Raw genomic sequence first — 115,343 nt, 5'->3', positions numbered from 1 at the left:
CCTATAGGTTCACCGCCGGACAAAACATCATCTATACTGATAATGATGCCGACCTGAACTTCGGTGATGCCGTGAGCCTGAGCTGCTGGGTCAAATGCGAACAACTGGGTTCAGAAAGGTTTATCATCTCTCACGGATCGTGGCAGCAGCGATATAAGCTATCTATTACTCCCGAAGGCCTGCTGCGGTGGACTGTAAAAACAAACTCCGGCATTGCAGACCTGGACGGCTCAACACCAATTGAGATGAACCATTATTACCATGTTACCGCTCTCTATACCGGCTATTCAATGGAACTTTATGTGGATGGCGTCCTGGATACCTTTAAAGCCTTTTCAGGAACCCTTCAACCCTCAACCAAACCCCTTACCATCGGCCGGATGGACAACGTGGAAACCCAGTATGCACTTCGCGGAAGCGTAGATGAAGTAAAGATATGGGACAAGGAGATTCCGGTTTCCCAGGTTGAACAGTTAAAGAACCAGTGGGCAACACCTGCCGGAATTGATGACGGTGACATGGTTGCACGCATATATCCCAATCCTGCTGAAGAATTGATTTATGTCGAATTCACCGGTTCTATCCATGCTGAACACATCTCCCTATTCACTCCGGATGGAAGGGAAGTGAAAGATTATCAGGTTAAAATGCAAAGTTCCGGGATAATGATTGAAATTCCTCAAACCTCAGTAGGATTGCACCTGCTGAGGATAATTCTGAATGATGGCCGGGTGGTAACCAGGAAAATTGTTATCCTGTAAACTGAATTCAAAGCCTGGAAACGTGACTTCAATTGCTTCATATGTTACATTGTAAAAACAAGTTACCGGTATTTTTTCTTTGCCTGTTTACTTTATTAAACTATTCATTCGCCTTCAGTCAACAACTTTCTCTTAAAGTTGCAGGTGATGATCAGGCAGGTTTTCATGTTGATATATACAATGGCAATCAATTGGTGGTTACCAATACGGAAGAATTCTCCCTGCAAATGTTTAATCTTGATTTGAGTACCATTGCAAACATGCAGCAATGGAAAGGCCAGGAATGGACAGGTAATGAAAAGAGCATCACCTTAAAAAGAGATTCGTACGTAAAAGAGTTTGATGCCAATCTCTCTGTTACTATAACTTACCAGGTTGTTAATGCTAATATCATAAAAAAGACGGTTGAGTTGTTTCAGCCATCCATGCCGGGCATGTATTATATATTGCAACAAACAGCCAGGCCTGCGGAAAAACCACAGCGATATGTAACATTTGAATACGATAGTTTTCCCGGTGGCTTTGTACATGAAATGTTTCCTGCAGCAGGTTTTGTTACCACTGATAACAATGTAGTCGGTTTTTTAACAGACGCCGGTTATATAAATCAGTTTACAAGAAATACGCGTCGCCGTTTTAGCGGACTTGGAGGTGGATTTGTAGGCATGCGCAAATTGCCTGATCCTAATTTATTTTCTGTTGCCAGTTTATCAGAAAGAGCAGAAAAAAATCATTACATCAGACAAACATTTGGTGAAATGTACAACCTTGATGCCGGTGCAGAAACCATATTAAAAACGACTACTGCATATCAGAAAGAAGGCAATGCAGAAGTGGAGAAAGAAAACGGTCTTATTTCAATAACCGGCCATCCGGGAGGCAGGGCCGGGATAGAATTTATTGCACCATTTAAAGATCAGGGCGTATACACCATTTCTTTTTTGTGCAAAGGGAATACACCAGTGGCATTAAAACTTTTCAGAGTCAAGAACGGGCAAAAAACCATTGAACTGGAAGATGGGGTCAAGTACATCGATAACTTTCCTGCGGTAGAAAATGAATGGACGCTTTTTAAAGGAAGCATATTAGTGCCTTATATTGAAAATGATAGCGTATCCATGTTTATTGGTACGCAGTCAGGAAAAGAATGTAATCTACAGATAAAAGATCTGCAATTTGTAGAACACGAACCTCAGCAAGAACCGTACAACCTGCTTCCACTTGGCGAAAAAGTGGAGAAAACCACCTATGTTTTTGTCGAACCATGGAAATCGCATCAGCAATTTATGATCTCCTCACAGTCACGGTTAGCCGAAGGGAAAGGTTTCGAAGGATCGTTGATAGAAAAAATGTTGTATGCCAATTTCAATATGCTTACCTGGATCACAGATGTAAACGATTTTACACCGTTTAATGTGCCCAATATGAATTATGCACCGGATATGTACAACAGGGATTCTTTTTTTTCTACTGTTGCCACTTACAATAAAGAGTTGAACCTGGCCATCTGGGAACAATGGGGCAAAACACAAACGCCCGAAGGCGGTATTGGCACTATTATCACACCGCTTATGGGTTCGGTAGAGGCAAAGGACAATGAAGCCACCATCGAATGGCTGATCTGGGCGATGATGAACAAACGTCGTTTCGGCGTTACACTTCCGCAGGAAAAAATTAAAAAAGCTGTAGATTATGTATTGAACGAATTTGATGCCGACAGAGATGGAAAATGCAAAGCACATTTTTCTTTGAGCCAGGTGGATATTGTTGATTTTAATCCTAAAACAGACCGGCTGGGCGTTAACCAGGGCATGCTGGCCATCGCATTAAGAACCATAAAAGAATTGGGTTTTGATATTTCAGAAGCATATATCCAAAAGGCTGAAAATGAATATCAAAATTTTTATGATGCAGAAAGAAAACATTTACTGTTCGACCGGAATTTTCCCGATATCATTACCCTTACTGACCTGGAACCGGAATTCTTTTCCTTATGGTTATTTAACAGGCCAATGCTAACGGATGAAATGGTAAAAAATCATTTGGATCAGATACCCGTTCTAAACAAAGTAACCAACTCACCTCATCCAGAATATGGTACTACTGCTCCCATCTGCGTGAGGTTAACAAAGGATACAAAAGGATTTGCCTATCTCACCGGAGATTATCAGCCTTTTGAAAAATTTGGCGAAGAAAATTACAGCAACGGCAAAAGTGATGGGTTTTATTACAATGGCGGCAGTTGGTTCAGGGCGGAGTATTGCGCTTATGTAGCAGGATTAAAACACGGCTGGAAGAAAGCAAACATGTTGATGGAGAACAGGGTGTGGGCAGAGATTTACCTTAACCCCAAATGGCCATTCAGTAAAGAATTTACGCCTACAAAATGGACCACAACAGATAGCTGGTGGCCATCTACCAGAGGATTGTGCTGGAATGTTTTCATACTTATGGCAGATGAAGTGGCAGGCTTACGTACACCTGAAATGGATCCTGATTATAAATAATAAAAGCAAAAAGAGAACTGCTTCACGCCGCAATCGATTGCATTTCTAAAAAGTAAATGTTCTGCAATTAGATGAATTTTTACCGTGAATCGCTGAATTTTGCCTGTAATTCATTATATTTGTACTATACCGGACAAGATCAGGAACGGGGCGGACATAGGTTTTAAGTTAAAGCCGGCGATGTAATAATAGCATATAAATAACCTGAAAAGTCGTATAATTGTGAAATCTTTCAATAATTGATAAAATGAAAAGACTGATACTGCTTGTATTGATGCTTTCGGTAGCCGTATCGCTGTTTGCACAGCAATCGGTTGAAGGGACAGTTACTGATGCCAAATCCGGCGAAACCCTGATTGGCGTGACGGTTCAAATTAAAGGAACCACTTCGGGTACCATTACAGACATCAACGGAAAGTACTTACTGGTATCGGATCAATTGACTGCTTCATCCGTAATTGTATACTCTTTCGTCGGATACACAATGGTGGAGCAAATCCCGGGCAGCCGCACCGTGATTGATGTTAAGCTTTATCCCGAGCAGTACTTGCTGGATGAACTGGTGGTGATTGGATATGGAACTGCCAAGAAGCGCAATGTATTGGGGGCAGTTTCCAGGGTAAATAATGAAGAACTCACCAGGTTGCCGGTGGCAGGGGTTGATCAGGCTTTGCAGGGCCGGGTAGCCGGAGTTCAGGTGACACAAAATACCGGTGCTCCCGGCGAAGGAGTCTCAGTTCGCATCCGTGGCGCCGGCTCCATCAGTTCGAGCAACGATCCGCTCTATATCGTTGACGGTATCCCCACGTCGGATGCGCTCAAAATTCTTTCGCCCGGGGATATCGAAAATATCACGGTACTCAAAGATGCGTCGGCAGCCGCTATATATGGTTCCCGCGCCAATAACGGGGTTGTGCTTATTACCACCAAAAAAGGCACTAAAGGTGAAACCAAGGTCACCTATCGCGGACAGACAGGTTTTCAGAAAGCTACCAGGCTCACCAAAATGGTAAATACAAGCGATTATATCACCATCTATAACGAAGCCGCTACCAACGACAATGCTTACATCACAGGGGATGTGCCGCATCGTGACCTTATCACTCCCGAAGATGCCGCAGGGTTCGCTGATGTGGACTATGTAAAAGAACTGTTCCAAACAGCACCGGTCAATTCCCACGAACTCTCCATTTCAGGAGGGAATGAATCGACCAATTATATGATCTCCAGCTCGTTTTTCGACCAAAAGGGTATTATAAAGAGCACCGGCTACACCCGCGGAACTGCGAGGCTTGATGTGAATACGAACGTGAATAAATGGCTTACTGTCGGGCTGAGTATGCTGGCGGGGATTTCAAGTAATGATATCATAGGAAGTTCAGGTGACGGATATGGCGGTAACGGCGGAAGCGTGATAAGATATGCTTTCTTCCGTAATCCTGCCATTCCCATACGGTTTGAAGACGGTACCTATGTTGACCGCCCTGCCGAATACTTCGGACGCCAGGTTTATGATTCATTCCTCGGTGATGGATATAATCCCATAGGCATGACCGCTCATAACGACAACAACCGCAAAGATGACAGTTATCTTGGCAAAGCCTATTTCACTGCCAATCTGACCAAAAAGCTGAAATTTACAACCAACTTCGGGATGGATTATCGTAATTCTTTCAGCCGCCGTTTCGACCCAACCTGGGGTACCTTCAACCGCATTGGTTCACCGAACAGTCTGAGTATCAGCAATGAACGTATCGTCAATTGGACCGTGAATAACCTGCTTAATTATGAAACCAAGTTCGGGGAATCGCATACCCTTTCGGCATTGCTGGGGTTTGAGGCTATTAAGAATAGCGGAAAAGCTCTGTATGCCAGCGATATGAATTTCCCTATCGAGCAGGAAGAACTTATCTTTATAGGTAACGGACTCGGAATTAAGATCAGCGCCCAGAGTGCTTATGCTTCGACGCTGGCATCATTGTTCGGCAGGGTTAACTATGATTTCAAAGGAAAATATTATCTGTCGGGAACCTTACGTCGTGATGGTTCCTCAAGGTTTACCGGGAAAAACAAATGGGGAACCTTCTACTCTCTTTCAGCCGGTTGGGTGCTGAAACAGGAAAACTTCCTTCAGGATGTTTCCTGGCTCGAGAATCTCAAACTTCGTGTAGGCTATGGCGCCGTCGGAAACCAGGAGATAGGTCTTTATGCGTATAGCGACAGGATTTCTCCCTATTTCAACTATCCTTTCGGCGGGGTATCCAATGGGGGTTATGCACAAACTGCTCTCGGGAACAACGACCTGAAGTGGGAAACCAGCTATCAATATAATGCAGGCGTGGATGCTGAGCTTTGGAAAGGTGCATTTGCATTTTCACTCGATTACTTTTATAAAGTTACGGAAGACATGCTGGTAAAAGCGCCCAATCCTCCATCGGTCGGTTATGCCGAAACCGCCTGGATCAACAGCGGGTCGATATTAAATTCGGGGGTTGAATTTGAAGCCATTTACCGTCAGACGAAGCACGAATGGGGCTACTCCATTGGCGGTAACATTACCTACCTGCACAACGAAGTACTCAAATTGGACGCCCCGATTTTTGGTGGACTGGTTGAGACAGGAATTTATGCCACCAGGACTGAAGTAGGGCATCCCATCGGATCATTCTACCTGCTCGAAATGGAAGGCATATTCCAGAATGAAACCGAAGTTTTACTTTCAGCCTTCCAGGGAAACAACATTAAACCCGGCGATGTAAAATACAAAGATCAGAATAGTGATGGGCGTATCGACAACAACGACAGAGTGTACCTGGGTAGTGCCATCCCGAAACTGATGGCAGGGATCAACCTGGCAGCCAATTATAAAAACTTCGATTTAAGCGTGTTCTTCCAGGGGGCATACGGCAATAAGATCTATGTACAGGTAAACCAGGATATTGAAGGATTTTACCGCGGATTTACCGTTACACAGCACTATTTTGATGAACGCTGGACCGGTGAAGGTACATCCGACACTCAGCCCAGGGCATCGTGGACTTCCAAATCAAACAACGCCAGGCCTTCGTCACGTTTCCTAGAGGATGGCTCGTACCTGAGGCTGAAGAACCTGCAGCTCGGTTATACCATTCCTGAGAAAACACTCAAGATTACCGGTTTATCTCAGGTAAGGTTATATGTGTCGGGTACTAACCTGTATACACTGACCAAATATTCAGGCCTTGACCCTGAAATGACCGTAAGCGACAACTCAAAAAACGAAGGCGACCGCTCCTCCGGTATCGACTGGGGAACCTATCCCTCGGCGATAACTTTAATGTTTGGACTAGACATCACATTTTAATCACATCGGGCTATGAAAAGAATCGCTAACAATAAATCAGACACTTTCAGGCATCAGCTAATGAATGTAAAGGTCACCGGAAACAGAAGCCTGAAGCTTCAGACGGCTGTCCTTCTGATGGTTTTTACCATGACCATCCTCTGCGCCTGTACCAAATTTTTAACCGAAGACCTCAAAGGAGAATTTTCTTCAGACACTTTTTACCAAAATGACAAACAGGCCATTCAAGCGCTGAACGGGGTATATAATGCCATAACTTTCAGGAGCTTTAACAATGCTGTGTGGGTGTTTGGAGATATCGCTTCCGACGATGCGGTAAAAGGCGGTAATCCCGGAGATCAGTCAGAAATTACGTATATTGATGAATTCAATACCGATGCCAACAATGGGATTATCAGCAATTACTGGAGTCATTCCTATGAAGCCATTGCCCGCGCCAACAATGTAATAGCCAATGTTCCTGCAGTAACAATGGATGAGGCACTGAAGAACAGGATCATCGGAGAAGCCAAATTTATCCGGGCATATAGCTACTTTAACCTGGTGAATATTTTTGGAAAGGTCCCTCTTAAACTGCTTCCCCAACTTACCCAGGAGACCATCCATGTGCCGCTGAGCGAAGTATCTGACATTTATCTTCAGATTGAAAAAGACCTGTCGGACGCGGCCGCTGATCTACCTGTTTCTTTCAGTTCAACGGACCAAGGCCGTATTACCCACGGCGCGGCTTTGGCTATGCTGGGGAAGGTCAATTTGTATCAGCAAAAATGGGCAGACGCAATCGGATACTTTCAGCAGGTTGAAGCCCTCGGGATATACAGTCTGTTGCCTGACTATGCCGATAACTTCAAGCTGGCATACGAAAACAGCATTGAATCCATTTTCGGGATTCAACACCTGACGGGCCAGAATCCTATGACCGGAAATGGCTTGAATCAATGGTTTGCACCTGCAGCAGAAGGTGGGTATTATTTCAATGCACCGACGCAAAGCCTGGTTGATGCTTTTGAGAAAAGCGCTACCGGCGAAGTTGACCCGCGCCTCGATGCATCTGTTGGCCGCGATGGCCAACCCTGGCTGAACGGGGATATTTTCAGCGCCACCTGGTCCCCCACCGGATACCTCACCAAAAAACACCAGCAGCCGCTTTCCGAAGTTTCTTCGTCGCTCAAAGGCGACGGCGACCTCAACTACATTTACCTGCGTTATGCCGATCTTTTGCTGATGAAGGCAGAAGCTTTCAATGAAAATGACAATGTTGATTCGGCCAGGGCAAACCTCAATAAAGTGAGACAGCGTGCCCGGGCAAGTTTTAACGGGACTCCGCCCGCTGACCTGCTTGCAGATATCACTACCCCGGATTATAACCTGCTCATGACTGCCATCCGAAAAGAGCGAAGGGTTGAACTGGCCCAGGAGTTTCATCGCTATTTCGACCTTATGCGCTGGGGAAAAACTGTTGCAGAAGCAGCGCTTGGGCCGGATTTCAACTACGAAGCCAAACGCTATTTCCCGATTCCACAAGCGGAGATAGATGCAAACCAGGCGATAAATCCCTAAGATCCCTTAATTCTCTTCGACAAACGGCGAATGAAATTACCAGTCAGAATTATTTAAGGCCATTCCTTTGGCTTTTCCCGGTTCGGCCCCCATCCCTGACCCTTCCCCCATCCGGGGGAAGGGGAGCGGAGTCATTTTTCATTTTTCATTGAGCATTGCACATTTAGCATATATAGGATATTTAAAAAATAAGCAGATTCTCACTAACTTCGCTCAATAAAGGGATGCCATGGTAAAGCTGAGGGGGAGGGATGAATATCCGATTTATTTCGGTGCTACGCCGGAATTATTGCTGATAGCAGCTGATCTTCGTAAAACCATGACAGATACTGAGAAAATTCTTTGGAATAAACTGAGAAACCGACAAGTAGCGGGTTTCCGGTTCAGAAGACAGCATCCTATCCGCGAATTTGTGGTGGATTTCTTCTGTTATGAGGCCATGCTTGTCATTGAAATTGATGGTGATGTGCACGAAGAGGCTTATCAGAAAGAGAGGGATGTTGAAAGGACTAAAATCTTAAGAAGCTTAGGATTAATGGAATTACGGTTTAAGAATGCAGCAGTCTTGAAAAACATTGAAAGTGTAATAAAAAAGATTGAATCAGAACTTGAACAATTTAAACTAAGTATCCCCTTCCCCCGAGTGGGGGAAGGGGCCAGGGGATGGGGGCTGATTAGAATTATTTAAGGCCATTCCTTTGGCTTTTCCCGGTTTTATTATAATTTTGAACTGCTGTTAATCAAATAACAGAATTTATTAATCGACTGAAATTCAATTCTTTTAAAATCAGATCATAAAACTAAACGATAGATATGGATGTATTGGATCAAAAGACGGTAACGGTTGGGAATAAGGGCAAGGATGTCCGGTCCGACTGCCAGGTGACCATGGAACTTACCGAAAAAGGTGGTATTCAGCTTACCATCGACAGCAGGGTTCAGGCACTGTATGGAGCGGCCATCAGAAAGCTGGCCGAAGAAGTGCTTGCCTTTTTCGGCATTCAGCATGCCCGCGTGCTCATCGAGGACTCCGGTTCGCTCGATTTTATTATTGCCGCCCGTTTGGAAGCTGCGATAAAGAAACTGATCAGAACGGATAAAGAATACCTGACAGTATTTTTACCTGAAAACCAGTATCAGACCGAAAAAGAGAGAAACCGTTTTTCAAGACTTTACCTGCCGGGAAATTCTCCAAAACTCATGATCAATGCCGGTATACATCGTCCTGACGGAATTATTCTCGATCTCGAAGATGCCGTGGCAGTTGAAAAGAAGTTTGAAGCCTGTTTTCTGATAAGGAATGCATTGAGGAGCATTGATTTTTACGGTGCAGAGCGAATGGTGAGGATCAACCAGCTCCCTGTGGGTTTAGAAGATCTGGAATATGTCATCCCGCACAATGTTAACCTGATACTGCTGCCAAAGTGTGAATCTCCGGATCAGATCAGGCAGGTCAATGAAAAAATCGGTGAGATTCAGAAAAGTAAGAATATAAAAGGAAAGGTTTGGCTGATGCCGATCATCGAGAGTGCCAAAGGGGTCGTTTATTGTTACGATATTGCTTTTTCGGCTGACAATATCGTCGCCATGGCCATAGGCCTGGAAGATTATACAGCCGATCTGGGCACACTTCGTACCGAGGAAGGCACTGAGTCATTATTTGCTCGCATGAAGCTTGTAGTAGCCTGTAAAGCTGCAGGGATACAGGCAATCGACTCGGTATTCTCCGATGTCGGCGACATGGAAGCCCTGAAGCGGACCATCCTGCGTTCCAAAGCGCTTGGTTTCAACGGCATGGGCTGTATTCATCCACGTCAGATAGCCGTCATCCACGAGAATTATGCTCCAGAAGATGCCGAAGTCGAAAAAGCAAAGAAAATTTACATTGCATTCCAGGAGGCTACGGAAAAAGGATTGGGTGTGGTTTCTCTCGGCACTAAAATGATTGACCCGCCGGTGGTCAAACGGGCATTGAAGGTGATTGACCTGGCCGTAGCAACCGGAAAACTATCAAGAAACTGGAGGGGAGAACTATGAAAAAGTACGATAACCTTGTGACCAATGCGGCCGGAAGGGTTGTGCCATTGGAGATTAACGGCGAACAGCATATTGCCTATAAAGGAATAGGAAAACATATACCCGACGGGCGCAAATTCGGGCCAAGAATTTCCAGTTGTGCCAATTTTCCGGCTGATGGCAATAAAGTTTTGTCAAACCTGAAAGAAGCGCTTATCCGGGCCGGTCTCCGCGACGGCATGACCATCTCCACCCATCATCATTTCCGTGATGGAGACCTGGTTGGAAACGAGATCTTTAACATTGCCCACGAACTTGGCATTAAAAACCTCCGGTGGTTTCCATCTGCTTCTTTCCCCTGTCATGAACCCCTGATCAAATACCTGGAAGATGGAACAATCAACCGTATTGAAGGCAGCATGAACGGTCCGCTCGGCCGGTTTTGCTCTGAAGGAAAGATGCAGGGCCTTGGTGTATTAAGGTCACATGGCGGCCGCTACCAGGCTGTTCAGGATGGAGAAGTACAAATCGATATTGCCGTCATTGCCGCTCCCACAGCAGATCCTTTTGGCAATGCAAACGGTGTGAACGGACCGGCCGCGTGTGGCTTGCTCGGTTTTGCCCTGGCCGACTCGCAATATGCCGATAAGGTCATTGTAGTCACTGATAACCTGGTCCCGTTTCCCTGCATTCCATGGCAGATCCATGGAAATTATGTCGATTATGTTGTCGTAGTGGATAAAGTCGGTATTTCTGAGAAAATCGTTTCCGGAACCACACAGATCACTCGCAGCCCCGACCGGCTTTTGCTGGCCGAGCTGACCGCGAAATTCTGCGATGCCGCCGGCATTGTAAAGGATGGCTTTTCTTACCAGGCCGGGTCGGGCGGAACAGCCCTTTCGATCGGTATCTATTTCAGCCAGATGCTGAAAGAACGGGGCGCCAAAGCCCGTTTTATCCGTGCCGGCAGCAACAAGTACCCTGTCAAAATGCTCGAAGAAGGCCTGGTGGATTATATCCTCGACGGCCAGACATTCGATATGGAAGGTGTCCGTTCAATGCGGGAAAATCCCAACCATGTCAATACCAGCCCGTTTACCAGCTATAATTATCACGGCAAAGGAAACTTCGCTTCCCTTGTGGATGTGGTGATACTGGGCGCAACGGAAGTCGACCTGAATTTCAACGCCAACGTGGTGACCCATTCCGATGGTTACCTGCTGCACGGCATTGGCGGCTGGCAAAACTGCCTGTTCTCCAAATGCACCATCCTGCCGATCCCGCTTTTCCGCGACCGTATCCCGGTCATCCGCGATGAAGTGACCACCCTTTGCGGACCGGGTGAACTGGTCGATGTGATCGTGACTGAAAGAGGTATTGCCGTTAATCCCCTTAGACAAGATTTGATCGATAAGGTAAAAGACGCTGGCCTGCCGCTGAAAAGCATCGGGCAACTCAAGGATGAATCGGAGAAGATATGTGGCAAGCCCGCCAAACCTGAACTTGGGGACGAAGTGGTCGCCGTGATCAAGTGGGTGGACGGCACCGTGATAGATTCGGTGAGGAAGGTGATAATAAAGTAAGACTATAGGACGGTAAGACTGTAAGATAGTAGTTTAAATTTATTAGGAGTTAAGGAGATCATTGACCAACATCCGGAACATTCTGATCCGATATTGGGGGTTTTCCACCTTCCGGCCGATGCAGGAAGAGATCATTCAGTCGGTGCTGGATGGCAAGGATACCCTGGCCCTGCTGCCGACCGGCGGCGGGAAATCGGTCTGTTTCCAGGTACCGGCAATGGCCCTGGATGGCGTTTGCCTGGTGATCACCCCGTTGATCGCACTCATGAAAGACCAGGTGGAAAACCTGAAAAAAAAAAGCATCAAAGCTGTAGCGGTATATTCCGGTATGCACCGGAACGAAATACAGATCGCTTTCGATAATTGTGTTTATGGCGATGTGAAATTTCTTTATCTTTCACCGGAACGCCTGAAGACAGATCAGTTCCAGCAGATCATCCGCAAGCTGAAAGTCAACTTGCTTGCCGTCGACGAAGCCCATTGCATTTCTCAATGGGGTTATGATTTCCGCCCGCCTTACCTTCAGATTGCTGAAATCCGGAAGTTTATCCCGGATGTGCCTGTCCTGGCCCTCACTGCCACAGCCACAACGGGCGTAATCACCGACATACAGAAAAACCTGGGGTTCAAAACGGAAAATGTCTTCCGGAAAAGCTTTGAGAGAAAGAACCTTACCTATGTGGTTATTAAGGAGGAAGACAAGAACGGGCGCCTGCTCAGGATTTTAAAGAAGATAGCCGGACCGGGAATTATTTATGCCAGGAACCGGAAGAAAACGGTTGAAACTGCCATTTTTCTCCAGAAAAATGGCATCAAAGCTGACTTCTATCATGCAGGGCTGGATGTTTCTTCCAGGAACAGGAGGCAGGATGCATGGATAAAGGACGAGAGCAGGATCATGGTAGCCACCAATGCTTTTGGCATGGGCATCGACAAACCCAATGTCAGGCTGGTGGTGCATATTGATCTGCCAGATAGCCTGGAGGCTTATTTCCAGGAGGCCGGCCGGGTCGGCAGAGATGAAAAGCGGGCTTACGCGGTAACCTTATTCCAGCAGGCCGATCTTGCCCGTTTACAGGAAAACCTTGAAAGGGAATTTCCGCCGGTCGAAAAGATCAAGGAGATTTACCAGGCCCTGGGGAATTATCTTCAACTGCCTGTGGGTAGCGGCAAAGACGAAAGCTTTGACTTTGAGATTTACGCATTTAGCCGGAATTACAACTTCAACCCCGTTATAGTCTTTAATGCCCTCCGCTTCCTGGAAAGAGAAGGTTATATTTTGATGAACGAATCAATGGAGAGCCCTTCCCGCATCCATTTTGAATCAAGCCGGGAAGATATCTATCGTTTCCAGGTTGAGAACAAAACATTGGATCCCTTTATTAAGCTGCTGCTCAGGTCGTATTCTGGTGTTTTTACCGATTTTGTGCAGGTAAATGAATCGGAGTTGTCGAAACGGGCCGGTATTAAAGAAGAGGAAGTGGTATCAAACCTTCAGAAACTTCAGAAAGCAGGTATACTTAGTTATGCAAAACGGCCGGGAAAGCCACAGATCATTTTTCCGGTTGAAAGACTTGATATGAAGAACCTTCAGATTTCTCCTGAAAATTATCACGAACGCAAACGCTTTGCTACGATCCGCATGGAAGCAGTGATGGAGTATATCACGTCAGATGAATATTGCCGCAGCCTGATGCTTTTAAAATATTTTGGAGAGACCGGTGCAACGCGTTGCGGACGATGCGATGTCTGCCTCGAACGTAACAAAATGAACCTGAATGAAATCGAGTTCAACCAGATCAGGCACAAGGTAAAAGAACTGCTTCAGCAGAAACCTATGACTTTACCCGAACTGGTATTTGATGCAGGCTCATACGGGGAAGCGCATATGCTGCTGGTGATCCGGTGGCTCGAAGACAAAGGCGCAGTGATAAAGGACGATCAGATGCGGTATACCTGGCGCAAGCAATTCAGGCTGAAAATATAGAAAATAGAAATTGGAAATTAGGAAATGGTTTCAAATCCCAAATTTCTAATTTCAAATTTCAATTATAGTTAAGTATTTACTATGAAGCTTGACAGATCATTTTATATTAGGCAGGATGTTGTTCAGATAGCGAGGGAGCTGATCGGAAAGGTGGTTTTTACAAAGTTTAACGGTAAGATTACTGCCGGGATCATCATTGAAACCGAAGCTTATGAAGGTGTTACCGACCGTGCTTCGCATGCTTTCAACGGAAGGCGGACAACCCGGACAGAAGTGATGTATTCCACCGGTGGTGTGGCTTATGTTTATCTATGCTATGGCATGCATTCCTTATTCAACATAGTGACCAATAAACAGGATATCCCGCATGCTGTTCTCATCAGGGGGATTTACCCGTTGGAAGGATTGGATATGATGAAGAAAAGGACGGGAAAGCTCAATTTAAACCGGGGATCCGGATCGGGCCCCGGGAAAGTATCAAAAATACTTGGAATTCATTATTCTCATTCCGGCATTGATTTGTCGGGAGATGAAATCTGGCTGGAGGACCGTGGATTGGTATTGAATGACGATATCCTGACAGGGACAAGGATTGGGGTGGATTATGCCGGGAAAGATGCCTTATTGCCTTACCGGTTTTGGATACCTGAAGAGAGGATTAAACTATAAAAAAAACCGGCTTCGCTTGCGCGATGCCGGTTTTTTTAAGCTTTTCTGAAAAGGAAGCTTATTTCACCGTGTTGGAAAGATCAGCACCTGGTTTGAATCTGACAACTTTCTTGGCAGCGATCTTGATTTCTTTTCCAGTTTGCGGGTTTCTGCCTTTTCTGGCAGCCCTCTTGGCAACTGAGAATGAACCAAATCCTACCAGAGCAACCCTGTCGCTTTTCTTCAGGGCTTTCATGGTGCTGCTTACAAAAGCCTCAAGGGCTTTCTTGGAATCAGCTTTGGTCATACCGGTTTCTTTTGCCATTGCATCGATTAATTCTGCTTTGTTCATGGTTGTAAGTTTTTAAATGTTAACATTACATAAAACGTTACAAAATTAAGCTATCCACAAAAAAAGTCAAGTAAAAAGCCTGTAAATACAGGAAAATGTTAATAAAACGGGGCGTATGTTAATAACTTAGGCTCTTAAACCCCTGTTACTGTAAGAAAAGCGGACTTTTTACAGACTTTTACCCCACTTTCCAGTCAGAATTAACCCGAAATCCCCTCATAAATTCTTCGATTTTCATGATCCGTTTGCCGGCTTGCTGTATCTCCCGGATATGAAGGATCCCATTGGCCGTTGTGACAGCAAGGTCTGATTTTCCATCTGTGATAAGGACAGCGGGCTGCATATGGTTTCTAGTAACGGATTTTATAGTCTTATATATCTTTACGAGGAATGATTCTCCGGAGGGGGATGTGAAATAAGTAAAAGCAGCAGGGTAGGGGCTTAATCCCCGTATTTTATTATAGACTTCATCAATATTCATTGTCCATTCGATGCGGCAATCTTCCCTGAAAATTTTAGGAGCTGTTTTTAAAGGGATGGAAGGTTCGATCAGGTTCCTTTGTTCAATAGTCTTCAAATTTCCGGTTGAGATGGCCTCGGCTGTTTTCAGGACAAGGTTTGCACCGGCTGTTTTCATCCTGTCATGCAGCTCACCGGCTGTATCTTCCGGGTAAATGGGCATTTTTTCCTGGTAAATGATCGCCCCGGTATCGATTTCCTGCTTCAGAAAGAAAGTTGTAAGGCCTGTTACAGTTTCTCCATTGATTATTACGTGATTGATAGGAGCTGCACCACGATATTGGGGTAAAAGGGATGCATGCAGGTTGAATGTACCCAGGCGGGGCATTTGCCATACAATTTCGGGAAGCATACGGAAAGCTACAACGATAAAAAGATCGGCATGAAAAGAGCTTAATTCCCGGAGAAATCCAGGATCCTTAAGTTTAATAGGCTGCAACACCTTTAACCCATGTTGCAATGCATACTTTTTAACCGGAGAGCTTTGCATGACCTGGCCACGCCCGGCCGGCTGATCAGGCGCAGTTACCACTGCAGAAATATGAAACCCTTGCTGCAATAGTGCTGCAAGAGAATCCACAGCGAAATCGGGTGTTCCGAGAAATATGATATTAAGTGCTTCTTTCATATTGAAGCACGAATTTACAAAAAAAGGCAGGCTTTTTACATCAACCCTTTAGCCCGGGCAATGTATTTATCGATCTCCCTTGCTTCATTGCTTGTGGGAAATTTATATTTGATCCGCTCGTAGGTTGAGACGGCTTTAATATAATCTTTCATGATTTCATAAGTCCAACCGGCCTTCATCAGGAAAAGCGGTGTTGTAAATTCATTTTCCTGCGAATCGGCAGCCTCGATATAATAGCCGGCAGCCTTGGCGGGTTGGTTTAATTCCATGTAAGCATCGCCGATTCCTCCTTTAGCCATTGGACCGAGTACCTGGTCTTTTGCTTTGAAAGATTTAAGGTAATTGATGGCTTCTTCATAATTGCCCATTTTCAAGTAACAGACACCGGTATAATACTTTGACAGATCAGCTCCTTTCGTCATACCGTAATCGTCGATAATCCTGAGAAATCCAGGGTACATTCCATCCCCGTCGAGCGCAAGATTAAGCGAATCCATCTCAAAATATTGCTGCGCCATGTACATTTGCTCCCTGGCTTCTTGTTCCCTTGGTGCCATATAGAAACGCTTAAATCCGAAAAATATCAGGACAATTACCACGATCACTCCAATGACAATGGTTAAAATTTTCTGATTGTTTTCGATAAATCGTTCCGTTTTACTTAACGCTTCTTCAACAGCAACAATTCCACCTTCGGTTTTATCCTGCTTTTTAGCCATAGCTGATTCCCATTTTAATATTCAGGGTGCAAAAGTAAATCTTTTTCTTGATTTGGCAAGGCTGAAAGATTTTATTAACTTTGTCTTTTAATCATATAATTACTTAATAATAAAGATTATGGGAAAAGGCGATAAAAAAACAAAGCGCGGAAAAATCCTGATGGGATCTCATGGTGTAAGAAGAGCCCGGAGAAAGCTTGCCAAGGCCATCCCTTTGATAGCAATGAAAGAGGAAAAACCGGTAGCAGCAGTGAAAGAAAAGGCTCCGGAAAAACCGGCAGCAGCAGTTAAAGTGGAAAAACCGGCAGTAGCAGTGAAAGTGGAAAAACCGGTAGCAGCAGTTAAAGTGGAAAAACCGGTAGCAGCAATTAAAGAAAAGGCTCCGGCAAAACCTAAAGCTGTGAAAGAAGATGTTCAGGTTGAAACGCACAAAGTTACAGCATCCGCTGAAAAGGCTGTGAAACCGGCCAGAAAAAAGACTCCGCCTAAAGGATCTGCAAAGAAAGAGACAATTTGATATTACAGGTATAACTTATTTGAATGATGAAGATAGCAAGAGACTAAAATCCTCTTGCTATTTTTTTAAATAAACGTCCCCTCTCTTCAAAGTTCTTAAAACTGTCGTAAGAAGCGGCTGCCGGCGATAACAGGCAAATTTTTCCCGCTGAGGTCTGGCTGAAAGCCAACTCACAGGCCTCCTCCATGGAACCGGCCATGAAAAGGTTCTTATTCATCTTTCCGGTTGCCTGAAATCCATCATAAATACGCAATCCAGACTCGCCTAAAAAAATAAAATTCCTGACATGGGATTGAATCAGAAAATCGATCAGGGTAATATAATTAAGCATCCTGTCGTACCCTCCTAAAATCAGCGTATCCGTCTCAGGCAATGCCCTCACTGCTGCTATCGTCGCTTCGGGGATGGTTGCGATTGAATCGTTGTAAAAATGGATCCCTTTATATTCTCCGACATATTCCAGCCGATGCTCCAGGCCCTGAAAAGAAAACAGCCCCTTTCGGATGGATTCATCACCGGCTCCGGCATTCCGGGCAGCCAGTAAAGCTGCCATCATATTCATCCGGTTATGGTTCCCTTTTAAAGCAAATTCACCCGTTATCTCAATAAAAACGGTTTCTGTACCATCCAGGCATAGCATGATCCGGTCACCGGATAGATAACAACCATTCTGCATCTGATAGCTGGAAGAGAACGAGTAATATTTCAGCCGGGTACTTAACTGGCTGATCCGTTCGCTGATCCCCGGAATATCTTCGTTATAAATAAAAATATCCTCCTCAAGCTGACCCGAGAGTATCCTCATTTTCGCGCTATAATAGGCCTCAAGAGAGGGGTAGCGGTCCAGGTGCTCCGGGTAAAGATTTAGTAAAACCGCGATATGAGGGGCAAGGATGGAATCTTCCAGTTGATGGGATGATAGCTCAAAAACGATCCGGGTTTCATTGTCAACCTGATCCAGATGATCAAAAGGGGGAAGACCGATGTTGCCTACCAGGATACTCGGAATCCCTGCCGTCTTCAATAAATGATGGATCAGGCTTGACGTAGTGCTTTTTCCTTTGGTTCCGGTAATCCCGATGATCTGACGGTGAAAAGCCTCCAGCATCAAGTGAGTTTGAGAAGTCAGAATAGTGCCGGGATTGATTTTTATATCCTCCGGCAGGGCAACACCCGGGCTTTTTATGATAAGCTGGTAATTCGAGAGCGATTCCAGGTAATCCGCACCCAGATTAATGGAAAGTTTTGGCTCCATAAAATATTCCGGTGCTTCCTTAAATAATTCCGGGTTACGGTCGGAAATACCGATAGGAATCCCAGGGAAATGCTTCCGGATATAATGAAATGTGGATTGCCCTTCACGGCCGAAGCCCAGGATGAGCAATTTCCGGTTTTCCAGCAATGGTGAAAGCAATTTGTTCATCGGAGCGCTTTTTCTAGCAGGTTTATGTATTTTTCCGGTACGAAATGATCACCGGATAAATCCGGTGAATTTCCCCCGGATTCATCCGGGCAGTTCTGTTGCTGATGAACCCGGATCAGATAAGGGAGATCATCTTCTGGGTACATTTTAACCGCTTCATTCAGTGCAGCATTGACTTCCCCTACAGTGCCAATGCATTCAAACGGCTTAATGTCCGCTATGCCGCTTAATTCTTCGAGAGTCTTTTCCAATGCGGGATCATCCAGGAGATTGTGACCAAAAATGCCGGCCAGTGTTTCCGGTTTAATAAAAGGAGATAGGATAATGTAAGTAAACAGGCACTTTGGACACAAACCGCACCAGCTATCGGTTTTACTGCCAACATTGCAGCTTTTGAAATAATGAAAAAATTCCGGCATCCCTGAAAATAAACGAGCAATGTGCAGTTCCGACAAAGGCCGGAGCATACTGAAATAATTAAACCCTTCTGAAATATAAACACGGGTATATTCGCGGAAATCTCTCTCGAATTCTATAGATTTGGAATACTGATGATTGATGGTGGTCCCGGGAACCGTCACTTCGTTGGCGCTGGACTCATTAGAAAGTACGATTTCAGTATGGCCTGTCAGATAGGCAGCCAATAAAGAATAAAAAGCGAGCAGGGCTGAAAACGGGGTATGGCCGTTGAGAAATCCTTCCTTGTTTAATTTAAGTAATTGCAGATGAATTTCCCGGTAAAATTCAATGGTTTGAGCCTCGCTTTTACCCACTGAATGAATGACTTCCCTGGTGGTTTTTCTCGGGTTGATGACAAAGGGCAGCCAGTTATCAGCTGTTTTATTCAACAGGCCCATGGTTACCGCCGAATCTTTGCCTCCACCTACCGGCACCAGGCAGCCATCGGCCGGCTTAACCGGGAAAGATACAACAGGATTTTCATCCGGAAAGATCATTTCCATGAAATCATCTTCATTAACCCGGATGGAATTCATGAAAAAAAATTCTCCAAGGCCGTGGAAGTATATCTTCTTCCAGAACTTAACCTGTGAGGCTGACAGTTTATGCGGTTTAATGATGACTTTTGGCGCACAGGCTGCCTTCCAGTAACTGGCCAATTCGATCATTCCGATTTGGAAAACCAGGTTATTCAGCGATGCGGAAGCTAAACTGTCAAAAGGATGAAATAAACCAGGTTTATATGGTATGCTGACATGTGGCTTAAAAAAATACTTTTCAGACAGACTATATGAAAAGTTTAATTCAATGGTGTTACCGGTAAATTCATAATGATAGGAGTCATAGGTAAAAATGGGAAATTCTTTCCTTAAATCATAAAATCTTGAAAAGTTATCAAGCCTCCGCATCAGGATGGTATTATTTTTGTAATTTTAAAATTCAAAAGTAATCAATTCGGGGGCAACCCATAAAGTGCCGCAGAAAATGAAAGATATTCACGATCTTCTGAAAATAAAAACCAATAACATTAAACCGGCAAGGGGAAAAATTCTTATTTCGGAGCCTTTCCTGTTGGATTATTTCTTTAAAAGGTCAGTCATTCTTCTGGCGGAGCATAATGATGACGGTACTTTCGGAGTGATTGTCAATAAACCGATTAAAGCCCGGTTCAATGATGTAGTTAAAGATTTCCCTGAGTTTAATTCCAAGGTTTATCTTGGCGGTCCGGTTCAAAGCGACAGCCTTTTTTTCATTCATACGCTGGGTGACAAGGTGGAGAACAGTCTGGAAATTATCCCGGGAATTTATTGGGGCGGCGACATTGAGCGGATCAGGGAGCTTATAGAGCTATCGCTGATCAAACCATCACAGATCAGGTTTTTTATCGGGTATTCCGGGTGGTCACCTAATCAACTGGATGAAGAGTTGGAAAGAAATTCATGGGTTGTTTCGAATGTCACGGCTGATGATCTTTTAAGAACTACTCCTTCTATGCTTTGGAGCCGTTCACTCCGGCGGCTTGGCGATGAATATGCACACTGGATCAAATTCCCGGATGATCCAACCGATAATTAAATCAAGGCATCAATCATCAGATTGTTTAGGAGAAAACTAAAGAGTTAACTTTGATCCATGGGCATTTACCGCATTACGGTCGTTTTATTAATTGCAGGGTTAACCTGGATAACCCCTGTCGTGGCCCAGAAAACGAAATTGCAGCAGGGCAAAGACTATTTTATGGATGGATCATATTCCAAAGCCCTTGAATTATTCAATCAAACTGTAAGTCAGGACCGTTCTCTTACCCCGGAAATGCTTTCCGAAGCATACTATTATCGTGGACTGACTTATGTCAGATTATATGATGAATCATATACCGGTGAAGATAAAGAAGCGCAGAAGCTGTATATAGATGCCTTGCTTTCCGCTTACCGGGATTATAAAAAAAGCATGAATTATGATCATGGGGATCAATGGAAGAAGATTGACCTGGAGATAAAAAATCTTCATCATGCACTGCTCCGGGAAGGCCTGGCTTCATTAAATGAATACAATGACCTGGTTTTTAACGGGAAAACTGACCCGAAGCTCCTTGCCAGGGCCGGGGATTATCTTGTTTCAGCCCACGAAATCCGGGAAACCTACCTGGTATGCGACCTTCTTGGACAGGTGTATCTTGATAAAGGTCAAAAGCAGGAGGCGGCCGGATATTTTACTAAAGCTGAAAAACTATATACCGAAAAACTACCCGAAGAGCCTGATTTTCTTATGGCCTATGTTTTTTACCGCCTGGCGGCCCTCCACAAACCTGACAGCATCAGGCTTGCCATGCAGGACAATCAACGCGGATTAATTTTGTTGGAAAGTGAACATGAAAGGTTCCTGGCACTTAAAAATAAGCTGACGCCTGTCAGGGCACAACAAATGGAAGAGCAATATCAATTAGCATTACGGGACCTCAATAACCTTAAACTTGACTTGTACCTGAGTGATAGCGAACTGTATGTTGAGGCTTTACATGTTTTTGAGGAAGAACTGGCTAAAAACCCCGGAGATATTGATTTATTGATCGGATATGCATCATTGCTGGAGAAATCTGATAAGGATAAAGCTATCCTGACTTACCAGAAGGCCCTTCAGGTTGATCCAAACAACGCTATAGTACTGTTTAACCTGGGAGCATTATATTACGCCAAAGGGAAAGCCCTTTTCGATACTGCTCAGAATTCTTCTGATAATAAGCAGTTTGAATTACTTTCGGAAGGAGCACTGGCAAATTTTGAAAAAGCCAGGCCATTTTTTGAGCAGGTGCTTATAGAAGACCCGTCATCATTAGAAACCATCCAGGCATTAAAGACAATCGCATTTATTTTGGATGATCAGCCTTCATACCTGAAATACCAGGACATGGAGAGTAAATTGGGCCGGTGAAATGATCTCACATTAATGGGTTAAACTGATGGGTTAACCAATCAGTTTATCAGATATCTCGGTGCTTGCGTCGGGGAGGCCCATTTTTTCCTTGTTCAGGTGTCCACACTTAGCTTTAAATGTCTACCAAGGCCTTCGCTAATAATTCTCATCAGTGTTGAAAGTCGGATGTCACTCGAATCATTCTCAATACGAGAAATGTATGATTTTGTCGTGCCACATTTTTTAGCTAGCTGCTCCTGAGTCAGACCTTGTTCTTTACGAAGTTCCTGAATCATGACTCCGAGTTTGAAAGCTTCAAATTGCTGCTCATATTTTTCTCTTGTTTCTGAACCCCGTTTGCCATATTGACTATCTAAATGATCCTCAAATGAAGTCAGGTTTTTATTATTCTTTTTCATCGAAGTATTGTTTTTTTATTTTCTCTGCCAATTCAATTTCCTTTTTTGGAGTTTTTTGAGTTTTCTTTTGAAACCCGTTAACCAGGACAACTAACCTTCCTTCATCAAAGAAGCTGAAAACCCGGAAAATATTTCTTCCAACCTCAACTCTGATTTCAAAAAGTCCGGTTGTGCCGGTCACGTGTTTGAAATATTTCTCAGGAACTTGTTTAATATCTCTGATAAGTTGCAGCGTCCAGTTGAACTTCTTTCTAGCTTCTGGATTTAGTGTTTCAAAGAAGTCAAGGTAATAGTTCCTGTAATAAAATATGCTCCTGTTAAATTTTTCTTTCACGACACAAAGTTAGCTAATTAGGGAACATTATCAATATAATCTGACATTTTTTTTGGGCGCATGTTAATTGCTCACAATCGAAAGTATTGACTTCATTAAACAATAAGAATTTCATTTATAAGTTCATCTTATAAACCAGGATTTACCATTGGTAAACTCATCAGGCTAAGAAATAGTCATTCAAATACCTTTGCCATTAAACAATCAAATTTCAATATCTATGAAAAAAAACCGTTTACTGACAATGGCTGCCATGTCGGCCGTTGTAATTTTTATGCTGACCGGTTGTCAGCAATTACCTACAATAATGAGAGCTAAGCAAATTCCATTAGAAGATTTTTTCAGGAATCCTGAAAAAGCCAGTTACCAGATCTCCCCGGGAGGTACTTATTTCTCATTCAAAGCTCCTTACCAGGACCGGATGAATATTTTTATCCAGAAGATTGGTGCTGATTCGGCAATCCGTCTGACATCAGAGACTGATCGTGATATCATGGGTTACTTCTGGCCGAATGATAACCAGATCCTTTACCTGAAAGACCAGGGCGGAGATGAAAATTTCAGGCTCTACGGCGTTAATGTCGATGGGTCAAACCCGGTTTGCTACACTCCATTCGAAGGCGTAAGAACGGATATCATCGACGATCTTCCCGAATTTCCTGACCTGGTGATCATCGGGATGAACAAGCGTAATCCGCAGGTTTTCGATCCTTATCGTCTGAATCTGAAAACTGGTGAGTTGGAAATGCTTGCTGAAAACCCGGGCAATATTCAGCAGTGGGTTTTCGACCATGAAGGCAAATTGCGTGCGGCTACTGCTATCGTTGATGGGATAAATTCCCAGGTTTTGTATCGTGAAACAGAAAAAGATGAGTTCAAGCCGGTTTTGACAACCAGCTTTAAAGAAACCATGTCGCCCTTATTTTTCACTTTCGATAACCAGAATGTTTATGCAATTTCTAACCTGAACCGTGATAAGACTGCTGCGGTGATCTTTGATATCCGTAACGGCAAAGAGATTGAAGTTTTGTATGAAAACCAGGAATACGATGTCGATAATATTTATTATTCAAGAAAGAGAAAGGTAATTACGACGGCTAATTATGATTCAGATAAGAGAAACAGGCACTTTTTTGATGAGGAAACCCGCCTGGTTTTTGAAAGACTTAAAAAAGAACTGGGACAATACGAATTAGGGATTTCTGCCGTAACAGATGAAGAAGACCGGATGATTGTGCGCACTTATAGTGACAAATCTTTGGGTGCTTACTATATTCTTGACCGGACAACGGATAAACTGACGAAGATCGCCGATGTCAGTCCCTGGCTGGATGAAAAGGAAATGGCTGATATGCTCCCGGTTACTTATCAATCACGCGATGGATTGACAATCCATGGTTACCTGACATTACCAAAGGGTTATACGATGGAGACTGCCAAAAAATTGCCGGTGATTGTCAACCCGCATGGAGGCCCATGGGCTCGTGACAATTGGGGATTTAACCCTGAGATCCAATTCCTTGCCAATCGCGGTTACGCAGTTTTCCAGATGAACTTCAGGGGATCCACAGGTTACGGCAAGAGTTTCTGGGAAGCTTCCTTCAAGAAATGGGGGCTTGAAATGCAAAATGATGTTACCGACGGGACGAAATGGCTCGTCGAAAAGGGAATTGCTGATCCTGAACGCCTTGTCATCTACGGTGCAAGCTATGGCGGTTATGCAACCTTGATGGGGATTGTAAAAGAGCCGGAATTATATGCTGCGGCTGTCGACTATGTCGGGGTTTCCAACCTGTTCACATTCATGAGGACGATCCCTCCGTATTGGGAGCCTTACCTGCAGATGATGTATGAAATGGTTGGCAACCCGGTTGCCGATAGTATCCAGTTGGCGGCAACTTCACCGGCATTAAATTCCGGTATAATTCAGACACCCCTGTTCATAGCACAGGGCGCTAATGATCCGAGGGTGAATAAAGACGAATCTGATCAGGTAGTAAAAGCGCTTAAGGAACGTGGAATCATTGTTGAGTATATGGTGAAAGATAATGAAGGACATGGATTCCACAACCAGGAAAACCGTTTTGACTTCTACCGTGCTATGGAAAAATTCCTCGGTGAGAACCTCAAAAGCAATTAAAATTAATGGGGCTGTCTTAAAAGTTTGAAAAACAAAGTTCTTACACTTTTCAGACAGCCCTTCATTTCTTCGGATTGATATTTTTATATTACTTTTATATTTCAAATAATCAATCCTTATGAAACTGAAACCCCTTACCTTTTATCTTTTACTGCTATCTTTTTGTTTTGCAGCAATGACCGCCTGGTCGCAATGCGAGCCGGCCAGCCCGGAGCAGTGCCCTGATCCCGAAAATAATGGCCAGGTTTGCCCCGACTCCCTTACCGTGGCGAGGATAGGACAGCTTTACAGCCAGGTGGCTACCATCAAACCTCCGGCAATTTACTTGATGGAGGATAGTACTGAAATAGAACTCCATCATGTGAAATTGATGGAAGTTGGCAATTTGCCAGCGGGGATTACATGGCAAAGCAATACGATAGACAGCATTTTCACCGCCGGAGAATATTATTGTGTCCTCATGGAGGGTGCCCCGGTCCTGGCAGGTGATTATCCCCTCCGGATTGTGGTGGATGTCTATGTCGTTGTAGTCCCGGGCTGGCCTCCAATTAAAGTTGCTACTGTCACAGATTCTACTTCCCTTACCCTTGTTGTCGTGGACGATGCAGGAATCAAAGGAAATGAAAATACATCCCTGTTTGTCCGTCAAAACATTCCCAATCCTTTCCAATGCAACACAAGAATCGATTTTCATTCGGAGATAATCGGTACGGTTGACTTTGAAGTGTATTCCATCCTTGGACAAAGGGTTTATGATCAACAAATTATTGCAATCAGAGGGGAGAATTCTCTGATTTTTAACGGGCAAATGCTGCCCGAAGGACCTTACTTCTATATTTTCCGGTCCGCCAGGTACAAATCAACCGGCATCATGATCCGGAAGGATTAATTTGTCTTTTAGAAGGTTGAAAAGTATAAATCTCAACTACAAGGGGGTGAAAAAGAAATTTGCCCGGTTAATGCGTTTCGCATTTTCTATTCAGGTCTTTTTAATCATCTTTCCATTAACTTCTTATGCCCAGCAGGTTGTGATCTCGGGCCGGGTTACAGATGCTTTAGACGGAACACCTCTCAGCGGGGTGAATATACTGGTTGACAGCATTGGCGGGGGGACCACTGATCCGGAAGGCTATTACCGGGTTTCGGTAATCCCTGGCAGTCACATTATTACATTCAGATTTATAGGTTATCAGCAGGAAAAGTTGACCATAAAAACCCAGGCTCGCGTGGATATCCTTCGTGACATTCGCCTTCAGCCCCTTATAGTAGAGTTGAATACAGCTGTAGTATCTGCATCCAAATATGAGCAGCGCTTATCGGATGTAACTGTTTCGATGGAAGTCATCAAACCTGAATTTATTGAAAATCTGAACAGCCAACAGTTAGATGATGCGTTGCGCATGATTCCCGGCGTAGATGTAATGGATGGCCAGGCCAATATCCGGGGAGGCAGCGGATACTCATACGGCGCCGGCAGCCGGGTGATGTTGTTGATGGACGATCTCCCCATGTTAACGGGTGATATTAATGATGTCAAATGGAATTATCTGCCGGTGGAGATCATCGGGCAGGTGGAAGTCATCAAGGGCGCATCATCAGCACTTTATGGCTCTTCGGCGCTTAACGGTGTTATCAATGTCAGAACAGCCACACCCGGGGATATTCCCGAAACCACCGTGAACCTGTCCGGCGGGCTGTTTACGAAGCCTTCCCGCAGGGAACTCAGTTGGTGGTGGGACAGGGTACCGTTATTCGGAGGATTGAAGATATCGCATCTGCGTAAAGCAGGACCTTTTGATATTACACTTGGCATCAATGGATTCACGGATGAAGGATACCGGACTGATAACTACCAGCGCTATGGAAGGTTTAGTGCAGGTCTGAGGTTTAATCCTGGAAACGTGGAAGGGCTTTCTGCCGGCCTGCATACTAGTATTCAACTTCAGAAATCATCCGACTTTTTGATCTGGACGGATGCCGATTCAGGTGCCTTTGTCCAGAACCCGGTAGCGGTTACCCCGGTCAATGGCTTCCGTTTTAATTTTGATCCATATGTATCTTATTTTGATAAACGGGAAGGCAGGCACAGCCTGAAAACCCGCTATTACAGAGTCAACAATAGCTTCCCGGATGATCCGGATAAGAATAATGGCTCTGATTATTTTTACGGAGAATACCAGTACCAGCGGCAGTTCCGAAATAAAATGCACTGGACCATTGGTACCGCTGCATCTTATACACTTGGAAATTCACAACTTTATGGCGATCACAAGGGCTCTACTATCGCTTTATTCACCCAGTTTGACCAACGCTTTTTCGATCGTCTGTCGGTTAGCTTTGGACTGAGATGGGAGCGCTATACCCTCGACAAAACCGATGATGAATCGCGGCCTGTCGCACGGGCCGGCATCAACTACCAGGCAGGGAAAGCATCGTATATCCGCGCTTCCTTCGGACAGGGTTACCGGTTCCCTTCTATGGCTGAGAAGTACACTTCCACCAGCGTGGGCAGCCTGAATATTTTCCCGAATCCTGATCTCAGATCTGAAACCGGCTGGAGTGCGGAAACTGGTATCCGGCAGGGATTCCGGCTTGGGAATTGGAGCGGTTTTATTGACTTTGCAGGGTTCTGGACAGAGTACCAAAATATGATGGAGTTTACGTTTGGTGTCTATGTGCCTGACAGCAATACAATCCCGACGTTGGATAATCTTGGCTTTAAATCATTAAATATCGGAATTGCCCGTATCACCGGTATCGATTTTTCCATCAATGGTAAGGGCAAGGCGGGTAATGCAAGATTCAGCTATTTAGCCGGATATACCTATTTGAATCCGCTGGATCTTTCTTCGGATTCTTTGGGTGCCCAAATCCTGAAATACCGCTACCGTCACTCTGCAAAAGGGGATTTCGAAATAATAGTTAAAAATTTCAGTGCCGGCATTACTTTTTCTTACCAAAGCTTTATGGAGCGCATTGACGAACCGTTTGAACTGAGGATACTGGGCCAGGAGTTCTTCCCCGGCTTGAAAGAATACCGGTTAGAAAACAATAAAGGAGCTATTGTATTTGACTTCAGGGTAGGATGGCAGGTCACACCATCTTCGGGGATCAACTTGTTCGCAAAAAATATTTTTAACAAAGAATACATGGGACGGCCGGGAGATATCCAGCCGCCCCGTAGTATTAGCCTTCAATATTTGCTCAAGATCAGGTAATTTCTTTAATAAATTATCATCAGCTCGGTTCCCAGGATCTTTCCATTCTTACTGCTAAAACGGATCACATAAGTACCTTTTGAGGTATTGGCCAGGGCCAGTGAATTATCTCCGGGTTTAATCATAATCTCAGTCACCATCTGTCCATATACAGAATAAATGGAAACGAGCATTTCTTCATTATAAGGGTTGATTAACCGGAAGCTACCTTCATTCGGATTAGGATAAATCCTGATCATGGCTTCATCCTGTTCATTTAATCCAACGGGCATCACATCAATGTAATTCTCTTTCAGGACGATATCTGTTCCGAACATATTGGTAACCGTCAAAGAAACATCATATATGCCTGGTTCCGCATAGAGGATGCCGGAAGGGCTCTGGCTGGTTGATGAAGCCGGCTCTCCACCCTGAAATTCCCACAGCCATGATTCGGGGGTGCCGGTTGACAGATCTGTGAAATTCACTGTCCCGCCTTCGTATAAATTTGTTGGAGTTCCTGAAAAATCAGCTGCAGGAGCATTTCCGACCTGGATATAATTGATCTTTTCTTCGGTAGAAGTGCCGGCGACATTTGAGATATACAAGATAACGTTAAAAGCCCCTGGGGTATTATAAGTGATGGGAGGTGGCGTTTGTCCGACATAAGAACCCGGAGTGCCGCCGATAAACGTCCAGACCCATTGATCAGGATCGCCGGTGGAAAGATCTGTGAAATTAACACTTCCGCCGGTCAGCACGATAGTGTTGTCGGCTGTGAAATCAGCAACAGGCCAGGAGGAGCAACCTGCCGCTGGTGAGGCGAAAATGGTGTCTCCCTCTGGATTTATCGCAACAAATTCAATAGAAACTGACCAGTTCTCCCCTAAAGCATTATCAAGGCCTGGGTCACAAAATGTCAAAGAGGGTCCGGTACCATCCGGTTCAATCGGCCATGGACTGACATCATCAAACACGACACTGTCGACCACCATGCCGTAACTGTTACGCAGCAGTAAAAGTTCCCCGCTGTTACTCAAGGCGCCGCCAAATTGATATGCCATCATGCCGTAAAAACTCTGAAAAGCAACGGAATCAACGGCTATCAGAAAGTATTCACCTGGGTTAAGGGTGGCAGCCGGAAAAGTGAACGTAACTCCGTCCGAGAAATAATACCCTGTTAAATCAATGCTGACATTGTCGTGGTTGAATAATTCAATAAATTCCAGGGTATCGTTACCTGATTCAGGCGGATTGTACATGATCTCCGTTATAACCAGCTGGGGAATATAAATAGGCTCAATGATAGAAAATATCCCGCTCAGACCGACTGCATCTGCTGCAAAGTCGGTGATCCTGATCTGGCAGTCATTGCTGGGAGTCTGGGTAGGGGAGATGTTCCAGGTCCAGAGACCAGCGCTGGCCGGGACTGAAGGCGCCAGTGTGCTCCAGGTCGGGCTGCCTGAGGAAGCGTTTATAGACAGTTCTATCTGGACATTGGCAAGCGTATTGTTCGCGCTCCAGGTTATATCATGTGTGCTTCCCTGCTCCCAGAATTCTCCGCCGGCAGGACTGGTAACAGTAATGAATGATGTGACCGCCTCGCCGGTGATCTCTATTTCATCGACGCTCCACCTGCGCTGCCCCCCGTCGCTGAGATATTGAAAAGCAATGTACACGTTGGCCCCTGTTATCCCGGAGAGATCAATATCTTCGGATGATAACCATGTGTCGGCGTTTTCGGCCTTTTCGAAACTAAACTCTGTCCATGATGCCTGTGTCGGGTCACCACCGGTGTAGTTTGTGGAATATTTTAATTTTAATTCACTATCCGTATTGCCAAATTTCCAGGCTGTCTGGAAAACCATTACTTCATTGTCGAAATTATTTAAGTTGAGGGAAGGGGAGATGAGCCAGTCGTTGCTTGGCACGTCTTCCTGGAATCCGTTCATCTGGGCGAAATAGGTTGTCTGGTAAGCCCCGCCGAAGTTGACAACAGCCCATTTTTTGTCACTGGAAACACTAATAGTGTCCCAGTCACCAAATGAATTGGTCTCAAAATCCTGTCCCATGATCTCATAAATTGTTAAATCCTGAGCTGAGGGGACCGTTCCGTCTGTTTTATAGTTGATGTTTGAACCGGAGTTGGTATAGGGATATATTTTAAAATAGTAAGTTGTTTCACCATTAAGGCGGAAAAAAGTACAGGCCTGGTCACCATATGGGACATTCAGTATACCGATGCCGTCCGACAGATCAGGATCGTCGGTTTCCTGGGTACCGTCGACAGGGGCTGCAATGTTATCCTGGTCACTGGCTTTTATAAGGTATTTCTGGGGTAACTGGCCACCGACCGCATCGGTCCATGTCAGGTCCACCACCAGCCCATCTGCATCGGCAACAAAGTCCATTGGGTAATTTGTTGGTTCCGGGTAAATGGTTCCGCCAAGCGATTGTCCATTATTGAGCTGGCCCGGAGTAGCGGTGGCAGGGGCCTGCCAGGTAAACTCACTGTAACCCGATCCGGTGCCTGAAAGCTGTAGCGACTGACCTACAGGAGTAGTAGAACCTTCTTCAACCCCGATGCTAACGGATGTCAAGCCTGAAGCGGGGCCGTCAACAGCCATAAATGTTCCTTCATAACTTAACCACTGGCCTCCAATGAGTACGCTCTGGTAACTCAGCGCCATCCCGTCAGGAGAACCATTCTGGATACTGGCGCCATTCAGCGTGTAGTTGAAATAATAGAAAGTGTAATTGCCGCTGTTGGCTCCAACAGTAAAAACATCAAGGGTCCTTGTATCGTATGACGCTCCGTTATTTCCATTATAAAGCACGACGGCGAAATCAGCCAGGTTGTAACTACCGGGATTCTGAATCACGACTTCGATGAACTCGTCGGCATCTGTGCTGGCATTGTCATAATGGATCTCATTGATCCAGGCATTCTGGGATAAACCCGTGAGGGAAAGTAATGTCGTAAAAATTGCCAAAAGGCTTAGGGTTCTGTAAATGTTTTTCATAGAATGGATTATTTATATTTAAAAATTCCTCTTGCAAAGAAGATCAAAATCTGCCAATTATAGAATGTTTTTGCGTTATTTATTTGTTAACAATTGATAAAAAGGACATTGCTATAATATTGAAAACCAAATTGATACTATAAAGTCATTTTAAAGCGCCTGATTTTCCCTGGAGGAATTGCAATTTTTCCGCTGTATGCATGTTCTTTCAAGCCATTGGAATCAGTCGTGAACTTAGCTTTGAATGAAATCATCCAAAATAGTTATCTTTGCACACTTTTTGCAATGAATAATTCACACTCACACTTCACATGCACACTCAAACCCACACCCTCTTCGGGGCTGACCGGTTTTGACAGCGGGTAAGTGGTTGTGTAAGCACGCCGAGCCTTGCAGATATGCTCGTAAATATCATCTGCAAAATTCCAAGTGGCGAAAATAACTTCGCTCTCGCTGCCTAATCTGGTAAAATAGAGGTGGCTTCATCCCGGAACAAGGTTTCGGGACGGGACGTTCTGCCGGTGGAGATGCCTGATTCCGGCCGGATTACAGGGCGCTCGCAATTTTAGGCTGGTTGTGCCATTTCCCTGCTGGCGCGACGAGATTAAGGGGATACGATGAGGTTTGGGTGCCGTTCTCCGGGCCTTGTCCGACAACCAACAAACGGCTAAGCGCGTAGAAAGCACCTCTGCTATCTGTTTGGACGAGGGTTCGACTCCCTCCAGCTCCACCTTCGCCCGCCGAAGTGACCCGCCAACGGCGGGTACGAAGGCGGGCTTTGTACAGTTGTTAATTAATTTTGCTATTTGAAATAAGCGGGCTTCGGCCTCGCTTCGCTGAAGCTACGCGAAGGCGAAGCGGACGCGGTCCACATTAACCGCCGAAGTGTTGCGTCAGCAACACGAAGGCGGGCAAATATTCCCTCCCAACCACTTTTTTCATTGATTTAATTAATTCCTCGTTCAGATAACCCGGAACAGGATGATGGTCTAATATCAAAATCAGAAATTATGTGGTACGTCTATATTCTCAAATGCGTTGACGGCAAGCATTATACAGGATGCACCTCCAACCTTAAAGAACGGATATCCAAGCATCAGAACGGACAGGTAGAATCTACAAAATCAAGACGCCCCGTGGAATTGATCATTTATATAGCATTTACTGATAAATATAAGGCATTCTTCTTCGAAAAATATCTTAAATCCGGCTCGGGAAGGGCTTTTGCGAAAAAAAGGTTCCTGTAGTATATTCTGAGGTTTCAATACTTCGAATATCATGTTTCGAGTATCGTTTTTTCGAATATCATTTGCAAAATCGTCCCTGTTCGATCGTCCATCGTACATGATGTTTATTATATTCCTCTAATAAATCATCTCACCTTCCTGATAAATTACTAAATTTGAATTCTCAGCAGATTCAAGTTTGAGTTAATGTTTATTTCCGCAATTTGTTTATCCGCATGCCCCAAAAAGAAGCCAAAGCCCGTATAAAAATCAATAAACTTCTGGAAGAATCCGGATGGCGGTTGTTAGATGTACCGGATGGAAAGGCTAATGTTGTCTTTGAAAACCATATCCGAATTACGGAAAAGATGATCAACGAATGGGGAGATGATTTTGAAAAGACCAACAATGGTTTCATTGATTTTCTCCTGTTGAATGAGAAAGGGCATCCGCTGATTGTACTGGAAGCTAAAGCAGAAGATAAAAACCCACTCATTGGCAAAGAACAGGCCAGGAAATATGCCCGGGCAGAGAATTGCCGCTTCGTGATCCTTTCCAACGGTAACCTGCATTACTTCTGGGACCTGGAGCGTGGCAACCCATATATCATCACCAAATATCCTGATCCTTCTTCAGTGGAAGGGTTCAAAAGGATTATTCCGGATACCGGCAAACTGATCAACGAGCCGGTCGAAGAGGATTACATCGCAAAAACTCAATATCCGGGATATGCAACCGACCCGCAATTTATCAACGACCAAACCCGCGGTGAGTTTTTGGATAGGACAGGGGTAAGATTTCTCAGGAACTATCAAATCAAAGCGGTTAAATACCTTCAGGATGCTGTGAAACATGGCAGTGACCGTTTCCTGTTCGAGATGGCTACCGGAACCGGAAAAACATTGGTTGCTGCTGCGGTATGCAAACTATTCCTTCGTACCGGTAATGCCCACCGTGCGTTGTTCCTGGTCGACCGGCTGGAATTGGAATCCCAGGCACTAAAATCATTCGTCCAATACCTGAAAAACGATTTTAAAACGGTCATTTACAAAGAGAGTCATGATGATTGGAAGAAAGCAGAGATCGTTGTGACAACCGTTCAGTCGTTACTTTTTGATAATAAGTTCCGCCGGTTGTTTTCCCCGACAGATTTTGACCTGGTTATTTCCGATGAAGCACACCGTTCAATCGGTGGAAATGCCCGGGCTGTCTTTGAATATTTCGTCGGTTATAAACTTGGACTGACCGCCACGCCAAAAGATTACCTGAAAAAATTCGATTCGGAAATCAAAACCGTGGATCCTCGTGAGATTGAACGTCGTAATCTTTTGGATACATACAAAACTTTTGGCTGTGAAAAAGGTCAGCCAACTTACCGTTATAGTCTTCTGGATGGTGTGAAGGAAGGTTTTCTGATTAGTCCCACTGTAATTGATGCCCGTACTGAAATAACTACACAGTTGCTTTCAGATGACGGTTATTCAGTAATGGATATCGTTGATGAAGGTGAGGTAGAGGAAGAAACTTTCCGACATCGGGATTTTGAAAAAAAATTCTTCTCAGAAAAAACCAATACTGTCTTTTGCAGGACTTTCCTTGAAAACGCTTTGCTCGACCCGATCAGTGGTGAAGTAGGAAAGGCTATAATTTTTTGTGTGAGCCAGAACCATGCAGCGAAGATCACTCAAATCCTGAACGAGATGGCTGATCAGTTATTTCCCGGAAAATACAACTCTGATTTTGCCGTTCAGGTGACTTCGTTTATTCCTGGTGCCCAACAAATGACCATCAATTTCAGTGATAGAAACAATAACCTTAACGGCAATGGAAATTTTCTTCCGTCATACCTGACAAGTAAATCCAGGGTGTGTTGTACCGTTGGCATGATGACCACCGGTTATGATTGTCAGGACATGCTGAATATCTGCCTGATGAGGCCAATCTTCTCTCCAACTGATTTTATCCAGATCAAAGGAAGGGGAACCCGCACATGGTCATTTGCAAAAATGTTGATCAACCATCAGGACAAAGAAGAACACAAGGATGAACGGAAGAAGACGTTCAAGTTGTTCGACTTCTTTGCAAACTGCGAATATTTCGAAGAGAAATTCAATTACGATGAGATCCTGAAACTTCCACCGGTAGGAACAGGAACTGCCATTGATCCTGGACCAGGTCCAAGAAGGATAAAAGAATATGAAACCTTTGATCCGGACAAGGTTAAGACATTTCATGAAAAGCTAATTGGTCTCGAAGGGATGAAGATCGACCGGATGTTCTTTGAAAAGTTTCAGGAACGTATCCAGAACGACCCGGTGGTTGCCGATCATGTCCAGGAGGGCTTATGGGATGTGGTGATCGATTACGTGGGCAAGGAGATTATGAACAAGCCGGAAGAGTTTTATACTTTAGAAAAATTACGAAAAGCGGTCAATGTGGATCGCCGTATTAGCCTTCGGGAAATTATTGAACGGATTTTTGACCTGATCCCCTACTTCAAATCGAAGGATGAATTGCTCGAAGAGGAGTTCGAAAAATTCCTTTCTGTTTGCAAGCCGGATGAAAGAGACGATATCATTGCTCTGAAATATTATTTCAAAGCCTATATCACTGATCAAAAAGTAAGAGAGATCATCGATAGTAAACAATACACTGACCTGAATGTAAACCCTACTTTTTCGATGTCTGATTTTAAAGCGGTTGGGACGGAATGGCGAATGCTTATCCCGGAATATATCAAGGACTATGTGCCATTGAATAATTTTATGTAAACATGCTGGACATCGAAACAAGACGCAGGATTGATGCGGCGAGAGATATTCTCGTCGGTAAAGTACCCGACCCCAAAAGCCAGGTTGAACAAATCACTATAGCCCTTATCTACAAGTTCATGGATGATATGGACAGTGAATCAGAGGAAATGGGCGGGGAGAGGAAATACTTCATTGGTGAATATTCCCGGTATGCCTGGCATAAATTAATGGACCGATCACTGGGAGGTTATGATGTGCTGAACTTATATAGCGAATCAATTCTGAAGATGAATCAGAACCCCAACGTTCCTCAGTTGTTCCGGGATATTTTCAAAAACGCATACCTGCCATACCGTGATCCGGAAACGCTGAAGGCGTTCCTGAAAACAATCAATGATTTTACTTATGATCATAGTGAGAAACTTGGTGATGCCTTTGAATACCTGCTATCGGTTTTGGGTAGCCAGGGAGATGCCGGACAATTCCGTACGCCAAGGCATATCATTGACTTCATGGTAGCGATCATTGAACCACAAAAGCATGAAAGTATTCTCGACCCGGCTTGCGGTACGGCCGGATTTTTAATTTCATCATATAAGCATATTCTGAAGAATAATTCTTCCAATTATGATCCTGAAAATGATCCGGCGGCATTCGAGATGCATGGTATTCGTCTGGAAGAACTTGGAGCAGTCAACGGGAAGAAGTACAAAGGAGATAAACTGACACCGGATGAACGCACAAGGTTGATGAACAATATCCGTGGATACGATATTTCACCGGATATGGTGCGCCTTTCCCTTGTGAATCTTTATCTTCATGGATTTACTGACCCGCACATCTTTGAATACGACACCCTGACCAGTGAAGAGCGCTGGAACGAATATTCGGATGTAATTCTGGCCAATCCGCCGTTCATGTCACCGAAGGGAGGCATCAGGCCACACAAAAGGTTCTCAGTGACAAGCAGCCGCAGTGAAGTATTATTTGTGGACTACATGGCCGAGCACCTTACCCCAACAGGTAAGGCTGCTATCATTGTACCGGAGGGCATCATCTTTCAATCCGGAACAGCATATAAAACCTTGCGGAAGATGTTGGTGGAGGAAAATTACCTTGTCGGGGTGATCTCATTACCTGCAGGTGTTTTCAATCCATACAGCGGGGTTAAAACCTCTATTCTTTGGCTTGACCGGACCTTGGCAAAGAAGACGGATAAGATTCTCTTCGTGAAGATTAACAACGATGGCTTTGATCTTGGCGCACAGCGAAGGCCGATCAAACAGAACGACATGCCGGAAGCCTTCAGGAATATTGTCAGGTATAAAGAGAGCATGTTAAAAGGAGAACCATTTGATGCCGATCAGTTTCCGGGATTTACGGTTGCTGAAAAGACCAAAGTTGCTGTTAATGGGGATTATAATTTGAGTGGGGAGAGGTATTTAATTGTTGAAAGAAAAGGTTTACAGACATGGCCAATGATAGAACTTGGCAGTGTTATCGATTTTCTGCGAGGCGTAACATATTCAAAAAAAAATGAATCAGAGGAAGAAGATAGCAAAATAGTTCTTAGAGCAAACAATATCGAAATTTCTTCAGGGAAAATTATTTTTTCAGATTTAAAACGTGTTTCAAGTAAATTGGTTTTTAAGGATTCACAGAAACTGCTTAAAGGTGATATTCTAATATGTACAGCAAGTGGCAGTGCTGAACACATTGGAAAAGTTGGTTATTCTTTTGAGGACACTTCATATTACTTTGGGGGATTTATGGGAGTAATACGTTCAAAAGGTGCGATTGACGCAAAATATCTTTTTTTCCAACTTAAAAATGAAAAATTTCGAAAATTCCTTGTTGAAACCACTGTTGGTGCTAATATACGAAACTTGAATTTTTCGAACTTCTCCGTTTTTAGAATTCCTCTTCCACCGCTCTCCTTTCAACATGAGATTGTCGGCGAGATAGAGGGATATCAGAAAATCATTGATGGAGCCAGGCAGGTGGTGGAGAATTGGAAACCAAGGATTGACGTTGATCCGGAGTGGCCTGTGGTGGAATTGGGGGAAGTGTGTCAATTAACATATGGATATACTGATACTGCTCGAGATGAAGGAGATGCAAGGTTCATCCGAATAACCGACATTGATGAAAATGGTGAATTGAGGAATAATGACATTAAATACATAAACCTCAATAACGAGGCCAAAAAGTATTTATTGAAAGAAGATGATTTGGTAGTTGCACGAACTGGAGCCACTTATGGTAAAACCCTATTGTTTAAAGAATCTTTTCAAGCTGTTTATGCATCATTTTTGATAAAACTTGATTTTGACCGGAATAAAATCTGCCCCGAATATTATTGGATCTTTACTCTTTCTGATCAGTATAATAAGCAAAAAGCTAATCTTATGACAGGTGGGGGTCAACCGCAATTCAATTCAAAAGCCATCCAAAAAATAGCAATTCCATTACCGGAAATTGAGATTCAAAAAAAATTAATAATTAAGATAGAGCAAGAGCAAAAGATTGTAAAATCTAATAAACAACTTATAGCACTTTTCGAGCAAAAGATTAAAGACCGGATTGCGAGGGTATGGGGGGAATGAAATAAATGTGTATGAATCGTATTAACAAAAAAAAATAAAAGTCCTCTATAACTAACGATTGATAAGCATTACGGGTACTGTTCAAAACAAAAAAAAGGCAGATTTGCAATTTTCATGTAAATCTGCCTTAATTTTGATCTGTTGCTCGAGAGGGATTCGAACCCTCAACTGACGTTTAGCCCGCGTCGTTTTATCCACTTAAACTATCGAGCAGACGCCTCAAATATTTGCATCTAAAAGGACTGAAAAACAGTCCTTTTTGTATTAAAGAACGTCAACTACAAAGATATAAGGGAATCAAGCATTTGTATACATGAACTTTTCAACATCGGGGGGTTGAAAATTTTTATACTATTGATTTATAGTGCTTTATTACGAATAAGTGATATTTTTCAACAATTATTGATAACATTTTTGGTCTGGTCAGCAAAAAAAACACTTTAAAATTACGTTATAAAGCAAAGATTATCAAGAAGATAATAAGGATCAAACTTTTTATCAAAATTAGTTTTCAACAGGCAAAACTGTAAAAGAAATTTAATGACTGGATATTAAAGTGCCTCAGATCAATTGGTAATGAATCATTTCTATTATTCCAAGTTCGTTTAATATAAAATACCCGCCTCCACAAGCCCGTTACGGTCCTTTTGGCTAACGGGACTCCGTTACCGGCCCAGTGGGATGCTTTTTTCAGCTAAAATTAAACATGCTTTTTTGCCGGACAGAAAAAAATTGTGAGCCCTCCTGTCAGGAATGACACATAACGTGGTCTTATCGAACAAAGTCCTACCCACAAGCCAAAACTTATGCTTCGTCCGATAAGTCAGCGTTATGTTCAATCCTCCAACGCTCTGTAACTTTTGGCAATCAAGGCTTCCAGACTCATCTGTTTTATTTTTTGTCCAAACTTAAAGCTATGACGACTATTGAAATTCAAGACAGTCCGGAATTGGTCATTTTAGTTCAGAGACTTCAGAAGACACTGAAAGACACAGGAAAGGTCTTTATTGAAGAACTTGAAAACAAAAAGAGAATTGATTTCAGAACAGTTTACACATTCAAGGATGGCACTGTGTGCACTGACAATGACACTTACTACTACTCAATGAAGTAGTAAAGGGCAATTTGCTTTTAAAGGCTTTTTTTCCTATCTTTACAGGTTCTTTCGTAGTTTTCAAATTCAACATGGGGGATATGAATATGAAAAAATTAGGATTAGTTATTTTTTCAATTATAATAGGGTTCATTTCTTTTTCTCAAGATGAAATGAATATTTCTTCAGCAGATAGCAGAATAAATAATTATTTGCAAAATCCACAGAATCCTTTAAATGAAATAATTGTTGGAACAGGCACTGAGATAGTTGATTGGCCTTATTTTACTATGTATACAGATTCAAAATGTGATATTTTATATACTGCAAGTGAAATAAACAATGCAGGTGGATTTCCTGGAAATATCACCATTGTAGGGCTAAATGTTCATTATAGGTCATCAAACTGGCCGACTATGAATGGTTTCCAAATTAAGATGCAACATACGACTTTAACAAACCTAACAAGTTTAGTAATGACAGGCTGGACAACGGTATATGCCCAAACTTATACGGTACCAGGAACTGGATGGCAATATATAACTCTGACTACTCCATTTAATTGGAATGGAACAAATAACCTACTAGTAGAGATATGTTTTGATAATCCAAATGGGTACTGGGGAACTTCAAATACTGTTAAGGGATCTATTACAAGTGATTTAATGGTTTATCATAAGTATATCGATAATGGCGCTGGTTGTGATTTGACTAATTCTCAGGGTTATACGCACAACTCTTATTATCGACCAAATATATCTCTAAATATTGCACCTACTAATCCTCCTGTAGCACCGACCCTCATTTCTCCTCCAAATAACTCGACAGGTATTTCAGTAACCCCTACTCTTGATTGGAATGATGTAAGTACTGCTTCTAGTTACCGAGTTCAAGTCTCAGTCAGCAGTTCCTTTTCTTCTACTATTGTGGATGTAAGTAATTTAACAACATCTTCTTATACTATTCCTGGTGGAATATTATCTTATGGAGCTTTATACTATTGGAGGGTAAATGCCACAAATTCCATCGATACCAGCCCATGGTCAGCAATATGGAATTTTACAACAATTCAACAATATCTAATCACTACCTCATCCAATCCCACCTCAGGTGGCACAACAACAGGAGGAGGTACTTATCTTGCTGGGCAATCAGCTACTGTGATTGCAACTCCATATATTGGTTGGAGTTTTGATAATTGGAAAGAAAATGGCAATATTGTAAGCGATAGCTCATCTTATACATTTATAGTTACTTCTAATCGAACGCTTGAAGCTAATTTTTCACAACAGACTTTTCAAATCACAACTAGTTCAAATCCAACATCAGGTGGCACGACATCTGGCGGTGGAACATATACTTATGGTCAGACGGCAACTGTTATAGCGACTTCAAATACAGGTTGGAATTTTGATAATTGGAAAGAAAATGGTAATGTAGTAAGCACAGACTCTTCATATTCATTTACTGTTACTTCTAATCGAACGCTTGAAGCTAATTTTTCACAACAGACTTTTCAAATCACAACTAGTTCAAATCCAACATCAGGTGGCGCGACATCTGGCGGTGGAACATATACTTATGGTCAGACGGCAACTGTTATAGCGACTTCAAATACAGGTTGGAATTTTGATAATTGGAAAGAAAATGGCAATATTGTAAGCGATAGCTTATCTTATACATTTATAGTTACTTCTAATCGAACGCTAGTAGCTAATTTTTCTCAAATCCCTTATCAAATTACAACAACTCCAGTTCCAGATTCCGGTGGTTCAACATCTGGGGGTGGTACTTATTATTATGGTCAGATCGATACTGTCGTTGCTACACCGAATACAGGTTGGGATTTTGTCAATTGGACTGAAAATGGTATTGTTGTGAGTACTTATCCGACTTATTCATTTCCCGTTACTTCTAATCGTTACCTGGATGCAAATTTTACGCAAACAGGTACTTTTCTTATTCAAACTTCTTCTTATCCTGCACCCGGGGGTTCGACTTCTGGTGGTGGTACCTATATATATGGGTATACTGCGACAGTGGTTGCAACATCAAACCCTAATTGGCAATTTGTAAATTGGACCGAAAATGGAACTATTGTAAGTATTTCTACAAGTTATTCGTTTACAGTTACTAGTAATCGGTCTCTAGTAGCTAATTTTGAATATACTTTACCCCCTGAACCATTTAATCTGCTTTATCCACCTGATCAATCAACAAGTATACCATTGTCATTTAACTTTTTATGGGAGAACTCACTTGGTGCAACCTATTATCATTTTCTTCTATCCGATGATTCAAACTTTATTCATCTAATTGTTGATACTTTTGGACTTGTCTCACCACAATATTTCATTCAATCCGGGATACTAGTTCCTTTTCAAACATATTTTTGGAAAGTAAGATCTTATAATAATATTGGATATACCTTTTCCGCTACATTTTCATTTACAACGAATGATGCAACAGGGTTTCCTCCATTAAATGAAATTCCTATTACTGTATATCCAAATCCTTCTAATGGTAATTTCAAAGTCAAGGTTGAAATTTCAAGCACAGAACATTTATACATTGGTTTATTCGATGTATTTGGCCGACTTTATAAAGTGTTTTGTAATAATTCATTTGACCCAGGTATTTATGAAGCGAACATAATTGAGTCAAAATTAAAACCAGGTGTTTATCTGTTAAAGATTTCATTTGGATTGTCTACAAAAGTTTATAGAATTATTATTTTAAATAATTAAATTTCGTTTGGCTGTTATTCATTTATTATGACAGTTAATACAAGGATTTTTTTATCTGGAGGTATATCATGAAAAAACATTTCACTTTAACCTTGACTGGAATAATTATCCAAATTGTTTTTAGCATCACAGCTTTTGCACAATGTGTCACTATTTCTTCATGGCCAGCAAGTGCCACTGCTGGAAGTACTATTTCAATATCTGGGACAGTAAACATCTACAATAATACTGGTACGAGTAAAATACAGCAAGTTGATGTCTATGTTGCTCCTAATGCCTGTAGTACTTCTGGTCAGATTGGTTATAATACAGCATGTGCATCTATGGCAGGTAATTTCTCTACAAATATATTCATCTCAAACTCTGCGACTCCCGGTACATATAAAATTTGGGCTTATGTTCAATCTTCAGCGTCATCATGTGGATACGCAACATATGGATGTTCATGTCTTACGTCTGAAGCAAAAACTATAATCATTACAGCAAATACTGGCTCTTTACAAGTTGACTTAAACCCTGATGCAGCAGTTGCTGCAGGTGCACAATGGAACGTTGACAATGGGCCCTGGAAAAATGATCTTGAAATTGTTACTGGTTTATCTGTAGGTTCCCATACGGTTTATTATAAGACAATCTCTGGTTGGACAGCACCTCCGCCATCAACAGTAAATATAACAGGTGGGAATACAACTTGCTTATGTCCAGCGCCTCCATATGTACAAATTCCTCAAACTGGGTCTTTGCAAGTTGATTTAAACCCTGATGCCGCAGTCGCTGCAGGAGCTCAATGGAATGTCGATAATGGTCCATGGAAGAATGACCTTGAAATTGTTTCGGGTCTTTCTCTCGGCAATCATACAGTATATTTTAAAGCTATTACAGGATGGGCTGCACCCTCACCCTCGTTAGTCAATATTACTGCAAATAATACAACATGTTTATGTCCTGCTCCACCTTATACACAAAGTTCACAAACAGGATCTCTTCAGGTAGATTTAAACCCTGATGCTGCGGTTGCTGCAGGTGCGCAATGGAATGTTGATAATGGTTCATGGAAAAATGACCTTGAAACTGTTTTTAACTTGTCTGCCGGATCTCATACTGTTTATTATAAATCAATTTCTGGTTGGACAGCTCCATCTCCATCAACAGTCAACATCACAGCTAACAATACATATTGCTTATGTCCTGCCCCACCTTATACTCAAGGCTCTCAAACAGGCTCACTCCAGGTAGATTTAAACCCTGATGCAGCTGTTGCCGCAGGAGCCCAATGGAATGTTGATAATGGACCCTGGAAGAATGATCTTGAAATTGTTTCAGGATTATCTGTTGGTTCTCATACAGTTTATTATAAAGCAATTTCTGGTTGGAGTGCCCCTTCACCATCGTCAGTAAACATTACTGCTAACAACGTTACATGTTTATGTCCGGCTCCACCTTATACACAAAATTCGCAGACAGGTTCCTTACAGGTAGATTTAAATCCTGATGCTGCCGTTGCTGCAGGAGCACAGTGGAATGTAGATAATGGTCCCTGGAAGAATGATCTTGAAACTGTGTCGGGTCTCGTAATCGGTTCACATACTGTCTATTATAAGGATATTTCTGGATGGACCGCTCCCTCACCACCTTCAACAGTTAATATTACAGCTAATAATACGACCTGTTTATGTCCGGCTCCACCTTACGTACAAAATCCTCAGACAGGTTCTTTACAAGTTGATTTAAATCCTGATGCCGCAGTCGCCGCAGGAGCCCAATGGAATGTCGATAATGGTCCATGGAAGAATGATCTTGAAACTTTATCTGGCCTTATGGTTGGTTCCCATACAGTTTATTTTAAAGGTATTACTGGTTGGACAGCTCCACTGCCCTCTTCAGTCAATATCACGGCAAACAATATATATTGTTTATGTCCAGCCCCACCATATACGCAAAATGCTCAAACTGGTTCCTTACAGGTTGATCTTAACCCTGATGGTGCGGTAGCAGCGGGTGCACAGTGGAATGTCGATAATGGTTCATGGATGAACGATCTTGAAATCTTATCAGGTCTTTCAGCGGGTACCCATATGGTATATTTTAAAGCAATTACCGGTTGGAGTGCTCCTCCTCCATCAACTGTAACCATTGTAGCCTATAACACAGTTTGTCTTTGTCCTGCTCCACCTTATACGCAAAGTTCACAAACAGGTTCACTCACAGTAGATTTAAACCCTGATGGGGCTGTTGCTGCGGGTGCAGAGTGGAACGTCGATTATGGTCCATGGAATAATGACCTGCAAACCGTTTCTGATCTAACTGTCGGTTCTCATACGGTTTATTACAAAACGGTATCTGGATGGACAGCCCCAGCACCCTCAACGGTTAATATAACTTCTAACAATACTACATGTTTATGTCCCGCTCCTCCTTATGTACAAAATTCATCAAGCTGTTGTATAAATGTTGTTATAGGTCCTGCTGCTGCATTGAGTGCTGGAGCTCAATGGAACATTGATGGTGGTCCTTGGCAAAATAGTGGTATCATTCTTTGCAATTTATCGGTTGGCTCCCACACAGTAAATTATAAAAGTATTGTCGGTTGGACGTCTTGTTCATCTAGTACAGTAACACTCACAGTAAACAATACAAAAACTGAAAGTTGTACTTACATTCCTTATTATTTACCTATTCTGATTGTTACAGATATTGTTCCTGATCCTAATAATCCAGGGTATTATCTTCCATTTGAAAATATTTTAGATACTCAAAATATTAATTATCAGGTTTGTGACGTAAATGGAATTAACAGCGGGTCGATTAACTTGAATAATTATAGCTGTGTAGTCCTCACAAGTAATTCACTGGAACTTATTATTCAATCTAAAAATATGGATATTCAAAATTCGCTGACTGAGAAAAACATGCTTGTCTATAAATTTGATGTGATTCCAAATAATTCTTGTGAAATACCTAATTCACACTTCAATATTAGATATGACCCTTATACCAAATCGCTATTCACAACCTCCAAGCCCCCGACAACTTCATTTATGCCTATACCTCCTGAATTACATTTAGATCTTTCAAACCTTTTGTTTAATGCAGGAGAGCTTTTGCTCGGTCATTATGCGGGTGAGGCAGTAAATACAATTTTGCTATCTCGAGATGGAGTTTCACTAAAAACGGTCATTGGTATTTTAAATACTGCCTTAGAACCAGTAGCGGCAAGTCTCATATATATATTACCATATTGTGTAGTTACAGGTGGTCAGGTATGTATAGCAGCTGCAGGTGTTGGAACCTTATATGCTCTTACGCTTTTTCCTCTATTATTTGATAATGTAATTACTATTGAAAGTCACATGTCAGAAAATGATGTCTTATGGATGGATATTTTACAACATCGATTAAATTATGCAAGTGGCACTATTGATTGCAATTACTATTTTGAGAATGATGCGAATCAGTTTCCTATTTGTAAATCAAATGCTGATAATATTTTAGGTGTAACTGTTTGGAATTATAATAATCAACCAGTTGTTAATTTGAACTCATTAATTGGATTTAAGTACAATTCATATAAACTTAAAAACCAGGGTGACATGACAATTCAAGCCACGCCACCTCAAGTAACTAATGATATTTATGAAGTTGACCATTCTGGTAATAAAGATCTACAAGGAACAACCATTATTGATTTTGATTTGGTAGATAATGAATTTTCTTATCCAATCAATGGCAACATGTTTACATTTCATATGATTGACACTGCGACATGTTTTCATAGCGAACTGAAATTGATTAAGAACAATGATATTGTTTCTTTAAATTCCAATATTGAATATTCTGATAATGATTTCATTATAGATAGTACTAAAGCAATATCTACTTTGACTTCAGTTCAATCCTTTCCTTCAATCCTTCCAACTGCTAATATTAATACACCTTTTACTTTGAAATTACTTCCTAGTGTGGTCTTTTCTAAAAATGGTTTTTTTCAAATTAAGGTTGATACATCGGTAGTTTTTACAAAAAATATTATAGGTGGTACAAATATTATTGATACTATAAGTATTCCTTTATCAAGTATAGATACGGGCTTAAGAAATTATACTATTTACTTACAATATAGACCCTGGGTTACGACAGGTCCTTTGCTTTCAACAGAAATTACTGATGTCGTTAAGACAATTAATTACCAGGTCGATTGGGAAAAACCTGAAGGAATAGAGAATTTAAATGATCAAACATTTTCTATTTTCCCAAATCCTGCTTTTAATTTACTCACAATTAGCAGTAAACTCCCTTCATCGAAAGTTGAAATTTATGACATGGTTGGGAAATTACTATTATCAAAAGAAATACACTGCGTACAAAATATTATTGATATTTCAAACATAAAATGCGGTTTGTACTTGATAAAAATTTCTGATGGTAAGCGTATTTATGTTCAAAAACTATCTAAGCTGTAAAATTATTCCTCGTATCAATACAAAAAGAGTTATTAAATTCAATTAAGAAAAGCAAAATCGTGGTCTAAAGAATGGGGAGTAGTAAACACCTCCTTCTCTTAAAAAATACCAGAGACAATGTTCAAACAGAGCGTTTGCAATTGCATTAATACTCTTAGGTAGGTAATCTTTATAGCCATCTAATAGGTTCAATAATGTAACAGAAGTTCTTAAATCTCCTGAGACTGAGACTTTTTCATTTTTTTCATTATGAATATCTTGTGCAATAGTAAAATTAAACATTCTGTTATATATCACTTTATTTTCTTGATAATAACTGTTTATGGATACTTTTGAAAAGGCCTTTAACCACAAAAGTCGTCCAACACCTTTTCCTCCTAAATTTAATTTATATTCTGTATCAAGTGTCTGGAATGAATTGTAATTGATTTTATTAAATCCGATACCATTGTCAATAATTTCAAAACCTATTATTTCAGATTTTTCCTTAGTCGTTATTAATTGGGACGACCTGATGATTTTTATCTTAATATCTCCATCTGATATTTTAAAATGATTGTCCATATCAATTTTTTCATCAATGGCATGAATTGAATTGACAACAGTCTCAAATAACGGAAATAAAATATTAGACTTGGGTAGATTTATATTGCGTACCCTTCCTTTAAGGTTTGTATTTAAACTCATTGGTAATGAATTATTGTGATTAAAAACTAATCAAAATTGACATTATTAATATAACAAATTTTTCATTAAACCTACATTTTAATAAATTAAAATGAAATAGATAGCAAAAACCAGCTGTTCATTCTATTAAATAACTTAACACAGAAATATTTTCTTTGACTTCCAATGATTTGCATTTATATTTACCATTTGTGCATTTTTGAAAGAATCGCATTTTTCACTAGCTTAACTCTATTATTTTCTTTGGTTCTCTCCTTAATGTCAAAGGTGATATGTAAGCCCCCATATTATCTGGAACATTCAAAATTAGAGATTTTATCCGCGATAAGGTTATAATTTATGAATTTGCGACATAAAATATTATATATTTGAATGTTTAACTTATCCATGGCGCACTTTTACAGGAAAAAGGATCAGTGAATCCCTGATCTACGCATTAATATCCCTACTATGAAAACCTTTGCCATTTTATTATCAGGATTCTGGACATTTATCACAGTCGCATCTGCCCAGGAAGGTGAATAAACGGACAGATGGAACTGCGGACAACCGTTAACCGACCCCCGTGATAACCAGGTTTACAATACGATTATGATAGGGACCCAATGCTGGATGGCCGGTAACCTGAACATCGGCATAAGGATCGATAGTTCCGGGTCTCAATCCGATAACGGCCTCATTGAAAAATACTGTGATCATGATCTTGAATCCAATTGCGGGATCTACGGAGGACTTTACTGGTGGAATGAAGCCATGGATTATCATACGACCCCGGGGAGCCGGGGGATTTGTCCCCAGGGATGGCATGTCCCCACAGATGCAGAATGGTGTAAGCTAACGCTATTCCTTGATCCTGAAGTAGATTGTGATGCAGAAGGAGCCAGCGGACTGGATGCCTGCGGGAAGATGAAAGAAGCCGGAACTGCCTACTGGCTGACACCCAATGCCGGCGCCAGCAATTCCAGCGGCTTCACATATGATTACAGCGTGATCAGGACAGGGAGGTCTTTCCGGGACTGTGGCAGACCCCAAGGTGATCTTTCAGATCGCCCTCAAGTCCAATGGTAGCAGCTTGATTTTGTGCCATAATCATTCAAGCTTAAACCTTCAGCCATCCGAAGCTGACATTCACTTAACCCGGAAATTGAAGGAAGCCGGATTGATGCCTGACTTGCCGGTCCTTGATCACCTGATTGTTAGCAGTGAAGGATTTTATAGCTTTGCGGATGAGGGTTTACTGTGAGGCCTGTAATGAGCTCGAAAGGGCTCATTTTTTTATCTAATAAATGTTTCTGTTTATTAACTTCAGGAATCAACCTGCATTGTCAGATATGGGCTTCTTATCTGTAACCGTTGATTAAATTTATTTTAATCCAAAATAATTGGCGAATTCTGTAAAAAAAATATTCCCAAGAGTATATGACAACATCTTTTCATCTTCAATAGGTTTCTTATCAGTTAAATTCCATACGATCCAAGCGCCAGCCAATCCACTGATAAGATCAGGTGTTATCTCATCATTTTTTTGTTTCACTATATCAATTATAAAATTTTCAAGATTTTCAAATACACCCGGGCCATTTAAATCAAATTCCTTTAATTTATCAGAAACAATTTCATCTAATTCTTCGACAACACTTCTATCTTTTACAAATCTTCCTACTCGTGTTATTGCGGCGAATGTAGCACATGTAGTGCACATTAGGTCCCAATTTTTAATATTTACAGCATTTTTTAGTTGTGGAAATCTTTGAAGCATCGGTATTTGTGTTCCAATTGCAAACAATTTTGCCATTGATACTAATTTTTCCGCTCTTACATAATAATCGGAGTTTTCAGAATTTTTCTTTGACTGAAAAAAAATGTTCATGATTTTCAAATTAAGGTTATATAATGTTGATCATGTCTATCTTGAAAATTCAATTTTTAGACACATTAGTATTAATTCTGGCAAGACACCAAAAGATCAGATACAACTTACCTGCCCTATAGCCTAATTCCTTAAAAGTATAACTTATGATGATTCGCTCTCTTAAAAATAATGTACAAATTCTGACTATCATAATTACAGAGTCTTTGCAAAAATGGAAATGTCCTATAAATAGAGTATTGAAACAAAGATTTTTTTTAATTAGCTACCATTCATGCAAAAAAGCCACAATGATTAACAATCAAGATGTAGAGTCCACCTTCCGGGAGTTCGTGCAAAATTCGGGGGGAGGTCACCCGAAATATGGTATGTTTCATGTCTGTGAATGAATAGACCCGTAAAGGATTTTATAGTTTTGCTGACGAAGGACTTATCTGATGTCTTTAAAGAGCCATTTTTGGCTCTTTTTTATTATATTGATTAGATGCAATGTGATACAATATTGGCTGGGCCGCCTACTCGATTATCATTTTTTATTCCGTCCGTCCGAAGTCGTCTGGTTTGCAACCCGCACAAACTTTGTCCGAAGTTAATTACTATCATGCTCCCGAAATTTTGTCCCACTTTTCAGATGAGTTCAAATGGTCGTTAATCGTTTTCTTAATCTCTTTTGTTGTCGCTTTTGCAGTGGTTGGAAAATTTAAAAGTGTCGCAACTTTTATAAGTTGTTTTTTAGTTAGAGTTTTTAATTTCTCATCTGACTGTGAAGGATTGGTTTTAAGTTTTGTAATAAATGCTTCGTCAATTACAAGTTTGTTATCTTGTTCTTTCCTATCTGTGAATGGGGCAGTAACAGATATTTGAACTCTACCTCCAAACTTTGTCAGCTTTTCAAAATCCTTTTCAGAGAAATAGTCCTGCAAAATGATTTGCAGTTTTTTTGGCAATTCGCCTCCAGGGCTTATGAAGAAATCAAATTTTGGCATAGTCGGAAATTCTTTTTTCAATTCGTGATACGAAAGTCATCATTATTTCCGAAACAGTACGCTGTTCACTTGCAGATTTTTTTAAGTCAAACCAAGCTATCTTTTCTGAACCCTGACTTAAAAATCTTGAAACAACATCCAATCGTGGAATACGGGCAATAATTGGATGTTCTCCGATGATTGCTTTTTCATTTACGTCTAAATCCTTACTTACTGAGGTTAGTAAATCTTTTATAGCTGTCTGTTGGTTGATTGTCCCAAACTCATTACCGCCTGCACGATTAACAGCATTTAGGACTACACCCAACATTTTCGGTTTTTCGTTCTTAGGAATTTCCCTCACCCAACGCAATAGTCGTGGCATACCGTAAACTGAAATCTTGTCGGGAATAGTAACAGTCAAGAAATAATTGCAAGCACGAAGCATTGCCTGTGTTAAATACATTTTGTTTGGTGGGCAGTCAACAAGAATGTAGTCAAAGTCCTTGAAGCTGTTGAGCATATTTCTGCAGTATCCAAAAAGCATGTCGGCTGTCCTGTCGTTTTCTACGATTGCTTTAGTTATCTCAATGTCCAACTCGTCAACATTAAAAGCTCCTTTGATAATTTTCAATTTTTTGGGCGCAAACTTATCGGGAACATCGTCAACATACTCGTGGAATTTTACCTTTTTAATGTCATGCCATTTGTTAGGTGTCACCAAATGATAAATTGTGAAAGCTGTTTTATCAACTTTCTCTGGCTCAAATCCAACGGCTAAAGACAAACTGCATTGTGGGTCAATGTCAAAAAGCAAAACCTTATTCCCTATATTTGCAAGGTAATAACCAAGTAACGTTGTGATAGTTGTTTTGCCTACTCCACCTTTGTAGTTACAAATACAAATTGATTGTGGATGCTTGTCAATCTTTAATGCGTCAAACTGTTTTTTAAGAGTTTCTGGTATGTCCATGTGAAAAGGGGGTTAGTTAGTTTTATGTCTGTTAGTTGATGTTTGCACGAGCGTCATAAAATAGCTGATATTAACTTATAGCCCCTATCGCTACATTCAAATATACAATCAAATTGAATTATGGACAGGTTAGTAAAGGTAGAATGTTATTTTAAGTATACAACTGTTATATAATCCCTGTAAAGTTAGAGATTATTAAATCTTTCACAATATGATCATTTTTTCTTTTTAATTTTTGGAACAAATGCGATTTCTACTTTGGAAAATGATTTTTTAAAACCTTTCTTCGTTTTACGCACTTTCACCCCGGGATGGTATAAGTTGTCCACCTTCCGGGAGATCGTGCGTAAAACGGGGGTATATGTCAACCTAAAAATAGCATGTTTCTTGTATTGAATTAATACAAGAATGCATGAGAATACCATCTCCACTTTCAGTTGACAGTTGACAGTTGGCAGTCAGCAGTCAAAACTTCGAATATCGTGTTTCGTGTATCGCTGTTTCGAATATCAATTGAGAAATCGTCCGTGAAAAATCGTCCATCCCGCCGGTAGGCGGGCAGGCGTACATGAGGCTTGAGAATAATTCAGGTTAAATCCTGTCGCATCCACTTCCATGCCGGGATCGCTTTTATTTCTCCAAATGCATCTTCCTGATCAGAGGTTATTATAATTCCTGTTTTAACCCCTGTGGTTGTCATTGCGCTTTTCAATCCCGTTATTTCCCTCTCCAGGTTATCCTCTGTTAAATGCCAGCAGACTTGAGCAGCATAAACAATCTTTTCATTCTTCCGTACTAAAAAATCACATTCTGAATGTTCATCCTTATAATATAAAACATCAGGTGTAGCCTGCCTTAAGCGAAGGAAAACCGCATTTTCCAGCATTCTGCCATAATCTTCACTGAATGACAGACTGTTTGCCCTTGCCATGCCCGTATCAACAGCATAGACCTTTTTGGGATTAATGAGTTGTTGCTTTATCGAAAATGAAAAACGGGGAACAAAATCCAGCAGGTAACTTTCCTTTAGATAATCGCAATAATCAATGGTAGTACGCACGGATTTAATTCCTATTACTTTCGACATATTATTATAACTCACCTCTTTACCTAAATTACTCATCAGATGCAAAGCAAGTCTTAAAATAATATGGTCATTTTTTATATTTCTCCGAACAGCAATATCCCTGATAACGATGTCACGTAATAATGACCTGAGGTATTCAGGATTTGTTGAGACCAGAAACTCGGGAAATCCACCACGGGCCAGGTAGTTTATCAAACTTTCCTTTCCTGCTTTTTCTTTCGTGAAGCGTAAATATTCCAGGTAATTGAACGGAAAGAGTTCAGTTTGGATATGCCTTCCGGTCAGTCTGGTGCCAAGCTCCCGGCTGAGCATAGATGCATTGGATCCCGTGATAAATATTTGAAATCCCTTATCATGGGCCGAACGTACATACTTTTCCCAACCCTGAATATTCTGTATTTCATCAAAAATATAGCAAGTCGCCTTTTCCGAAACAGCTATTTGTTCCAGCTTTTGGAAATCGCTTAAATCAAAACCTTCGAGCCGGGTGTCCTCAAAATTCAAAAACACTTTATTCCTGACAGTTTTAAGTGATTGTTGCAACAGTGTACTTTTTCCGCAACGCCGCACTCCTGTGATTACAATTATACTATTGCTTTTTAATGGGATTTCTTTTTCCCTTTTCACAGTCAGATTTTTTGCTGCTGATTGGCTATTTTCCTTAATAACTGCCCTGACTGTTTCCTTTGTTATCATAAATGGATTTTTGCAAAGATACAAAATTTGTATTACAAATACAAATTAATTTGTATTGTCAATACAAATTATTCTATCCATGTAAAATCGTCCACCGTACATGATGCTTGAGGTTTCTGCTCAGGCAATAATCAGACTAGCTAATATCTTCAGCAGGTTTCGCTGGTATTGGTACTGGTGCAGGTTTTGGTGTTGCCTTGGGTTTGCTTTTAACAGTCTTGGGTTTTGCTTTGTCAGCTACAGGTTCTGCTTTGGTCGCTTTAGCCGGAGGTTTAACAGCCTTGGGTTTTGAGACTGTTTTGACTGCAGCTTTGACCGTTATGACCGGTGCCTTTGTTGGCTTGGGTGCCACTTTCACTGCCTTAGCTTTGCTTACAGCAGCTTTAGGTTTGCTCTTTGCCGCCTTTGGTTTGCTTTTCGTTTTACCCGTAATTTTATCCAGCCGGTCTTCGGCTTTGCTTGCTATTTTTTTTCTAAGCTTTTCTACTTTTTTAAAAGCTCTTACAGCTTTTTTCTCAGCCTTTACCAGGGCTTTGTCGATTTTTTTCCTGGTGCCGCTTTTTTCATAATCATCCATAGCGCCCTCTACATAACTTTCAACATTCTTCAAGGTGCCCTTTGCAGCTCCAAAAGCTTTACTTTTTCTGACTTGTTTTACTTTATCTTCCACGTAATCATCCGCTTTGTTGAGCAGGGTCTTGGCTTTGTTAAACAATCCCTTTTCAGGTTTTTTTGCCTTTTTCTTTGATTTTGCATTCATGGCTGACAGATTTAAGTTTAAAGATTTATTTACTGGTTCTTTCTGGGTGATGCATCATTCATTCATTAATCAAAGTTAAAAAATAAAAGGTTTTCTTTTAATATAGAATTCCTTTAACAAAATTATCATCCTCTATTTTCAGAAATATCCGTCACATCTGGTATATTTACATGAAAATTTGATATTGAAATGGCAACAAAGGTTAATATCATCGGAGGAGGTATAGCCGGTCTTACCACCGGGTGCCATCTGCAAATGAACGGATTTGATTCTGAAATATTTGAGTCCCATTCCCAGCCCGGAGGTTTGTGTACATCTTGGAAAATAGGCGATTATACTGTTGATGGATGCTTGCATTGGCTGGTCGGATCCAATCCTGATGACCCGATCTATGATCTGTGGAATGAGCTGATTGATATGAAATCCATCAGGTTTCATGACTACGGGGAATTCTTCCGGGTTCGTGACAAGCAGGGAAAAGAAATTATCGGCTATACCGATTTGGAACGGCTGCACCGGGAATTATTGTCTAAAGCACCTGAGGATAAGATCCTTATTGATGAATTTGCCAGTGCTGTGAGGGAAATGTCCAGGATGAAGATGCGTATGGATAAAGATCCTGAATTATATACGCTTTTCGAAAAGATAAATGAAAATCTACATTATTTACCCTACCTGAAAACCCTGATGCGTTACAGCCGGATGACTATCAATGATTTTGCAGGGCTCTGCAAAAATCCCTTGTTGGCCAGGTTTTTTGAGTACTCTTTTACATCTGAAATGCCGATGCTGTTTATCATGATTACATTTTCATGGCTGAACCGGAAAACGGCCGGATATCCGGTTGGAGGATCCCTGCAGTTTTCCAGGCTGTTTGAAAAGAAATACCTTGAGCTGGGCGGTAAGATCCATTACAACAGCAAAGTGAAAAGAATCCTTACAGAAGCCTCCGGTAAGCAACAACGTGCTTCAGGAATCGAATTGGATAACAGGCAACAATTTTCTTCCGGTATCACCATCTCTGCTGCTGATGGCTATTCCACGATCTTTGAAATGTTGCAGGGCAGGTTTGCCGACAAACGCATTAACCATTATTATTCAGACTTTTCCGTCTTTCCGTCCTTTCTCCAGATTTCACTCGGGGTAGCAAAAAGCTTTAAGGATATACCTTCAACGGTGGTTACTCCTTTGGAACAACCATTTGTAATTGATCCTGAAAAAACCATCGAAAACCTTTATTACCGGGTAGTAAATTATGATCCGACCTTAGCACCTGAAGGTAAAACATTGATCATGTGCATGGTTAAAACGTATAATTATAAATATTGGCTGGATCTGCGCACTAATGACCGGGAAAAGTATAAAGCGGAGAAAAAAAGGATCTCAGACTTTTACATTGACGAGCTTGATAAAGAACTTGGAGGTATCAGAGAAAACCTGGAAATGGTGGATGTTTCGACCCCGGCTACCCTGATCAGATATACGCACAACTGGAAAGGCAGCGTAGAAGGATGGATGGTTACGAAAGAGACAGGATTCAACAGCCTGCCAAAGGTTCTGCCGGGCCTGAAAGATTTTTATATGGCCGGACAATGGGTGGAACCGGGAGGCGGAGTCCCTGCCGCGTTCTTTTCCGGACGAAACCTCGTACAGGTGATAAGCAGGAAATATAGAAGCGCATAGCTGTTTGCCATGATTAAATTAATGAATTTCTTGCAAACCAAAATAGGCTTCCAAATTCTTGTTATCCTGTCCTTTATCAGCATGATGACTTTTGGCCAGGATAAATATACCCAGATCATCCGCGGCGTTGTGCTGGATAAAAGCACCTCGCTGCCTTTGCCGGGCGCAAATATTGTCTTACTCAGTTCCGAGCCGCTCCGTGGGACTACAACGGATGAAAAAGGGGCATTCCGGCTGGAAAAGGTTCCGGTCGGACGGCAAAACATCCGCGTCAGCTTCATGGGTTACAAGGAGCAGGTCCTGAGCAACCTGATTGTCACTACCGGTAAAGAGCCCCTGCTTACAATAGAGATGGAGGAAATCGTAATGCAGGTAGGGGAGGTGGAAATCCGTTCGGATAGCCGGAAAGACCTTCCGGTCAATGAGATGGCTGTTATCAGTGCCAGGTCCTTCACAATCGAGGAGACCGAACGCTATGCCGGCAGCGTGGGCGATCCTTCCCGCATGGCTTCCAGTTTCGCGGGAGTCTCAACCCTCAGTGACCAGCAGAACGAGATCGTCATACGCGGCAACTCGCCGATGGGATTGCTATGGCGGATGGATGGCATAGATATCCCCAACCCTAATCACTTCGCATCCATCGGAACTACCGGCGGCGGCATCAGCATGATCAACAACAATACCCTGTCCAATTCCGACTTCTTCACCGGCGCTTTTCCTGCTGAATACGGTGATGCGCTGAGCGGAGTCTTCGACCTGAAGATGCGCAGCGGCAATAACCAGAATTATGAATATACGGCGCAGGTTGGATTCAACGGACTGGAAGCCGGCGCTGAAGGACCTATCTCCAGGAAAAAGGGCTCTTCTTTCCTGCTCAATTACCGCTACTCCATGCTGGTTCTGGTTGACCAGATCATTGGCACGGAAGCGTTATCGGTCTCGGCAGTTCCATATTACCATGATCTTTCCTTTAAGTTAAATTTTCCCGATAAAAAGTACGGTAAATTCTCCATCACCGGCATCGGCGGAATAAGCGGCATAAACGAAAATGAGTCCGGCAAAGACACTTCGGAGTGGAGCAGTTCTTACCAGGGATCGGATTACATGTTCGGCTCGCGAATGGGAACCCTGATCGCTTCACACACCTTTCTGCTGAGCCCCGCCTGTCTTTCAAATGGCAGATAAATACGAGGCATTCCATAAGCCTGGGAACCGGGATATACAGCCAGCTTCCCGAGGAAATGTTTTATTTTATTGAAACAGATCTGCCGGATGGGACTACCCAACTGACTAATAAAAACCTTGGGTACATGAAGAGCTTTCATCTTGTCGCGGGCTATGATTTTCTGATTTTTAGTAACCTCCGTTTAAAAGCGGAGGCATATTATCAGCACCTGTTTAATATCCCTGTGAAAGAAAACCTGCCGGCCTATTCCATGCTGAATTTCGGTGAGGATTCTTTTTCCTCCCTGCCCATAATTGACAGTCTCATCAGTGGCGGAACAGGCAATAACCTGGGAATCGAACTCACCCTGGAGCGCTTCCTGAACAGAGGTTATTATTTTCTCTTCACTTCGTCAATTTTTAAATCCACTTACAAAGGATTTGATGAGATAACAAGGAATACGGCATTCAGCAATAATTTCGTGCTTAACCTGCTGGCCGGGAAGGAATTCAGGATAAAGGACAAAAACTTCCTGAACATAGATCTGAAGGCCACCTGGGCTGGTGGTATGCGTTATGTACCTTTTCATACGGTCGAAGTGGATGAGCACTATTATATGAGGGTCGATGAATGGGATAAAGCTTACCAGGAGCGGCGCCCGGATTATTTCCGCCTGAACCTCCGGATCGGTTATAAGGTGAATTTCCGCAAAGCGACCTTTGAAATTGCCGTCGATATGCTCAACCTTACAAACCGCAAGAATATCTATTTTGAATTCTATGATCCTTCCACCGGTGAAATTAAAACAGTATACCAGTTACCTTTCATTCCCGTTCCGCTGATCAGGGTGCAGTTTTGATTTTGCTGAAGAATTGTTAAATATTTGTTAAATTTCACATGTTCATATCTGCATTTCTTTAATCATAATACCTTTACCCAAACACTTCTCCGGATGAAAAAGATACTATTTACTACTACTGTCATTTTCTTATTTCTGGTTTCAGGAACTAAAGGCCAGAGTACCGCTATGGACTTCACCCAGGCCGATTGCGACGGAGCTGATCATCACCTTTTTTCGGAACTTGATGCGGGTAATGTGATCATCCTTGAATATGTGATGTTAAACTGTGCCCCATGTGTCACGGCGACCAAAGCCCTGGAAACCCTCACAGGCCCCTACGAACTCACTCACCCTGGAAGGGTTCATATTTATTCCGTCGCATTCCTGAATTCCTATACCTGTGAACAGATCATTCAGTGGAAAAGAGATTTTAATTTCAACCACCCGGCATTAAGCGAAGGGGAAGAGCAGGTGAGCTATTACGGCGGCATGGGGATGCCTACCATCGTGGTTGTGGGGACCAATGAACATAATGTTTTTTATAAAAGCATCGGTTATACTCCTGCCATTGATGATCTTATCCGGGAAGCAATCGACAGCGGCTTATTATATAATCCAACAGGGGTAGATGAAAAGATACTTTCCAGTAAATTCAGGGTTTATCCAACCTTATTTTCTGACCAGCTTTATATCGAAACTGCTAAAGAATATACCGGCGCTGAAATCATCATTTACGATGCCTTTGGCAGACAGGTTTTGATTTCCCATGTCCCTGAAAGCGGAAGGGCAAGCATCCCGGCGACCGGGCTTTCCAAAGGCCTTTATATCGCCCGCCTGAAAAGCAGCACAGGAATCTCTGGTGGTATCAGGCTGGTCCGGCAGTAAATGAAATCCTTCATAAATTTAAAAGCCAGTATTTCATTGAAAAAGTTTTTTCTGATCATTATCAGTCTTACTGTAATAGAGCAGACTGGCATAGCTCAATGCTGCTCGCCGGGAAATCCTGTTTCAGGCAGTGAGTATGTTGGTATACTTCCCAGGAAAACCCTTCGTACTATCACCTATTACCGGCACAGTTTTTCCGATACTTATTTTGAAGGTTCTGAGAAGTCGGATGACCATGGAACCCAGTCAGGGTATGATTTTATCGGTGAAGTGCTTTCATATGGCATTATTAAAAAGCTGACCGTTGAGGCAGAACTGGGCTATTATATTTACAAATACCAGGATAGCGATGTGCTGGGTAAATTCAGGACATACGGTTTTAGCAATGCCACTGTATCACTGAAATATGCGGTTCTTAAGACCAGGAAAGATATGGAACTTACCCTGGGAGCCGGGGCAAAAGTGCCCGTTTCCCGGAAAATATTCAGTAATAAATTAGGGCCTTATCCACCGGAGATCCAGCCTTCGACAGGTGCATTCGGATTTGTGGCCCAGTTGTTTTTTTACAAGAGCTTCATGGAAAAGAAATGGAGGGTAGTGGTACTGAACAGGTATGAGTTGAATGGGTATAATTCTGAAGATTACCGGTTTGGCGATGCCTTGTTCAGTTCTGTTTTTATAGGAAAAAGTTTCGCGAAGAACTGGGCGGCTACATTGCAGCTTAGAAATGAATACCGTTGGGAAGACTGGCAGAGCGAAACGCGTTACCTCGTGACCGGCGGTGATATCATGTATGTCTCACCCCAGTTAAGCTATACCTTCAGGCCACGGCTAACCTTGTCCGTAACGGCTGATATCCCGGTTTTCCGTCATTATAACGGAATACAACTCGGACCGAAATATGCATTTGGAATCAGCCTTGTCAAAGATTTCTGCCTTTAAGACCTGCTGACAAGCCAATAAAGAATGTTTTGTTCTGATTCCTGTTGATTTTAGAAAGCAGGTGTTACCAACGACTTCATACAATAACTTCGCGACTGTTCCGTTACAACATTAACCAAACCTTATTAAAATGAAAAAGTACATTTCAGTAATCGTTTTATTGCTTTTTATTAAAAGCGGCTGGACGCAGAACACTAACCTTGACTATAAATATGCTATTAAATTCTACAACCTTGCAACATATGAAGATTACGGCAAATCCGGAAGCGACACAAATCCGTATCCTTTCCGGTATACAAGTACAAGACTCCGGATACTGCAACCGACATTTGCTTTTCAATGGAAAACAAATAAGAATAATTTTCACGAAGTTGAATTAACCAGTTTTATGTTAGGCATAACCGGGAAAGATTCAGAAAATGACACAACGAGCAGCGGACAAAGCATTAACGGAAATGAACTGATTACTACATCAATTTCAGTACGATATGAATTTATCCTGAATTTCAGTAAATTAAAAAACACAAAACTTGTTCCGTCGTTGGGGTTTGGAATTAACCCGTATTACGGGCAGTTCAGTTATTTGCCGGGCATTCAAACCGAATTTCATACATCCGAAAAATATTTCGGAGCCAAAGTCTTTGTGACTCCCCGGATAACCTATTACCTTTCTTCAAAAGTTTTTTTTGACCTTAATATTCCATTGTGCTTTTTTGACACTTACTTCCAATCTTACAAAGACGAGGATCCCGAATTATCGTTGAAAGAAAGGACGACTAACACCTTCAGCTTTGATGCATTCCCTAAAATATTCAGCGTACGGGTTGGGGTTGGGCTGAAACTATAGATGTTAATCCCCTCCGGGGAATTCGAATTGGTGCTATGCTTTGTGCTACAATACTTAAACCGCTACGTGGTATTTATAGAGGGTTATATAAAACCTTATATTTACATTCCAGCTCGGAATTAAAATGAAAATAGCAATCATTGGCGGAGGTGCTGCAGGTTTCTTTTCAGCCATTGCTGCTAAGGAAAACTATCCGGATGCCAGCGTTGTCATTCTCGAAAAATCACAAAAACTCTTATCCAAGGTTAAAATGTCGGGAGGAGGTCGATGCAATGTTACGAACGCGTGCGACTCCATAGATGAACTTTGTAAAGCCTATCCCAGGGGCGGAAGAAGTTTGAAAAAAGCCTTTTACATCTTTATTCTCGTTCAATATGCCCGGTGAATCAATTACCGGGCTGATGGGAATTGCAGTGGAAAATACAATAGTGAGTATCCAGGGAACAAAGCTTAAATCTGCAGGACCCTTACTGATCACGCATTGGGGCATGAGCGGGCCGGCCATCTTAAAGTTATCGGCTTTTGGCGCCAGGATATTGAGTGAATCGGGTTATAATTTTAAGATTCAGGTAAATTGGGTTAATGAATCGAATAACGATTTGGTTACAGATGAGTTGAGAAGCATTATTAAAGAACATTCCAATAAAATAATATCCAACTACCGGCCTTATTCTTTACCTGCAAGATTATGGCTGTACCTTTTAGAGAAAATTGAATTACCACCAGATAAAAATTGGGGGGAACTCGGGAAGAAAGGGTTGAATAAATTGATGAATGTGATGACCAATGATGAATATGCGGTAAAAGGAAGAACAACGTTTAAAGAAGAGTTTGTAACATGCGGAGGTGTCAGCCTGGAAAGCATCGACCTTCATACCATGCAGAGCAAAGCGTGCAAGAACCTCTATTTTGCCGGAGAAATATTAGACATTGACGCCATCACCGGTGGGTATAATTTTCAGGCTGCATGGACGACTGGGTTCATAGCAGGGAGATTAAGCGATCAAACCATTGAGTCCCGTAGGGATGGCCGACAGTAGCCCCGGACGCCAGTCCGGGGACGAAAAGATTCAATTCCGATTAAGTCCTGTAGGGACGCTTGAAAATAGCCCCGGACGCCAGTCCGGGGACGAAAAGATTCAATTCCTATTAAGTCCTGTAGGGACGCTTGAAAATAGCCCCGGACGCCAGTCCGGGGACGAAAAGATTCAATTCCGATTAAGTCCCGTAGGGTCGACAGAAAACATCACAATAAATCAACCCCAAACATATCGCTCATCATATTCAATGACGCTGTCTTTCAAAAAGCTAATATATTCCTCCTCGAACGACCTGATCCTATGATGTTCTTCCTGCCCCGTAATATAATTTATTACATTTTGTATTTGTCTTGGGCTTACACTGAATCCTGAATAACCTACCTGCCAGGAAAATCCGTTTTTGTTGGGAAATTCTTCATTAACCCATTTAGAGGAATTGGATTTGATCAGCTGAATGCTTTTTGCAGGACTCAATGCAGCCGGCATAGAGACCAACATATGGACGTGGTTATTTGTCCCGCCTATAGCAAGGGCCACCATATTATGCTGCTTTGCTATTCCGCCTATGTATTCCCATAAACGTGATTGCATTTTGTCGTCGATGAGATTTTTCCTGTTTTTTGTGCTGAACACAAAATGAATGTTGATAGAAGTGAATGAATTTGCCATAACTATAGTTTTAATTTATTGATAAACCCCGTTTATATGTTTATCCGGAAAATATTATATTATACCCGGTCGTTTGGAAATATTTTTTCTGTCGTCCCTACGGGACTCTAATGGAATTGCTGTCCCTTTTTCCCCTGGACTGGCGTCCGGGGCTACTTTCGGGCGTCCCTGACGGGACTCATATGGAATGGCTGTCTCTATTTCCCCGGACTGGCGTCCGGGGCTACTTTCGGGCGTCCCTGACGGGACTCATATGGAATGGCTGTCTCTATTTCCCCGGACTGGCGTCCGGGGCTACTTTCGGGCGTCCCTGACGGGACTCATATGGAATGGCTGTCTCTATTTCCCTGGACTGGCGTCCTGGGATTTGTAAAATTTTTTATAATTTAATCTTGTTAGGTTAATTCCCCGCCCCTTGGGGCGAAAGTATTCTAACTGACGGGTTAACCCGTCAGTTAAACAGATACCCCGCTGCTTGCGGCGGGGAGTTTCATTGTTGACAAAACTGAAATTCTCGAATTATTTTTTTATCCAGGCAGGATAATAAATCATTGTTCATATTTTAGGGTAGCCATGGCTTCCTCTCAGTTACCTTCGAACTATGAACAATTAACTGATGATCACTTTATTTCGGGCTCCGGGATCAAACTCTTAGATTCACTTAACAAGGTAGAATCATTGTTTATTAATGAAATATTTACTATCGAACAAAATGAAAATTTTACTATTTTAATGTATGATGGTTCAAAGCAAATTGAAAGTAGTTGCAAGACTTATTTAGAAAATCGTAACATTCATCTGACATTGTACAGGAGTAAATTCACTTTTGAAAATAACATATTGATTGATTTTGAATTTGGTTACATTTATCCATAAAGTAGTTTAAATTCTAACTTTATTAGGGATTTTCCAAAGCCAATTAAATATATATTTAAGTTTCCTTAATTCTATCTGCTCTGGCGTTTTTTCAAGCAAAGAACTAAGAGGTCTGATGCTAATATATTCTATTGTCAGAGACCCAATTTAAGAAGGTAAAGCGTGTCGGAAGCTTCCAATGCATAGAACATAAGCAGAATTATTAAAATCAGAGCTTAAAACAACTTTGAACTTTGCCCTTTGAACTTTGAACTAACGCTAGGTTCTTCCCACCAGCCAGTATGGAATATTTGCCGGTTCATCCCACTGGTTCCAGTATGCAGGGGTCACTTTTCTGTTTTCTTTGGTTATTAGGCTTTTCTCGTAAACGGCAATGACCGGATTGAAAACAATATCGGTGACACCAAGCGTGAAAGTTTTTTGGGCTGCCTGGGGATCTGATATCTCTTCCTGGATTTTCACCTCTAAGCCGTTGAATTCCAGCAGATCCTTCAGAAATGCCGCCCGTTTATGGCTTATCCCGGTTTCAACGATCGTGCAGCGGACCCCGTCCACCTCTCCGACATTATGTTTTCCTTTATTCAATGGCATAATCTGAAAAATTTAAATACCAAAACTGAGGCTCCTGATCATTTCAAAAATCGGGCTGTACAATCCAACAATAATAATACCGGCCACGCAAGCGATCAAACCGATCCTGGTCGGCCAGTCGCTTTTAAAATATGCTATTGCTTCATCACTCTTTGTCAGGAACATGGCCTTAATGATCAACAGATAATAATAGAGTGAGACGACCGTGTTCAGTAAAGCGATCAGCACCAGGTAATAGAATCCTTGCTGGGCGGCTGCCGCAAAGAGGAAAAACTTTCCGAAGAACCCGGCAACCGGTGGAATCCCTGCCAGTGAAAACAACGCCAGCATCATCACCAGGCTCAGCTTTGGGTTGGTGCGGTACAGTCCGTTATAGTCTTCCATATTCTCTTTTCCGGTCGCGTTACCAATGGCCGAAATGACCCCGAATGCGCCCAAATTGGAGAAGATGTAAACCAGCGAGAAATAGATCACTGAGCTCATTCCCATCGGACTGCTCCCGATGATCCCAAGGAAAATAAACCCTGCCTGTGAGATCGATGAAAAGGCCAGGAAGCGCTTCAGGTTCTTTTGTCTCAACGCGAAGAGGTTTCCGATAGTCATGGTGAGCACCGAGGTAACCCAGAGGACATCCTGCCACATACCGGTGATGGCCGGAAATACTTTATAAAGCACCATCATCAGGATAAATACTGCAGCTCCTTTGGAGATGACAGAGAGATAGGAAGTGATGCTTACCGGGGCACCTTCATAAACATCGGCAGCCCAGAGGTGGAACGGTACAATGGATATTTTGAAGGCCATTCCGCTGAAAAAAAAGATAAAGGCAAGGATTTGCAGTGGATTCGCAGAGAAAGCAGATGCAATATTCGTGAAATATATCGAACCGGTGGTACCGTAAATCATGGAGATTCCATAAAGAAGGATGGCTGAAGAGAGCGCGGAAGACAGGATCAGTTTCACACCTGCTTCGGCCGACCGGTTCTTGTGCCGCTCATATGCTGCCAATGCCGCCAGGGGAATGGTGGCCAGCTCCAGCCCGATATAAAACATCAGGAAATCACCGGAGGAGATCATGAAATCCATCCCGATCAGCGTCGAGATCAACAGGAGAAAATATTCGCTCACTTTCGGGCGGTTATTCTCCTGCCTGATCCAGGTCCATGATTGTATAAAGACAATCAGGACGCCGACATTTAGAATGTTTTTCATCAGGGTAATGGTTCCATTGGTATTGAACATCCCGCCAAATAATACTCCATCACGGAGGGGCAGGAAGCCAATGATCGTATGGACAAGGAAAAGCCCTATTGCCAAAGGTACCACCCTCAGCTTTTTTTTATCATCCATCGCGATTTCGGCAATCAGGATGATGATCGCAATGATTGTCAGCACGATTTCGTGCCGCATCAATAAAAGGTTTTCAAATGTCATATCCGGTTCATTATTCTATTGTTCCAAATTTCAAATTTCAAATTTCAAATTCCACCGTTTCACTGTTCCACTGTTCCACCTCTTTTAAGGAACTACCAAAACTGCGAGTTTGTCAACTATCGGCCCCAGGCTTGACATGATCATATCCGACAGCCACAGCGGGGCCATGCCGATGCCGGTGATAGCTACAATCAGTAGTCCGGTGGAAAACTTTTCATACCATTTGGCATCCCCAATTTCCAGGAAGTGTTTGTCTTTTATCGGACCAAGCAGCAGGATGGCGATCACCCGTAATATATATACGGCAGTGATCACTATGGAAGAGGCCGCGAGTATTGTAGCTACCCGGTGAAAGATATCTGCATGCTGGAAAGCCCCGAAGAAGACCGTCATTTCGGCAACGAAACCGCTGAAACCCGGCAATCCAAGGGAAGCAAGGCCACCGATCATGTAAGCGACGCCAAGAAACGGCATCACCTTCATCAGCCCGCCCATCTCATTGATCATGCGGGTATGTGTCCTGCCGTAAATCATACCGATAAGGGCAAAGAAGAGGGCTGTCATGATGCCGTGTGAGATCATCTGGATAATGGCACCGTTCATGGCGGTCTTGTTCATCATCAGCAGGGCAAAGAGTACCAGGCCGCAATGGCTGACAGATGAATACGCGTTGATATACTTGAGATCTTTCTGCCAGATGGCGCCGAATGCACCATATACTATGCTGATTGAAGTTAAAATGATGAAAATCCATCCCAACTCCTGCGCTGCCTGGGGCATGAGAAACATGGCCACGCGGAAACATCCGTAACCTCCCAGTTTCATCAACACGCCGGCGTGGAGCATAGAAACGGCTGTAGGAGCAGAGGCGTGACCATCCGGAGACCAGGTATGGAAAGGAAAAAGAGCTCCCAGCACCCCGAACCCGATAAAGGCAAACGGGAAGAAAAAGCGTTGGACCCCTATAGGTATTGAAAGCTTTGAAATCTCGACAAAGTCAAATGTGTGCCTTCCGTCCGGCAGTATCGCGTTGTTGTATAAGCCAAAAATAGCCAGCACAAGTAATGCAGAACCGCCCATCAGCATCAGCGTAAGCTTCATCGCTGAATAATGTCTCGGCCCTGTCCCCCAGATGCCAATTAGAAGGTACATCGGGATCACCGCGACTTCATAAAATAAAAACATCGTGAACAGATCGGTGCTGATAAAGAAGCCGAAAACACCCGTAGAAAGAAGTATCAGAAAAATAAAAAACTCTCTTGGTAATTCACCTACACTGTCCCACGAGGCAAAAATCCCTGCGAAAACGACGATAGCGGTGAGTCCTATCAGGGAAACTGAAATGCCATCCACTCCCAGAGCATAGGTGATATTCAGGCTCTCGAACCAGACAGCAGACGTGCGGAAAAGGAACTCATCCGTGATTCCTGACCTGCGCAATGCCAGATACCAGAGGATCAGCACGGCTGCAAGGACCAATTGGATACCCATTCCAATGGCTGCTGCCATCTTAGCCTGACGGTAATTTTTGGTAAGCAGTATGGCGATTACCGTCAGGACCGGAATGATAACAAACAGATTAAGGAAATTCATGTTTATCTTAATTTATTCGTTTATAATCAGTTATTTCGACCACCAGTAAATGAAAATGAATGCCAGCAGTAAGACTCCTGAAACAAAGACGAACCCGTATTTCTGAATCTGGCCTGACTGAAATCCTTTGATCATTTCTGCTGCATGGGTGGTAGTATTCCCTACCAGGTTCACCGTTCCGTCCACGATGTGCCGGTCGAACCAGGCCACGGGACGGGATATGAGATTGAAAATGATCTTTTTAGTCACAAAAAGGTATACCTCATCGATATAAAACTTATTGTAGGTCGCCGTATAAAAGCCTTTCAGGGACTTAGCCACACGGTCGGGGATGGTGGTTTCTTTCATATACATTACTGCAGCAAGGCTAATGCCGGCCAGGGCGATCAGAATGGATGGAATGGCTATATTCCAGTGGAATCCCGATTCATAAGGAACCAAGTCTGTCGAAATGAATTTGCTGAAGTGGATGAACCCTACGGTGACGGATGCAAGTGCGAGAAACATCAGCGGAATGGTCATTGTAAATGGCGCTTCGTGTGGTTTGTGGTGATATTGCTGATTTTTCCCCCAGAAGACGGAAAAATAAAGGCGTGACATATAGAAAGCAGTGATGCCTGCAACAAGGTACTCGACAAAGAATAGGACCTTATTATGCTGGTATGCGGCAACCAGTATCTCATCCTTGCTGAAGAAGCCGGCGAAAGGAGGGATCCCGGATATGGTCAGCACTGCGATGGCAAAGGTAATATGGGTGATCGGCAGGAACTTGCGCAGGTTGCCCATATCGTTCATGTAATTGCTGTGAACGGCATGGATGATCGCTCCGGCGCCAAGGAAGAGCAAAGCCTTGAACATGGCGTGGGTAAACAGGTGGAACATGGAAGCTGTAAAGCCTAGTCCCTCTTCACCGCCATAACCTGACACGCCCAGGGCCAGCATCATATAGCCGATCTGTGACAGGGTAGAAAATGCCAGGATGCGTTTGATGTCAAATTGTGTACAGGCAATCACTGCTGCAAACAGGGAAGTAAAACCTCCTAAGAAGGCAACGACTTCCAGCCCTGTCGGGGCCGATAAGGCATAAATCGGGAACAACCTGGCAACCAGGTACACTCCGGCCACTACCATCGTTGCGGCATGGATAAGCGCGGAAACCGGGGTCGGGCCCTCCATGGCATCAGGCAGCCAGATATGCAGCGGAAACATGGCTGATTTGCCTGCTCCGCCCATGAACACAAAGATCACCGACCAGGTCAGTGTCGATAAACCAAAGAAAAGTTCCTTGCTTCCGGAGTGAAATGCCGCACTGGTCGGATCAGTGAGCTGCGGAATGATCTGGTTGAAGTCGAAAGAGCCGGTGATATAGGAGATCATCAGGATGCCGACCAGGAATCCCAGGTCGGCAAAGCGGGTGACTATGAAAGCTTTTTTGGAAGCAGCTACTGCAGATGGCCGTTCATAATAGAATCCGATCAGCAGGTAGGAAGATACCCCCACGAGTTCCCAGAAAATGTACATCTGGAAAATATTGGTGGCCAGGACCAGTCCCAGCATAGAAAAAGTGAACAGGGACAGAAAGGCATAGAACCTCGTGAATCCCTTATCCCCTTTCATATATCCCATGCTGTAGAGGTGCACCATCAGGGAGACCGTTGTCACCACGATGAGCATCATCACGGAAATCGGGTCAATCAGCGAACCCATGCTGACCACGAGTTTATCGGTCAGGTGCAGCCACGTGCTGCTGAAAGCGATGATCTGCTGGTATGCCCCGTCTTTCATTCCTTCTACAAAGAAATACTGGTAACCGACTACGAGAGAAAGGATGAAGGAGATGAAAAGGCCTGTCGTGCCCAATATGCCTGCGTAGACAGGTTTATACTTATGACCTGCCAGTCCGTTCACGAGAAAGACGAAGAAGGGAATCAGCGGGATCCAGATGCTTATGCTTAAATTCATACTGTTCTTGTAATTTCAGTTGATTATTCCTGTCTGACTAATATTTCATATCGCTGACATCTTCAACGTTGATGTTGGCGAACCTTCTGTATACATTGATAATGATTGCGATGGCGACGGCTGCTTCCGCTGCTGCCACGGCAATAATAAAAAGGGTGAAGAAATGCCCCTGCAACTGCTCCGGGAACAGGTACCTGTTGAACACCACGAAATTGATGTTTACCGAATTCAGCATCAGCTCGATAGACATCAGGATGGTGATCAGGTTCCGCCTCACCAGGAACCCATAAACCCCGATGAAAAACATGATCGTCGAGACAATCAGGAAATGAACGATTGGAATGCCTTGTATCATGATGATTTATATTATCCGGTTAATCTTTTTTCTTTTTTGCAATGACAATGGCTCCAAACATAGCTGCTAAAAGCAGGATGGAAATGACCTCGAAAGGAAGCACAAATCCTCCCTTGCCATAATTCATAAGGCTTAAGCCAATATCCCTCATGGGCACTTCTTCCATAGTGTTTGTGGTTTTCTGATGAAAATCAAACTGAAGCAGGGTCACAATGCTCAGTGCAGCCCCGGAACCAGCTATAAGTGCTGAAAAAAGGGCCTTCTTGAATTCAATCTGTTTGAAACGCTCACTGATATGGCTGGTAAGGAGTATGGAGAAAATGATCAGCACGACGATACCACCTGCGTACAATGCCAGCTGAGCTGCCGCAAGAAAAGTATAGCGGAGCATGAAGTAAAACGCCGATGTCGCAATCAGCACGAAAAGAAGAAATACTGCTGATCTGAGGATCCTCCGGCTGGTGACGGTCAGGATCGAAAAAACGACAATGATGCTTGCGAAGAGATAGAACATCAATATATTCATACTATTCATTGATTTCTTTGGTGAGGACTGAACCAGGCTTATTCAACACTTTTGTCAGTTGCTTGCGGTCGAACACGGCATGCTCGAAATTCTGCCCGAAAGCCAGGGCATTGGAAGGGCAGGTTTTGACGCATAAAGCACAGAAAGTGCACATGGAAAGATGGTAAATGTGCTTGTCAATCACTTTTTTCTTTTTTCCATCTGCCTCTTCCGTGCGTGTAATGATCTCAATCGAGCCGTTCGGGCAGTTCATCTCGCAAATGCCACAACCGGTGCAGCGGTGTTCATTTTTTTCATTGTGGACCATAATGACCTCACCCTTGAACCGGTCGAACATCTGAAGCTCTTTGCGGTTTTCCGGGTATTTCTGGGTCACAATGGTCTTGTAGCTCGTCACAAAATACTTGCCCGTGACACTCATCCCCTTGATCAGGGTGATCACCCCATGGTAGATTTCTGATATATATTTTATAATACCTTTCATAGACTAATTTTTGCAATGTTAGGCTTGCCTGCCTGTTAAAAGTGCCAGTTCATCATGGTGAGGAAGGCAATCACGACCGTATTGACCAGGTTGATAGGCAGCAGGTATTTCCATTCGAGGGTCAGCAACTGGTCTATTCTCAATCGTGGGAAGGTCCATTTGAACCACATCATGATAAAGATGACAAATGCTGTTTTGCCAAGGTACCAGATTACAGGAGGGATGAAGTCCATCACATGGTTGAAAGCATCAAAGCCCCAGAAATGAAGCGGCATCCATCCGCCTAAAAATACAGTAACGGCTATCGAAGCTACGATGAACATGTTCATGTATTCTGCCAGGAAGAAAAAGGCGAACTTGATCCCGGAGTACTCAGTATGGTAGCCGGCGGTGAGCTCAGATTCAGCTTCTGCCAGGTCAAAAGGCCCGCGGTTAGTTTCAGCTGTTGAGGCGATCAGAAAGATCACGAAGGCAATAACTGCCGGGATATGTCCTTTAAAGATCCACCATGCATCGGCCTGGCTGTTCACGATTTCAGAGAGCTGAAGCGTGCCGGAGAAAATCACCACGGAAAGCAGCGCCAATCCGACTGAAAGTTCGTAGCTGACAATCTGAGCGCCACTGCGGATCGCACCGATAAGCGAGTACTTGTTGTTACTCGACCAGCCTGCCAGCAGAATACCTACGACTCCCATAGCTGAAACAGCCATAACGTAAAAAATACCAATGTTGAAATCAATGGCTTGAAGCCCCTTTGCAAAAGGTATGGCGGCAATAGCCATGAATGACGAAATTATGACGATGAACGGAGCCAGGTTGAAGAGGAACTTGTCTGCTTCCTTAATTTTTACAAGCTCCTTCATCAACAGTTTGATGAAGTCGGCAATTGTCTGAAATATACCCCAGGGGCCTACCCGGTTTGGGCCGAGCCTGTTCTGCATGAAGGCGCAGATACGGCGTTCAGCATACACCAGGATCAGCCCGGTCAGGGCATAAAAAATCAGGAAGACCAGCCCGATGATGGCCATTTCCCATACCAACGCCCAGAACGGGGTAAATGTGTTGCCCAGCCAGCTTGCTATATTGGCTGTCAGCGATGAAAAATCATATAACCAGTTTTCTTTCATAGTGGTTGTGAAAGTTATTATCGGTCAATATCTGGAATGACAAAGTCTAAGGATGCCCCAATGGCAACCAGGTCGGCAATTTTAGCGCCCCGGGAAATATGGTCGAGTACGGCCAGGTTGCACATGTTCGGGGAGCGGAATTTCATACGGTATGGTGTCTTGTTGCCATTACTGATGATGTACAGCCCCAGCTCTCCCCGGGAAGTTTCAACGCGTTGATAATACTCGCCGGGAGGCAGTTTGATCACGGCTTTCATTTTAGCCGAGTAAGGCCCTTCGGGGATATTATCGATCAATTGCTCGATAATGAGCATCGACTCCCACATCTCGGCCATGCGGACAAGGTAACGGCTCAGCGCGTCGCCCTCTTCCAGCAGGATTTCCTTGAAATTAACGTAAGGATATGCACTGTATGGGAATTTCTTCCGGATATCGCAGGAAAACCCGGAACCCCTTCCGGATGGCCCTGTGACGCCAAAGTTGATTGCTTCTTCACGGGTAAGCTTCCCGACACCCTTAGTGCGCGCCTGAAATATGACATTTCCTGTGAGCAGCCGGTCATATTCCGGAAGGCGTTTGCGGAAGTATTTAATGAAATCCTTGACCCGTTTTTGGAAATTAGGGTGGATATCGTACATCACTCCGCCAGGACAGTTATAACTCAGCAGCAAGCGGCCTCCGCAGGTCTCTTCAAAGATGTCAAGAATATGCTCCCTGTCACGCAAGCCATAAAAGAAGGTAGTAAGCGCCCCCAGGTCCATGCCCATACATGCCCACCAGAGCTGGTGAGAGTTGATACGCTGAAGCTCGGCCATGATCGTCCGGATATATTTCACCCTTTCGGGTATTTCCACTTCCATTGCATTCTCAACAGCCAGGCAAACCGCCTCATTATTCATATGTGCTGAAAGATAATCCAGCCGGTCCGTGAGGTGGATAATCTGGGTGTAGGTATCCTTTTCGCACATCTTTTCAATGCCACGATGGATATACCCCAGGTGAGGTTCCAGCCGCTGCACGATTTCCCCCTGCAATGAAACCACGAGGCGGAGCACCCCATGCGTCGACGGGTGCTGCGGGCCCATATTGATGAAATACTCCTCTTCCTTCTCCAAACCCGTTTTCAGTTTTGTGATGTCTTCCATAAGCCTGCTTTTAAGAAAGGTCAATAATATTTATTTCATCAACGTAATCTTTTCTGAGGGGGTAGCCATCCCAGTCATCCGGCATGAACATGCGGCGCAGGTTGGGATGCCCCTTAAAAACAATTCCGAACAGGTCAAAAATCTCATTCTCATGCAGTTCAGCTCCTGTATAGAGATCACAGATGCTGTCCAGCTCAGGCTTTTCGCGGTTTTCAGCCACCGTTTTCAACACGATCTGGTGCCTGTAAGCGGTCGATTCCAGGTGATACACTACCATTAGCTTATTTTGAAAATCGACACCGGAGATACAGAACATGTAATCAAAACTTGTGTCTGATCCCTCTTTCAGGGTTCTTAGAAGATGATGGAGGCAGTCGGAAGGAACGATAACCGTCAGGAATTGTTTGCTTTCTTCAAAGGTGGCATCAGGAATAATTCCGGAAACGAGTTCTTTCAGTTGGGCGTTATCCATTTCAGTCGTATATTAAGATGGATGATCAGTAAACTTTTGGGGATTCAGGATACTCTTCGGGGTCATCAACAGGAATCAGACCGGTCTTAATCGATTCCTGCTTGATTTTCCGCTGGAGTTGCATAATGCCGTATAGCAGCGCTTCAGGTCTGGGCGGGCATCCGGGAATGTAAACATCTACCGGGATGACCTGGTCGGCGCCCCTGATTACAGAATAGGTATTGTAAAAAAATGGGCCTCCTGAGATTGCACAGGCGCCCATCGCAATGACATATTTTGGCTCGGCCATCTGGTCGTAAAGCCGTTTCAGTACCGGTGCCATTTTATGCACGATGGTGCCTGCGATTACGATGACATCCGCCTGCCGGGGTGTGGCCCGGTAAACCTCGACCCCGAACCTTGCAAAGTCATGGCGCGAGGCCCCTGTGGCCATCATTTCAATTCCGCAACAGCTTGTAGCAAATGTCAGCGGCCAAACGGAATTTGATCTGCCCCAGTTTACAAGGTCTTCAATCGTTGTCAGAAGTATATTCGTTTTTTGACGATCGGAGTCAGGAGATACGTGAAAGTCCGATTCTTTCATAGCTTTTATTCCCATACCAATGCTTTTTTATTCCATGCATAAAGAAGTCCCATTCCAAGGATGACCAGGAAGATCAGTATTTCTACAAACGCAACCATGCCCAGTTCTTTCATGACCACTGCCCATGGAAACAGAAAGACTGTTTCCACTTCAAAAATAAGGAAGAGGATGGCAAACAGGTAGTAACCTATATTAAACTGAAGCCATGAAAGTCCCGTTGTCGGGATTCCGCATTCGTAAGGTTCTGCTTTCTGCGGATTTATTGAACTCGCGGGTACGAAGGATGAAAACAGAATAGCAAGTCCAACCATGGCCGCACCTACAATAAAAAACAAGATTAAAGATTCAGCACTCATATTGTGATGTTTATGTAAACATGTCTGAAAATTTGACGCAAAGCTAAAATCTTTTATAAGTAAATATCAAACTAATAAGATATCTATGATAGATATTATTGTTGATCCGGAGAAAGTCATAGTTAAAAAATTTAAAATCAGAATTTTATGATAATATAAATCAATTCTAAATTAAAGGATGTTAATAACTTCATTCAGGGAGGGAGACTTTTCTGATTTTCACAAGTTTTATCAGAAGATCTTCCAGCAGGTCCAGTTTCAGCATATTCTCCCCATCGGATTTTGCCGATAATGGATCGGGATGGGTTTCAAGGAAGATGCCATCTATTCCGGCAGCAATGCCTGCTTTAGCAAGCGTTTCGATAAACCCGGGCTGACCGCCTGCTGTACCTGCGGCCCTGTTTGGGATTTGAAGTGAATGAGTGACATCAAGCACAACAGGGACTCCCATGGCCTTCATGACGGGGATCCCCCGAAAATCAACAACCAGGTCGTTGTAGCCGAAAGTAGTGCCCCTTTCGGTAAGGATGATATTGTTGTTTCCTGATTGACGGACTTTTTCCACGGCAAATATCATCGACTCCGCGGATACGAACTGGCCTTTTTTAATATTCACATGTTTCCCGGTATGAGCGGCTGCGACCAGTAAATCTGTCTGCCGGCAAAGGAAGGCCGGAATTTGTAATACGTCAGCATAACCGGCGGCCCTGGCTGCATCAGCCTCCGAGTGGATGTCGGTGAGGGTAGGGATGTCAAATTTTTCACCTATCTGCCTGATGATATTCAGGGCTTTTATATCGCCGATTCCCTGGAAGGAATCAAGTTTTGACCGGTTGGCTTTGCGGAAGGATGCCTTGAAAATATAAGGTATCCGGAGCCTGTCGCATATTTCCTTAACCTTTTCTGCAATCACAAAAGGCATCTTTTCATCTTCCACCACACATGGCCCTGCGATGAGGAAGAAATTTCCCGAATCGGTGTGCTTTATCCTGTTAATTGATTCTATCATTGAAATTGGAAATTATGCCCCCTCCCTGACTCCCTCCCCCAATTGGGGGAGGGACGGGGTGGGGGCTGTAACTAATAATTGTATTTCGCTTTCCACCTTGCTTTCAGCCATTCCCTGATCTCTTCTTCCCGTTTATTTTTCCCGGGATTGTAGTATTTCTTACCTTTTATCTTATCCGGCAGGAACTCCATTTCAATAAAATTTCCTTCGTAGGAATGGGCGTATTTATAATCCTTTCCATAGCCAATTTCTTTCATAAGGCGGGTAGGGGCGTTCCGGATATGCAATGGTACCGGAAGGTCGCCTGTACGGCGGACTTCTTCCAGGGCCTCTTCAATGGCCATGTAGGATGCATTGCTCTTTGGAGAGGAAGCTAAATATACCGCCGTTTGAGACAGGATGATCCTGCTTTCCGGCATGCCGATCTTATGCACCGCATCGAAGCAGGCATTGGCAAGTAACAGTGCGTTTGGATTGGCAATGCCGATATCTTCCGATGAGAGGATGACCATCCGGCGGGCAATAAACAGCGGATCCTCGCCTCCTTCGATCATCCGGGCCAGCCAGTAAACTGCGGCATTAGGGTCGCTGCCGCGCAAGGATTTGATAAATCCGGAAATAACATCATAGTGCATTTCTCCGGATTTATCATATATGGCAATATTTTCCTGGATAATTTCGATAGATTTGGCATTATTGACCGTTATCGTTTCCAGGTGGCTTTCGGTATTAATAATTAATTCGATGGCATTTAACAGTTTGCGGGCGTCTCCGCCCGAAATCCTCAGCAGGGCCTCTTCTTCTTCGATTATGATCTTTTTCCCAAGACTTTTCTCAAGGAAACTTACGGCAGAGTTTAACAGTGTCATAAGTTCTGCTTTCCCAAGAGACTTCAATATATAAACCTGGCAGCGTGAAAGCAGGGGAGAGATAACTTCAAAGGAAGGATTTTCGGTTGTCGCGCCGATCAGGGTGATGATGCCTTTTTCGACTGCACCAAGCAGGGAATCCTGCTGTGATTTACTGAAGCGATGAATTTCGTCGATGAAAAGAATGGAGCCCCCTCCGGATTGGGTCGACTCGTCAATGATGTTCCGGATATCCTTCACCCCGGAACTGATGGCACTCAGGATATAGAACGGCTTTTTCAACTGGTTGGCAATGATAAAAGCCAGCGTGGTTTTGCCAACTCCCGGCGGACCCCAGAAGATCATCGACGGCAGGTTGCCGGATTCAATGACTTTTCGCAGTATGGCATGTTGACCCACCAGATGATCCTGGCCCAGGAAATCATCCAGTGTCTTCGGTCTGAGTTGTTCTGCTAAAGGAACGGACATAATAGTTCTGAGTTCTGAGTTTTGAGTTATTTGTTATGAATTCACCATTCCACTGTTCCACCGTTTCACTGTTTCACTGTTTCACTGTTCCTCATATCCAAAAAGTTTCTTCTTCTTGATCGCTTTCTCAATATATTTCGGCACCATTTCTTCCCAGCCGGGGATTTTATCTTTGATCATCTTTATAACGATCTGGGAATTTATCCAAAGCCATTCTTTTTTTGCGTTGGTTATATCGATGATCATCCTGTTCTTAACAAGAAACTGGTATAAATCATGTATATCGTCGGCAAGCAGGAGATTTTTTGAAGTGATCAAATCTTCACCTTTAGTAGGATCATCAATAGTAACAGAAGAAATAGTCGGATAAACATAAAGTTTCATATTTTCGATAAAGAATTTCCCCATGGCTTCTAGCACTCCCCCACGAAGATGGGTATAATATTTCTTTTCGAAGAAATTCATCAGGGTAGGTATCCCGATTATAATCCTTAGTTTTATTATTTTAAACTGGGAGAAATATTGAACCAGTTTATAATATTCTTTGAAATTAGATACCATCACGTTTTGTCCCATCCCGTTAAGGATATCAACCCGGTCGAGGAAATCCTGTTCATCCAGTTCGCCTTCCTGCATAAGATTACTGAGGGTCATTTCGCAAAGTGAGATAGTATTTTCTTTATCATAGTCTTCATCACGCTTAAAGATGCGATAGCTGGTCCGCAACATATCGGACATAACATAAGTGACTGGCCTGAAACTGCCCCTGAAAGCAAGTACATTCTTTTTGTAAAGCATATCATAGGGTTGCTGTACATCACCCTGACGATCGAACATGATGGCTTTGGCCATGCCATTTTTCACCAACTGGACGCTCAGCAGCCTGTTATCCACATAATCCAGGTCGGGGCCCGACATACGGATCATGGTAATTTCCAGCCTGTCGGTGGAAAGGTTATCCAGGAGCGAGCGGAGGAACTGGCTTGGGTATTGGTGAAGAAAAAAGCAGGCATACATCAGGTTGACACCAAGGATTCCGAGCGTGGATTGTTGCATGAGGCCGTCATTTTCCAGCAGGTTGACATGGAGGATGACCTGGTTGGGATCTGTTTCGGGTTTCAATTGGAATCTCAAACCAATCCAGCCCTGTCCGCGGTTATTTTTCTGGAAATTCAGGGTTTCTATGGTATTGGCGAAAGAGAAGAACTGGGTACTGATGCCTCTTTTTCCCCCCAGGATACGTGTAAGTTCCGTGTACTCCGCCTGTAGCATTTCTGCCAATCTGTATTCGGAAACATATCTTCCGGTTTTAACCGATTCGTACAAGGCATCGCTGAATGCTTTATCGTAGGCAGAAATGGTTTTTGCGACCGTTCCGGATGCCCCGCCTGCCTGAAAAAAATGACGCGCGACTTCCTGCCCTCCGCCAATTTCAGCAAAGCAACCATAGATACTGGGATTCAGGTTTATTTTAAGGGCTTTGCGGTTAGGGCTAAGGATTTCGCGTTCCATTATCTGAAAAAATCTTTTGCTAAAGTAATGAATTTATTATGACCCTCAGGGCCTTTTTATCATGAACACAAACGGTATAGCCCCCAATGCAATCACAGCCGAAAGGTTGAAAGTCGTCTCCAATCCGACCCAGTCTGCCATAATTCCGGCAATCATCAACGCGGCTGCCTCACTGCCAAAACTAACAGTCAGAAACATGCTGTTAAAAAAAGCCGGTCTTTCAGTTCCGCGGTCCTGGGTTAATGCCAGCAAAATTGGTGTTGTGCCTAACAGGAAAAAACCAAGGATGGCCAGAACAGGCAATGCTGCCCAGCCATCAATGACCGAAAAAAGGAACATGAGCACCGGGGCTGTATAAACGATGATCGACAGTGCTTTTCTACGCCCTATGCGATCAGAATAATACCCCCAGAAAAGTGTTCCGGCAGCTCCGGATAATTCAAGTACAGATAGGAATACACCACCCGTCCATAGGCTTTCTCCTTTTAGCGTCATATAGGTAGGTAAAAAAGTTGTCAATGCCGCACGCATGATTGACCGGAAAAATGTCAGACCCACCAGGAGAATGAAAAAGGGCATGCTCTGCCTGAAAGTTTTTCGCAGCCCCATGATGTCGGATTTATTCCTGAACTCATCGGAAATGGTTATTTTTCTAAGCTTATAATAAAGCAGGCCGGATGCGGCAAGGCCCAACGGGATCAGTTTCCAGGTTCCTTCCAGCCCCCACAGCGAAATAGCTCCCAGAACCATTAAAGGCCCGATTGTCCGGGCAATTTCCCCGCCGAACATATACCAACTCATACCTCGCCCGATCTCTTCCCCCGAAACCTTGCTCACCATCACAGGAGTGGGTACATGAAACAAAGCAGAACTGATCCCGGTCACCAGGAGTAAAATAGCAATTACCGTAAAAGTCGGAGCCAAACCTATCAGGCTCATCGCGATCGCCGTCAGAGCCGGGCTGATGATGACCAGCCACCTCATCCCCATCCGGTCGGCCAGAAGGCCCAGGAAAGGGCTCACCAGGTTAGGCAACCGCTGTAGCAATCCCAGAAGGCTTGCCATCGAATAACTCAGGGAAAACTTGTCAATCAGCAGCGGAAGCAGAGGTGCTAAAAATGAAGAATAAGTGTCATGAATAAGATGGCTGAACGAAATCAGCATCACTTTCCCGGTTTGAAACAAAGGTCTTTCAGACACATTGAACTGCTTAAGATCTGTTATAAACCTTGATCACACTCTCCCGCATCATTCGTCCCGTATCAGATAATGAAAAGGAAATGGCATCAGCAATGTTTTCAGCCGGGACCCACTTTGAAAAATCCGCTCCGGGCATGGATTTCCGGTTTGTCTCAGTATCAATGGTTGAGGGAACAATAACCGTCGCCGTTACGCTTTTATCTTTACCTTCTGCATTTATAAAATCTGCCAACTTGAAGATCATGGCCTTGCTCATTGAATAAGCGAAGAAATCTTTACCATCAGCGGCATTTAAGCCCGGGCGCGACCCGACCAGGATAAATTGCCCGCCTTGCGGACGGCTAATGAAATGTGAAAGCAATGGCCTGACTAAATGATAGGCAGTGTAAAAGTTCAGGTTGATCATCTTATCCAGGTCAGCTTTACCTGTATCTGCAAGCTTGCCCATTGCAAATCCGCCAACCAGTAATATGGCAGCCTGGAGGTCAGTATTGCACTGCAACACGATTTTTGCAAAATTCCGAGCCTCTTCTTCATTCAATAAATCGACTTCCCGGATTTCAAGCTTTTCATGATGGGGAAGATTTCCCGCTCCGCCATGGCCTGAAGCCGCCAGGATGTGATATCCGTCTTTCAGCAGACGATGAACTACAGCGAGCCCGAGGTTTCCGTTTGCGCCTGTAATGATAAGTGATGCCATTTTTTAATGCTTAATGTTGAAGGTTGAATGTTGAATTAGCAGTTGCAAAGATATCAGATACCGGTTCATTATTAAATTACAAATGTAGATGAATCTGAAAGATATTAATTTTGCCCGCATATTAAACAAACTTTCAGATAAAAATTATGGGAGTAACACAGTTTCTCGCCGAGCACATCATGCAGTTTTATGAAACAACCGGCTATGTGAGTGTTTTCATTTTTATGACCTTGGAGAGCATGATCTTTCCGGTTCCCAGTGAGGCCGTCCTTCCTCCGGCAGGATTGCTGATCGCCCAGGGAAGGTTCACTTTTGCCGGCGTAATTATTGCCAGCACTTTGGGAAGTATTGTCGGATCCCTTCTTTCATACTGGATTGGAGTATACGGCGGCAGGCCTTTTATTGAAAGGTTCGGAAAATATTTCCTGCTCGATAAGAAGGCGCTCCAGGTCGGCGAAAAATATTTTAATAAGCATGGCGACTGGACCATCTTCGTCTGCAGGTTCATTCCTGTAGTCCGCCACCTGATATCCATTCCGGCAGGTTTTGGCAGGATGAACATCTGGAAGTTTTCCCTTTATACTATAATCGGCGCCGGAATGTGGAATGCTTTTCTGACCTGGGCGGGTGTCAGATGGGGGCAACAAGGATGGGACCTGATGATGAAATACGGCCATACCATGGATATCATCATTATTGTGTTGATTGTCCTTGCAGGGGCTTATTTTTTCTGGAAACATTTCAGGAACAGAAATAAATCACAGGCGACATAACCTTTATCAAATTTAATCACCGCTAACTCATTGTTTATCACCTTAAACTGAATAATTGCCCTTTTAAGGTAATTTTTCAGTATCTTGTTCTCACAATCCAGTACGCCAAATCGAAATTCTGAGAATATGAAAAAGGCTTATTTTATCCTCATTCTGCTGTTCTTCAGGTTTACTAACATAGAAGCCCAGATAACCTTCGAAAAGACCTATGATTTCTGGCATAATTCATCCATAACCGGCGTTTATCCTCAGGCTGACGGATACATTTTATGCGGAAGAGGTTATGAAATCCCGGGTCCTAATGATGTCGATTATTTTAATTTCATTATCAGAACGGATATTTATGGGGATACAATTTTTACAAAAACCTATAAAAGGGCTAACGAGACATCCTGGGACCAACCTTTCCTCGTGCCTGATGATGATACTGCATTTTACCTTGCATATAACTCCTATTCAGATCCCTATCTTCAAAAAATAAATTTAGATGGGGATACTTTATGGACTAAATCATTACCGACTACTAGCCTGATAGATTATATCCGGATCTCCGATGGTAACTTGATATTTATTTCCTATATTGATGGTGGGTTTCAAATTTCTAAAACTGATCTTGAAGGAGGTTTGATCTGGACAAACCTGGTTAATGCTACAGATACTATTTATGTATCGAATAAAGATGTTTTTGCCATAGATACTATTTTTACGTGGCCATCGTCGATAACAAGCGTTATTGAAGTTCCAAATGGCGATTATAAAGTTTCTGTCAATTATTCTGATGGTTTTGGTGAGCATCACGTAAGCCAGTTTTTGTTTACAGTTGATAGTATCGGTAAATACCTGGGAAAAAAAAAGGTTTTCAGTCCAATGCCCTGGCCATTGATACACAAAATGAAAAATTGTGAGGAAGATATCATCGTTATCGGATCAAATGATTATCAGAGATTTTATATCAGCCGGCTTAAATCTTCCGGTGATACGATCTGGACCAGGCATTATCTAAATGGGTCTAATCCGGGTTATTTTAATACAATAACAAGGAGTTCCGATGGTAATTATGTGATGGCCGGCATGCTGGGCGATCTGGTTAATAGTTACATCGGGCTCTTTGCATTCACGCCGCAAGGTGATTATTTGTGGCACAGGTTCTACGCTTCAGGTGATTCACCATTGGCAGTAGATATCGCATCATGCGACGATGGTGGTTTTGCCGCAGGAGGATATGTTGGTGGTTTTAATGTCCCACAGGCATATTTTATTAAAACCGATGCCAACGGCCATATCAGCGGGCCGGGAATATTTGAAAATAATGCGACCGATAAATTGAAATTATACCCCAATCCTGCTTCCGGCCTGGTTTATCTTGAAACAGATCCGGATTACCAGAGTATTGAAATATTTGACCCAAGCGGAAGGTCGGTTTTTAAGCGCAACCTCAGCGGTCAGAAAGAGAATGTTGAAACCCTGGATTTAAATGGCTTTTTACAGGGGGTGTATCTTGTCAGGGTTTATTCAACCGGGGCTGTTTGTACCGAGAAATTGGTCATCTTCGGCCGTCCCTGACGGGACTTGATTATGATTGGCCACCGTATCTGCCCCGGGACGTTGTCCCGGGCTATTATCATTTGTCCTTGGCAGGACATCTTCAAATCGCCATATCGGTAATTCGTTACCTCGCTAATTCGTTACCTCGCTAATTCGTTACCTCGCTAATTCGTTACCTCGCTAAATCGTCCAATCGCCAAATCATCCTACCGTCTTCCCATCCTATCGTCCCCATCTCCTGGCCGTAGCCGTTTTTACAGGACCGTCCTGCCTGGCATAGTTCACGCGCTGCCGGGGCTGCTGTTTCGGGGCTTTGACGGGATTATGGTCCATCAATGGAAAGGGATGGTCATCAATGACCGGTATTTTCTTGCCGATCAGTTTTTCGATGTCTTTCAGCCAGGGTTTTTCTTCCGCATCGCAAAATGAAAGGGAAGTCCCTTTCGCGCCAGCCCTTCCTGTGCGACCTATGCGGTGCACATATGTTTCAGAGATGTTGGGTATTTCAAAATTGATGACAAATTCAAGATCGTCGACATCAATGCCGCGTGCTGCAATATCCGTGGCCACCAGAACCCGGGTAGTTTGGGCCTTAAAATTAGCCAATGCCCGCTGGCGGGCATTTTGCGCCTTGTTCCCGTGGATGGCTTCGGCACTGATCTTATTTTTTTCCAGGATTCTAACTACCTTATCGGCACCATGTTTGGTGCGGGTGAAGACAAGTGCAGTTTTTATGTTTTTATCCTGCAATACGTCCACCAGCAGCGCATTTTTATTTCCTTTATCAACAAAGAAAACAAATTGCCTGGTGGTTTCAACGGTGGTTGCACTGGGGGTGACTTCCACCTTTACAGGATTATGCAGGATGGTGCCGGCCAGTTTGACTATTTCAGGCGGCATGGTAGCCGAGAAAAACAGCGATTGCCGTTTATGAGGAAGGAAGGCGATGATCTTTTTCACATCGTGGATAAAACCCATGTCAAGCATGCGGTCGGCTTCATCCAGCACGAAAAATTCGACATCCTTCAGGGTGATGAATCCCTGGTTCATCAGGTCGAGCAGCCTGCCGGGCGTGGCCACCAGTATGTCCACCCCTCTTTGTAATGCATCAGTCTGGGGATTTTGATTCACCCCGCCAAAGACGACCGTGCAGGTTAAGCCGGTATGACGGCCGTAAGCCTTAAAGCTTTCCGCGATCTGGATGGCTAGTTCCCTTGTTGGGGTTATGATCAGGCTCCTGATCTTTCTTTTTCTGTCAAATGTTTTAGTTGCGTATAGCAACTGGAGAATCGGCACGGCAAAAGCTGCCGTCTTTCCTGTTCCGGTTTGTGCACAGCCCAGCAGGTCGGTTCCCTGTAAAACGATGGGGATGGCTTGCACCTGTATAGGTGTGGGGGTGGTGTAACCTTCTTCTTCTAATGATCTGAGAATAGGTTCTATAATATTCAATGATTGAAATGGCATGAGAAAATTTTAAGTAATAAGATTTTTTGAAATAAATTTTTTTTCGGAGAGTAATCGGGCACAAAGATACACTTTTATTTAATAATTTACTATATTTGTTTGACATTTGAATGCAAAACATATCTATTTAGTATAATAGTCATTAATCCTTAAATTAATAACATTAAATCTCACAAACATGAAAAAGACGTTTAGTTTTACGGGGGTAATTTTTTTCCTCCTGGTGCTTACACAAATCATTTCCTGTAAAAAGGATGAAAAGGATCCGGATGTAATTGCGAGTTTTACATCCCAGGTTGATGCTGTAGATTTTAAAAAGGTGGCTTTTACCAATCAGTCCCAGAATTTTTCAGCTTTGTTATGGGATTTTGGTGATAATGCAACTTCCAGTGAAACCAATCCTGTTCACACCTATGCAGACCTTGGAGATTATACTGTCACCCTGACGGCTACCTCTCTTAACGGTTCAGTAACCGATGATCATTCAGACGTCATATCGATTCTTGATCCGAATGCAGAACTGACCAAACTGGTGGGTGAAGGCAATGACGGAAAGGTATGGAAACTTATCCGGTCCGGTGCCACCGGCCGCTATCCGTTACAGGTCTTCCAATATAATCCGGATGATCCGCCAAATCCTGTAACGAGTTGGTGGGGAATGGGCCTTGGCAATGATGAACTTGCCAATCGTCCCTGTATACTGAATGACGAATGGGTATTCTTCCGCGACTATACTTTTACCTATGATGCACATGGTGACTTCTGGAGAGAACAAGACATTTTTGACCCGGCTGGTCCTTGCCAGGACATTGCTGATGGCATGATTAATAAAAATGGTGAAGATTGTTCAGCCTGGGGCAACGGGACCCATCAGTTTGAACTGGTTGCCGGAAGTAATGCCAAAATAAAGGCTATCGGCACTGGAGCCTATATTGGCTATTTTAAATTAGCTACGGATAATGAATCCCTGGAACTTACCCCAATGGTACAGGACGAGGTGGATTATGACCTGTTTAAACTGACTGACGCTGCAGCGGGTACTGATACGTTGATCGTTCAGGGTTATTATAAAGATAAACCTGCAGATGCAGCTTATCAAGGCATTTGGAGATTTGTCCTGGTTCATTATGACAACCCGGCTGACGAACCCCCAATTCCGACAAATAATCCTACACCCAATTTTAGTTTTACTACTAATGGCCTGACCTTAACATTCACAAACAATTCACAATACTGCGATTCTTACTTGTGGGATTTCGGTGACGGTGAAACATCTACTGCAGAAAATCCTGTACATACTTATACCAATGATGGTTTTTATAACATCAGCCTCTCCGGCACGAACTCTAACGGTACTGCCACCTTTGTTGATGCTGTGTTCCTGAGTGTTAACTCTCCAGCCCTGACAGCAGATTTATTACAAGGAGCAGCCTGGAGAGATGTTGTTGGTGCAAAGACAATATTTGTTGGCGGGGCCCTTGGCAGCAGTGCCTGGTGGTCAGTGCCAAAGGATTTCCTGACCGGAGGTGGTACCGGTGGAGATGACTGGTCATGTATGGCCGATGATGAGTATATTTTCAGCGCTGGAGTTTATACTTATGCCGGAAATGGATTAATTCGTAATGACGGCTATTTCGGAAGCCCGAACGGTTGCTGGGATGAAGGTACATTGACCGGCAATGGCCTTTATTTCGCCTCAGGTGAACATACCTATACTTTCACTCCTGCTGATGGAACCAACAGGGCGATCATTGAACTGACCAACGGTACAGACAGGGCTGCCTTTATCGGATTCTACAAAGGATACTATGGTGGTGAAAATACTGACGGCGCCAACGCGCCCAACGGTGGAAACCTTACCAACAGGTATGAGGTTATGGGCTATGCTGTAGGTATAACCAAAGAATACCTATTTGTTTCGGTTGACATTTCTGCTGGACATGACGGAAGTGCTGCCTGGTCTGTTATATTGGAGCGCTGATAATACTTTCAGCATTTAGATTTGAAAAATCAAGAGTGAGCGAGACACTGCCTCGCTCTTGATTTTTTTTAACATAATTATCTTCCATTATCTTGTCCTTCAATAAACCTTAAAAAATCAGACTATGAAAAGGGTTTTTACAATGTTGTTCTTCTCCCTGCTTTCTTTGGCTGTATTTGCCCAGGGCAGGGTGATCACCGGGAAAGTGACGGATTCGGGCGGTGCACCTTTACCGGGAGTCACTATAATATTGGTGGGCACATCTACCGGTACAACTACCGACGTGGAAGGAACCTATAAAATTACGGTTAATGAAGGTGTGCTAAGATTCAGCTATGTGGGTTTTGTAGCACAGGATTTCCAGATCACCAATCAGACAACCATCGATGTGGTTTTAGAGGAGGAGGCTTCATTACTGAATGAAGTAGTTGTTGTCGGATACGGCACGCAGAAAAAGAAAGACATTACTACGGCCGTCTCGGTGGTAGATGACAAAGAAATCAAGGAACGGCCGATCGTCTCGGCAGCCCAGGCTCTCCAGGGAAAAGCCGCCGGTGTACAGGTTACCCAGCCTTCCGGTAAGCCGGGCGTGGGTCTTTCAGTGCGGGTACGCGGATCAACATCGGTGATCGCGGGGAACGAACCGCTATATGTGATCGATGGCGTACCGACGACGAATACAAGCGGGTTGAACCCTTCTGATATTGCTTCTATGACCGTGCTGAAAGATGCTTCCTCCTCGGCTATTTACGGCGCCAGGGCAGCTAACGGTGTGGTACTTATCACAACAAAACGCGGTGAAGCAGGCACCGGCCCTACCGTTAATTTCGATGCTTATGCCGGGTTTTCCAAACTCAGAAAAACAATTGAGGTGCTCAATACTAAAGAATATCGCGACCTGATGGAAGATATCGGAATTGCCCTTAATCCAGCATGGACCAGCTTCGGCAATTGGAGCGATTCTGTTTTTGGCACGGGCTTCAATCAGTCGTATCAACTCTCCTTCAGCGGAGGCTCCGAGAAAACGCATTACTTTTTTTCAGCCGGTTATCTGAGTGATGCAGGCATGGTCGAACCGGCACGCTTTGACCGGTATTCGGTCAGGTTAAACCTGGATAACGAGGTGACTAAATGGTTGAAATTCGGGACAAGTATCAATATGTCGAGGCTCCGGACACTAAATACGCCTGACAACCTGAGTTCCGGCCGTGGCGGTGTCATCATGAGCACCCTGAATACCCCGCCTTTCCTGAGCATTTGGGATAAAGACAGCATCGGGTGGTACGGTCGCAATCCCTTTCAGGCTTCATGGGAAAACCCGGTTGCTTATATGTTTGGCGCAGACCAGGAAGCCATCGATAATAATTTATTCGGCAATGTATTTGCCGAAGTGAAGATCATCCCGGGTTTGTTTTTCAAAACCAGGTTCGGCATAGATTACAATAACCACCAGTGGGACTATTTCCTGGATGGAATACAGACCAGTTGGGGACGGACCAATAAGGGCCTGGCTCAAGCCGATAAAAGCAACTATGGCAGTTGGCTGTGGGAAAATACACTGGATTATTCAAAATCATTCAAAGATCACAACATAACTGCCATGATAGGGGGTAGTGGACAGCAATATAATTATAACCAAACTTATTTACAAGGCCATGGATTCCGGCCAGGATCCAGCGTCCATACTCTCAATGCTGCCAATGAGACCACCGGTTCAACCTGGCAGGATGAATGGGCGCTTGCAAGTTTTTTTGCACGTGCCACTTACAATTTTAAAAGTAAATATTACCTGACCGCCACCGTTCGTGAAGACGGATCGTCAAAACTGAACCACCACTGGGGGACCATGCCTTCATTTTCTGCAGGATGGCGGATTTCATCCGAAAAATTCATGCAAAACTCTCATTTTGTCGACGACCTGAAAATAAGAGGGGGATGGGGGAAAAATGGCAACCAGGAAGGGATTCCTAATAATGCCCGGTTTGGGTTAATTGCTTTCAGCCCAAGTGCAGATGATCCATATCCTTCTGAATATCCGATCTCTTACGGAAATATTGACCTGAAATGGGAGACTACTGAGCAAACCAACATCGGTATCGATCTTTCCATGTTTAATTTCCGTGTGAACTTAAGTGTTGACGCATATTACAAGAAAACAACCGATGTGCTGCTGAATGTTGAATTGTCAAATACCCTTCCGGTAACCACCATGCAAACCAATGCCGGAAATATTGAAAACAAAGGGATTGAATTCACCATCAATACGGTAAATATCAACAAAAAATTAACCTGGTCAACGGATCTGAATATGTCGTTCAACCGGAATAAGGTGCTATCTCTGAATTATACGCCGGTTTATTATTTTGGACATATTTACAGCAATAACTCTGACGTATCGATGGTAAAGCCGGGCTTACCGCTCGGATCCTTTTACGGCCTCGTTTCTGAAGGTGTCGATCCCGAAACCGGCGATCTGATCTACAAAGACGTCAACCAAAACGGTATTTTTGAGGCCGGTGCCGACCGCACGGTGATCGGTGATCCGAATCCTGATTTCATCTTTGGCTTCACAAACACTTTCAATTATTGGAAATTTGACCTGAACATCTTCTTCCAGGGCAGTGTCGGTAACGACATTTACAATTCTACCCGTATCGATCTGGAAGGAATGTTCGACAGTAAGAATCAGTCTGTCGATGTGCTGCGGCGATGGATACCGGAAAATCCCGACACGGATATCCCAAGACCGGCAAACATGGATAACGTCCGGAACTCTACACGCTTCATCGAGGATGGATCCTATGTAAGGTTGAAAGCGGTAACATTGTCTTACAAGGTCTTCGATAATAATTCTAAAATCACATTCGTCCGGCAGTTTACTGTTTACGTAACAGGTCAGAACCTCCTGACATTTACAGGTTATAGCGGATTTGACCCCGAAGTCAATGCCTATGGAAATAATGCCACGGAAGTAGGAATCGATTATGGCACTTACCCGCAATCCGTCAGTTTGATCTTTGGATTAAATGTTCAATTTTAAATCGTACAGCCATGAAAAAATTAATCATACTCCTTAGCACAGTTCTGATCGCATGGTCGTTCACTTCCTGTAAAAAATTCCTTGATCTGGAACCTATTTCGAATGAAATCTGGATAAGCAACACAGCTTCAGATTCCATCATCTATAAGACAACTGACGAGGTTGAAACGGCCCTGTCAGGAGTTTATGCCGATTTCAAAAATGAATACTTCGAACTCGATTATTTTGTCAATGGCGATGCCCAGTCAGATGATGCTTATGCAGGTGCAGATAATCCTGCTAATTTCCAGATCGATGATTATAACCTTGATGCCTTGAACACCAATGTCAGCCGCGATTGGGGCTACCTATACGGCACTATAGGCAAGGCCAATATTGTAATCAACAACGTAATGGCCGTTCCCGATCCTACTTTGACAGAAACAAGAAAGAAAGAAATCCTTGGAGAGGCCTCTTTCATAAGAGCTTTCATGTATTTCCAGGCAGTTCAGCTCTGGGGAGATGTACCACTGCAACTTAAAGAAGTCACGACAATCAATGCCGAACTGCTTCCGGAAATTTACCCGCTGCTCTTCCCGAAACGCGCCCCTATGGATAGCGTATTCATGCAGATCATCCATGACTTTGAAGTTGCTTTGGAAAACGTTAACCCCACCGCAGCTCACAAAGGCTACGTGACCACAGGCGCCGTCAATGCCATGCTGGCAAAGGTCTATGCCACAATCGAACCGCATGACTACAACAAGGTGGTGCAATATTGCGATGCCGTGGTCAACGGGCCATACAGCCTCCTGGGGAATTATGAGAACCTGTGGGACAATTCGGTTGAAAATTCGGAGGAATCAATATTTGAGATCAACTATGAAGGCACTATAACTGATGGTAATTGGGGTGCCAGCATGTTCCGTGGTTCTGACTGGAAAAAATTCAATATCCCGTCAAATGACCTGGTAAAAGCTTTTGATGAAGAGCAGGATGGGATCAGGAAGAATTCCTCGATCATTTTCCTGGCAGAAGGATTCCCGGATGCACATTGGCCGCAAACCAATTATCCTTTTATCAATAAATGGAGAATTTTTGGGGGAAGCAGCCCACAGAATTACATCTTCCTGCGCCTGGCTGACATCATCCTGTTAAAGGCCGAAGTGCTCAATGAACTGGGTGATGTATCCGGCGCAGCCGGACTGGTGAACCAGATCCGCAGCCGTGTCAGTCTGCCCAACACGACCGCTTCAAATCAGGCCGACATGCGCCTGGCCATCGAAAAAGAAAGAAGACTGGAGCTGGCTTTCGAAGGTCACCGCTGGTTTGACCTGAAACGCACCGGCAGAGCCATAGAGGTTATCAATAATGCCATCGACGAAACTGGCCAGAAAATAGGTTACAATCTTACTCCTAACCGGTTGTTATGGCCTGTGCCTCAGTCAGAACTGGATAGAAATACCAGCCTTGTTCAAAATTCCGGATATTAATCCGTGGTTGATTTCTTAAGTAGATTTTTTAATAAGATTGATCATGCGTAGTAATCGTTTTCCGGTTTATTATTTTATCATCTGCTTCATGCTGATATCGGGCATTTTCATCCTTGTCCCGGGTTGTAAAAGCAAGGAAAATCCTGATCCTGTGCCTTCAACAGATTCAATTGGCAGGGCCCAGGTTTGGCTGACAAAGGGTGATAAATCTAAACTCTTCAATAAAGAGGGCGATCTCACAATAAAGAAGAAAGCTTCAGCAAACTGGCCCATAATTGAGATTGACACTGCGGCAAGTTTACAGGAGATAGAAGGATTTGGCGCAGCCCTGACCGGTTCTTCAGCTTATCTGATCAACCGGAAACTGGATGATGCACAACGGTCAGCAATCCTGCAGGATCTTTTCGATCCGGTTAATGGTATCGGAATTTCTTATCTGCGGCTTACGATGGGTGCTTCAGATTTTTCCCTTTCCGACTTTTCTTATGATGATTTAGTTGCGGGAGGAACCGATTTTAACCTGGATCAATTTTCCCTGTCACAGGATTTAGATGATGTTGTGCCTGTTTTACAAGAGATTATCCAGATATCACCTGATATTAAACTGATGGGGTCTCCCTGGAGCCCGCCTGCCTGGATGAAAACCAGCGGCACCATGAAAGGAGGAAAACTGAAGGAGGAATGCTATGATGTCTATGCCTATTATTTTGTAAAGTATATCCAGGCGATGCAAAACCAGGGCATTATCATCGATGCGATCACACCCCAGAACGAACCGCTTTATTTTACTGCAGGTTATCCATGTATGGAGATGCAGCCTGAAGAGCAGAAGAATTTTATTAAAGACCACCTGGGTCCTAAATTTGCATCAGCTGGAATTGATACCAGGATAATAATCTACGACCACAATTGGGACCGCCCGGACTATGGTATTTCCATTCTCAATGACCCTATGGCAAAAAGTTTTATAGCTGGGACGGCTTTTCATGCCTATGGCGGTGATGTCACGGCCATGAGTACGGTCCATAATGCACACCCTGACAAGGATCTGTATTTCACAGAGATTTCAGGGGGAGGTTGGGCAACCGATTTTAGTTCAAACCTGATGTGGTTTATCGAAAATATTTTCATAGGCACAACCAGGAACTGGTCGAAGGTCGCATTGCTCTGGAACCTTGCACTTGACTTAAACAGCGGTCCCCAAAACCATGGATGTGGTGATTGCCGCGGCGTAATAACGATCACCCCCTATAACGGGTGGATAACCAAAAATGAAGAGTATTATTCCATTGCACATTTTTCGAAATTTGTCAGGCCCGGAGCAGTCCGGATTTCAATGACAATACCACAGTCATTGACTAATCTGGGTGCAGTTGCTTTTCTGAACCCTGACGGGTCAAAGTCATTGGTAGTGTGTAATTACGACACTGATGACAAAATATTTAGCGTAAAACAGGGTGAAAAGAATTTCATCTATTCGGTTCCGCCAAAATCTGTCGCATCTATTATCTGGTAAAATCATTCAAAAAAACTTTATTAACCATGTACAAGTCCGTTTTATTAATCTCCTGCATCCTCACAATTATTGGTGCACAGGCTCAAAACAAAGGGAAGTCAAGTGTTTCAGGCCGCAAAGTTTCAGTTGTTATAACAGCTATGAATACCAATTTCCGACTTGCCAAATCTACACAACTTCAATTTTCCCCGCAAGGGCAACCATTAGAGACTGTCCCCTGTGTTTTTGTGGATCCTTCAAAAACCTTCCAGACCTTTATCGGAATTGGGGCAGCATTGACTGATGCATCTGCGGAAACCTTTGCAAAGCTTCCTGGTGAAAAGCAGGAAGAATTTCTGAGGGCGTATTTTGATAAGGATAAGGGAATAGGATACAGCTTTGCCAGGACTAATATGAACAGTTGTGATTTTTCCAGCGGAAGTTATACCTATGTTGCAGAAAATGACAAAGAATTGAAAACATTCAGTGTAGCCCATGACGAACAGTTTAAAATTCCATTTATAAAAAGAATCATAGCCGCTGCAGGTGGTGAGATCAACCTGTACATCAGCCCCTGGAGCCCTCCGGCCTGGATGAAAGACAATAAGAATATGCTTCAGGGGGGCATTCTGTTACGGGAATATTATCAATCCTGGGCCAATTATTTTATCAGATTTATCAAAGCTTATGAAGATCAAGGGATTCCTGTCTGGGGGTTGACGGTGCAAAACGAGCCCATGGCAAAACAAACATGGGAATCCTGCATGTATACCGCTGATGAAGAACGCGATTTTATTAAGGAATATCTGGGACCGACACTTTGGAAAAATGGCATGCAGAGCAAAAAACTCATCGCCTGGGATCACAACCGCGATTTGATGTACCACAGGGCATCCGCCATTTTGAATGACTCAGCGGCTGCTAAATACGTCTGGGGAATTGGTTTTCACTGGTATGAAAGCTGGACCGGCGCTCCGATCCCGGAAAATGTAAAACGGGTGGCAGAAGCCTTTCCACAAAAACAACTGCTGCTTACAGAGGCCTGCAATTATCCGTTCAGCTGGGAGACTTTCGATCAGTGGCATTGGGGTGAAAATTACGGAGCAAGTATAATAACTGATTTCAACAATGGCGCTGTGGCATGGACCGACTGGAATATACTCCTCGATGAAACCGGCGGGCCCAACCATGTGAATAATTTCTGTTTTGCCCCTGTTCATGCCGATACACGGGATGGCAGCCTGCATTATATGAATTCGTTTTTTTATATCGGGCATTTTTCAAAATACATCATCCCCGGGGCAAAAAGGATCGCATGCTCTTCCAGCAGGGCCCAACTGCTTACTACCGGTTTCAAAAACCCTGACGGGACAATTGTCGTAATCGTGATGAACACGGGTGATTCACAAGTGGAATATCGGTTGTATGTTGGAGATCAGGCCGCGGAAACGGTCAGTTTGCCTCACTCTATCATGACATTGATGTTCTGATTGTCATTCAGAATCATTTGATTTTTCCGGAAGTCATTTTGTCAATATAATTTTGCCTTATGCCGGAAATAATCATCAGGGATACTATCGAAAAAATTATTATCCAGGCCCAAATCGGGAAAACCGGTGTATCGCCGGCAGCATAACTGTGCAATCCTTTGGATAAGTAATAATTAACACCGACAAAAGTCATGATAACGCTTCCAAATCCGATTACTGACGCGACACTGAATACGAAGTTGCTGCGAAGTTTTGGAATAAACCTTAAATGAAGCACAATAGTATAGGCTATTACGATAACAAGCGCCCATGTTTCTTTAGCATCCCATCCCCAGTATCTGCCCCAGGATTCATTGGCCCAAACGCCCCCGAGAAAAGTCCCTACCGTTGCCAGTATAATCCCGATGATCAGGTTCATTTCATTGATATAGGTGAGTTCCGAGATAATTAAATCCAACCGGGAATGGTTCCCGACCGTCTTAAACAAAAAGATAACCAGGTTCATCAAGCCGAGTATGAATCCCAGACCCAAAAAGCCATAACTGATAGTTAGCGTTGCCACATGGATGATCAGCCAGTATGATTTTAAAACCGGCTGTAAATTTGTCAATTGCGGATCATAACTGCTGTGGCTTGCGGTCATTAGTGTAAAAAAGGCCAGCAATGCCGTTGCTGCCAGTGTAATTTTTGAATAGCGCACGAAACTAAAACCTGCCAGCAATCCTCCCCAGGCAACCAGGATCAGCGATTCATATCCATTGCTCCAGGGTGCATGGCCTGTTAAATACCATCTGAGTATCATGCCGGAAGTGTGATACAGAAAGGCAATGCCTAATAATATGATGGAAATGTTGAGTGACCAGGAAATGATCTTGTTCTTCTTCAGCCAAAGGTTATCGATAAAGGCAAGCAGCAGAAGTATTACGCTTAGCATGGCGTAAACGTTTCTGAGCACGGTGAATATCTGCAATTTATTATATAAGATCTCGGTATTAATTTTTGATTCAGAGGCCAGTAATCCGGCATTGTCTGAATTTCGCTGAATGCTGTTGATAAAGCCCAGCACCTTGTCGGCCCTGGAATAATCGCCGGAAGTGATCCCTTTCGATACTTCCTTCAGATAAGCAATCATGATATTTTTGTAATTCAGCTGATCCAGTTGCAGGTCTTCATTGATGACATTAATTACCCCGGTTAAGGGCTCCTTAGCGGATTTATCATCATAACTGATCCATTTGTTATTTACAGCACCCTGTTGAGGAAATAGTTTTAACATGCTCCCTTTAAGGGCCATCCCAAATATATTTATACGTTCATCAACCTTGATAATTTCTTTATCAAAGCTGTTTTGTTCAGATTGCTTTTTCCTAAAAGCCTCTTCAGCATATTCCTGGAGTTTATACTGGTTATTTTTATCGAAGAAATCAAGAAATGAGGCATACTTACCATTTATTCCGATAATATCCTGTACCGATTTTTCCCGGACATAAATGATTTTCTGTTGTTCCCAGAAATCCGGCATTATCATCATATCCATCAACACCTGGATGGCATCCATTTTACCTTTTCCGCTGATATCGAATTTATCTTTTCTCGATATTTTATGCATGATATCATAGGCTAAGGAATGGGCAGGTTCAAACCGGCCATTATAGGTTTGTACCAGCAAATGACCGAATTTTTCGGCGTGTTCCGGAGTTACTGATCCCGGAGAATCATTTTGGGAAAAGGCCAGACCATTTAAACCCAATAACAAAACGGCTATCAGTACACCAGATTTTCGTTTGGCCCTTATTTCCCTGATTTTCAGCCGAAGGGAAAGAAAATGCGAGTTTCTGTTGAACAAGGTCAGGATAAATCCAAGGCATAAGAGGAAATATCCGAAGTATGTTACCCTTGTTCCATAATAATCATGGTTAACAGACAGGATAGTGCCCCTTTCATCGGTGTCGTATGATGACTGGAAGAACCTGTACTTATTGTAATCCAGGACATTATTCATAAATATCCTGTAATCCTTTCTTAAACCCGACCTGGGGTCAATAAGAGTGACTTCACTGGCATAGGATGAAGGGCTCATCGAGCCCGGGTATCTGTCAAGGATAAAATCTCTTAATTGGAGGGAAAAAGGCAGTTCAATCTTCACATTGGGGTCTGAAGTATTTAATATATTGGTTGTCTGGCCTTCGCGGATATGCATGGACCCTTCAAAGCCAAAGTAATGCGTAATTCCAGCGCCTATGATAATGACTATAAATGCTAAATGAAACAGGAGCCCGGCCCACTTTTTCCTTTTGAGTAAATTATACTGTTTTATATGACCAATAAAATTCAATATCAATAAAAGGAACAAAAACTCAAACCATTTGGCATGGTAAATCCATTGACCTGCTGTTGCCGTGTCATATTTTTCTTCGATAAATGTAGCAGCTCCCAGTGCAAATGCCAGCACGACCAGAAGAATGATCATCATTGGAGATGAAAACAGAAAGTTAATAATGCGCTTCACTATTTTGCAGTTATTTATTTATAAGTTTGGCATCTTCGAGGAGCACTTCATATGAATAGCCATATCCAAAATCTTTATCAAGAGCTACTGTCCCTTCGATCGTAATGATATCGCCAACGGCGGTTTCCATCTCTGTCGTAGCTGTCAGATCAAACCTCCCGGAATATTCTGAACCATCCTGGATATGTACCCAGTTCTTTTTCATTATAGCGGCATTGTATTTTGTAACCTGGCCCCTTATTTTTACGGTTCTTCCGGCATATGAATCTTTCCTGGCAAACAAATCAGCTATCGTAATGCCATCTTCAGCAGGTTTCACAGTGATATCCTGTTTTTCAACATTCATCTTGCCCGTAGAATGAGGCTCTTTTACAGGTTCCTTAGCTATAATATCCGGAGATGAGCTGACGGACTCGAGGAAATAAACCGATTTAAACGTCTTGCCCAATTCTTTACTTTCAAAATCTTTCATTTCGAAACCGCCGGTATAATAATAGGTTTCGCCTGAATTTACCTGCATTTTGGGCACAGCCAGCCATTTTTCGACATCATTTTCAGCGACATACAAATAGGTGTAATTATTTGTTTGCACAACCTCATTTACAACTACTTTGTGAATGCCTGGTTGTTCCTGGGCAGATGACCGGGAATTTTGCCCGGGCTGACAGGATATAAACAGAATAGTGAAAATAGAAGCAAGAAAAAAGAATTTTATAAAATAAGTTTTCATAGTGGATACCTTAGGTAATTTTTGGGCAAAAATACATTTAAATTATTAGATAACAAAGAGGGATGAGAGTGTCTTAAGTTGTTATTCAACTACCTTAGGCTCAATGTTCTGCAAAATTATTAAGTATATATTTTTAATGAGGATTCTTCTTGTTGCGCCTCGCTTTGCCTTGCTGCGTGCATGTTAGTGACAAATAATTTTTCAATGAATCAAAGACGGCATACGTTTTTCATGATAGCTTTGGGAAAGGATAGTTTGTTCGAAGCTTTTCACTCCTGTTTAGGATCAAATCTCATTTGTTAACGAGGATCTTTCATTCAATAAAATTGCAAAACTTGTTTGCAAGGAACGTCAAATATTTAGTTAATTCCTATGAACGCCAGCAATTTATATTTGAAAATAAGCTGGATTATTTCGAATGCCACAATCGCAATAAGCAATCGGTATATCAAGATTTTAGCAGATTCATGCTGCGCAAATTTACTTCCAAGATAGGCGCCAATCCTGCCATGATAGGAATGCGGTTTGTCCCGTTGGCTATAGCCGGTGGAAGTCCGAGGAAAATTAAAAGCGGAAGGGTAACAGCCGAACCACTGCTGGCCAGTGTGTTGATAAAACCACTCAGAATTCCGGCAATAAGGACAGCGATGGTTTCGACAAGAGATGGCATAATGGCAGAATTTAATCGTGAAAAAAATTCAACCGTTAAAAATAATCACTTATCTATCGGTGTTCCGTAGTTCTGTATTTTAGCCTGCTTTTCAGTACTTAATTGTTTGACTAGCTCTGCATTGTATGAAACCGAACCAGTAGGCAATGGATCCAGCTGTATTTTGAATATCTGATAAGCCACGATAGCATAAGAACGCGATATCGCAGCAAACGACCCGTCTTTGACTGCCGGCCCATCATGGAACCATGCCCATAACCGAGAGCATCGGGATCGTTGGGATCGTCATTACTTCGGATCGGCTGCGACCATCTTCGGGGGACTTGCGAAGTCCGGAACGGGCCCCGCGCCGATAACGTCGCCGTATGGCGTCCGACCGTCGATTGATCCTATATAGAAACCAGAGGAAGAAGCATAGGAGAAGTTGAAGGTAAGGGAACAGGAATAACTGTCCTCTCAAGTGTTGTGAAAACCTTGGAATCTATTAGATAGCTGACTTGCTGTATATTACCACCTCTCTTGCAACTATTGTTAAGAGTTAATAAATCCCAATAATATTAATGGGTAAATCCAAAATCTGATTTTCTTTTTCATTTTTAGTTATTTTATTGAGGGCAAGTTTAAGTTTCATTTAATATTCTTGTGCCGGGAGGTTACGGAAGTATTTTAAACACTGTATAAACAGAATTCTTTTACCGGCAATAAGCAATTCTCTTCCCAGGATTCCTATTCTAATATTTTAAGGAGTTCATGAAAAATAACTTGTGGGTAGGGATATTCCCCATTGAAAAAAATGGCGATAGTGATATCCTTTTCCGGATTTCTGGCTAAAAAACTATGATAACCCATCCCATCGCCTGAATGGCCAATATAATTGTCCTTGTATCGCATCAAACCCAAACCATATTCAGTATTCTCAAGAACATCCTCAAAAATAGGATGAAAATCTTCCATCTGAGCCTGCATCGCAGGTGAAATCAATGTGCCTGATGTCAGGTTGAGAACCCATTTTTTCAAATCATCCATATTGGAAACTATCGCTCCGGCTGTAAAAGCCACCGACATATTAAAATTTTCGGTACATTCGAAATAATCCAGATTACTATTGAACATATAACCTGAGGCATAAGGCTTGTTGGCAGGCATCCACCGGGAATTGGCAAAAATAGTATTTTGCAGTCCGAGCGGTTGAGTAATCCTTGTTTGAAGTGCCTTTTCAAAGCTTTGTTCGGTTAATTGCTCTACCAGAATCCCGGCAATGATAAAATTGGAGTTGCAGTACTCTATGCGTTCACCTGGGCTGAATGTTGTCGTATGTCGTTTGATCGCCTCCAGCAACTCAATCGGCGAAAAATAATGATCCGGATCGCTTATGAAAATATTACCGATGACCGAGTCATTGTTTACTTCAAACAGACCGCTCTGCATGGCAAGTAATTGACGGATCGTGATCACTGCTCCGTTGGGAATGCCAGTGAGGTATTTGTCGATTTTATCATCCAGCGAAATGAACCCCTCTTCCGCAAGTTGTAATAAAAGAATAGACGTAAAGGTTTTTGTAGTGCTGGCAATCCGAAACAAATCATCCACCTGCATGGGGCGTTGGCTGGCCAGATTGGCATATCCCTTCGATTTCAGATACGTGTAATCCTGCCGTGGAGCCCAGATACCAACGATTAACCCTGGCAGTGGGGCTGCTTTCCCGTTATAGGTCAGCTTAGTCACAAGTGAATCGGTGAGTTGGTCAATACGGGTGGTGTATTTGCCAACAACTACGGGATCATCTTTTTTGCAGCTTTCCATAAAAAACAAGACGCAAAAAAAGGCGATAATAGGGGTGAAAAAGAATGCCCGGGAAAAATGTGTCGCTTTCATAATTATATACTGTTAATCAAATGACATAATCGTCATTTCTTCCATCATTGAGTCGGTTATAACAATAGGAGGATTGATTTCTCCGGAACCATATACACCAATTTTCGTGTAATTTTTCAATACAAAGGGCAACCCATTGGTGAGAAAAAATTCGGGCGTATCACAGATTTGGAAATGCAGGTGTGGCCCAGTGGAATTGCCGGAATTACCTGATAATGCAATAGGATCGCCTTCTTTTACAACATCACCTTCTTGCACCAAAAATGAATTTGGTACGCAATGTGCATAAATGGCATAGCGACTATAACCAATGTCAAGCATTAAATAATTACCTGCGAGTTCATCAGCAGTTATCATTTTAACATCACACGCATTCCCTGAATTTTCAGGACGTCCGTCTTTAACTGTCACTATTGTCCCGTCAGCAACTGCAAAAAGCGTGTCCTTGTAATTGAAATAGGATTCATTAACCGTAGGATCTCCACTATAATTCTCTCCCTGTTCATCTATTATTAAGTTATCAAATGCATAGCGTTCGCCTGAACCTATTTTGCCATTCATAAAAAAAAGTGAATTAAAATGATATCCCAGGGTGGATTGATTAATAAACAGCCAGTTACTTCCTTTTACCGGCGACTTTATTGAAACAGGCAATTCGCTTTTGCGGGGAGAAAAAACCCCTCCCTCAACAATTACCTCTTTATTCTGAATCGTATCCCGGAAGACAAAACTGTGTGCAAAAGACTCAGGAACTGCTTGTCCTAATGGAATTGGAACCTGAATTGACAAATAATAGTGAAAAATTTTATCATTTGTAAAATATGGATTTGTTTGCAGGGGGTCTTTATAAATCCTGGGTATTTCGGCTTTGTCAATCTTCATCAATTCGGCTTTTGAGTCATTGTCCAATACAATGATTTGCTGCAATGCCAGGCCATTTTTTTCATATTCCCAGATTTTTAGTGTGTAACCTATTCTTTGGTATTGATCCGTTCGAAAAGGAACGTCATTTATGATCACTGTGATTTTATCTGAGAGGGGGTCATTGTCCTGCTTGTCTTTAGTACATGCTGCAATCAGGATACTAAAAAGTATCAGCGTGTTTAACAGAATTTTCATATTCATAATTTTTACATTTAAAGGTACATTATTTTATAATGATTGCTATGTAGAGGTTTTCGCCAATCTTGGGAGAATACGCCATAATTATGGATTATTACCATTTTTGCTGCCAGCTACCCGAAAGCACAACGGTGGGTACATAGTCGTAAATGAATTTCTTTCCACCTTCAAATTCTGCTGAAGGAATAGGGTTATTGTTCTCTTTCGTGCAACCATTGTTAAGAATTACAAATCCTATCACTATGAAAAGGTAAATCCAAATTCTGATTTTTGTTTTCATGTTAATTAGATAATTATTATAAATTAATTTTATCTGGTGATGGCATTTCGGACTGCCTCATTGTCATTTTTAAGTCCCTTTACAAAAGATGTTAATATCTTCTTTATGAGTGCTATTGAATCGGCGTTTGTTTCAGTGCTGGCTGCTGTAACCATTTGTTTGCTGTAATTCCCAACATTGCCCCTGTTTTTACTTCTTCTCGAATGCATAGATGATCTTCCAGTCGTTCTTTATGTCTACAACTGTCCAACCTTTAGCCAAGGCTTGGTCAAGACCTTTGTCGAAGGGGTCGATGGACTTGCGGTCATAAGCCCACTCACGCTTGGCATCGGTATGGTGTACATAAAGACAAAAACGAGCTCCGCTGCCGGCGGCAGTCCATTGCATCATTGGCAGGTCGTTATCGGAATTGCCAAACGAGGCAATCGGGCGGCGGCCAATGTGGGACTGGATGCCGATGGGTTTGCCGTTTCCGGCGGTGAGAAGGTTCAAATCCGGCATGCCCACGAGCACCGGAATGCCGCTACGAAGTTCAAAATTCGTCTTTAAGCTGCTTCCGATGACTTGTTCGGGCGGAATGCCATAGGCTTTTTCCGACCACGGACGCATGAAATCGCTGCTGCCGCCGGAGACAATGTAGGTTTTGAATCCATTCGCGCGCAGGTAGGCAAGCAGTTCAAGCATGGGCTGGAAAACCATCTCTGTATATAGCCGCTTGGTCTTAGGATGCCTCGCAATGGCGATCCAGTCCGTCACGAGTTTTTCAAATTCATCCGTGGTTATTCCTGACTGCGTCGCTATGAGCATTGCCAGGAGTGCTTTATCACCGCCGGCCAGGGCGGACTTCATGTCGCCTTTAAGCATAGAAGCAAAAGGTTCCTTGCTTTTCCACTCCGGATGCCGCGGCGCGAGGGCTTTAATGCGGTCAGCGATAAAGTAGCATTGGAAAGCCAGCGGCTGCTCGGGCCACAGCGTGCCGTCATTGTCGAAGGTGGCGATACGCTCGGCAGGTGGCACAAAGTTCGGCGAGCCTTCCTTAGTCACTTTTTCAACGAAGTTGACGATGGCCTTCTTCTGTGGGGTGTCGTTCCAGGATGGCAGGGGATCGGCGGCAAAGGCTATTGGATAGCTAACTTGGTTTGTATTGCTATCATTTCTCTTGCAGCTACTGTTAAGGATAAATACAAATCCCATTAATATTAATGGGTAAATCCAGTTTTTCTTTTGCATATAACTAAATTTTCTGGGTTATCTTAAATCCGCAACGGGATATTTTTAGAAATAATTATTTGTTTATCGATTCCCCATAGTTCTGAATCTTCGCCTGCATTTCCGGAGTCAATTGTTTGACAAGCTCTGCATTGTACGAACCAGAAGGCACATAAGGCGTCTGATAGTTGAAAATCTGATAAGATGCTACAGCATATGAACGAGATAACGCGGGCAAAAACCCGGGTTTGGCTATCGGATCAACGTCGGTAGCAAAGATTGAAATAGTATTGTCGCTGTTGCGAGCGATATCGAAAGTGCGGAACTGTTGAGGAAAATCCTTTAATGATGGGGTTTCAACCACCCAGAAACCGAGTTCAGGATGGATTGGATCAGGTGATGGTTGTGGAGTAACTGCATTAATATGACGATGTCCTGAGATCCACAGGATGAGATTAGAATATGTATGAAGTTTGGTAATCAGAGCATCTTCGGTCATAGGAGCGGAAGTGTTCCACAAGCCAGGTCCAATTCCTATTGGTATGTGTGCTGCGACGATCATGAGCTTACCATCAATCTGACCCTTATCAAGTTCACTTACAAGCCAATTAAAACGAGCCCAATCAAGAGAGCTATGCGCATAGTCAGTAGTATTGGGATCATCGTTCTGCTGGGTATCGTCGAGCACGATGACCTTAATAGGTAGGTCCATCTTTGGTTCAAAAGTATAGCAGGCGAATCCCGAGTTTACGTTGGTTTGACTGAATCCATGCCCAATCGGATTTGAAGTAGTATTAAAAAATTCGCTCATCCACTCATCTCTCATTAGTGAGCGGCGGTTCGGATCGGCTGCAAGCACTTGCGGAGGAGTTGGGAAATTTGCGGTATCACCCGCGCCTATAATGTCACCGTAAAGTGTCCGTCCATCAATTGATCCCATGTAAAAACCTCTGCCATTTAAGCTGCCGGTCGGTGGATTGTCTAGATTGATGATATCCATCCCGGTATAACTCTGTCGAATGTAATCGTTCGCAGGGTATGCACCCATAAAGAAATGATCGTGGTTGCCGATAGCCTGATACCAGGGAATCGACTTATCAAGTCCTTCCGCCTGATATTCGTCCTGATAATCATTATCAGGTCCGGGGATAGGATCATCTTTAATACCGGAATCGGGGTTTATATTCTTGCCATCAAGAACATCGATAAACCATCTTAGTTCATTGTATTGGGTGTTGTTGCAATCATCGCCCTGAGAGATGCCAAAATCAAACAGATTTTGTTTGTGAAGGACGTTTATCGTCTTCACTGCTGCGTTGAGAACCTGAGTTGTCAATAGCATAGTTGCTGAATAACATGAAATATTCCCGTTATGGTAGCCAGCAAAAATGCTCTGAGTAGGCGTTTCTTTATCACAGAGATGGATGTCGGACATGGTAAAGAACCTCAAAAGTTTTGCAGCTTTTGTAACCGATGTGCCGGAATATGCAGTTGGCATAATATCCAGGCTATCGCCCTTCTTGCAGCCATTGTTAAACATGACTGCAAATCCCATTGCTATTAATGGGTAAATCCAGGTTCTGTTTTTCTTTTTCACAATTACTCGATTTTAAAGGTTAATACTCATTTATTTGTTGTTTCTGCCTTTTTCTTCCAATGAACGCTGACATTTGTGCAAACCCATTGGTGTTATTTCTTCCATGATCTCGCCGAGATGATAAAGCGCCGTGCGCAGATCCACTTTTGTCAAAGTGTTAAAATTAATAAAAAGAAGGCAATGCAGGATTATTTGAGTAGCCCGCCATGATATGATACCCGGAACCGAAGCCATCGTAAGCTAACCTCTGAGATCGAGAGCCTGATCAAATGACATATCAGATTATTTAAAACAAACAGTTGATTAAGTCATGGACTCTTATTATTTTTGTCCTACATAAATCCCTTTAAATTAATTATTATGAAAAAAGTAATTACAGTTTTGATTTTGGCAGTCGTTATCGTTGCCTGCACCCAATCCGCCCAAAAAGAGCCAGCTAATACCGTTACAACTAAAAAAGCCATTGCCAGTGTAGACGGGAAACAGCTGGAACAAAAGTTATGGGCGGACTTCAAGACAGTCAATATTGAAGCAATTGCCGAAAAAATGTCCAATAGCTTTCAGTCTGTGCACCAGGATGGTGCCCGAAACAAAGAACAGGAACTGGCGCTACTTAAAAACCTCAATCTGGGTGAATACCAACTAACGAATTTTGAAGTAAGCCAGCATGAAAATATTGTGGTAGTAACTTATATGGCTACCGTAACCGAAACCATCGATGGTAAGGTATTGACAAAAGAACCATGTCCGAGAATGAGTGTTTGGATTAATACAAATGATGACTGGAAATGGATCAGCCATGCCAACCTCAACCCGTTAAAATAATATGATGTCCATTGGTTGGTTTTGATTAATCCAATCAATATTCTCTTTCTATAGTTTTTCCATAAAAGTCACGGCTCCTGTTTCAATATCATAAAACGCTCCGACAATAGCTACTTTTTTATCACTAACCAACTCCCGAATAATACTACTTCTATTCAAGATATCATTAATCGTAATTATTACGCTATTTTTTGCTGTCTCGTCTATAATATTAGGGTTGTTTGGGTCAGACTTAATAGCAGGTTTTATTTGATCTACTAATTGAGTTAAATTACCAAGTTTAATATTTTGAACCGCTCCAGTTACTGCACCGCAATGACTGTGCCCCATAACAACAATAAGTTTGGAGCCTGAATGTTCAACTGCATATTCCATGCTGCCAAGGATGTTTTCATCTTCAATATTGCCAGCAATGCGGATGACAAAAATATTTCCAATTCCCTGGTCAAAAATAATTTCAGGCGGCACCCTGGAATCCATACAAGATAGAATTACAGAATGTGGCTTTTGACCTTTTTTTGTTTTTTCTATCTGTTCTTTGTAGTTGGTATTTGTCAACTTACTTTCAACAAATCGTTTGTTTCCATTTATTAATTCCCTAATTGCATCATCTGATGTTTGGATTAAAACTTGCTCACTTGTACTAACTGTAACATTCTTTTCTGATTTGTTGGATTCCTTGTTCTGCTGAACACATGAAAAGGTCAAGCATAGAACAGTAATCACAAAAACTAATGCATATAGTTTTTTCATTCTCACCCAATTTTTTATCATACTCATTTATCTTTTCTAATCCTTTCTGGCATTAAAATTATCAGTTTTAATCCAAATATCCTATTGGCTTCAATATTTTTCTTACTTAAGCCTTTAATGGCGTTGGTGGTCTGCAAGTGATGGTATTTTGTTGCGAAAAATCCCCCTGCGCCTCAAAAAATCGGGTGATTATTATTAAAATGGAGGACATTATAGACAAACACTGTCGTTTCTGCCAGTAGATGTTTTTTGAATACCTTTGCGTTTTTTAAGGACATAAGTGAAAAAACTATTACTTTTATAATTTACTTATTTAACTAGTTATTAGTGAAGATTCTCCTTGTTGCGCCTTGCTTTGAAGAAGAGCAACGTCCAAATACTATGGACATTCCACAACTTACGCTTGCTCTTATTGCAGGCATGACCCCTCTTCAGCACGAGGTTGAAATCTGTGAGGAGGTGTATGGCAGCAAAATTAATTATGAAGGTGATTACGATCTTATAGGGATTACCTTGATGACCCAGACCTGCATCAGGGGATATCAGATTGCCAATGAGTTCAGAGAAAGAGATAAAATCGTCGTTTTTGGTGGTATTCATGCAACCAGCCTTCCCGAAGAAGCTATTCAATATGGCGATGCGGTAGTCATAGGAGAAGCAGAAGAAGGGTTGTGGGAAGAAGTGCTGGCAGATGCAGAAAAGCATAAGCTGAGGAAATTCTACAAGCTTGATAAGCCACCTGATCTTCAAAAACATGTCTTTCCACGCCGCGATCTCATTAAGTGCTCATCGGGAAAACTATCCGTGGCCCCGATTGAAACCACCCGAGGTTGCCCTTATAATTGTGATTTTTGTTCGGTTTCAAGATTTTTTGGCACAAGACAGCGGCACAAAACGATAAGGAATATCATTCAGGAGGCTGAGTCCTGCCCGGAGCATTACCTGTTCTTCCTGGACGATAATATTACCTTCGACAAGGTATTTGCGAAGAAGTTATTTACGGAAATGATCCATCTGAAAAAAGGCTGGGTCGGCCAGGCTTCGATAAATGTTGCTAAAGATGAAGAACTGATGAAGCTGGCGCAAAAGTCCGGGTGCAAAGCACTGCTTATCGGGTTTGAATCGATGGGAGAAAGTGGCATAAACCAATACAGGAAAACATTAAAAACCATTGAGGATAACGTTCTTGCTGTCAAAAAGCTGCAGCATAACGGAATTTTAACCATGGCTTCCCTTATTTTTGGCCTTGACTCCGATACGGATGAAGTGTTTGACCTGGGCCATGAGTTCCTTGTAAAATCCAGGGCGGCATTTTTTCAGGCTTGTGTGATGACGCCATATCCCGGTACAGAAGTCTTTAAAAAATTGAAAAGTGAAGGAAGGATTCTTACCGATAACTGGAGCAAATTTGACGCCACGAAGGTGATTGTTTCCCCGGTGAACATGACGCCTGAATTATTGCTCGACCGGTTCAATTATATTAAGCATGACATTTACGGCAAGATGTCCGTTCTCAAACGTGCATGGCCGAATGTGACGATTGGTCTTGAGCAAACCCTGTTTTATTTTGCCCTCAACAAAGGATACCATAAAAAGAACAATCCGAATATCTTTTCTCAGGTTCACCGGAATTCCGAAGGACAGGAGGTTGATTTTGACGTAAGTAAATACGTGGAGCCATTTCAGCCGCATTAAAAACTTTCCCTCTGTATCAAATTAATAATAAATACTGCTAAGGCGGTAATTTCTCAAATAACTCCATTTATTATAAGGTAATTAAGGAACTTTTTATGAATATTACTGATATAGTGGTAAAATAATAAAAATATCTTGACTTATTAAAGTAATTGCCTTATATTTGCCGCTAAAACGGGAAAATATGTTGACTCCGAAAACGTTATCAGGAATAATCAGGAAGCATCGCAAGGTGGCAGGCCTCAGTCAGCTTCAGTTAGCTGAAATGGCAGGGGTTGGCAAGACAGTTGTTTTTAACCTTGAAAAAGGAAAGGAAACTGTACAACTTGATACATTGCGAAAAATCCTCAGGGTCTTAAATATAAAAGTTCAACTACAAAGTCAGTTAATGCATAAATTTCTGAATAGCGATGAGAACAGCTAAAGTCTTTATTTGCGGTGAAGAGGCAGGCCACTTGACTGAAATGATATTTGGAACAGAATACCGCTTTGAATACAACGAGGGATATACAGGATTGCCGGTGTCACTTACTATGCCTGTCAGTCAGAAAATATACTCTTTCGACCATTTTCCACCGTTTTTTGATGGCCTTTTGCCTGAAGGTTATCAATTGGAGGGACTTTTAAAGCAGGGAAAAGTTGACCGGAATGATCTTTTTTCGCAATTGATGCTGGTTGGAAACGACATGGTCGGAGCCGTCACTGTTAAAGAAATAGCCGGATGAACCGATGTTCCATCACTTATGAGCCTTGCGAAAAATCCCTTTACAGTGAAAAAGGATTGAAATTATTGTCACAAAACCTGGTCAGTCTTGAATTGCTTGCCTATACAGCTGAGGAACAAAGAGCAGAGGCGATGGCAAGGGCTGTAAAATTATCGATTCAAGGCGTGCAGCCCAAGCTTAGTGCGGTATTAAATATCAGGGAGGGCAAATTTGATTTGGCTGACAACGGTGGAAAATACATACTTAAGCCACAACATCATCTCTTTCCACAGTTCCCGGAAAATGAAGATGTAACCATGCGAATGGCACAATCAGCCGGTATTGCGGTACCTTTACATGGATTGATCTGGTCAAAAGACAAGTCGCTTACTTATTTTATAAAACGATTCGACAGGGCAGGGCACAAAGATAAAATTCCTGTGGAGGATCTTGCGCAACTTGCCTCACTGACAAGGGATACGAAGTACAATTCTTCCATGGAGAAACTGGTATTGCTCCTGGATATGTACTGTACCTTTCCATTGATCGAAATGGCAAAACTTTTCCGGTTGGTTCTGTTTAACTTCCTGGTCGGTAACGAAGACATGCATTTGAAAAATTATTCCGTCATCAGGATGGGAGATAAAACAGAACTGTCACCTGCATATGACCTCCTGAATACCACAATAGTATTAAAGGGTGGCACTGAAGAAATTGCACTCAGCCTTGCCGGGAAAAAAAGGAATCTCACCCGGAAGGACCTGGTCGATTATTTTGGAAAAGAACGATGCGGACTTACCGGCAAAGTCATTGAAAGTAGTTTGCAGGCATTGAGCCATGCCAAAGAGAAATGGTATTCGCTGCTGGATGCTTGTTTTCTTACGAAGGAGTTTAAAGAAAAGTACAAAGTTTTGTTAGATAAACGGATTAAGTTACTGGAGCTATAGGATGGCCTTGTGGCTTGTGAGACACAAGTCTCATTTACTTTCCGATGCAGAACTTCCCGAAAATATTCCCCAGGATTTCATCAGTGGTTATTTCTCCCGTGATCTCGCCGAGGTGATAAAGCGCCGTGCGCAAGTCCACCGTTACCAGGTCGCTGGAAAGACCGCCCGAAAGGCCTTCCAATACTGCTTCAACCGATTTCAGCGCGCTATTCAAAGCTTCGTAATGCCGGACATTTGAGACGACAGCATTATCCTTGACCTCCATTTCACTAACCACTTCCACCAGTCGTTCCAGGATCATGTTTATATTTTCCTTCCTCTTCGCCGATATGAAAATACATTCCATCTCCAGGAATTCCTTTAAGCCTATCGGCGTCTCCTCCAGCAAATCAGCTTTATTGCCTACCAGGATGAACTTCTTTCGGTTCGCAGTTCCCAGTTCCCAGTTCGCAGGAAATTCGCCTTCCCCTCTTTCCCTCTTCCCCGCTTCCAAGCCCCCATGCCCCCATGCCCCCATGCTCTCCAGTTCTTCCCTGATATCTGTGCAAGCAGTCTGGCACACATCAAACACGTAAAGGACAATCTTCGCCTGGCTGATCTTCTCATAGGTTCGTTCAATCCCCTGCGATTCGATCTGATCGACGGAATGGCGCAGTCCGGCTGTGTCGATAAATCGAAAGCCATAGTTGTGGATGACGATGGTATCCTCGATGGTGTCGCGCGTAGTGCCGGGAATTTCGGAAACGATGGCCCGCTCTTCATTCAGGATGGCATTGAGAAGCGTGGATTTGCCAACGTTCGGTTTGCCGATAATGGCCACAGGTATCCCGCTTTTTAAAACATTTCCATAAGAGAACGATGAAACCAGGCGGGTAATTTCTTCCTTTATCTCGTTCAGGAGTTTCACCAGTGCTTTACGGTCGGCGAATTCCACTTCTTCCTGGCTGAAATCCAGCTCAAGTTCTATCAGGGAAGCGAAGTCTAGCAGTCGGGCCCGCAGCTCGCTGATCTTTTTTGAAAAACCGCCGCGCATTTGTTGCAAAGCCAGGTCATGCGCCGAGCGGGATGAGGCAGCGATCAGGTCGGCTACTGCTTCAGCCTGGGAAAGGTCGAATTTGCCGCTCAGAAATGCACGCAGCGTGAACTCCCCGGGTTTTGCATGACGGGAACCTTTGCTGATCAGCAGCTCAACGATCTTTTGCTGTATGTATGATGACCCATGGCAGGAAATCTCTACGGCATTTTCGCCGGTGTAGGAATGAGGCTCCCGGAATACGCTGACCAGCACTTCATCAAGCAATTCCTGATCTTTCACGATCGTTCCGAAATGAATCGTATGCGTGGCTGCTTCGGTGATTTTAGTGTCTTTCTTTTTTGGTGAGAAAATATCTTCACAAATCCTGAGCGCATCCGGCCCGGACAGCCGGATAATGGCAATAGCGCCCTGCCCCGGCGGGGTTGCGATAGCACAAATGGTTTCCTGGCGGACGGGATAAATCATAGTGATCTTCTTCAACAAACAAAATTAGGCAATTCTTCAAGGAATGCTATATTTTCCTAATTTTGCATCAACCCCCACCCCCAGACAGGGAGGGGGCAAACAAGTCCCCAACTTAACCCTTAAACCTCAAAACTTTAAACTAGCTCATGAGCGTTTTGGTCAACAAGCATTCCCGCGTCCTGGTGCAAGGCTTCACCGGCAAAGAAGGCACTTTTCATGCCAGCCAGATGATTGAATATGGCACGAATATAATAGGAGGGGTGACCCCCGGCAAGGGCGGCACTTTCCACCTCGAAAAACCGGTGTTTGACACGGTGAGCGAGGCGGCCGAAAAAGAAGGGGCCAACGTATCGGTAATTTTCGTGCCGCCATCCTTTGCTGCTGACGCCATCATGGAAGCGGCTGATGCAGGCATTAAAGTTATCGTTTGCATCACCGAAGGAATCCCGGTGAAAGACATGATCATGGTCAAGGATTATCTCCAATGCCGAAATTCCAGGCTGGTCGGGCCAAATTGTCCCGGCATCATCACACCTGGTGAAGCCAAGGTGGGTATCATGCCCGGTTTCATCCATACACCCGGGCCCATCGGGATTGTCTCCCGTTCAGGGACATTAACCTACGAGGCTGTTGACCAGCTTACCAAAATCGGCTTAGGACAATCTACTGCCATTGGTATCGGCGGTGACCCCATCATCGGGACCACTATCTTGGATGCCGTCAGATTATTTACCAAGGATCCGGCCACCGAGGGCATTGTCATGATCGGCGAGATCGGCGGTACGATGGAAGCTGAAGCGGCATACTGGCTCAAAGAAAACGGCACCAAACCTGTCGTGGCTTTTATCGCAGGCGCAACAGCCCCCAAAGGCCGCACTATGGGCCACGCCGGTGCCATCATCGGAGGAAAGGAAGATACAGCCCAGGCCAAGAAAGTAATTTTACGCGAATGTGGCATCCACGTGGTAGACTCACCAGCAGACATTGGCAGAAAGATGAAAGAAGTTTTAAGGTTTAAGTTCGGGAATTCATTAAAAGAGTCCCCAACTTAAAACTTAACCCTTAACCCTCAACACTAATATTTCGTGACCCATGCTTCCTTAAATTCATTCCCCATCATTTTTCTGGCATTTAGAGCTTCCTGCTGGGTTGCATGATCGGAGAGGGAAACGCGGTAGGTGTCGTTATTAACTATGACTTTCGCCTGGTAAAAGCCGTCATTCTTGTATTTAGCAACCATTTTTAAAGCGTCCTGAGGAGTTTTAAAGCTTCCAAAGATAATGCAGTACCTGCCTGTGGGGCTTGAAACCACATCTTTCGGTGACTCTTTCACAGGTAATGCCAGGTTATCAGAGCCCGGTGCGCTGGCGCAAAGTGTAGGTTCCGGTTCGGTATCGACAACTTCCCCCACCCAAACGCAGGCATATCCTTTATAGAGGCCGACACCCAAGGCTTTCCAGTTAAAATAGCTCCATTTCTTCTGGTTCAGCAATACTTCCCTTGCCTGGTCAATTGATAACCAAAAATTAAAGACCGTATCGGGGTGAAGCTGCTCACTGTCCCAATAACTAAGTTCATGACCTTCTCCGGTGTATTTGGTGAGTTCTGCCGGCTTGTTAACAATACAGGAAGGATTTGGGGTATACCTGGAATGGCAGCATGCCGTCCATTGTCCTTTGTCCGACCAACTGTTCAGGCTGCAGAATGAAGTATCTGGACGGTTGACAAAAAGGTCCCGGGCATGGATTTTAGCCACATAGCAAAGGGATTTAGAGACCGGAATGATATCAAGGCCTTTCTTTGACCGGTAATCGTTGATCATGGAATACAGGCGGTATTCTTCTTTCGTCAGGCAGATATCAGGTACCTGGCCTATGGTACTGCCTCCTGAAAACAGCACCATGATAAATATTAAAAGTGAGTTCCTGAACATGGATGGGATGATTTTCCTACAAATTTGAGAAAAATATTGCTTTGATCCGCATTAATTATATTATGAGTTTGTTTATGGTGGACAGAGTTGATGATTTTTCAAGTTCATGCCGGAGTACATTAACCATCTCTTTCTAATAATAGTATAGATGACACGGTGGTCAATTTAAATCGGCGCAGTAAGTCAATTTGGCCGGCGTATGCAGTTTACCCTGCCCGTTCGTCTGGAGAGCATCCACCTAAATATAGTTTGGCTAACATTTCAGTCGGTTTTTATTTTACTTTCTTTTATTTGTCTTCTGTATTTATTTACTATAACTTTATAGTCAGGAATTTATCATAAGTTCGATTGACAAATGATGTTCAAAAAAATGTCACAAGAATTTGGAATATTATGCAATTAATCTAACACATTACACCTCATTGCCTATCCAAAAACTATGGTATATTCAGAACCACAATTTCAGCGGTTATAAGGTAGATATGTTGAAGGCGGTTTTAAAAATTAAATATTTCATCCCATTTGTGGTACAAGCCTGCAAAAGAGATATAAGAACAACTGATAACGATGTCCTATTCCTTAGTTAAAAAATATTAAATTCTTTGATATGAAAAAATCTGCACTTTTCACAATGATTGCTATGATGATTTCATTGGCGGCCTTCTCGCAAACCAAAGACATTATTTGGTCTGATGATTTTGAAGGGGATTGGACTCAGAACTGGTATGTTGATAATGGTACATGGGAAGTTGGTATTCCAACAAGTGGTCCTAATTCAGCCTATGAAGGGCAAAAGTGTGCGGCAACGGTATTGGCTGGGAATTATCCTGCTGCAGCTTTGACTAAATTAATTACAAGTAATAATTTTGTGATTCCCCCCGCTGACCAATTTCCACGATTCACATTCTGGGAATGGCACAGCTTTCATCAGGATGGCAATTTCAGAGATCATGGCATTGTGAAAATTACTCTGAATGGAGGTGATGACTGGATTGAATTAAGTCCCAATTACTTTAGCAATTCCAGCACTACATGGAGCTATTCTGCTTTCGATTTATCTGATTATGCAGGGCAATCCGTCCAGTTTGCCTTTGAACTGGATGTGGCTGACACTTATCCTTATGGTGGTGATGAAGACGTCGGCTGGTACATCGACCTGGTCGAAATTAAAACCGGCCAGCCCGTTTTCAATAATCCTGAAAACTGGGAAAACGGAATTGGGGACTGGTCGGTTACCAATGGCTCCTGGGAAGTAGGTGAACCGAGCAGTGGTCCAACGGCTGCTTATGAAGGGTCAAATTGCCTGGCTACTAATCTGGCTGGTAATTATACGAATAGTACGATTACTCAGGCAGTGAGCCCTGCGTTTGATGTTCCTTCTGCAGGTCAGTTTCCCCGGTTCACATTCTGGGAATGGCACAGCTTTCATCAGGATGGCAATTTCAGAGATCATGGCTTGGTGAAAATTAAACCGGTAGCAGATACCGTTTGGATTGAATTAAGTCCCAATTACTTTAGCAATTCCAGCACTACATGGAGCTATTCTGCTTTCGATTTATCTGATTATGCAGGGCAATCCGTCCAGTTTGCCTTTGAACTGGATGTGGCTGACACTTATCCTTATGGTGGTGATGAAGACGTCGGCTGGTACATCGACCTGGTCGAAATTAAAACCGGCCAGCCCGTTTTCAATAATCCTGAAAACTGGGAAAACGGAATTGGGGACTGGTCGGTTACCAATGGCTCCTGGGAAGTAGGTGAACCGAGCAGTGGTCCAACGGCTGCTTATGAAGGGTCAAATTGCCTGGCTACTAATCTGGCTGGTAATTATACGAATAGTACGATTACTCAGGCAGTGAGCCCTGCGTTTGATGTTCCTTCTGCAGGTCAGTTTCCCCGGTTCACATTCTGGGAATGGCACAGCTTTCATCAGGATGGCAATTTCAGAGATCATGGCTTGGTGAAAATTAAACCGGTAGCAGATACCGTTTGGATTGAATTAAGTCCCAATTACTTTAGCAATTCCAGCACTACATGGAGCTATTCTGCTTTCGATTTATCTGATTATGCAGGGCAATCCGTCCAGTTTGCCTTTGAACTGGATGTGGCTGACACTTATCCTTATGGTGGTGATGAAGACGTCGGCTGGTACATCGACCTGGTCGAAATTAAAACCGGCCAGCCCGTTTTCAATAACCCTGAAAACTGGGAAACCGGGATCGGGGATTGGTCTGTTACCAATGGAACCTGGGAGGTCGGGCATCCCACAAGCGGGTCCAACTCGGCTCATTCAGGTCAAAAATGTGCTGCGACAAATTTAAAGGGCAATTACTCTAGTAATGTATTCACAAGGCTTGTCAGTCCGCCTTTTCAAGTTCCTGTCGCTGAGCAAAACCCAAGAATTCGTTTCTGGCACTGGTTTAATTTTTCATCAGGAGATTACGGGATAGTTCAAATAAAACCAACAGGAGCAACCGAATGGATAGATTTATCTTCTCAATATATCAACACAAGTGGAGATGTCTGGTCTTATCCATTACTTGGTCTTAATGATTATTGCGGGCAAAATGTTCAGGTAGCTTTTCAACTTTACACGGATGGCTCTGGGCAAAGTAGCGGATGGTACATCGATGATATCTTACTTGATTACATTGCCTATGATGATGCCGGCGTAACAGAAATTCTCTTCCCGGTAGGTATCATTCCTCTGGATACAATTATGGCACCAAAGGCCATTGTGAAAAACTTTGGATTAAACGAAGTAACAATTCCTGTTCGGTTTTCTATTGATCCAGTATACTCATGTGATAAAACTACTACCCTGGGATATGGGGAATCAGATACGATAACCTTTGAAAATTGGGATGCCGAACTGGCAGCAACTTTTGTGACGAAATGTAAAACATTTCTCCCTGAGGATGAAAAACCTTTAAATGATTCATTGACTGGAACCGTTACGGTCAGCTCCGGAATTGGCCCTGAAATTTATAGCATATCACCAAATCATGGAGGCAATACTGGTTTGGTGACTGTTGAAATTTATGGCACAAAATTTATGGAAGGGGCGACATTAAAATTTTCACGCACAGGATATTCTGACATAATTGTTGATTCTTTAAGAATTTTCTATATTGATTCAACAAGAATCTCAGCTCTTATTGACCTTAATGGAAAAGATTTGGGTTATTATAATCTAGTAGTAACTAATCCTGACAATAATTTTATAACTTTTTTTAATGGATTTATAATTGAAGAAGGCATTTCATATCTATGGTCAACCCTTATTTGTGCAAATTCTTTAAGAATTAATATCCAAAGCACATTTCATATTTCATATGGAAATAAAGGAAACATAGATGAACCATATGTTTGGATTGCCGTCGGCATTCCTTGGAATGTCTCCTGTGATATTAATGTGCCTTGGTCAATAATACATGATACAACCCAATTAGATCCTCCTTCATCAAACGACGCTCTTAAAGTTATTCTGGTAAAACTGCCAGATCTCCCAGTAGGAAATTTTGACTTTCTTGAATTTAAAATCACTCCAACTACTCTTGGTCAGATGCCAATTCATTTTCAGATTACTTCTGATCCGTCACCTTATTATGAGTCAATGTATGAACTCTTAGATACTGTTTCCTATATTTTAGGGTTTTCAATAAATGAAAAAAGTTCAATTTTATCTCCCAATTACTATTGGGATATTGATTGGTCTTTGTCACCTCCACCAGGATATATTCTGGTTTGGAATAGAAAAGAACAACCACAAAATGGATGGCAAAATCACATGGCAGTTTCGCTAGGTGCAGGGTATATTTTAGAAATCTGGGAAAGTCCAACTAATTTGAAAAAAAGACTTCTACTTCCAGAGGATATCGAAAAATCCAACGGTTATATGGGGGCACTTAAACCATCTTGGTGGGATGCACAATATGGTGAAACCGTTAAAACCAACGCAGAAAAATTTTATGCTCTTTATGGAGGAACAAATACTGTATATAGCGATGGCCTTTGTACAAGTGATTTTACTCCTGAAGGAAAATTAAAAACCAATTGCTATTTCACTCCTCATATTTTAGCACCAAAATTGAGGAATGAGGGATTAATCTATCCTGATCAAATTTATAATGAATTTGCCTGGCCTGCCAGGTGGATTTGGCCTTATAATAGGACCACTTTATCAAAAATACAGGGCTATGCTGAACAAAATGGAAGGTGTAAAAAAGGGTTTGAAACTATACAGCAAACAACAAATAATATTAATATCGTGGGATCGATTGATCCAAATTTAAAAGCGGGACCCATTGGATATGGAGAACAACATCACATTATTCCGGATATCCCAATGTATTACATGATTCATTTTGAAAACCTCGACTCCGCTACTGCCCCAGCCCAAAATATTGTTATCAGAGATACCCTGAATACAAACCTGGACTGGAATACACTGGTATTTGACACCACCAGCCATATTTCCTCATCCCAAACTTTTAATGCAGAAAAGGGAATTATCGAGTGGAAGTTTGAAGGGATAAACCTTCCCCCAAATGTCAATCCCCCTGAAGGAGAAGGATGGGTTTTATATCATGTCGATCAAAAACCAGACTTGCCATCCGGAACACAGATAACTAACCGGGCTTCAATCAAGTTTGATTTTAACGATCCCATGCTTACAGAAACGGTGCTAAATACGATTGATGCAGGCTATCCTTCCAGCTTTGTAAGCCCCTCTGCAACCTATATTGGGGATACGACTTACCAGATCACCTGGAGCGGGGAAGATGATGAAAATGGTTCCGGGATCAGGGATTACACCATTTATGTCTCCGATAATCTGGAAGCAGGTTACCAGCCTTGGGAAAGAATCACTTCGGCTACATCCGCTACCTTTAAGGGTGATATAGGCAAAACCTATTACTTCTACAGCATCGCCAGGGATGGAGTTGGGCACGAAGAATCCGCACCAATGAATTATGACCTGACTTTGACTGTCAGTTTAGGAACAGACGAAAATTCTATTTCAGATCCTGGTTATCTCCACATTTATCCCAATCCGTTCAATAATAAGACAACTATTGAATTTTATAATCCCGAACATAGCAAATACCAACTTTCAATTTTTGATATTTTCGGTAGATCTATTTATAAACTTGAAAATATTTCAGAAGATAAAATAGAGATTGTAAAAGGAAACCTGCCTGCAGGAATTTTTATTGTCAAATTAAGGGGAGATAAAGAACTTTTTGGTAAAATGGTAATACAATAAAAAATAATATTCAAATAGTTTATTCTTTATTAGTTACTGTTCAGCGGTAGCTAACAGAAAATCTACAGGGTTACCGTCAATAGCCAGTTGTATTGAATCAAGAATATTATACCCCTGTTTTCTTATTGTGGAAATATAAGAACGTGTTCTGCAAAAAAC

General features: G+C 43.0%; 86 protein-coding genes, 1 tRNA gene, 1 other RNA gene and 1 pseudogene (1 of these 89 running past the window's edge). 44 read left to right on the top strand and 45 right to left on the bottom strand.

Annotated features, from left to right (window positions below):
* The 9 genes from M0Q51_01955 to M0Q51_01915 all read left to right on the top strand — a co-directional run.
* On the top strand, positions 1-761 hold the 3' portion of the coding sequence (locus M0Q51_01955) for a T9SS type A sorting domain-containing protein (GenBank protein ID MCK9398742.1). Its footprint begins 2,356 nt before the window's first position; only the last 761 of its 3,117 coding nucleotides appear in the window; the start codon falls outside the window, past its left edge; the stop codon is at positions 759-761.
* Between the two features lie 41 nt (positions 762-802).
* Entirely contained in the window at positions 803-3,268 is a 2,466-nt protein-coding gene (locus M0Q51_01950) for a hypothetical protein (protein MCK9398741.1), read from the top strand.
* Between the two features lie 247 nt (positions 3,269-3,515).
* A complete protein-coding gene (locus M0Q51_01945; GenBank protein ID MCK9398740.1) occupies positions 3,516-6,611 on the top strand; it encodes a TonB-dependent receptor in 3,096 nt (1,031 codons plus the stop codon).
* 12 nt (positions 6,612-6,623) lie between these two features.
* Positions 6,624-8,171 (top strand): RagB/SusD family nutrient uptake outer membrane protein, encoded by a 1,548-nt coding sequence (locus M0Q51_01940; GenBank protein MCK9398739.1) that lies wholly within the window; start codon positions 6,624-6,626, stop codon positions 8,169-8,171.
* A 229-nt stretch (positions 8,172-8,400) separates the two neighbouring features.
* Positions 8,401-8,859 (top strand): endonuclease domain-containing protein, encoded by a 459-nt coding sequence (locus M0Q51_01935; protein MCK9398738.1) that lies wholly within the window; start codon positions 8,401-8,403, stop codon positions 8,857-8,859.
* A 125-nt stretch (positions 8,860-8,984) separates the two neighbouring features.
* A complete protein-coding gene (locus tag M0Q51_01930) occupies positions 8,985-10,208 on the top strand; it encodes an aldolase/citrate lyase family protein (protein ID MCK9398737.1) in 1,224 nt (407 codons plus the stop codon).
* On the top strand, positions 10,205-11,770 hold the full coding sequence (locus tag M0Q51_01925) for a citrate lyase subunit alpha (protein ID MCK9398736.1): 1,566 nt from the start codon (positions 10,205-10,207) through the stop codon (positions 11,768-11,770). The genes M0Q51_01930 and M0Q51_01925 overlap by 4 nt, the downstream gene beginning before the upstream one ends.
* Before the next feature lie 61 nt (positions 11,771-11,831).
* Positions 11,832-13,757: a RecQ family ATP-dependent DNA helicase gene (locus tag M0Q51_01920; GenBank protein MCK9398735.1), complete on the top strand. Its 1,926-nt coding sequence runs from the start codon at positions 11,832-11,834 to the stop codon at positions 13,755-13,757.
* Between the two features lie 81 nt (positions 13,758-13,838).
* Positions 13,839-14,426, top strand: a complete 588-nt coding sequence (locus tag M0Q51_01915; protein MCK9398734.1) for a DNA-3-methyladenine glycosylase — start codon at positions 13,839-13,841, stop codon at positions 14,424-14,426.
* A gap of 58 nt (positions 14,427-14,484) precedes the next feature.
* On the opposite strand, the gene M0Q51_01910 is transcribed toward M0Q51_01915, so the two are convergent.
* The 3 genes from M0Q51_01910 to M0Q51_01900 all read right to left on the bottom strand — a co-directional run bounded on the left by M0Q51_01910 (position 14,485) and on the right by M0Q51_01900 (position 16,623).
* Entirely contained in the window at positions 14,485-14,757 is a 273-nt protein-coding gene (locus tag M0Q51_01910) for an HU family DNA-binding protein (protein MCK9398733.1), read from the bottom strand.
* 178 nt (positions 14,758-14,935) lie between these two features.
* Positions 14,936-15,904, bottom strand: coding sequence for a methionyl-tRNA formyltransferase (fmt, locus tag M0Q51_01905; GenBank protein MCK9398732.1), 969 nt, complete (start codon positions 15,902-15,904; stop codon positions 14,936-14,938).
* A gap of 35 nt (positions 15,905-15,939) precedes the next feature.
* The gene (locus M0Q51_01900; protein ID MCK9398731.1) at positions 15,940-16,623 is read right to left on the bottom strand and encodes a tetratricopeptide repeat protein; all 684 of its coding nucleotides are present in this window, start codon (positions 16,621-16,623) and stop codon (positions 15,940-15,942) included.
* Positions 16,624-16,741: 118 nt separating this feature from the next.
* Here M0Q51_01900 and M0Q51_01895 point away from each other — a divergent pair, with 118 nt between their 5' ends.
* A complete protein-coding gene (locus tag M0Q51_01895; protein ID MCK9398730.1) occupies positions 16,742-17,140 on the top strand; it encodes a 30S ribosomal protein THX in 399 nt (132 codons plus the stop codon).
* Positions 17,141-17,183: 43 nt separating this feature from the next.
* On the opposite strand, the gene murD is transcribed toward M0Q51_01895, so the two are convergent.
* On the bottom strand, positions 17,184-18,563 hold the full coding sequence (gene murD, locus M0Q51_01890; GenBank protein MCK9398729.1) for a UDP-N-acetylmuramoyl-L-alanine--D-glutamate ligase: 1,380 nt from the start codon (positions 18,561-18,563) through the stop codon (positions 17,184-17,186).
* Positions 18,560-19,930 (bottom strand): hypothetical protein, encoded by a 1,371-nt coding sequence (locus tag M0Q51_01885; protein ID MCK9398728.1) that lies wholly within the window; start codon positions 19,928-19,930, stop codon positions 18,560-18,562. Before M0Q51_01885 ends, murD begins: the two co-directional genes overlap by 4 nt.
* Before the next feature lie 76 nt (positions 19,931-20,006).
* Between M0Q51_01885 and M0Q51_01880 the strand changes: the two genes are divergently transcribed.
* Both M0Q51_01880 and M0Q51_01875 read left to right on the top strand, forming a co-directional pair.
* On the top strand, positions 20,007-20,597 hold the full coding sequence (locus M0Q51_01880) for a YqgE/AlgH family protein (protein ID MCK9398727.1): 591 nt from the start codon (positions 20,007-20,009) through the stop codon (positions 20,595-20,597).
* Between the two features lie 57 nt (positions 20,598-20,654).
* Positions 20,655-21,953 carry a tetratricopeptide repeat protein gene (locus M0Q51_01875; protein MCK9398726.1) on the top strand — a complete coding sequence of 433 codons (1,299 nt, stop codon included), beginning with the start codon at positions 20,655-20,657 and terminating at the stop codon, positions 21,951-21,953.
* Between the two features lie 95 nt (positions 21,954-22,048).
* Here M0Q51_01875 and M0Q51_01870 read toward each other — a convergent pair whose 3' ends face one another.
* Both M0Q51_01870 and M0Q51_01865 read right to left on the bottom strand, forming a co-directional pair.
* Positions 22,049-22,354 carry a helix-turn-helix domain-containing protein gene (locus M0Q51_01870; protein MCK9398725.1) on the bottom strand — a complete coding sequence of 102 codons (306 nt, stop codon included), beginning with the start codon at positions 22,352-22,354 and terminating at the stop codon, positions 22,049-22,051.
* On the bottom strand, positions 22,341-22,688 hold the full coding sequence (locus M0Q51_01865; GenBank protein MCK9398724.1) for a type II toxin-antitoxin system RelE/ParE family toxin: 348 nt from the start codon (positions 22,686-22,688) through the stop codon (positions 22,341-22,343). The genes M0Q51_01870 and M0Q51_01865 overlap by 14 nt, the downstream gene beginning before the upstream one ends.
* Positions 22,689-22,962: 274 nt before the next feature.
* Here M0Q51_01865 and M0Q51_01860 point away from each other — a divergent pair, with 274 nt between their 5' ends.
* The 3 genes from M0Q51_01860 (at position 22,963) to M0Q51_01850 (ending at position 28,046) form a co-directional block, all read left to right on the top strand.
* Positions 22,963-24,828 carry a S9 family peptidase gene (locus M0Q51_01860; protein ID MCK9398723.1) on the top strand — a complete coding sequence of 622 codons (1,866 nt, stop codon included), beginning with the start codon at positions 22,963-22,965 and terminating at the stop codon, positions 24,826-24,828.
* Positions 24,829-24,946: 118 nt separating this feature from the next.
* Positions 24,947-25,717, top strand: coding sequence for a hypothetical protein (locus M0Q51_01855; protein MCK9398722.1), 771 nt, complete (start codon positions 24,947-24,949; stop codon positions 25,715-25,717).
* Between the two features lie 46 nt (positions 25,718-25,763).
* On the top strand, positions 25,764-28,046 hold the full coding sequence (locus M0Q51_01850; protein MCK9398721.1) for a TonB-dependent receptor: 2,283 nt from the start codon (positions 25,764-25,766) through the stop codon (positions 28,044-28,046).
* A gap of 5 nt (positions 28,047-28,051) precedes the next feature.
* Here the strand turns inward: M0Q51_01850 and M0Q51_01845 are convergent, their stop codons facing one another.
* A complete protein-coding gene (locus M0Q51_01845; GenBank protein ID MCK9398720.1) occupies positions 28,052-31,048 on the bottom strand; it encodes a lamin tail domain-containing protein in 2,997 nt (998 codons plus the stop codon).
* A gap of 338 nt (positions 31,049-31,386) precedes the next feature.
* Between M0Q51_01845 and ssrA the strand changes: the two genes are divergently transcribed.
* The 4 genes from ssrA (at position 31,387) to M0Q51_01825 (ending at position 37,633) form a co-directional block, all read left to right on the top strand.
* Positions 31,387-31,781, top strand: a transfer-messenger RNA (tmRNA) gene (ssrA, locus tag M0Q51_01840).
* A gap of 277 nt (positions 31,782-32,058) precedes the next feature.
* Positions 32,059-32,295 carry a GIY-YIG nuclease family protein gene (locus M0Q51_01835; protein ID MCK9398719.1) on the top strand — a complete coding sequence of 79 codons (237 nt, stop codon included), beginning with the start codon at positions 32,059-32,061 and terminating at the stop codon, positions 32,293-32,295.
* Positions 32,296-32,510: 215 nt separating this feature from the next.
* Positions 32,511-35,045: a DEAD/DEAH box helicase family protein gene (locus M0Q51_01830; protein MCK9398718.1), complete on the top strand. Its 2,535-nt coding sequence runs from the start codon at positions 32,511-32,513 to the stop codon at positions 35,043-35,045.
* A 2-nt stretch (positions 35,046-35,047) separates the two neighbouring features.
* Positions 35,048-37,633 (top strand): N-6 DNA methylase, encoded by a 2,586-nt coding sequence (locus M0Q51_01825; protein ID MCK9398717.1) that lies wholly within the window; start codon positions 35,048-35,050, stop codon positions 37,631-37,633.
* A 141-nt stretch (positions 37,634-37,774) separates the two neighbouring features.
* Here M0Q51_01825 and M0Q51_01820 read toward each other — a convergent pair.
* Positions 37,775-37,846: transfer RNA gene (locus M0Q51_01820), tRNA-Ala, on the bottom strand.
* 703 nt (positions 37,847-38,549) lie between these two features.
* On the opposite strand from M0Q51_01820, the gene M0Q51_01815 reads away from it, so the two are divergent.
* The 3 genes from M0Q51_01815 to M0Q51_01805 all read left to right on the top strand — a co-directional run bounded on the left by M0Q51_01815 (position 38,550) and on the right by M0Q51_01805 (position 45,933).
* Positions 38,550-38,747 (top strand): hypothetical protein, encoded by a 198-nt coding sequence (locus M0Q51_01815; protein ID MCK9398716.1) that lies wholly within the window; start codon positions 38,550-38,552, stop codon positions 38,745-38,747.
* Between the two features lie 80 nt (positions 38,748-38,827).
* Complete coding sequence (locus tag M0Q51_01810; GenBank protein ID MCK9398715.1) at positions 38,828-41,473, top strand: T9SS type A sorting domain-containing protein; 2,646 nt, start codon at positions 38,828-38,830, stop codon at positions 41,471-41,473.
* A gap of 68 nt (positions 41,474-41,541) precedes the next feature.
* On the top strand, positions 41,542-45,933 hold the full coding sequence (locus tag M0Q51_01805) for a T9SS type A sorting domain-containing protein (protein MCK9398714.1): 4,392 nt from the start codon (positions 41,542-41,544) through the stop codon (positions 45,931-45,933).
* 42 nt (positions 45,934-45,975) lie between these two features.
* Here the strand turns inward: M0Q51_01805 and M0Q51_01800 are convergent, their stop codons facing one another.
* On the bottom strand, positions 45,976-46,620 hold the full coding sequence (locus M0Q51_01800; protein MCK9398713.1) for a hypothetical protein: 645 nt from the start codon (positions 46,618-46,620) through the stop codon (positions 45,976-45,978).
* A gap of 591 nt (positions 46,621-47,211) precedes the next feature.
* Between M0Q51_01800 and M0Q51_01795 the strand changes: the two genes are divergently transcribed.
* Positions 47,212-47,688, top strand: a complete 477-nt coding sequence (locus M0Q51_01795; protein MCK9398712.1) for a fibrobacter succinogenes major paralogous domain-containing protein — start codon at positions 47,212-47,214, stop codon at positions 47,686-47,688.
* 295 nt (positions 47,689-47,983) lie between these two features.
* On the opposite strand, the gene M0Q51_01790 is transcribed toward M0Q51_01795, so the two are convergent.
* The 5 genes from M0Q51_01790 to M0Q51_01770 all read right to left on the bottom strand — a co-directional run bounded on the left by M0Q51_01790 (position 47,984) and on the right by M0Q51_01770 (position 52,971).
* Positions 47,984-48,490 carry a hypothetical protein gene (locus tag M0Q51_01790; protein MCK9398711.1) on the bottom strand — a complete coding sequence of 169 codons (507 nt, stop codon included), beginning with the start codon at positions 48,488-48,490 and terminating at the stop codon, positions 47,984-47,986.
* Between the two features lie 599 nt (positions 48,491-49,089).
* On the bottom strand, positions 49,090-49,476 hold the full coding sequence (locus M0Q51_01785; protein MCK9398710.1) for a hypothetical protein: 387 nt from the start codon (positions 49,474-49,476) through the stop codon (positions 49,090-49,092).
* Positions 49,463-50,428 carry a ParA family protein gene (locus M0Q51_01780; protein MCK9398709.1) on the bottom strand — a complete coding sequence of 322 codons (966 nt, stop codon included), beginning with the start codon at positions 50,426-50,428 and terminating at the stop codon, positions 49,463-49,465. Before M0Q51_01780 ends, M0Q51_01785 begins: the two co-directional genes overlap by 14 nt.
* A 586-nt stretch (positions 50,429-51,014) precedes the next feature.
* Positions 51,015-52,211, bottom strand: coding sequence for an ATP-binding protein (locus M0Q51_01775; protein MCK9398708.1), 1,197 nt, complete (start codon positions 52,209-52,211; stop codon positions 51,015-51,017).
* Between the two features lie 136 nt (positions 52,212-52,347).
* Positions 52,348-52,971 (bottom strand): hypothetical protein, encoded by a 624-nt coding sequence (locus tag M0Q51_01770; GenBank protein MCK9398707.1) that lies wholly within the window; start codon positions 52,969-52,971, stop codon positions 52,348-52,350.
* Between the two features lie 189 nt (positions 52,972-53,160).
* Here M0Q51_01770 and M0Q51_01765 point away from each other — a divergent pair, with 189 nt between their 5' ends.
* From M0Q51_01765 to M0Q51_01735, 7 genes and pseudogenes are all read left to right on the top strand, one after another.
* Entirely contained in the window at positions 53,161-54,654 is a 1,494-nt protein-coding gene (locus M0Q51_01765) for an NAD(P)/FAD-dependent oxidoreductase (GenBank protein MCK9398706.1), read from the top strand.
* 30 nt (positions 54,655-54,684) lie between these two features.
* On the top strand, positions 54,685-55,839 hold the full coding sequence (locus tag M0Q51_01760; GenBank protein ID MCK9398705.1) for a TonB-dependent receptor: 1,155 nt from the start codon (positions 54,685-54,687) through the stop codon (positions 55,837-55,839).
* Positions 55,728-56,678: a TonB-dependent receptor gene (locus M0Q51_01755; GenBank protein MCK9398704.1), complete on the top strand. Its 951-nt coding sequence runs from the start codon at positions 55,728-55,730 to the stop codon at positions 56,676-56,678. The genes M0Q51_01760 and M0Q51_01755 overlap by 112 nt, the downstream gene beginning before the upstream one ends.
* Before the next feature lie 93 nt (positions 56,679-56,771).
* On the top strand, positions 56,772-57,545 hold the full coding sequence (locus tag M0Q51_01750; protein MCK9398703.1) for a T9SS type A sorting domain-containing protein: 774 nt from the start codon (positions 56,772-56,774) through the stop codon (positions 57,543-57,545).
* Between the two features lie 36 nt (positions 57,546-57,581).
* Positions 57,582-58,487, top strand: a complete 906-nt coding sequence (locus M0Q51_01745) for a hypothetical protein (protein ID MCK9398702.1) — start codon at positions 57,582-57,584, stop codon at positions 58,485-58,487.
* A 130-nt stretch (positions 58,488-58,617) separates the two neighbouring features.
* Positions 58,618-59,334, top strand: a complete 717-nt coding sequence (locus M0Q51_01740; protein MCK9398701.1) for a hypothetical protein — start codon at positions 58,618-58,620, stop codon at positions 59,332-59,334.
* Between the two features lie 124 nt (positions 59,335-59,458).
* Positions 59,459-60,374 (top strand): annotated as a pseudogene (locus M0Q51_01735) (aminoacetone oxidase family FAD-binding enzyme).
* Positions 60,375-60,590: 216 nt separating this feature from the next.
* Here the strand turns inward: M0Q51_01735 and tnpA are convergent.
* The 18 genes from tnpA to M0Q51_01645 all read right to left on the bottom strand — a co-directional run bounded on the left by tnpA (position 60,591) and on the right by M0Q51_01645 (position 78,305).
* Positions 60,591-61,043 (bottom strand): IS200/IS605 family transposase, encoded by a 453-nt coding sequence (gene tnpA / locus M0Q51_01730; protein MCK9398700.1) that lies wholly within the window; start codon positions 61,041-61,043, stop codon positions 60,591-60,593.
* Positions 61,044-62,177: 1,134 nt separating this feature from the next.
* Positions 62,178-62,510: a hypothetical protein gene (locus M0Q51_01725; GenBank protein MCK9398699.1), complete on the bottom strand. Its 333-nt coding sequence runs from the start codon at positions 62,508-62,510 to the stop codon at positions 62,178-62,180.
* Between the two features lie 12 nt (positions 62,511-62,522).
* Entirely contained in the window at positions 62,523-63,944 is a 1,422-nt protein-coding gene (locus M0Q51_01720; protein MCK9398698.1) for an NADH-quinone oxidoreductase subunit N, read from the bottom strand.
* 84 nt (positions 63,945-64,028) lie between these two features.
* Positions 64,029-65,537, bottom strand: a complete 1,509-nt coding sequence (locus tag M0Q51_01715; protein ID MCK9398697.1) for an NADH-quinone oxidoreductase subunit M — start codon at positions 65,535-65,537, stop codon at positions 64,029-64,031.
* 30 nt (positions 65,538-65,567) lie between these two features.
* Positions 65,568-67,499: an NADH-quinone oxidoreductase subunit L gene (nuoL, locus tag M0Q51_01710; protein MCK9398696.1), complete on the bottom strand. Its 1,932-nt coding sequence runs from the start codon at positions 67,497-67,499 to the stop codon at positions 65,568-65,570.
* A gap of 37 nt (positions 67,500-67,536) precedes the next feature.
* Positions 67,537-67,854, bottom strand: coding sequence for an NADH-quinone oxidoreductase subunit NuoK (gene nuoK / locus M0Q51_01705; GenBank protein ID MCK9398695.1), 318 nt, complete (start codon positions 67,852-67,854; stop codon positions 67,537-67,539).
* A 19-nt stretch (positions 67,855-67,873) separates the two neighbouring features.
* Entirely contained in the window at positions 67,874-68,380 is a 507-nt protein-coding gene (locus M0Q51_01700) for an NADH-quinone oxidoreductase subunit J (protein MCK9398694.1), read from the bottom strand.
* 1 nt (position 68,381) lies between these two features.
* Positions 68,382-68,864, bottom strand: a complete 483-nt coding sequence (locus M0Q51_01695; protein MCK9398693.1) for a 4Fe-4S binding protein — start codon at positions 68,862-68,864, stop codon at positions 68,382-68,384.
* 35 nt (positions 68,865-68,899) lie between these two features.
* Entirely contained in the window at positions 68,900-69,991 is a 1,092-nt protein-coding gene (nuoH, locus tag M0Q51_01690; protein MCK9398692.1) for an NADH-quinone oxidoreductase subunit NuoH, read from the bottom strand.
* A gap of 17 nt (positions 69,992-70,008) precedes the next feature.
* Positions 70,009-71,136: an NADH-quinone oxidoreductase subunit C gene (locus M0Q51_01685; protein ID MCK9398691.1), complete on the bottom strand. Its 1,128-nt coding sequence runs from the start codon at positions 71,134-71,136 to the stop codon at positions 70,009-70,011.
* 10 nt (positions 71,137-71,146) lie between these two features.
* On the bottom strand, positions 71,147-71,608 hold the full coding sequence (locus M0Q51_01680) for an NADH-quinone oxidoreductase subunit C (GenBank protein MCK9398690.1): 462 nt from the start codon (positions 71,606-71,608) through the stop codon (positions 71,147-71,149).
* 25 nt (positions 71,609-71,633) lie between these two features.
* A complete protein-coding gene (gene nuoB, locus M0Q51_01675; GenBank protein MCK9398689.1) occupies positions 71,634-72,191 on the bottom strand; it encodes an NADH-quinone oxidoreductase subunit NuoB in 558 nt (185 codons plus the stop codon).
* A 5-nt stretch (positions 72,192-72,196) separates the two neighbouring features.
* On the bottom strand, positions 72,197-72,547 hold the full coding sequence (locus M0Q51_01670) for an NADH-quinone oxidoreductase subunit A (GenBank protein MCK9398688.1): 351 nt from the start codon (positions 72,545-72,547) through the stop codon (positions 72,197-72,199).
* 190 nt (positions 72,548-72,737) lie between these two features.
* Entirely contained in the window at positions 72,738-73,556 is an 819-nt protein-coding gene (kdsA, locus tag M0Q51_01665; protein MCK9398687.1) for a 3-deoxy-8-phosphooctulonate synthase, read from the bottom strand.
* Between the two features lie 71 nt (positions 73,557-73,627).
* Positions 73,628-74,893, bottom strand: coding sequence for a replication-associated recombination protein A (locus M0Q51_01660; GenBank protein MCK9398686.1), 1,266 nt, complete (start codon positions 74,891-74,893; stop codon positions 73,628-73,630).
* Positions 74,894-74,974: 81 nt separating this feature from the next.
* Positions 74,975-76,405: a hypothetical protein gene (locus tag M0Q51_01655; GenBank protein ID MCK9398685.1), complete on the bottom strand. Its 1,431-nt coding sequence runs from the start codon at positions 76,403-76,405 to the stop codon at positions 74,975-74,977.
* 45 nt (positions 76,406-76,450) lie between these two features.
* Positions 76,451-77,569: an MFS transporter gene (locus M0Q51_01650; GenBank protein MCK9398684.1), complete on the bottom strand. Its 1,119-nt coding sequence runs from the start codon at positions 77,567-77,569 to the stop codon at positions 76,451-76,453.
* Positions 77,570-77,615: 46 nt separating this feature from the next.
* Complete coding sequence (locus tag M0Q51_01645; protein MCK9398683.1) at positions 77,616-78,305, bottom strand: SDR family NAD(P)-dependent oxidoreductase; 690 nt, start codon at positions 78,303-78,305, stop codon at positions 77,616-77,618.
* A 146-nt stretch (positions 78,306-78,451) separates the two neighbouring features.
* On the opposite strand from M0Q51_01645, the gene M0Q51_01640 reads away from it, so the two are divergent.
* Both M0Q51_01640 and M0Q51_01635 read left to right on the top strand, forming a co-directional pair.
* Entirely contained in the window at positions 78,452-79,078 is a 627-nt protein-coding gene (locus tag M0Q51_01640) for a DedA family protein (protein ID MCK9398682.1), read from the top strand.
* 126 nt (positions 79,079-79,204) lie between these two features.
* Complete coding sequence (locus M0Q51_01635; protein MCK9398681.1) at positions 79,205-80,641, top strand: T9SS type A sorting domain-containing protein; 1,437 nt, start codon at positions 79,205-79,207, stop codon at positions 80,639-80,641.
* A gap of 204 nt (positions 80,642-80,845) precedes the next feature.
* Here M0Q51_01635 and M0Q51_01630 read toward each other — a convergent pair whose 3' ends face one another.
* On the bottom strand, positions 80,846-82,087 hold the full coding sequence (locus tag M0Q51_01630) for a DEAD/DEAH box helicase (protein ID MCK9398680.1): 1,242 nt from the start codon (positions 82,085-82,087) through the stop codon (positions 80,846-80,848).
* Positions 82,088-82,265: 178 nt separating this feature from the next.
* On the opposite strand from M0Q51_01630, the gene M0Q51_01625 reads away from it, so the two are divergent.
* The 5 genes from M0Q51_01625 to M0Q51_01605 all read left to right on the top strand — a co-directional run bounded on the left by M0Q51_01625 (position 82,266) and on the right by M0Q51_01605 (position 91,565).
* A complete protein-coding gene (locus M0Q51_01625) occupies positions 82,266-84,068 on the top strand; it encodes a PKD domain-containing protein (protein ID MCK9398679.1) in 1,803 nt (600 codons plus the stop codon).
* A gap of 124 nt (positions 84,069-84,192) precedes the next feature.
* Positions 84,193-87,108: a TonB-dependent receptor gene (locus M0Q51_01620; GenBank protein MCK9398678.1), complete on the top strand. Its 2,916-nt coding sequence runs from the start codon at positions 84,193-84,195 to the stop codon at positions 87,106-87,108.
* A gap of 11 nt (positions 87,109-87,119) precedes the next feature.
* Positions 87,120-88,580, top strand: coding sequence for a RagB/SusD family nutrient uptake outer membrane protein (locus M0Q51_01615; GenBank protein ID MCK9398677.1), 1,461 nt, complete (start codon positions 87,120-87,122; stop codon positions 88,578-88,580).
* 43 nt (positions 88,581-88,623) lie between these two features.
* Positions 88,624-90,096 (top strand): glucosylceramidase, encoded by a 1,473-nt coding sequence (locus M0Q51_01610; protein ID MCK9398676.1) that lies wholly within the window; start codon positions 88,624-88,626, stop codon positions 90,094-90,096.
* Positions 90,097-90,122: 26 nt separating this feature from the next.
* Positions 90,123-91,565: a glycosyl hydrolase gene (locus tag M0Q51_01605; GenBank protein ID MCK9398675.1), complete on the top strand. Its 1,443-nt coding sequence runs from the start codon at positions 90,123-90,125 to the stop codon at positions 91,563-91,565.
* A gap of 13 nt (positions 91,566-91,578) precedes the next feature.
* On the opposite strand, the gene ccsA is transcribed toward M0Q51_01605, so the two are convergent.
* From ccsA to M0Q51_01565, 8 genes are all read right to left on the bottom strand, one after another.
* The gene (gene ccsA / locus M0Q51_01600) at positions 91,579-94,074 is read right to left on the bottom strand and encodes a cytochrome c biogenesis protein CcsA (protein MCK9398674.1); all 2,496 of its coding nucleotides are present in this window, start codon (positions 94,072-94,074) and stop codon (positions 91,579-91,581) included.
* 10 nt (positions 94,075-94,084) lie between these two features.
* A complete protein-coding gene (locus M0Q51_01595) occupies positions 94,085-94,804 on the bottom strand; it encodes a hypothetical protein (GenBank protein MCK9398673.1) in 720 nt (239 codons plus the stop codon).
* 448 nt (positions 94,805-95,252) lie between these two features.
* On the bottom strand, positions 95,253-95,474 hold the full coding sequence (locus M0Q51_01590) for a hypothetical protein (GenBank protein MCK9398672.1): 222 nt from the start codon (positions 95,472-95,474) through the stop codon (positions 95,253-95,255).
* Between the two features lie 726 nt (positions 95,475-96,200).
* Complete coding sequence (locus tag M0Q51_01585) at positions 96,201-97,349, bottom strand: beta-lactamase family protein (GenBank protein MCK9398671.1); 1,149 nt, start codon at positions 97,347-97,349, stop codon at positions 96,201-96,203.
* Between the two features lie 12 nt (positions 97,350-97,361).
* Entirely contained in the window at positions 97,362-98,468 is a 1,107-nt protein-coding gene (locus M0Q51_01580) for a M23 family metallopeptidase (protein ID MCK9398670.1), read from the bottom strand.
* A 97-nt stretch (positions 98,469-98,565) separates the two neighbouring features.
* Complete coding sequence (locus tag M0Q51_01575; GenBank protein ID MCK9398669.1) at positions 98,566-98,751, bottom strand: hypothetical protein; 186 nt, start codon at positions 98,749-98,751, stop codon at positions 98,566-98,568.
* Positions 98,752-98,940: 189 nt separating this feature from the next.
* Positions 98,941-99,981 (bottom strand): haloacid dehalogenase-like hydrolase, encoded by a 1,041-nt coding sequence (locus M0Q51_01570; protein MCK9398668.1) that lies wholly within the window; start codon positions 99,979-99,981, stop codon positions 98,941-98,943.
* A gap of 55 nt (positions 99,982-100,036) precedes the next feature.
* Positions 100,037-101,557, bottom strand: a complete 1,521-nt coding sequence (locus M0Q51_01565; protein MCK9398667.1) for a TIGR03768 family metallophosphoesterase — start codon at positions 101,555-101,557, stop codon at positions 100,037-100,039.
* 360 nt (positions 101,558-101,917) lie between these two features.
* On the opposite strand from M0Q51_01565, the gene M0Q51_01560 reads away from it, so the two are divergent.
* Positions 101,918-102,382: a nuclear transport factor 2 family protein gene (locus M0Q51_01560; GenBank protein MCK9398666.1), complete on the top strand. Its 465-nt coding sequence runs from the start codon at positions 101,918-101,920 to the stop codon at positions 102,380-102,382.
* 48 nt (positions 102,383-102,430) lie between these two features.
* Here M0Q51_01560 and M0Q51_01555 read toward each other — a convergent pair whose 3' ends face one another.
* The gene (locus M0Q51_01555; GenBank protein ID MCK9398665.1) at positions 102,431-103,135 is read right to left on the bottom strand and encodes a carbonic anhydrase; all 705 of its coding nucleotides are present in this window, start codon (positions 103,133-103,135) and stop codon (positions 102,431-102,433) included.
* 327 nt (positions 103,136-103,462) lie between these two features.
* On the opposite strand from M0Q51_01555, the gene M0Q51_01550 reads away from it, so the two are divergent.
* From M0Q51_01550 to M0Q51_01535, 4 genes are all read left to right on the top strand, one after another.
* Positions 103,463-104,830: a B12-binding domain-containing radical SAM protein gene (locus M0Q51_01550; protein MCK9398664.1), complete on the top strand. Its 1,368-nt coding sequence runs from the start codon at positions 103,463-103,465 to the stop codon at positions 104,828-104,830.
* 184 nt (positions 104,831-105,014) lie between these two features.
* Positions 105,015-105,254 (top strand): helix-turn-helix domain-containing protein, encoded by a 240-nt coding sequence (locus tag M0Q51_01545; GenBank protein MCK9398663.1) that lies wholly within the window; start codon positions 105,015-105,017, stop codon positions 105,252-105,254.
* Positions 105,241-105,555 (top strand): HipA N-terminal domain-containing protein, encoded by a 315-nt coding sequence (locus tag M0Q51_01540; protein MCK9398662.1) that lies wholly within the window; start codon positions 105,241-105,243, stop codon positions 105,553-105,555. The genes M0Q51_01545 and M0Q51_01540 overlap by 14 nt, the downstream gene beginning before the upstream one ends.
* Complete coding sequence (locus M0Q51_01535) at positions 105,552-106,481, top strand: HipA domain-containing protein (GenBank protein MCK9398661.1); 930 nt, start codon at positions 105,552-105,554, stop codon at positions 106,479-106,481. Before M0Q51_01540 ends, M0Q51_01535 begins: the two co-directional genes overlap by 4 nt.
* Positions 106,482-106,515: 34 nt before the next feature.
* Here the strand turns inward: M0Q51_01535 and mnmE are convergent, their stop codons facing one another.
* Positions 106,516-107,982: a tRNA uridine-5-carboxymethylaminomethyl(34) synthesis GTPase MnmE gene (gene mnmE, locus M0Q51_01530; protein MCK9398660.1), complete on the bottom strand. Its 1,467-nt coding sequence runs from the start codon at positions 107,980-107,982 to the stop codon at positions 106,516-106,518.
* 146 nt (positions 107,983-108,128) lie between these two features.
* Between mnmE and sucD the strand changes: the two genes are divergently transcribed.
* The gene (gene sucD, locus M0Q51_01525; GenBank protein ID MCK9398659.1) at positions 108,129-109,034 is read left to right on the top strand and encodes a succinate--CoA ligase subunit alpha; all 906 of its coding nucleotides are present in this window, start codon (positions 108,129-108,131) and stop codon (positions 109,032-109,034) included.
* Positions 109,035-109,057: 23 nt separating this feature from the next.
* On the opposite strand, the gene M0Q51_01520 is transcribed toward sucD, so the two are convergent.
* Entirely contained in the window at positions 109,058-109,915 is an 858-nt protein-coding gene (locus tag M0Q51_01520) for an SPOR domain-containing protein (GenBank protein MCK9398658.1), read from the bottom strand.
* 607 nt (positions 109,916-110,522) lie between these two features.
* Here M0Q51_01520 and M0Q51_01515 point away from each other — a divergent pair.
* Positions 110,523-115,184 carry a T9SS type A sorting domain-containing protein gene (locus M0Q51_01515; protein MCK9398657.1) on the top strand — a complete coding sequence of 1,554 codons (4,662 nt, stop codon included), beginning with the start codon at positions 110,523-110,525 and terminating at the stop codon, positions 115,182-115,184.
* The last annotated feature ends 159 nt before the right edge of the window (positions 115,185-115,343 follow it).

This window comes from Bacteroidales bacterium (assembly GCA_023229505.1).
GTDB lineage: Bacteria > Bacteroidota > Bacteroidia > Bacteroidales > JAGOPY01 > JAGOPY01.
This window is presented reverse-complemented; position numbering and strand designations above follow the sequence as displayed.

Bases quoted from the DNA above. Each gene is read 5' to 3' on its own strand.
- M0Q51_01950 (MCK9398741.1), top strand. From the start codon at position 803: ATGTTACATTGTAAAAACAAGTTACCGGTATTTTTTCTTTGCCTGTTT.
- M0Q51_01945 (MCK9398740.1), top strand. From the start codon at position 3,516: ATGAAAAGACTGATACTGCTTGTATTGATGCTTTCGGTAGCCGTATCG.
- M0Q51_01940 (MCK9398739.1), top strand. From the start codon at position 6,624: ATGAAAAGAATCGCTAACAATAAATCAGACACTTTCAGGCATCAGCTA.
- M0Q51_01935 (MCK9398738.1), top strand. From the start codon at position 8,401: ATGGTAAAGCTGAGGGGGAGGGATGAATATCCGATTTATTTCGGTGCT.
- M0Q51_01930 (MCK9398737.1), top strand. From the start codon at position 8,985: ATGGATGTATTGGATCAAAAGACGGTAACGGTTGGGAATAAGGGCAAG.
- M0Q51_01925 (MCK9398736.1), top strand. From the start codon at position 10,205: ATGAAAAAGTACGATAACCTTGTGACCAATGCGGCCGGAAGGGTTGTG.
- M0Q51_01915 (MCK9398734.1), top strand. From the start codon at position 13,839: ATGAAGCTTGACAGATCATTTTATATTAGGCAGGATGTTGTTCAGATA.
- M0Q51_01910 (MCK9398733.1), bottom strand. From the start codon at position 14,757: ATGAACAAAGCAGAATTAATCGATGCAATGGCAAAAGAAACCGGTATG.
- fmt (MCK9398732.1), bottom strand. From the start codon at position 15,904: ATGAAAGAAGCACTTAATATCATATTTCTCGGAACACCCGATTTCGCT.
- M0Q51_01900 (MCK9398731.1), bottom strand. From the start codon at position 16,623: ATGGCTAAAAAGCAGGATAAAACCGAAGGTGGAATTGTTGCTGTTGAA.
- M0Q51_01895 (MCK9398730.1), top strand. From the start codon at position 16,742: ATGGGAAAAGGCGATAAAAAAACAAAGCGCGGAAAAATCCTGATGGGA.
- murD (MCK9398729.1), bottom strand. From the start codon at position 18,563: ATGAACAAATTGCTTTCACCATTGCTGGAAAACCGGAAATTGCTCATC.
- M0Q51_01885 (MCK9398728.1), bottom strand. From the start codon at position 19,930: ATGCGGAGGCTTGATAACTTTTCAAGATTTTATGATTTAAGGAAAGAA.
- M0Q51_01880 (MCK9398727.1), top strand. From the start codon at position 20,007: ATGAAAGATATTCACGATCTTCTGAAAATAAAAACCAATAACATTAAA.
- M0Q51_01875 (MCK9398726.1), top strand. From the start codon at position 20,655: ATGGGCATTTACCGCATTACGGTCGTTTTATTAATTGCAGGGTTAACC.
- M0Q51_01870 (MCK9398725.1), bottom strand. From the start codon at position 22,354: ATGAAAAAGAATAATAAAAACCTGACTTCATTTGAGGATCATTTAGAT.
- M0Q51_01860 (MCK9398723.1), top strand. From the start codon at position 22,963: ATGCTGACCGGTTGTCAGCAATTACCTACAATAATGAGAGCTAAGCAA.
- M0Q51_01855 (MCK9398722.1), top strand. From the start codon at position 24,947: ATGAAACTGAAACCCCTTACCTTTTATCTTTTACTGCTATCTTTTTGT.
- M0Q51_01845 (MCK9398720.1), bottom strand. From the start codon at position 31,048: ATGAAAAACATTTACAGAACCCTAAGCCTTTTGGCAATTTTTACGACA.
- M0Q51_01835 (MCK9398719.1), top strand. From the start codon at position 32,059: ATGTGGTACGTCTATATTCTCAAATGCGTTGACGGCAAGCATTATACA.
- M0Q51_01830 (MCK9398718.1), top strand. From the start codon at position 32,511: ATGCCCCAAAAAGAAGCCAAAGCCCGTATAAAAATCAATAAACTTCTG.
- M0Q51_01825 (MCK9398717.1), top strand. From the start codon at position 35,048: ATGCTGGACATCGAAACAAGACGCAGGATTGATGCGGCGAGAGATATT.
- M0Q51_01815 (MCK9398716.1), top strand. From the start codon at position 38,550: ATGACGACTATTGAAATTCAAGACAGTCCGGAATTGGTCATTTTAGTT.
- M0Q51_01810 (MCK9398715.1), top strand. From the start codon at position 38,828: ATGAATATGAAAAAATTAGGATTAGTTATTTTTTCAATTATAATAGGG.
- M0Q51_01805 (MCK9398714.1), top strand. From the start codon at position 41,542: ATGAAAAAACATTTCACTTTAACCTTGACTGGAATAATTATCCAAATT.
- M0Q51_01800 (MCK9398713.1), bottom strand. From the start codon at position 46,620: ATGAGTTTAAATACAAACCTTAAAGGAAGGGTACGCAATATAAATCTA.
- M0Q51_01795 (MCK9398712.1), top strand. From the start codon at position 47,212: ATGATAGGGACCCAATGCTGGATGGCCGGTAACCTGAACATCGGCATA.
- M0Q51_01790 (MCK9398711.1), bottom strand. From the start codon at position 48,490: ATGAACATTTTTTTTCAGTCAAAGAAAAATTCTGAAAACTCCGATTAT.
- M0Q51_01785 (MCK9398710.1), bottom strand. From the start codon at position 49,476: ATGCCAAAATTTGATTTCTTCATAAGCCCTGGAGGCGAATTGCCAAAA.
- M0Q51_01780 (MCK9398709.1), bottom strand. From the start codon at position 50,428: ATGGACATACCAGAAACTCTTAAAAAACAGTTTGACGCATTAAAGATT.
- M0Q51_01775 (MCK9398708.1), bottom strand. From the start codon at position 52,211: ATGATAACAAAGGAAACAGTCAGGGCAGTTATTAAGGAAAATAGCCAA.
- M0Q51_01770 (MCK9398707.1), bottom strand. From the start codon at position 52,971: ATGAATGCAAAATCAAAGAAAAAGGCAAAAAAACCTGAAAAGGGATTG.
- M0Q51_01765 (MCK9398706.1), top strand. From the start codon at position 53,161: ATGGCAACAAAGGTTAATATCATCGGAGGAGGTATAGCCGGTCTTACC.
- M0Q51_01750 (MCK9398703.1), top strand. From the start codon at position 56,772: ATGAAAAAGATACTATTTACTACTACTGTCATTTTCTTATTTCTGGTT.
- M0Q51_01740 (MCK9398701.1), top strand. From the start codon at position 58,618: ATGAAAAAGTACATTTCAGTAATCGTTTTATTGCTTTTTATTAAAAGC.
- tnpA (MCK9398700.1), bottom strand. From the start codon at position 61,043: ATGGCAAATTCATTCACTTCTATCAACATTCATTTTGTGTTCAGCACA.
- M0Q51_01725 (MCK9398699.1), bottom strand. From the start codon at position 62,510: ATGCCATTGAATAAAGGAAAACATAATGTCGGAGAGGTGGACGGGGTC.
- M0Q51_01720 (MCK9398698.1), bottom strand. From the start codon at position 63,944: ATGACATTTGAAAACCTTTTATTGATGCGGCACGAAATCGTGCTGACA.
- M0Q51_01715 (MCK9398697.1), bottom strand. From the start codon at position 65,537: ATGAATTTCCTTAATCTGTTTGTTATCATTCCGGTCCTGACGGTAATC.
- nuoL (MCK9398696.1), bottom strand. From the start codon at position 67,499: ATGAATTTAAGCATAAGCATCTGGATCCCGCTGATTCCCTTCTTCGTC.
- nuoK (MCK9398695.1), bottom strand. From the start codon at position 67,854: ATGATACAAGGCATTCCAATCGTTCATTTCCTGATTGTCTCGACGATC.
- M0Q51_01700 (MCK9398694.1), bottom strand. From the start codon at position 68,380: ATGAATATATTGATGTTCTATCTCTTCGCAAGCATCATTGTCGTTTTT.
- M0Q51_01695 (MCK9398693.1), bottom strand. From the start codon at position 68,864: ATGAAAGGTATTATAAAATATATATCAGAAATCTACCATGGGGTGATC.
- nuoH (MCK9398692.1), bottom strand. From the start codon at position 69,991: ATGAAAGAAAACTGGTTATATGATTTTTCATCGCTGACAGCCAATATA.
- M0Q51_01685 (MCK9398691.1), bottom strand. From the start codon at position 71,136: ATGGAAGACATCACAAAACTGAAAACGGGTTTGGAGAAGGAAGAGGAG.
- M0Q51_01680 (MCK9398690.1), bottom strand. From the start codon at position 71,608: ATGGATAACGCCCAACTGAAAGAACTCGTTTCCGGAATTATTCCTGAT.
- nuoB (MCK9398689.1), bottom strand. From the start codon at position 72,191: ATGAAAGAATCGGACTTTCACGTATCTCCTGACTCCGATCGTCAAAAA.
- M0Q51_01670 (MCK9398688.1), bottom strand. From the start codon at position 72,547: ATGAGTGCTGAATCTTTAATCTTGTTTTTTATTGTAGGTGCGGCCATG.
- kdsA (MCK9398687.1), bottom strand. From the start codon at position 73,556: ATGATAGAATCAATTAACAGGATAAAGCACACCGATTCGGGAAATTTC.
- M0Q51_01660 (MCK9398686.1), bottom strand. From the start codon at position 74,893: ATGTCCGTTCCTTTAGCAGAACAACTCAGACCGAAGACACTGGATGAT.
- M0Q51_01655 (MCK9398685.1), bottom strand. From the start codon at position 76,405: ATGGAACGCGAAATCCTTAGCCCTAACCGCAAAGCCCTTAAAATAAAC.
- M0Q51_01650 (MCK9398684.1), bottom strand. From the start codon at position 77,569: ATGCTGATTTCGTTCAGCCATCTTATTCATGACACTTATTCTTCATTT.
- M0Q51_01645 (MCK9398683.1), bottom strand. From the start codon at position 78,305: ATGGCATCACTTATCATTACAGGCGCAAACGGAAACCTCGGGCTCGCT.
- M0Q51_01640 (MCK9398682.1), top strand. From the start codon at position 78,452: ATGGGAGTAACACAGTTTCTCGCCGAGCACATCATGCAGTTTTATGAA.
- M0Q51_01635 (MCK9398681.1), top strand. From the start codon at position 79,205: ATGAAAAAGGCTTATTTTATCCTCATTCTGCTGTTCTTCAGGTTTACT.
- M0Q51_01630 (MCK9398680.1), bottom strand. From the start codon at position 82,087: ATGCCATTTCAATCATTGAATATTATAGAACCTATTCTCAGATCATTA.
- M0Q51_01625 (MCK9398679.1), top strand. From the start codon at position 82,266: ATGAAAAAGACGTTTAGTTTTACGGGGGTAATTTTTTTCCTCCTGGTG.
- M0Q51_01620 (MCK9398678.1), top strand. From the start codon at position 84,193: ATGAAAAGGGTTTTTACAATGTTGTTCTTCTCCCTGCTTTCTTTGGCT.
- M0Q51_01615 (MCK9398677.1), top strand. From the start codon at position 87,120: ATGAAAAAATTAATCATACTCCTTAGCACAGTTCTGATCGCATGGTCG.
- M0Q51_01610 (MCK9398676.1), top strand. From the start codon at position 88,624: ATGCGTAGTAATCGTTTTCCGGTTTATTATTTTATCATCTGCTTCATG.
- M0Q51_01605 (MCK9398675.1), top strand. From the start codon at position 90,123: ATGTACAAGTCCGTTTTATTAATCTCCTGCATCCTCACAATTATTGGT.
- M0Q51_01595 (MCK9398673.1), bottom strand. From the start codon at position 94,804: ATGAAAACTTATTTTATAAAATTCTTTTTTCTTGCTTCTATTTTCACT.
- M0Q51_01590 (MCK9398672.1), bottom strand. From the start codon at position 95,474: ATGCCATCTCTTGTCGAAACCATCGCTGTCCTTATTGCCGGAATTCTG.
- M0Q51_01585 (MCK9398671.1), bottom strand. From the start codon at position 97,349: ATGAAAGCGACACATTTTTCCCGGGCATTCTTTTTCACCCCTATTATC.
- M0Q51_01580 (MCK9398670.1), bottom strand. From the start codon at position 98,468: ATGAAAATTCTGTTAAACACGCTGATACTTTTTAGTATCCTGATTGCA.
- M0Q51_01575 (MCK9398669.1), bottom strand. From the start codon at position 98,751: ATGAAAACAAAAATCAGAATTTGGATTTACCTTTTCATAGTGATAGGA.
- M0Q51_01570 (MCK9398668.1), bottom strand. From the start codon at position 99,981: ATGCAAAAGAAAAACTGGATTTACCCATTAATATTAATGGGATTTGTA.
- M0Q51_01560 (MCK9398666.1), top strand. From the start codon at position 101,918: ATGAAAAAAGTAATTACAGTTTTGATTTTGGCAGTCGTTATCGTTGCC.
- M0Q51_01555 (MCK9398665.1), bottom strand. From the start codon at position 103,135: ATGAAAAAACTATATGCATTAGTTTTTGTGATTACTGTTCTATGCTTG.
- M0Q51_01545 (MCK9398663.1), top strand. From the start codon at position 105,015: ATGTTGACTCCGAAAACGTTATCAGGAATAATCAGGAAGCATCGCAAG.
- M0Q51_01540 (MCK9398662.1), top strand. From the start codon at position 105,241: ATGAGAACAGCTAAAGTCTTTATTTGCGGTGAAGAGGCAGGCCACTTG.
- M0Q51_01535 (MCK9398661.1), top strand. From the start codon at position 105,552: ATGAACCGATGTTCCATCACTTATGAGCCTTGCGAAAAATCCCTTTAC.
- mnmE (MCK9398660.1), bottom strand. From the start codon at position 107,982: ATGATTTATCCCGTCCGCCAGGAAACCATTTGTGCTATCGCAACCCCG.
- sucD (MCK9398659.1), top strand. From the start codon at position 108,129: ATGAGCGTTTTGGTCAACAAGCATTCCCGCGTCCTGGTGCAAGGCTTC.
- M0Q51_01520 (MCK9398658.1), bottom strand. From the start codon at position 109,915: ATGTTCAGGAACTCACTTTTAATATTTATCATGGTGCTGTTTTCAGGA.
- M0Q51_01515 (MCK9398657.1), top strand. From the start codon at position 110,523: ATGAAAAAATCTGCACTTTTCACAATGATTGCTATGATGATTTCATTG.